The organism is Vibrio sp. ED002 (assembly GCF_023277445.1).
Lineage (GTDB): Bacteria > Pseudomonadota > Gammaproteobacteria > Enterobacterales > Vibrionaceae > Vibrio > Vibrio jasicida.
On the sequence record NZ_CP080238.1, the window covers coordinates 807402 to 922744 of the forward strand.

Annotated in this window: 99 protein-coding genes (1 of these 99 only partly in view); 49 read left to right on the forward strand and 50 right to left on the reverse strand. The window is 44.3% G+C overall.

The genetic code is table 11. The features are described 5' to 3' along the window. On the forward strand, positions 1–12 hold the 3' end of the coding sequence (locus tag ITG12_RS03860; RefSeq protein WP_248873674.1) for a hypothetical protein. The gene continues 312 nt to the left of window position 1, outside the view; 12 of the gene's 324 nt are visible here — the last part of the coding sequence; the start codon falls outside the window, past its left edge; the stop codon is at positions 10–12. 53 nt (positions 13–65) lie between these two features. On the opposite strand, the gene btuD is transcribed toward ITG12_RS03860, so the two are convergent. The 9 genes from btuD to ITG12_RS03905 form a co-directional block, all read right to left on the reverse strand. Then, positions 66–833: a vitamin B12 ABC transporter ATP-binding protein BtuD gene (gene btuD, locus ITG12_RS03865; protein ID WP_104026244.1), complete on the reverse strand. Its 768-nt coding sequence runs from the start codon at positions 831–833 to the stop codon at positions 66–68. Then, positions 820–1815 carry a vitamin B12 ABC transporter permease BtuC gene (gene btuC / locus ITG12_RS03870; RefSeq protein WP_248873676.1) on the reverse strand — a complete coding sequence of 332 codons (996 nt, stop codon included), beginning with the start codon at positions 1813–1815 and terminating at the stop codon, positions 820–822. The genes btuD and btuC overlap by 14 nt, the downstream gene beginning before the upstream one ends. Before the next feature lie 102 nt (positions 1816–1917). Beyond that, on the reverse strand, positions 1918–2946 hold the full coding sequence (locus ITG12_RS03875; RefSeq protein ID WP_063345203.1) for a succinylglutamate desuccinylase: 1029 nt from the start codon (positions 2944–2946) through the stop codon (positions 1918–1920). A gap of 238 nt (positions 2947–3184) precedes the next feature. Next, positions 3185–4984 (reverse strand): M3 family oligoendopeptidase, encoded by a 1800-nt coding sequence (locus tag ITG12_RS03880; RefSeq protein WP_248873679.1) that lies wholly within the window; start codon positions 4982–4984, stop codon positions 3185–3187. A gap of 82 nt (positions 4985–5066) precedes the next feature. After that, positions 5067–5681 carry an alpha-ribazole phosphatase gene (gene cobC / locus ITG12_RS03885; protein WP_248873680.1) on the reverse strand — a complete coding sequence of 205 codons (615 nt, stop codon included), beginning with the start codon at positions 5679–5681 and terminating at the stop codon, positions 5067–5069. After that, on the reverse strand, positions 5678–6226 hold the full coding sequence (gene cobU / locus ITG12_RS03890; protein WP_248873682.1) for a bifunctional adenosylcobinamide kinase/adenosylcobinamide-phosphate guanylyltransferase: 549 nt from the start codon (positions 6224–6226) through the stop codon (positions 5678–5680). The genes cobC and cobU overlap by 4 nt, the downstream gene beginning before the upstream one ends. After that, entirely contained in the window at positions 6223–7029 is an 807-nt protein-coding gene (locus ITG12_RS03895; RefSeq protein ID WP_248873684.1) for an adenosylcobinamide-GDP ribazoletransferase, read from the reverse strand. Before ITG12_RS03895 ends, cobU begins: the two co-directional genes overlap by 4 nt. Continuing rightward, positions 7029–8072: a nicotinate-nucleotide--dimethylbenzimidazole phosphoribosyltransferase gene (gene cobT / locus ITG12_RS03900; RefSeq protein WP_248873686.1), complete on the reverse strand. Its 1044-nt coding sequence runs from the start codon at positions 8070–8072 to the stop codon at positions 7029–7031. Before cobT ends, ITG12_RS03895 begins: the two co-directional genes overlap by 1 nt. Before the next feature lie 19 nt (positions 8073–8091). After that, the gene (locus ITG12_RS03905; protein WP_248873688.1) at positions 8092–8703 is read right to left on the reverse strand and encodes a flavin reductase family protein; all 612 of its coding nucleotides are present in this window, start codon (positions 8701–8703) and stop codon (positions 8092–8094) included. A gap of 667 nt (positions 8704–9370) precedes the next feature. Here ITG12_RS03905 and ITG12_RS03910 point away from each other — a divergent pair. The 8 genes from ITG12_RS03910 (at position 9371) to purT (ending at position 17754) form a co-directional block, all read left to right on the forward strand. Continuing rightward, positions 9371–10066, forward strand: a complete 696-nt coding sequence (locus tag ITG12_RS03910; protein ID WP_039974532.1) for an NAD(P)H-binding protein — start codon at positions 9371–9373, stop codon at positions 10064–10066. Positions 10067–10257: 191 nt separating this feature from the next. Further along, a complete protein-coding gene (locus tag ITG12_RS03915; protein WP_038868624.1) occupies positions 10258–11631 on the forward strand; it encodes an L-cystine transporter in 1374 nt (457 codons plus the stop codon). Positions 11632–11860: 229 nt separating this feature from the next. Next, positions 11861–12541 carry a DUF1826 domain-containing protein gene (locus ITG12_RS03920; RefSeq protein WP_038874741.1) on the forward strand — a complete coding sequence of 227 codons (681 nt, stop codon included), beginning with the start codon at positions 11861–11863 and terminating at the stop codon, positions 12539–12541. 200 nt (positions 12542–12741) lie between these two features. Then, positions 12742–14163 carry an exodeoxyribonuclease I gene (gene sbcB, locus ITG12_RS03925; protein ID WP_038874738.1) on the forward strand — a complete coding sequence of 474 codons (1422 nt, stop codon included), beginning with the start codon at positions 12742–12744 and terminating at the stop codon, positions 14161–14163. A gap of 58 nt (positions 14164–14221) precedes the next feature. Then, entirely contained in the window at positions 14222–14596 is a 375-nt protein-coding gene (locus ITG12_RS03930; RefSeq protein ID WP_038868628.1) for a CidA/LrgA family protein, read from the forward strand. Position 14597: 1 nt separating this feature from the next. Continuing rightward, positions 14598–15275 carry an LrgB family protein gene (locus ITG12_RS03935; protein ID WP_038874735.1) on the forward strand — a complete coding sequence of 226 codons (678 nt, stop codon included), beginning with the start codon at positions 14598–14600 and terminating at the stop codon, positions 15273–15275. Positions 15276–15543: 268 nt separating this feature from the next. Continuing rightward, a complete protein-coding gene (gene cdd / locus ITG12_RS03940) occupies positions 15544–16431 on the forward strand; it encodes a cytidine deaminase (protein WP_038874734.1) in 888 nt (295 codons plus the stop codon). Between the two features lie 147 nt (positions 16432–16578). Beyond that, positions 16579–17754, forward strand: coding sequence for a formate-dependent phosphoribosylglycinamide formyltransferase (purT, locus tag ITG12_RS03945; RefSeq protein WP_038874732.1), 1176 nt, complete (start codon positions 16579–16581; stop codon positions 17752–17754). 79 nt (positions 17755–17833) lie between these two features. Here the strand turns inward: purT and ITG12_RS03950 are convergent, their stop codons facing one another. Further along, on the reverse strand, positions 17834–18484 hold the full coding sequence (locus ITG12_RS03950) for a thiopurine S-methyltransferase (RefSeq protein WP_038874729.1): 651 nt from the start codon (positions 18482–18484) through the stop codon (positions 17834–17836). Positions 18485–18818: 334 nt separating this feature from the next. Here ITG12_RS03950 and ITG12_RS03955 point away from each other — a divergent pair, with 334 nt between their 5' ends. Beyond that, positions 18819–19592 (forward strand): RelA/SpoT domain-containing protein, encoded by a 774-nt coding sequence (locus ITG12_RS03955; RefSeq protein ID WP_038868633.1) that lies wholly within the window; start codon positions 18819–18821, stop codon positions 19590–19592. 136 nt (positions 19593–19728) lie between these two features. Here ITG12_RS03955 and ihfA read toward each other — a convergent pair whose 3' ends face one another. Next, complete coding sequence (gene ihfA / locus ITG12_RS03960) at positions 19729–20025, reverse strand: integration host factor subunit alpha (RefSeq protein WP_005427969.1); 297 nt, start codon at positions 20023–20025, stop codon at positions 19729–19731. A gap of 528 nt (positions 20026–20553) precedes the next feature. Here ihfA and ITG12_RS03965 point away from each other — a divergent pair. Both ITG12_RS03965 and ITG12_RS03970 read left to right on the forward strand, forming a co-directional pair. Beyond that, positions 20554–21432 carry an AEC family transporter gene (locus tag ITG12_RS03965; protein ID WP_038868634.1) on the forward strand — a complete coding sequence of 293 codons (879 nt, stop codon included), beginning with the start codon at positions 20554–20556 and terminating at the stop codon, positions 21430–21432. A gap of 87 nt (positions 21433–21519) precedes the next feature. Then, complete coding sequence (locus ITG12_RS03970; RefSeq protein WP_248873690.1) at positions 21520–22245, forward strand: metallophosphoesterase; 726 nt, start codon at positions 21520–21522, stop codon at positions 22243–22245. Between the two features lie 94 nt (positions 22246–22339). On the opposite strand, the gene pheT is transcribed toward ITG12_RS03970, so the two are convergent. The 16 genes from pheT to ITG12_RS04050 form a co-directional block, all read right to left on the reverse strand. Next, a complete protein-coding gene (gene pheT, locus ITG12_RS03975; RefSeq protein ID WP_039974519.1) occupies positions 22340–24745 on the reverse strand; it encodes a phenylalanine--tRNA ligase subunit beta in 2406 nt (801 codons plus the stop codon). 18 nt (positions 24746–24763) lie between these two features. Next, positions 24764–25747 carry a phenylalanine--tRNA ligase subunit alpha gene (pheS, locus tag ITG12_RS03980; protein ID WP_038868637.1) on the reverse strand — a complete coding sequence of 328 codons (984 nt, stop codon included), beginning with the start codon at positions 25745–25747 and terminating at the stop codon, positions 24764–24766. Between the two features lie 250 nt (positions 25748–25997). Then, positions 25998–27179, reverse strand: a complete 1182-nt coding sequence (locus ITG12_RS03985; protein ID WP_248873692.1) for a hypothetical protein — start codon at positions 27177–27179, stop codon at positions 25998–26000. Positions 27180–27188: 9 nt separating this feature from the next. Continuing rightward, complete coding sequence (locus ITG12_RS03990; RefSeq protein WP_230677751.1) at positions 27189–27926, reverse strand: outer membrane lipoprotein-sorting protein; 738 nt, start codon at positions 27924–27926, stop codon at positions 27189–27191. 80 nt (positions 27927–28006) lie between these two features. Next, on the reverse strand, positions 28007–30385 hold the full coding sequence (locus tag ITG12_RS03995; RefSeq protein ID WP_038874721.1) for an MMPL family transporter: 2379 nt from the start codon (positions 30383–30385) through the stop codon (positions 28007–28009). Positions 30386–30589: 204 nt separating this feature from the next. Then, positions 30590–31378 carry a TetR/AcrR family transcriptional regulator gene (locus ITG12_RS04000; protein WP_038868643.1) on the reverse strand — a complete coding sequence of 263 codons (789 nt, stop codon included), beginning with the start codon at positions 31376–31378 and terminating at the stop codon, positions 30590–30592. A 170-nt stretch (positions 31379–31548) separates the two neighbouring features. Continuing rightward, the gene (locus ITG12_RS04005) at positions 31549–32358 is read right to left on the reverse strand and encodes a helix-turn-helix transcriptional regulator (RefSeq protein WP_038868644.1); all 810 of its coding nucleotides are present in this window, start codon (positions 32356–32358) and stop codon (positions 31549–31551) included. 635 nt (positions 32359–32993) lie between these two features. Continuing rightward, positions 32994–33308 (reverse strand): heavy metal-binding domain-containing protein, encoded by a 315-nt coding sequence (locus ITG12_RS04010; protein ID WP_038868645.1) that lies wholly within the window; start codon positions 33306–33308, stop codon positions 32994–32996. A gap of 1 nt (position 33309) precedes the next feature. Further along, on the reverse strand, positions 33310–33699 hold the full coding sequence (locus ITG12_RS04015) for a VOC family protein (RefSeq protein WP_248873694.1): 390 nt from the start codon (positions 33697–33699) through the stop codon (positions 33310–33312). A 10-nt stretch (positions 33700–33709) separates the two neighbouring features. Beyond that, positions 33710–34090, reverse strand: coding sequence for a RidA family protein (locus tag ITG12_RS04020; protein WP_038874716.1), 381 nt, complete (start codon positions 34088–34090; stop codon positions 33710–33712). Between the two features lie 306 nt (positions 34091–34396). Then, positions 34397–34657: a hypothetical protein gene (locus ITG12_RS04025; protein ID WP_227741108.1), complete on the reverse strand. Its 261-nt coding sequence runs from the start codon at positions 34655–34657 to the stop codon at positions 34397–34399. Positions 34658–34977: 320 nt separating this feature from the next. Next, positions 34978–35331 carry a 50S ribosomal protein L20 gene (gene rplT, locus ITG12_RS04030; protein WP_004727974.1) on the reverse strand — a complete coding sequence of 118 codons (354 nt, stop codon included), beginning with the start codon at positions 35329–35331 and terminating at the stop codon, positions 34978–34980. A 40-nt stretch (positions 35332–35371) separates the two neighbouring features. Then, positions 35372–35566, reverse strand: coding sequence for a 50S ribosomal protein L35 (rpmI, locus tag ITG12_RS04035; protein ID WP_009705876.1), 195 nt, complete (start codon positions 35564–35566; stop codon positions 35372–35374). A 117-nt stretch (positions 35567–35683) separates the two neighbouring features. Further along, the gene (gene infC / locus ITG12_RS04040) at positions 35684–36235 is read right to left on the reverse strand and encodes a translation initiation factor IF-3 (protein ID WP_080774336.1); all 552 of its coding nucleotides are present in this window, start codon (positions 36233–36235) and stop codon (positions 35684–35686) included. A 3-nt stretch (positions 36236–36238) separates the two neighbouring features. Next, on the reverse strand, positions 36239–38167 hold the full coding sequence (gene thrS, locus ITG12_RS04045) for a threonine--tRNA ligase (protein ID WP_038868651.1): 1929 nt from the start codon (positions 38165–38167) through the stop codon (positions 36239–36241). A gap of 304 nt (positions 38168–38471) precedes the next feature. After that, positions 38472–39215 (reverse strand): sporulation protein, encoded by a 744-nt coding sequence (locus ITG12_RS04050; RefSeq protein ID WP_045407084.1) that lies wholly within the window; start codon positions 39213–39215, stop codon positions 38472–38474. A gap of 198 nt (positions 39216–39413) precedes the next feature. Here ITG12_RS04050 and hutC point away from each other — a divergent pair, with 198 nt between their 5' ends. From hutC to hutH, 5 genes are all read left to right on the forward strand, one after another. Next, positions 39414–40121 carry a histidine utilization repressor gene (hutC, locus tag ITG12_RS04055; protein ID WP_038874710.1) on the forward strand — a complete coding sequence of 236 codons (708 nt, stop codon included), beginning with the start codon at positions 39414–39416 and terminating at the stop codon, positions 40119–40121. Positions 40122–40240: 119 nt separating this feature from the next. After that, a complete protein-coding gene (gene hutI, locus ITG12_RS04060) occupies positions 40241–41491 on the forward strand; it encodes an imidazolonepropionase (RefSeq protein WP_248873696.1) in 1251 nt (416 codons plus the stop codon). A 1-nt stretch (position 41492) separates the two neighbouring features. Next, on the forward strand, positions 41493–42506 hold the full coding sequence (hutG, locus tag ITG12_RS04065) for a formimidoylglutamase (protein WP_248873698.1): 1014 nt from the start codon (positions 41493–41495) through the stop codon (positions 42504–42506). A 96-nt stretch (positions 42507–42602) separates the two neighbouring features. Then, positions 42603–44300: a urocanate hydratase gene (gene hutU / locus ITG12_RS04070; protein ID WP_038874701.1), complete on the forward strand. Its 1698-nt coding sequence runs from the start codon at positions 42603–42605 to the stop codon at positions 44298–44300. An 11-nt stretch (positions 44301–44311) separates the two neighbouring features. Beyond that, positions 44312–45847: a histidine ammonia-lyase gene (gene hutH / locus ITG12_RS04075; protein ID WP_038874698.1), complete on the forward strand. Its 1536-nt coding sequence runs from the start codon at positions 44312–44314 to the stop codon at positions 45845–45847. 97 nt (positions 45848–45944) lie between these two features. Here the strand turns inward: hutH and ITG12_RS04080 are convergent, their stop codons facing one another. From ITG12_RS04080 to ITG12_RS04105, 6 genes are all read right to left on the reverse strand, one after another. Beyond that, positions 45945–47561 carry a M91 family zinc metallopeptidase gene (locus tag ITG12_RS04080; RefSeq protein ID WP_063344965.1) on the reverse strand — a complete coding sequence of 539 codons (1617 nt, stop codon included), beginning with the start codon at positions 47559–47561 and terminating at the stop codon, positions 45945–45947. A 4-nt stretch (positions 47562–47565) separates the two neighbouring features. Continuing rightward, complete coding sequence (locus ITG12_RS04085) at positions 47566–49854, reverse strand: hypothetical protein (protein WP_248873700.1); 2289 nt, start codon at positions 49852–49854, stop codon at positions 47566–47568. A gap of 57 nt (positions 49855–49911) precedes the next feature. Next, positions 49912–50652, reverse strand: coding sequence for an ADP-ribosyltransferase (locus tag ITG12_RS04090; protein ID WP_248873702.1), 741 nt, complete (start codon positions 50650–50652; stop codon positions 49912–49914). 110 nt (positions 50653–50762) lie between these two features. Continuing rightward, positions 50763–51536, reverse strand: coding sequence for an ADP-ribosyltransferase (locus ITG12_RS04095; RefSeq protein ID WP_042601753.1), 774 nt, complete (start codon positions 51534–51536; stop codon positions 50763–50765). Positions 51537–51550: 14 nt separating this feature from the next. Next, the gene (locus ITG12_RS04100; protein WP_248873704.1) at positions 51551–52300 is read right to left on the reverse strand and encodes an ADP-ribosyltransferase; all 750 of its coding nucleotides are present in this window, start codon (positions 52298–52300) and stop codon (positions 51551–51553) included. A gap of 15 nt (positions 52301–52315) precedes the next feature. Then, complete coding sequence (locus ITG12_RS04105) at positions 52316–54958, reverse strand: hypothetical protein (RefSeq protein WP_248873706.1); 2643 nt, start codon at positions 54956–54958, stop codon at positions 52316–52318. A gap of 925 nt (positions 54959–55883) precedes the next feature. On the opposite strand from ITG12_RS04105, the gene ITG12_RS04110 reads away from it, so the two are divergent. Next, positions 55884–56609 (forward strand): DUF3581 domain-containing protein, encoded by a 726-nt coding sequence (locus ITG12_RS04110; RefSeq protein ID WP_045424256.1) that lies wholly within the window; start codon positions 55884–55886, stop codon positions 56607–56609. Positions 56610–56733: 124 nt separating this feature from the next. On the opposite strand, the gene ITG12_RS04115 is transcribed toward ITG12_RS04110, so the two are convergent. Both ITG12_RS04115 and ITG12_RS04120 read right to left on the reverse strand, forming a co-directional pair. Then, positions 56734–57195, reverse strand: coding sequence for an isoprenylcysteine carboxylmethyltransferase family protein (locus ITG12_RS04115; RefSeq protein WP_039974489.1), 462 nt, complete (start codon positions 57193–57195; stop codon positions 56734–56736). A gap of 92 nt (positions 57196–57287) precedes the next feature. Further along, positions 57288–60323 carry an FAD-binding and (Fe-S)-binding domain-containing protein gene (locus tag ITG12_RS04120; RefSeq protein WP_248873708.1) on the reverse strand — a complete coding sequence of 1012 codons (3036 nt, stop codon included), beginning with the start codon at positions 60321–60323 and terminating at the stop codon, positions 57288–57290. A gap of 259 nt (positions 60324–60582) precedes the next feature. Between ITG12_RS04120 and ITG12_RS04125 the strand changes: the two genes are divergently transcribed. The 8 genes from ITG12_RS04125 (at position 60583) to ITG12_RS04160 (ending at position 67062) form a co-directional block, all read left to right on the forward strand. Next, positions 60583–61266: a DUF3334 family protein gene (locus ITG12_RS04125; protein ID WP_038868668.1), complete on the forward strand. Its 684-nt coding sequence runs from the start codon at positions 60583–60585 to the stop codon at positions 61264–61266. 142 nt (positions 61267–61408) lie between these two features. Beyond that, on the forward strand, positions 61409–62104 hold the full coding sequence (locus ITG12_RS04130; protein WP_038868669.1) for a DUF2786 domain-containing protein: 696 nt from the start codon (positions 61409–61411) through the stop codon (positions 62102–62104). Positions 62105–62260: 156 nt separating this feature from the next. Continuing rightward, complete coding sequence (locus ITG12_RS04135; protein ID WP_038868670.1) at positions 62261–62929, forward strand: OmpA family protein; 669 nt, start codon at positions 62261–62263, stop codon at positions 62927–62929. A gap of 76 nt (positions 62930–63005) precedes the next feature. Beyond that, a complete protein-coding gene (locus ITG12_RS04140; RefSeq protein ID WP_038868671.1) occupies positions 63006–63986 on the forward strand; it encodes a J domain-containing protein in 981 nt (326 codons plus the stop codon). A gap of 178 nt (positions 63987–64164) precedes the next feature. Then, positions 64165–64350, forward strand: coding sequence for a hypothetical protein (locus tag ITG12_RS04145; RefSeq protein ID WP_038868672.1), 186 nt, complete (start codon positions 64165–64167; stop codon positions 64348–64350). A 266-nt stretch (positions 64351–64616) separates the two neighbouring features. After that, positions 64617–64904 carry a hypothetical protein gene (locus ITG12_RS04150; protein WP_248873710.1) on the forward strand — a complete coding sequence of 96 codons (288 nt, stop codon included), beginning with the start codon at positions 64617–64619 and terminating at the stop codon, positions 64902–64904. A 458-nt stretch (positions 64905–65362) separates the two neighbouring features. Then, positions 65363–65755: a SulA-like leucine-rich domain-containing protein gene (locus tag ITG12_RS04155; protein WP_038874664.1), complete on the forward strand. Its 393-nt coding sequence runs from the start codon at positions 65363–65365 to the stop codon at positions 65753–65755. Positions 65756–65958: 203 nt separating this feature from the next. Further along, complete coding sequence (locus tag ITG12_RS04160) at positions 65959–67062, forward strand: phosphoribosylaminoimidazolesuccinocarboxamide synthase (protein ID WP_038868677.1); 1104 nt, start codon at positions 65959–65961, stop codon at positions 67060–67062. Positions 67063–67210: 148 nt separating this feature from the next. On the opposite strand, the gene ITG12_RS04165 is transcribed toward ITG12_RS04160, so the two are convergent. From ITG12_RS04165 to ITG12_RS04175, 3 genes are all read right to left on the reverse strand, one after another. Next, the gene (locus ITG12_RS04165; protein WP_038868678.1) at positions 67211–67588 is read right to left on the reverse strand and encodes a hypothetical protein; all 378 of its coding nucleotides are present in this window, start codon (positions 67586–67588) and stop codon (positions 67211–67213) included. Positions 67589–67823: 235 nt separating this feature from the next. After that, positions 67824–68582: a phospholipase A gene (locus ITG12_RS04170; RefSeq protein ID WP_038868679.1), complete on the reverse strand. Its 759-nt coding sequence runs from the start codon at positions 68580–68582 to the stop codon at positions 67824–67826. A gap of 111 nt (positions 68583–68693) precedes the next feature. Further along, the gene (locus ITG12_RS04175; RefSeq protein WP_248873712.1) at positions 68694–71048 is read right to left on the reverse strand and encodes a helicase-related protein; all 2355 of its coding nucleotides are present in this window, start codon (positions 71046–71048) and stop codon (positions 68694–68696) included. A 237-nt stretch (positions 71049–71285) separates the two neighbouring features. Between ITG12_RS04175 and ITG12_RS04180 the strand changes: the two genes are divergently transcribed. The 3 genes from ITG12_RS04180 to ITG12_RS04190 all read left to right on the forward strand — a co-directional run bounded on the left by ITG12_RS04180 (position 71286) and on the right by ITG12_RS04190 (position 75503). Next, the gene (locus ITG12_RS04180; protein ID WP_038868682.1) at positions 71286–72974 is read left to right on the forward strand and encodes an NAD-dependent malic enzyme; all 1689 of its coding nucleotides are present in this window, start codon (positions 71286–71288) and stop codon (positions 72972–72974) included. 166 nt (positions 72975–73140) lie between these two features. Then, positions 73141–73887: an ElyC/SanA/YdcF family protein gene (locus tag ITG12_RS04185; protein ID WP_039974480.1), complete on the forward strand. Its 747-nt coding sequence runs from the start codon at positions 73141–73143 to the stop codon at positions 73885–73887. A 245-nt stretch (positions 73888–74132) separates the two neighbouring features. Next, positions 74133–75503 (forward strand): DASS family sodium-coupled anion symporter, encoded by a 1371-nt coding sequence (locus tag ITG12_RS04190; protein WP_063345568.1) that lies wholly within the window; start codon positions 74133–74135, stop codon positions 75501–75503. A gap of 161 nt (positions 75504–75664) precedes the next feature. On the opposite strand, the gene ITG12_RS04195 is transcribed toward ITG12_RS04190, so the two are convergent. Further along, positions 75665–77008 carry a GGDEF domain-containing protein gene (locus ITG12_RS04195; RefSeq protein ID WP_248873714.1) on the reverse strand — a complete coding sequence of 448 codons (1344 nt, stop codon included), beginning with the start codon at positions 77006–77008 and terminating at the stop codon, positions 75665–75667. A 340-nt stretch (positions 77009–77348) separates the two neighbouring features. On the opposite strand from ITG12_RS04195, the gene ITG12_RS04200 reads away from it, so the two are divergent. Next, positions 77349–78173, forward strand: coding sequence for a DUF2797 domain-containing protein (locus ITG12_RS04200; protein ID WP_248873716.1), 825 nt, complete (start codon positions 77349–77351; stop codon positions 78171–78173). Between the two features lie 79 nt (positions 78174–78252). Here ITG12_RS04200 and ITG12_RS04205 read toward each other — a convergent pair whose 3' ends face one another. Both ITG12_RS04205 and ITG12_RS04210 read right to left on the reverse strand, forming a co-directional pair. Next, the gene (locus tag ITG12_RS04205; protein ID WP_248873718.1) at positions 78253–79488 is read right to left on the reverse strand and encodes a cysteine desulfurase-like protein; all 1236 of its coding nucleotides are present in this window, start codon (positions 79486–79488) and stop codon (positions 78253–78255) included. After that, positions 79472–80128 (reverse strand): 2OG-Fe dioxygenase family protein, encoded by a 657-nt coding sequence (locus ITG12_RS04210; protein WP_009705852.1) that lies wholly within the window; start codon positions 80126–80128, stop codon positions 79472–79474. The genes ITG12_RS04205 and ITG12_RS04210 overlap by 17 nt, the downstream gene beginning before the upstream one ends. A 371-nt stretch (positions 80129–80499) precedes the next feature. Between ITG12_RS04210 and trxB the strand changes: the two genes are divergently transcribed. The 3 genes from trxB (at position 80500) to cydC (ending at position 85067) form a co-directional block, all read left to right on the forward strand. Continuing rightward, positions 80500–81459 (forward strand): thioredoxin-disulfide reductase, encoded by a 960-nt coding sequence (gene trxB, locus ITG12_RS04215; protein WP_009705851.1) that lies wholly within the window; start codon positions 80500–80502, stop codon positions 81457–81459. 103 nt (positions 81460–81562) lie between these two features. After that, complete coding sequence (cydD, locus tag ITG12_RS04220) at positions 81563–83350, forward strand: cysteine/glutathione ABC transporter permease/ATP-binding protein CydD (RefSeq protein WP_104029993.1); 1788 nt, start codon at positions 81563–81565, stop codon at positions 83348–83350. Further along, positions 83343–85067 carry a cysteine/glutathione ABC transporter ATP-binding protein/permease CydC gene (cydC, locus tag ITG12_RS04225; protein WP_038868690.1) on the forward strand — a complete coding sequence of 575 codons (1725 nt, stop codon included), beginning with the start codon at positions 83343–83345 and terminating at the stop codon, positions 85065–85067. Before cydD ends, cydC begins: the two co-directional genes overlap by 8 nt. An 87-nt stretch (positions 85068–85154) precedes the next feature. Here the strand turns inward: cydC and dsdA are convergent, their stop codons facing one another. Further along, the gene (dsdA, locus tag ITG12_RS04230; RefSeq protein ID WP_248873720.1) at positions 85155–86486 is read right to left on the reverse strand and encodes a D-serine ammonia-lyase; all 1332 of its coding nucleotides are present in this window, start codon (positions 86484–86486) and stop codon (positions 85155–85157) included. 210 nt (positions 86487–86696) lie between these two features. Between dsdA and dsdC the strand changes: the two genes are divergently transcribed. Further along, a complete protein-coding gene (dsdC, locus tag ITG12_RS04235; RefSeq protein WP_248873946.1) occupies positions 86697–87638 on the forward strand; it encodes a DNA-binding transcriptional regulator DsdC in 942 nt (313 codons plus the stop codon). 4 nt (positions 87639–87642) lie between these two features. On the opposite strand, the gene ITG12_RS04240 is transcribed toward dsdC, so the two are convergent. Then, positions 87643–88446 (reverse strand): EAL domain-containing protein, encoded by an 804-nt coding sequence (locus ITG12_RS04240; protein ID WP_248873722.1) that lies wholly within the window; start codon positions 88444–88446, stop codon positions 87643–87645. Between the two features lie 163 nt (positions 88447–88609). On the opposite strand from ITG12_RS04240, the gene ITG12_RS04245 reads away from it, so the two are divergent. The 5 genes from ITG12_RS04245 to ITG12_RS04265 all read left to right on the forward strand — a co-directional run bounded on the left by ITG12_RS04245 (position 88610) and on the right by ITG12_RS04265 (position 94127). Continuing rightward, entirely contained in the window at positions 88610–89530 is a 921-nt protein-coding gene (locus ITG12_RS04245; protein WP_042601786.1) for a helix-turn-helix transcriptional regulator, read from the forward strand. A 170-nt stretch (positions 89531–89700) separates the two neighbouring features. Further along, positions 89701–90633: a helix-turn-helix transcriptional regulator gene (locus ITG12_RS04250; RefSeq protein WP_038868694.1), complete on the forward strand. Its 933-nt coding sequence runs from the start codon at positions 89701–89703 to the stop codon at positions 90631–90633. A 70-nt stretch (positions 90634–90703) separates the two neighbouring features. Next, positions 90704–91651, forward strand: a complete 948-nt coding sequence (locus tag ITG12_RS04255) for a helix-turn-helix transcriptional regulator (RefSeq protein ID WP_248873725.1) — start codon at positions 90704–90706, stop codon at positions 91649–91651. 571 nt (positions 91652–92222) lie between these two features. Continuing rightward, entirely contained in the window at positions 92223–93236 is a 1014-nt protein-coding gene (locus ITG12_RS04260) for a transcriptional regulator (RefSeq protein ID WP_038868752.1), read from the forward strand. A 504-nt stretch (positions 93237–93740) separates the two neighbouring features. Beyond that, complete coding sequence (locus tag ITG12_RS04265) at positions 93741–94127, forward strand: hypothetical protein (RefSeq protein WP_038868696.1); 387 nt, start codon at positions 93741–93743, stop codon at positions 94125–94127. Between the two features lie 90 nt (positions 94128–94217). Here the strand turns inward: ITG12_RS04265 and ITG12_RS04270 are convergent, their stop codons facing one another. The 4 genes from ITG12_RS04270 to ITG12_RS04285 form a co-directional block, all read right to left on the reverse strand. Continuing rightward, entirely contained in the window at positions 94218–96176 is a 1959-nt protein-coding gene (locus ITG12_RS04270) for a diguanylate cyclase (protein ID WP_248873727.1), read from the reverse strand. Continuing rightward, the gene (locus ITG12_RS04275) at positions 96173–97345 is read right to left on the reverse strand and encodes an extracellular solute-binding protein (RefSeq protein ID WP_248873729.1); all 1173 of its coding nucleotides are present in this window, start codon (positions 97343–97345) and stop codon (positions 96173–96175) included. The genes ITG12_RS04270 and ITG12_RS04275 overlap by 4 nt, the downstream gene beginning before the upstream one ends. Positions 97346–97509: 164 nt before the next feature. Continuing rightward, positions 97510–98604 (reverse strand): 3-phosphoserine/phosphohydroxythreonine transaminase, encoded by a 1095-nt coding sequence (gene serC, locus ITG12_RS04280; RefSeq protein ID WP_039974466.1) that lies wholly within the window; start codon positions 98602–98604, stop codon positions 97510–97512. A gap of 131 nt (positions 98605–98735) precedes the next feature. After that, on the reverse strand, positions 98736–99998 hold the full coding sequence (locus ITG12_RS04285) for a DUF945 family protein (RefSeq protein ID WP_248873731.1): 1263 nt from the start codon (positions 99996–99998) through the stop codon (positions 98736–98738). Positions 99999–100183: 185 nt separating this feature from the next. On the opposite strand from ITG12_RS04285, the gene ITG12_RS04290 reads away from it, so the two are divergent. From ITG12_RS04290 to ITG12_RS04300, 3 genes are all read left to right on the forward strand, one after another. Beyond that, a complete protein-coding gene (locus tag ITG12_RS04290; protein WP_248873733.1) occupies positions 100184–102124 on the forward strand; it encodes an ATP-binding protein in 1941 nt (646 codons plus the stop codon). Beyond that, positions 102121–102618, forward strand: coding sequence for a response regulator (locus tag ITG12_RS04295; RefSeq protein ID WP_038868702.1), 498 nt, complete (start codon positions 102121–102123; stop codon positions 102616–102618). The genes ITG12_RS04290 and ITG12_RS04295 overlap by 4 nt, the downstream gene beginning before the upstream one ends. Positions 102619–102825: 207 nt before the next feature. After that, entirely contained in the window at positions 102826–103374 is a 549-nt protein-coding gene (locus ITG12_RS04300) for a hypothetical protein (protein WP_038868703.1), read from the forward strand. A gap of 211 nt (positions 103375–103585) precedes the next feature. Here ITG12_RS04300 and ITG12_RS04305 read toward each other — a convergent pair whose 3' ends face one another. After that, on the reverse strand, positions 103586–104173 hold the full coding sequence (locus ITG12_RS04305; protein WP_038868704.1) for a TfoX/Sxy family DNA transformation protein: 588 nt from the start codon (positions 104171–104173) through the stop codon (positions 103586–103588). A gap of 370 nt (positions 104174–104543) precedes the next feature. Here ITG12_RS04305 and ITG12_RS04310 point away from each other — a divergent pair, with 370 nt between their 5' ends. The 5 genes from ITG12_RS04310 to ITG12_RS04330 all read left to right on the forward strand — a co-directional run bounded on the left by ITG12_RS04310 (position 104544) and on the right by ITG12_RS04330 (position 110131). Then, the gene (locus ITG12_RS04310) at positions 104544–105464 is read left to right on the forward strand and encodes an HDOD domain-containing protein (protein WP_038874621.1); all 921 of its coding nucleotides are present in this window, start codon (positions 104544–104546) and stop codon (positions 105462–105464) included. A gap of 107 nt (positions 105465–105571) precedes the next feature. Then, positions 105572–106477 (forward strand): lysine exporter LysO family protein, encoded by a 906-nt coding sequence (locus ITG12_RS04315; protein ID WP_038868707.1) that lies wholly within the window; start codon positions 105572–105574, stop codon positions 106475–106477. A 208-nt stretch (positions 106478–106685) separates the two neighbouring features. Then, positions 106686–107198, forward strand: coding sequence for a hypothetical protein (locus ITG12_RS04320; RefSeq protein ID WP_005442243.1), 513 nt, complete (start codon positions 106686–106688; stop codon positions 107196–107198). A gap of 121 nt (positions 107199–107319) precedes the next feature. Then, positions 107320–108966: a pyridoxal-dependent aspartate 1-decarboxylase PanP gene (gene panP, locus ITG12_RS04325; RefSeq protein ID WP_038874619.1), complete on the forward strand. Its 1647-nt coding sequence runs from the start codon at positions 107320–107322 to the stop codon at positions 108964–108966. A gap of 310 nt (positions 108967–109276) precedes the next feature. Further along, entirely contained in the window at positions 109277–110131 is an 855-nt protein-coding gene (locus tag ITG12_RS04330) for a MurR/RpiR family transcriptional regulator (RefSeq protein ID WP_038868710.1), read from the forward strand. A gap of 67 nt (positions 110132–110198) precedes the next feature. Here the strand turns inward: ITG12_RS04330 and ITG12_RS04335 are convergent, their stop codons facing one another. Next, positions 110199–111437, reverse strand: coding sequence for an iron-containing alcohol dehydrogenase (locus ITG12_RS04335; protein WP_248873735.1), 1239 nt, complete (start codon positions 111435–111437; stop codon positions 110199–110201). Between the two features lie 359 nt (positions 111438–111796). Between ITG12_RS04335 and ITG12_RS04340 the strand changes: the two genes are divergently transcribed. Together ITG12_RS04340 and ITG12_RS04345 are read left to right on the forward strand one after the other, a co-directional pair. After that, complete coding sequence (locus ITG12_RS04340) at positions 111797–112063, forward strand: GrxA family glutaredoxin (RefSeq protein ID WP_005428550.1); 267 nt, start codon at positions 111797–111799, stop codon at positions 112061–112063. A 182-nt stretch (positions 112064–112245) separates the two neighbouring features. Further along, positions 112246–113928, forward strand: coding sequence for an aspartate:alanine antiporter (locus ITG12_RS04345; RefSeq protein WP_038868712.1), 1683 nt, complete (start codon positions 112246–112248; stop codon positions 113926–113928). Positions 113929–114032: 104 nt separating this feature from the next. Here ITG12_RS04345 and fabV read toward each other — a convergent pair whose 3' ends face one another. Further along, positions 114033–115235, reverse strand: coding sequence for an enoyl-ACP reductase FabV (gene fabV / locus ITG12_RS04350; protein ID WP_248873737.1), 1203 nt, complete (start codon positions 115233–115235; stop codon positions 114033–114035). Positions 115236–115343 lie beyond the last annotated feature (108 nt).

Consider the following 115343-nt stretch of genomic DNA (forward strand, 5'->3'; position numbering starts at 1 on the left):
CCTCTGTTTTAGTCTCGCAACAAATAAACGCTTGGCATCTGGATGCTCTGTCTTCCTTTAGGATACTAATCAAAAATTAGATACGGCCTTTCTTCTACTAAGACTTTCTTAACTTGAGTTTGGAACACCGCAGCTAATCCTTCTTCTGATAGCACCTCATCGGCATCACCAGAAGAATGCAATACGCCGTTACTGAGCAGTAGTACCTTGTCAGCATGCCTTAGCGTTCGATTTAGGTCGTGGTTTGCGACCAACACCCCGATGCCTTGCGCAGCGACTGCATTAATGAGCTGATATAGCAGTCCTTCTTGGGCAATATCCAACGGCGCTGCGGGTTCATCCAAAATCAATAGCTGAGAGTATGGGTTAATTGTGCGCCACACTTGCAAGCACACTCCAGCTAGACGGACACGCTGCCATTCACCACCGGATAATGTCTGAATGCTTCGATGAAGCTTGTCTTGCAATTGCACCAGCTCAATAACGATATTGACTACGTCCCGTACTTTCTCATTGCCGATATTGGCACCCGTTGGCAGTGAAAGTGCTAAGTATTGAAAGACGTCAACATTGAACGCAGGTCTTGATTGTTGACACAAATAACCACGGATATGCGCTTGTTCTGAAAGTGGCATTGTGAGCAGGTCGTTATTGTCGACAAGTACTTCCCCACTTACACCTTCACGCTGATTTAAGGTTCCAGATATCGCGCCAAGTAATGTGCTTTTCCCAGAGCCGTTTGGACCCACGACATGCACAACCTCACCCGGCTTACATTCAAAGGACAACGGTAGCAGTCGACTTCCAACTGCGATGTGCTTAACGTGCATCATGACTTTTCACCAGCATCCAAATGAAGATAGGCGCACCGATAGAAGTGGTCATCACTCCGAGAGGTAGCTCTGCGGAATCGAGCAACAAACGCGCGCCGATATCCGCAAACACCAATAAAGCTGCGCCAGATATTGCCGACAGAGGCAACAGGTAACGGTTTTCTGTACCAAACGCTAATCGAAGCAAATGCGGCACGACTAAGCCCACAAAGCTAATGATCCCACCCAATGCAACAGAACCACCAACGAGAATGGAAATTGCAAAAATGAGCTTCCAACGCATCTGATGAACATCAATACCTAGTTGAGTGGCATGGATTTCCCCAAGCATCAACTTGTCCAGTGGCTTGCCCTTGCTGCAGAGCCAAATCAGCACAGGTAGCATGACTAAAGTGACGGTGTGCTGATACCAACTTGCACCACCAATGCTGCCCATTAACCAGTACATTAACTGACGGAGGCTTAAGTCATCGCTAAAGTAGAATGCCCAAGTCACAATGGCGCTCGACAGAATACCCAGAGCAACACCGACAAGCAGCAGCCTTGCGGTAGTGAGATGCATCGCCCGCGCTATGCCAACCAATATGACGGTGAATAGCATCGAGCCAGCGATCGCGGCTAACATAAAAATCATTGGGGAAGGCAAAACAGGCAAAGCAAACATAGCTAGCACCATCGCCAAACTCGCGCCCCCCGAGATCCCGAGAACGCCGGGTTCGGCTAATACGTTCCCAAGTAAGACTTGCAATGTTGCCCCTGAGACCGCTAATGCGGCGCCAATTATCGCAGCGGCTACCAAACGTGGCAGACGCAAATCCAATAACAGTTTTTGTTCAAACGCAGAAAGAGATTGAAAAGGAGAAAGGAAAACCTCTCCGACCATCAAATGAATGGCAGAGAGCAGCACGAGAATCACTGACATAATCAAAAGATTGCGTTGCCAGCGTCGCTCCTTGTTCAGGATAAGTTGTTGAAAATCCATAGTGGCCGATAAATACAAACGAGGCTTAACCTTACAGTTAAGCCTCGGTAAATTGCAAATGACTTAGTATGCTTATTTACCCTATTTTAGGGCTTACTCGCATCAATCGTAGACTAATTCGCCATCTTCAAAGCGTGTTTTCACTTCACACACCATTAACGCTGCGCGTTGACCAATCGCGACGTGGCGATTTGGGAAAACAACGGCTTCGTTATCGTTCTTCGCCATCAACGGTTTGTCACCATCGTGACCAAACACTTCGCCGTGAACGAATGAGGTAAAGTTCTCGACGTTGTCATCAAACATGAAATCGAAATCTTCGTGCAAGCGCACAATCGTACGGCTTACGCGGTACTTAATACATGGCTTAGATAAGTGCTCTGCTTTTGATTCTGCAATTAAATTACGTAAAGAGAGGTCAAATGCAGTCATCTTATCGAGATCGTTTTCACCAATGCGAGCAACACGACCAAGCTCCATCGTCAAAGCTTGAGCGCCGTAGTTCTCTGCACTGAACCAACTAAATGTACTCGATGGAGAGTTAGACAGTAGCACCGCTTCAATATGTGCGCTGTCTAGAAAATCAATAAGTGCTTTACTACGTACCGGATGGCGCGTTTTCGGACTCACCGCAAAGGTATAATGCTTTGACCCACGAATCGCACAGTGTAAATCAAGATGCCAACGAGTGTTTTCCGTAGTGTCTTGGTAGAAATCTCTCACCAACAGTTTGAGTGTATCTGCGATAGCTAGCTCTTTGGTTGGTTCGTGTTGTTTGTCGTCAAAGAGACGATTGAGGTTTTCTTCAAGAAATCGCGTATGGGCCAGTGTTGATTCTGGATGGGCGATAATAAATAGACAACGAGCTTCGATTTTTTGGAAACCGGATTCAATGTCTTTAATGATTGAATCCACTAACTCCATCGGTGCAGTTTCGTCCCCATGGACACCGCATGAAATGATGATGTTCTTGGTCTCCTGAGTGTAGTCATCAGGAATTACTTCGAGCACACCACGTTGATAGAGTTTCAGTTTTACACCGTTAGTCAGCACCTGCTCCGCTGGCGCAACATCAATATGAACATCTAACGTGTCAGTTAAAAACGATTGGCGAAAGAGAGACTTCGTCATGCGTTACTCCTTAATAGCACGGCAGGTATGTTAATAAATTGTACAAAGGATTTTTGTTGTTGCGATCCCACTTATGAGTAGAAACCGTCAATTTTCACGAAAATCCCATACCTTTCCGGACCATGCACTCAAACCAAGCATTGAGGCGTATGTTTTTTGAACAATTACAAAGTGTTAGGGCTGTGAACTTTACCACAGCCCTAAATAAGATCATCACGATCTGATCAACTTTTCGTACTTACTCACTACGTTGTGCGAGTAAACGTTCAAATTCGTCTACTTTGTCACGAACGAGTTCGACGCTCTGCTGCCAAAATTCTGGTTGCGTAAGATCCATCGATAAGTGTTTGGCTACTACGTCCTCTGCCATCATATTGCCAGTATCACGCAACAATTCCACATAGTCACTGTAGAAGCTCTCACCTTTCGAAGCGCGCTGCGCGTAAATGCCTTTACTGAACAAGAAGCCGAACAGATATGGGTAGTTGTAGAAACTCACTCCAGAAATTGAGAAGTGCAGTTTGCTCGCCCAGAAATAGGGGTCAGCTTCGCTCATCACATCGCCATACCAATCTTTCCACGTTTCTGACATTAGCTCACAGAAATCATCTGCTGTCAGTTCGCCCTCTTGGCGACGCTCGTAGAACGCTTTTTCGAATTCGTAACGAACTGGAATATTGATCATCAGCGCCAACGCCGAAGAAAGCTCTTCCCACAACATTTCGAGCTTGTCATCCACACTTTCTGCTTTTGAAATCAGATGATCACGAACGATGTTTTCAGCGAAAATCGAGGCAGTTTCTGCCAACGTCATTGGGTAGTACGTTTGGCAAAGCGGCAAGTCACGAATCACCCAGTTGTGAAACGCATGACCAAGCTCATGAGCAAGCGTCATCAGGTCTGAGCGGCTACCACTCCACGTCATAAAGACAAGTGGCGTACGTGTCGCTGGCAGCTTGGTACAGTACGCACCAAGACGTTTATTGGCATTGGGTGCTGCATCAATCCAACCGTTTTGTACCATCATGCGGACAAACTCGGACATGTCTGGATTCACGGTTTCGAACGCTTCACAAATGACGTCGATTGCTTCATCGAAAGGGTAAACTTTCGCTTCACCACTCAAAGCAGGCATCGCAGCAAGATGATTCCACGGTTTCATCTCATCAAAACCGTGCACTTTTGCCATTAGTAAGCCCGCTTTCTGGCCTATGTCACGGCTGTCTTTTGCAACCGTCATCATTGAATCAAGCGTTTCAGCTTTAATTCGACTACCGTGCAAACTTGGGTCAAGGAAATGAACATCACGTTTAACAGAACGCTTTTTGTTTTCCGTTAAACGCCAGCCTGAAAGTGCATTGAGAATCGCTGCGAACGATTCTTGATGTGTGGCCATCGCCTTTTGCACACCGCGCCATGCACCTTCTTGACGCTCAAACTCCGAGCCATAAAGAATACTTGCCGCTTGGGAGAAGCCGAGTTCTTCGCTCTCGCTATCCGGATGTTCTAATTGAACTTTTAATGAACCTGTAAGGTTATTGTAAAGCTTACCCCACGCCGATTTTCCATCCACGCTCATTGCCGCTAATAACTTCTCTTCTTCGGTGCTTAGGCGTGTGTCAGCCAGTTTGCGAGAGTTCAGGATTGAAAACGCCTGACCATTAATGTCTGGATTTTCATGATCCAAAACGCGAGTAATGAACTCTTCATCAGCGTGAGTCAATTTAAGCTCAAAGGCACTGTAAGCTTGAGAAAGCTCGGAGAAGATACGCGTCATACGACCTAGCAGTGCTTTCGCCTCTGCATTTGTCGCATCCACTGACGCGTAACAGTTAGCGAAGTTCGCAATAGTGCCAGCCAAACGGCTTGCCGCCTCGCTGGTTAAGATTGCGTTTTGCATCACTTCAACAGAGTTACAATCGGCAGACTGTTTATTGAGTAGGTCAATGCATTGCTCTACAAGGGCAATGTCATCTTGAATTCGTGGGTCAGCGAGATCGTTATAAACGATGGATAAATCCCAGCTAGGAGCGGTCATTTATGGTTCCTTTTGATGTAATCGAGCCAGCCCTTTTCTCTCTTAAACTCGGTAGAGATCCAAGCGTTGGCTACTTCCGTGACTAATTTTCAAATAGTGGTACGCCTATCGAACGAACTGAGGCGTAAATCTGATCATCGATGGTAATTGTTATATGTGTTACTGACGCATTTCCTATCGCTAATGTCGAATACCATCGCGGATTGCGCCAATCTACACCCAATACATGGGCAAGAATCATTCTAATTACGCCACCATGCGTGACAATTAGCAAGTTGTCATTGATATCGTTGATGATTTGAGACCAAGCACAAGTTACACGATGAGAGAAATCATCCAAGCTCTCGGCATTCGGTAAGGTGTGTTGTGCCGGTGCTTTCCAAAACGCATCAAGCTTATTCCAGTGCTCAGAAAGCATGTCAAATGGGATGCCGTCGAAATCACCAAAATCCAATTCTTGAAGTTGTGGTTCCACACTTAAAGGCAAAAGTTGCTGCTCAGCAAGTATCTCAGCAAGGTCGTGACAACGTGACAAAGGAGAGCTGATGACCCCTTCGACTTCTCGATCCATTTGTTGCCAGGCTTGAGCAATTTTGCGTTGCTCAACATCATCCACTTTTAAATCGACTTGTCCGTGTAAACCTGGGGCGGCGTTCACTTTTCCGTGTCGCAGTAAGTAGATATTCAACGTTTTCATCTTTTCCCTTCCTGTGGTTTGAGCTCAAGCGGCAAGCCTGCGGCGACAAACGTGACATGCTCACACACTGTCGCCAACTTTTGATTCATCCGTCCCGCATTATCAACAAAATAACGACTGACGGCGCCGAGCGGCACAATGCCCATACCGACTTCGTTAGAAACAACAATCAGCGTCGCGTCAGATTGCGCCGCCGCATTCACCAACAACTCAATTTGCTCCTCTAACCGCTCATTACAGCAGTCATCACCGAGTTCAAAAATCCAGTTGTTGAGCCAAAGCGTAAGGCAATCAACTAACACGACATCTTGAGACGAAAATTCACAAATGAGCTCAGGCAAGTTAAGCGGACACTCATGTTCAATCCACCCAGCCCCTCGCTGCAGTCTATGGTGAGCAATGCGTTGCTTCATTTCATCATCAAAAGGCAATGCCGTCGCCACATAGTGAAGCGTTCCGTTTTTATTTTTTGCCCACTGTTGCGCCTTGCTCTCTGCTAAGCTCGACTTTCCTGAGCGAGCACCACCTAGAATAAGTTGCTTCATAATGAATGACTAAATGCGATAAGAATGAGATAAACAAGCAACTCTGAAAGCTGCTGCGCGGCACCAAGGCAATCGCCAGTAAATCCGCCGATACGTTTGGTCAGCCAGCGTTTAAAGCCGACACGAAACAGTGCCAATACCAATACAACCACAGCAGCCTGAGTCACGCCCAATAACAACGCGACAACCCCACCAGTTAAGAGCAGTATCGCGACCTCTAAGCTCGATTGTTTATTCGCTAACGATTTGCTTTTCGAGGTGTCAGCGTCACTAACGTAAGGCATGTCGTATATGAGAGTGGCAGCCAGTGCTCGGCTCACGGTGTACGCCACAACAATCATCAGCCAAAATTGAGGTTCATTGGCTAACTCGCTCCAAAATACAAACTTCGCCAGCAGCGCCATCATTAGCGTTGCCGCGCCGTACGTCCCAATGCGGCTGTCTTTCATGATGGTTAAGCGGCGCTCTAACGTCATACCACCGCCAATGCCATCCGCCATATCCGTTAAACCGTCTTCATGGAACGCGCCGGTAAGCAATAGGCTAAAAGCCATAGTTAACACGATGGCAACTGAGTTTGGGAACAATAAACTTGCCAGTGAAAACACAGCTGCGCACAGTAGCCCAAGCAACACACCGACCAAAGCAAAATATCGGCCTGCTTGGTTCATGCGCTTTTCACTGTAAGGTAAATCAGAAGGCACTGGTATACGGCTAAAAAAGCTTACTGCGAGCAAGAAAAGCTCACTCTGATAGCGCAAAGAACAAGTCTCTGAATGAAGTGTATTATCCGAAGCAGACACTAAACCGTCACTCCCGCACTCTCAAAACTTGCCATGTTGTTGTAAAACTGAGCCGCCGCTTTTACCAGTGGCAAAGCAAGCGCTGCTCCAGTTCCTTCACCTAAACGCAAACCAAGATCCAAGAGAGGCTCCGCTTGCAAACATTCCAGCACAAACTTGTGCCCATTCTCTTCTGAGTTATGAGCGAACAGCATGTAATCTCGCGTCTCTTCATCCAATAAAGTCGCGACGTAAGCGGCTACAGAGACGATAAATCCGTCGACTAAAACAGGCGTTTTGTGGCGTTTCGCTTCTAAGAATGCGCCAACCATTTGCACGATTTCAAACCCACCGACTTGTGCCAGTGCGCCTTTGCAATCAAGGTCACGGCAGCGATTCACACCTTGTGCGACTAACTTGATCTTACGGTTTAGCTGCTCTTGCGTAATACCCGTACCATAGCCAACGCAATGGTCGACTTCCAATGGGCTCAGAGCAGTTAACAATGCCGATGCAGAACTGGTATTGCCAATCCCCATCTCACCAAACATCAATAAGTTCGAGCCATTAAGGATCGCCTGCTGCGCGACTTGGGCACCATATTCCAAACCTAGCGCGACTTGTTCTAGTGACATCGCCGTTTGTTTAGCAAAGTTTGCCGTGCCATTTCCCAGACGTTTCTCAATCAAGTTGGGATGATTTTTAAAGTCAGGAACTAAGGTATCGATCGGTGACAACATGCCACAATCAATGACCTTAAAGTCAATTTGGTTGAGATCGCAGAAACAGTTAATGGCGGCGCCACCAGCGAGAAAATTCGCCACCATTTGTTGAGTCACAGCGCTTGGCGCAATGCTCACCCCTTCTTCGGCGATACCGTGATCACCAGCGAATACCAACATGGTTGGTTTGCGAATTTCTATTGTTTCAACCGCTTGAGGCTTATCTTGGCTTTGAATTAACGCCAGTTCTAGCGCCACTTTTTCGAGCAAACCAAGAGCGCCTACTGGTTTGGTTTTGTTATCAATGCGAGCTTGAATTTCTGAGGCAAAAGAGCGATCCATGATGATGATTCCTTATGCTTTATTTTGGACGAGCGACAGAAAAAGTTTTTTCTAACGTGGCGTACTCATTTCCACCAAGCCTTGCTAATGGGTCAACCGCAAGAGCGTCGACTTTTAAACGATCACCTTCCATGGATATGACCCGTTCATCGACATAAATGAGTTCAATTTCTGCAAAGATCAAACTTTGTGGTGTCTCCCCCATCTCTATCACTTCATGCAACTTACAGCCGAATGCAATTGGCGCGCCCTCTAAGCGTGGTAATTCGAAACCTTGGAAATCAACCGTCTCAAGTTGAGTCATCTCCAGTTCAGATTCCCCATGTTCTAATGTGGCAGAAGATAAAGTGACTTTATCCGCGAGATCGCTGGGTGCAATATGGATAACCAACTTACCTGTCTCTAATGCATTTCGCGTGGTGTCTTTGATGTCACCATTGGGCTTTTTCCCCACAGAAATCATCAATAAAGGTGGGTGGCTGGAGACTGCAGTAAAGTAGGAGAATGGAGCGAGATTGAAGTTTTTCTCACCTGAGTCTGTGAGCACCCAAGCGATTGGGCGAGGAATGACAGTTTGAGTCATCAAATGGTACACCTGCGTTGGCGCAAGCGTACTGAGATCTATGTTCATACGACGTCCTTGGTCTGAAAAGTCTCGAATGAGCCAATGGCTCGTTTTTTAAAGACAACAAGTGTACGCCTCTTGTGTGCAATTTCACCTAATTTTCTCTTTTTGACTGGCATTGTTGTCATTTCGACTGTCATATTGATAAAAATGTTATTTCAACAAGCTTGTTCCACTAAGGAAAGCATTCAACTTAAACCAACTCAGTCTCAGTCATTTATTTTTCAGCGCTCTAATTGATAACGTCCGATGGTCAAAATCAGTCTAACCAAACAACTTAAGGTATTGATAAATAAAATTATCCAATAGATCACCCAACAAAAAATAGGCGTAAATGAAGCGAGAGCTGATTGCCTCATCGTCTGTATTTTGAAAGTTGGCACGTGTGATGCTTTAAAGAAATCGTCCTTAACAAAAAAGCGAGAAATTATGTTTGCCAATCAAAGTCGTCGCCCCGCTAAGAGAGGCAAGCCTAACCCAACCCGCCAACCTCGGCGATCCATACCCTTATCATTCTCCTAATAAAAAAGACCCGTTTGTCCCGCGGGTCTTTTTATTTTTGAAAAGACAAAACAAACAAGTTAAATATCAAACATTGTATTCATGCCTAATGTTTGTTCAGGTAAATCAGCTACAATAGCGTAAGCATTTGTTCTCTATGAGGAAGAAGACAATGAGTAACAACACGAACGCATGCGTCATCATTGCTGGTGCGACGGGGCTTGTCGGCAAAGCTGTCATCAATAAATTGGTTTCACAACCAAGTATTGATTCGCTCTACTCCCTTTCTCGAAAATCGTTGACTGATGTCGCCGATCCTGACAACAAGATTATTTCCATCTTAGATGCTGAGTTAGCCATTCATGACTGGGACGAACAACAACCTACCCCAAACGTCGGCTTTATTTGCTTAGGAACGACGCTAAAACAAGCAGGTAGTAAAGATGCTTTGCGCAGAATCGATGTGGAATTGGTGTGTAAAGTCGCGCAACAAATGAAGATGATCGGTGTGAAACGCCTAGCTGTGGTTTCCAGCTTAGGTGCAAAAGCCTCTTCATCATCTCATTATCTTGCTTGTAAGGGCCACATGGAAAAAAACATCGAGAAAATGGGCTTTGATGAAGTGGTGTTTGCAAGACCTGGCCCCTTAGTCGGTCAACGTGAAAACCCTCGAACTGATGAAAAGCTCATTCAAACGCTTTTCAAAGTCATAAGGCCACTTATGCTGGGTAATTTGGCTAACTTTGTGCCAATTCATGCCCAAGATGTAGCCAAAGCGATGATTTACCAAGTTTTCAGCTATCAACAAGACCCTATCGTTTATTTGCATCGGAGAGAAATGCTCGACCTCATAAAGCACTACGATTAGAAATCTGGTTGGAATTCGCTCTAAATCAATGATTAACGAGAAGTGCGTCGCGTATTTATATTCATTTTAGATCTATCTAATACCTGTTTTTCATTTTTAAAGTTATATCCCGAGCGTTATCTTACGCCATCAGTTTATAGCTCTATATAAAAAAACAGTCAGCATTTAGCGCTGATTGATAAGGTCAAATTATGAATTTCTCAGTGGTTGCCTCTCTGGCGGTGTTTGTCGCCATACTATTCTTACTTTTTAGCCAGCAACAAAAACAGAACACCCTATCTCGTCTTGTTCTGGTAGGCCTAGTTACCGGTTCACTTTTCGGTCTTGCTCTACAACTGATTCATGGTGAGGGCAGCGCTGTGATTGCTCAAACGCTTGAGTGGGTTGGCATCGTTGGCAGTGGTTATGTTGGCCTGTTGAAGATGGTGATAATGCCATTAGTACTTGTCTCTATGATTGCTGCGGTAGTCAAATTGGAGAAAGGCGGCTCACTGGGCAAAATATCTGGCCTAACGATTTCTGTTTTATTAGTAACTACCGCGATTGCTGCACTTATCGGTATTGTTGTCACCTCAACGTTTGGCTTGTCAGTAGAGGGCTTGACCGAGGGTGCGCGCGAAACCGCTCGTATTGCTGTATTAGAGAGCCGAGCAGGCAGCGTGAGTGACCTGACTATTCCCCAAATGCTAATTAGCTTTATTCCAACCAACCCATTCGCTGACCTAACGGGGTCACGCTCGACCTCTATCATTGCTGTGGTTATTTTTGGTGTTTTGGTAGGTATCGCCGCACGAAAAGTCATGGCAGAAAAAGAAGAATTGGAATCTCCTATTCGTACTTTCGTTGAAGCCGCTCAGTCTATCGTGATGCGTTTAGTTAAGATGATCATGGCATTAACGCCTTACGGTATCGCGGCATTAATGGCAAAAGTGGTCGCAACCTCAAGTGCTGGTGACATCTTTAACTTGTTGGGTTTCATCGTAGCATCGTACGTTGCTATTTTGCTTATGTTCCTTGTACACGGACTGCTAGTGTCTTTCGTTGGTGTGAGCCCAACAGAGTACTTTAAGAAGATTTGGCCAGTACTAACTTTCGCATTTACATCACGCAGTTCAGCGGCAACGATTCCACTGAACGTTGAAGCGCAAATCACTAAGCTTAATGTGCCACCTGCAATTGCTAACCTCTCGGCATCGTTTGGCGCAACAATAGGTCAGAATGGTTGTGCTGGTATCTACCCTGCGATGTTAGCAGTTATGGTTGCCCCGACAGTAGGCATTGACCCTTTAGAAATTAACTTCATTCTGTCATTGATTGCGATTATCACCATCAGCTCATTTGGCATTGCCGGTGTCGGCGGCGGCGCAACGTTTGCTGCACTTATCGTACTCCCTGCAATGGGATTGCCAGTAACGATTGCCGCGTTACTTATCTCTATCGAACCACTAATTGATATGGCACGTACTGCACTTAATGTTTCTGGCGCGATGACAGCAGGTACGATTACTAGTCGACTATTGAAGTCTTCTGAAAAAGAGACACGATTGGAAGAACAAAAAGCGTAGATCACTCACTGTTTCAACCACTCAAATAATCAAGCCGATGGTTTTCCCGTCGGCTTTTTTGGTTTTCAGACTCGCTAAAATAAAACCATGGCGAATCTCCCTAACCTCTTTCAAAGACTTACTAGAGTCTAAATAAGATTTACGGCAAATAGGTTTGTTAGCCATATTTGTTATGATATAACATTTCAACAAACTAAAGCCGCATACGAATAACATCGGAGGTTATATCATGACTTCAACTTTAACCGAGTCCATTACAACTGAAGCCTTGGGAAACACACACAAAACTGCATGTTTCAGTGCACGGAAAGAACCGACGGTGCTGGCAGACATTTATCAAGAAGACATAAATATCGCGATTTGGCAGCGTCAATTTGATCAACAACTTATTGATGCAAGCAAAGTGTTTGTTACATCAAACCCCAACTTTGGTAAGTCGTTGAGCGTCTCCCCAGAAAATGCTTTAGAAACGTTGCAATTCGCAACTGACGGAAAAGCGCCAGAAGTGCTACTAAGAAATATTGCTGAGTTGGTTGATATGTTCTGCTATTTGTTTGAACTAAAAGATGCAGGATTACGCCTCGCAACGCTTAATAGCGCAATGTGTCCCCGCTTTCACGTTGACCAAGTACCTTGCCGATTGGTTACGAGCTATTTTGGTAGCGGCACGCAATGGCTTCAAAATAGTACTGTCGATCGCTCTAAATTGGGGCGCGGGAGTAACGGATTGCCAGATTCAGAGTCGGGCTTATATGACGTAGAGTCTGATATACAGCAACTTGCTTGTGGTGATGTTGCCCTTCTTAAGGGTGGACGCTGGATAGGTAATGAGCATACGGGCTTGGTACACCGCTCACCGAACATTATGTCTAACGAAACCCGATTATTAATGACATTGGATTTTGGTTAGGAAAATACACAGCGCTCAAATAGCGCCAGTTATTCGATAAAGAAATGCCTTACTGCTTACACGCTAACCAGACATAAATTATCGAGCTGATGCTTATACGACCTCTTTTTCATTTTCACAACTTCACCTTGCATCTTTCGTTGCGAGTCAAGGCGTTGAATGGTCTAATACTCCCATCGGTTCCGTAAACGGTAAGCAGAATGCACCAAGATAATCAGCCCACTTTTTTCTTCTTTGACTACGAGACTTGGGGTACAAGTCCAGCCAAAGATCGTCCGAGCCAATTCGCTGGTGTTCGTACAGATGAAAACTTCAATATCATCGGCGAACCATTAGTCATGTATTGCCGACCACCTGCTGATTACCTCCCTTCTCCCGAAGCAGCTTTGATTACCGGTATCACGCCGCAAAAAGCAATGCAAGAAGGCTTACCCGAGCCAGAATTTATTGCAAAAATTCACGCAGAGCTTTCGAAGTCAAAGACCACTAGCCTTGGATATAACAGTATTCGTTTCGATGATGAAGTAACACGCTACACCTGTTATCGTAACTTTATCGACCCTTACGCATGGAGCTGGCAAAACGGCAACTCACGTTGGGATTTGTTGGACGTAATGCGCGCATGTCATGCGCTTCGGCCAGAAGGCGTGGAATGGCCAGAAAATGATGAAGGCTTTACCAGCTTTAAATTGGAGCACTTGTCGGTAGCCAACGGTATCGAGCACAGTAACGCCCATGATGCGATGGCCGACGTCATCGCGACCATCGAAATGGCGAAGAAAGTCAAAGCGGCACAACCAAAGCTGTTTGATTACTTTTTCTCTATGCGTAACAAACGCAAGCTGAACGACCTTGTTGATATCGTCAACATGACACCGTTAATGCACGTTTCTGGCATGTTAGGACGTGAATGCCAGTATACAAGCTGGATCGTACCTGTCGCTTGGCATCCAACAAACAACAACGCCGTTATCACGATCGACTTGGCAAAAGATCCTCAGCCGATCCTCGACCTTTCGGCAGAAGAGCTAAAAGAACGCTTGTACACCAAACGCGATGAATTAGGAGACTTGCTTCCTGTTCCTGTCAAACTGGTGCATTTGAATAAGTGCCCTATTCTTGCTCCTGCAAAGACTTTGACAGCCGAAAACGCAGAGTTGATTGGTATTGATCGCCAAAAATGCTTAAGCAATCTTGCTTTACTTCGTCAGCATCCAGAGATCCGAGACAAACTTATTAGTCTATTCTCTATTGAGCGTGAATTCGAAAAGAGCGATGACGTTGATACGCAGCTGTACGATGGATTTTTCTCCCCAGCCGATCGAGCAGCAATGGATATCATCCGAGAAACGGATCCAAACAACCTCGCAGCGCTTGATATCGAATTCGACGATAAACGAATTAAACCACTGTTGTTCCGTTACCGTGCCCGTCACTACGCTGGCACACTGGATGAACAAGAACAAAGACGTTGGGCACAACACTGTCGTGAAGTTTTCGAAAGCCAAATTGAAGAGTACATGCTGAATTTAGAAAACTTAGTTCACGAACATGAAAGTGACGAAAAGAAGATAGCACTATTAAAATCTGTCTATCGTTACGTAGAGAGCCTAGCCTCCTAATTTCTTACCTTGTTCAAACGCACCTTCGGGTGTGTTTGTTGTTTTATATGCTGTCAAAATGATTAAAGACCGATTACTACAGCTGATCCATTTGCTTATTTCCCTCGCACTTATTATGGGAGCACTTGGTATCGGCAACACAATTCAAAAATTCGCTGGCATCTCCGTTCCCGGAAGTGTTCTTGGCATGCTTGTGCTGTTTTTCTCTATGACCCTTGGCTTAGTTAAAGTTGAATGGGTAAAGCCAGGAGCAACGCTTTTTATTCGTTACATGATCTTATTGTTCGTCCCAATCAGTGTTGGTTTGATGCAACACTTTGATATGTTGTTGGCAAACGCGCTCCCTATTATTGCGAGTGCAGTTGGCGGCTCACTGATTGTACTGGTCAGTTTGGCATGGTTCTTAGATTACTTGCTAAAGGAGAAGCATTAATATGTGGTTAATTGTCACTATTGTTGTTTTCCTCGCAGCACGTCAAATCGCCATTAAGGTCAATAATCCTATCGCGAATCCGCTACTGATCAGTATTGCTGTGTTAATTCCATTGCTTACCTTTTTGAAGGTACCGTTCGAGACTTACTATGCCGATAACGAGTACATCAGTTTCTTACTCCAACCCGCTGTTGTTGCGCTAGCGTATCCGCTCTATGAGCAACTGCCTCAAATCAAAGCCAATTGGCGCATTATCGCGCTGGCTTGTTCTTTAGGCAGCGTGATGTCGATGCTAACAGCGACACTGATTGCCGTTGCATTCAAAGCAGACATCAGTCTCATTGCAAGCTTAGTAGGCAAATCGGTAACTACCCCTATCGCGATGGAAATCTCTAGCCACTTAGGTGGTGAAGCCGCTGTTGCCGCCATTCTTGTGCTTATTGTTGGCTTATTCGGTGCGATTTTGGCGTATCCAATCTTCAATCTTATCGGCATCAAACACCCTATTGCGCGCGGATTAACAATGGGTACTGTTTCCCACGCGCTTGGTACGGCAACTTGCGCAGAGAAACAACCCGGTGATGCTGCCTTTTCATCACTCGCACTCGTGTTGTGCGGTATTATCACATCGATACTTGCGCCAAGCTTCTTTGCTTTAGCCGTTTGGTTATACCAATAAAGATAAATGCCAAAGCCTGCTCTTTCTTGACGTAAATAGACTGAGCAGGCTTTAACTCCTTTCCAAAAAATTCGCAGTATGAATCTGAGTTGATATAGTTATTTATGGGACAGAGATAACGTTAAGCCTCTGTGCAATCGAATACATGTGTGAGCTCACTCTAACTATGTAACGTAAATTATCATTACAGACATTAACGTGATCTAAAGCACAGAACATTTCCATCTTTCGCATAGAATAACTGTCCATGCAATAACAAGGATTCGACATGAAAAGTCGCATTGAACAGGCGCTAGCAAGCGCTCCTGAAGCACTTTCAACACATCTTGCTCCTATCGTTCTCGCTGACGATTTTGATGCCACTATTTCTGAGCAACAGTTTGATGAGCTGCTGAACGCTACCAACCTTTCAGACAAAGAGCTTCGTGTTGCTCTACTTCCTTTTGCCGCAGCGTTTTCTTACGCTCCGATTTCTGAGTTTTATGTAGGTGCGATTGTTCGCGGCCTATCAGGTCGTCTTTATTTTGGCGCGAACATGGAATTTTTCGGTGTTCAACTAGGTCAAACCGTTCATGCTGAGCAGTGCGCGATTAGCCACGCTTGGATGAAAGGCGAACATGGCGTAAAAGACATTACCATCAACTACAGCCCTTGTGGTCACTGCCGTCAGTTCATGAATGAACTAAGCACCGCGAAAGAACTGAAGATCCAATTACCAGAACGTGAAGAAAAGTCACTTCATCACTACCTTCCTGAAGCGTTTGGTCCAGCGGATCTAGGCATTGAGTCAGGTCTTATGGCTGAGGTGAAGCACGAGTTTGTTTGTGATGAAGACGATGCTTTAATCCAAAAAGCCGTCAATGCGATGAACATCAGCCACGCGCCATACACTAACAACTTAAGCGGTATTGCGCTTGAGATGAACAGCGGTCGCGTATTCCAAGGCGCGTATGCAGAGAATGCAGCGTTCAACCCTAGCCTTCCTCCACTTCAAGTTGCTCTGATTCAGATCTTGATGTCGGGTGAGCAGCTTGAAGACATCAAAGCAGCAGCCTTGGTTGAAAACTCACAAGGCAAGATCAGTCACCTAGCTGATACTCAATCAACGCTAGAAGCACTAAATCCTGATATTCCAGTGAGTTTTGTGAACGTTTAATTCATACGATGCTTAAGAGATAGGCTCTACTTGAAGTAGGGCCTTTTTTATTATCAAAAACCATGCGCAAACGTTTGCTTCATCCGTAAAAATCAGTATGATCCTCTGCAATTTCTGTTTCATCACTTTATTTTGTAAGGGAACACTATGTTCGGTACTGCTACTAGCACTCATGCTACCCGTGTATTACTTTTGGGCTCTGGCGAGCTTGGTAAAGAAGTGGCAATTGAATGCCAACGTCTTGGTTTGGAAGTAATCGCATGCGACCGTTATGCCGATGCTCCAGCGATGCAAGTGGCGCATCGTAGCTACGTCATCGACATGCTTGATGGTCAGACACTGGAAGAGATCATCAACAAAGAGCAACCTGCTTACGTGGTTCCTGAAATTGAAGCTATCGCGACCGACAAATTAGTCGAATTAGAAGAGAAAGGCTTGAATGTTGTTCCTACAGCGAAAGCAACTAAGTTAACAATGAACCGTGAAGGCATTCGCCGCCTTGCTGCTGAAGAGTTGGCGCTAAACACTTCCCCTTATCAGTTTGCTGATAGCTTTGAGGACTTTAAAGCGGCAGTAGAACATGTTGGTATCCCATGTGTTGTGAAGCCAGTGATGAGCTCTTCAGGTAAAGGTCAAAGCGTTATCAAATCAGAAGAAGATGTTCAAACCGCGTGGGATTATGCACAAGAAGGTGGGCGTACAGGCGCTGGACGTGTGATTGTTGAAGGTTTTATTGACTTCGATTACGAAATCACACTGTTAACCGTGCGCGCAGCTGACGGAGTGCATTTCTGTGCTCCGATCGGGCATCGCCAAGAGGATGGTGATTACCGTGAATCATGGCAGCCACAAGCAATGTCAGACAACGCCATCAAAGCGGCTGAATACACAGCAGAGAAAGTCGTTAATGCACTAGGTGGCTACGGCCTCTTTGGTGTAGAGCTATTTGTTAAAGGCGATAAGGTTATTTTTAATGAAGTTTCCCCTCGCCCACACGACACTGGCATGGTAACCATGATTTCTCAAGAAATGTCTGAGTTTGCACTTCATGTTCGCGCGTTTACTGGTATGCCGATTAACAGCATCGTTCAGTATGGTCCTTCAGCATCAGCAGTCATTCTTGGGCAAGGCACCTCCACCGATATCCGCTTTGATAATATTGCAAAAGCACTGGCTCAACCACAAACACAAGTTCGCTTGTTTGGTAAGCCAGAAATCGACGGTCGCCGTCGCTTAGGTGTCGTTTTAACTCGCCGTAAAACGATTGAAGATTCGATTGAAGATGCAGTGAACAGCGCATCTAAAGTAAAGATCGTTTACTGATTTCGTTAATCAGCTCAATATATACAAAAGCGCAGCTCAATTTGGCTGCGCTTTTTCTTTCTGTGGGTTCGAAAGCCCTTTATTCGCTCTCTATTAAGTACACTTCTTCAGAGAAGCGACTTAGACCTTTCTTCGCAATTTTCGGATGGTTTTCGTCGGCTTGGTCGACATTCAAACAAGTTACCTTATCACCCGCAAACAACTGTTCAATCTCTTCGACTGGCACGCTAAATGGAGGTCCTGACATCTCATCCTGTGGGTAGTTAAGAGTCACAAGTAAAATACGTCCGCCAGGGTTCAACAGTTGCTTAAGACGAACTACGTATTCTTCTCGCATCTCTTGAGGCAATGCAACCAAGGCTGCACGATCATAAATGATATCGGCTTTAGAAACTGGCGCAGTAAAAAAGTCACCTGTATAAATGGACAGCTCGTCGAACTGATACAGCTCATGCATGCCGTTAATCGACGTAACGGTCGGGGTATAGAAATGCTCAGCAAAAAATGCTCTTACCGCAATTTGGCTTAGCTCAACACCTTGAACCTCGTCATGTTTCGTCGCAAGCCAAATTAGGTCTTCAGACTTACCACACAGAGGAGCCAACACTATGTCTTCACGTTTTGGGTTGGTGCGTTGCCAAAATACTGGCAATAGTGGGTTTACATCATCTAGGTGAAAACCGATTTGGTTACTCGCCCATTTGTTGTGCCAAAATTCTTGATCTCTCATTTTACTTCTACTTGTCGGCTGATAAATACAATGAGCATTAACGCTACTTTGTGGGCTAAGACTAATGATTTTTTCAAATTTGTCTATGTTGTTCATCTTTGGTTAATACAGCATTGGTAGAATAGCTATCGTTCAAGAATGAACCCTTCCTTTTTCTGGTTGTCAGAATAAAGGCAAGCGAAATGGTGATCTGGAACACGATTCTACTATTAGGTTAAAACTCAGCCTTGGAATCTTTCACAGAGCCCCCATTAAATAGGTAGTACCTGATTTGCGAATCTTAGTGACCTTTTCGTTACCCATTTTCTAAGTGCAAGCAAGTTAAGGAGAGTGAATGAGCTTATTTCTACGTACTACAGCATTGATGCTTCTAGTACTAAGCCGTGCGCCGGCGTTCGCCGCACTTCCAAATGTCACAAATAACGAACAAGATCGTTCAGCTAGTCAAAACGAAGTTTGTTCAAAATTGTTCAAACATAGCCTTAGTGGTTTGTATGGTATTCAGTCAATCGACTCCAAACCAACTCAGCCTTATTCAGATTTCGACGTACTTTACAGCAAAGCTCACCAAGCGCAGTTCGAGCTAGAGACTATCTGTAAAAGTACTGCCCTTCTTACTGATGCTCAGCCTTACTTTGCTGGCGTTAAATCTCAGCACCGTGCCGAAGAGAAAATTGTTCACGAATTGGACGGTCAAGTAAACCGAATCACTGACTTAGCACGTGCAACCATTGTTGCTGACGATGTAGCAAGCTTGGTTTCGGTATACGAAGCGTTAGAGCGTGAAACAACGATAGTGAAAGTGAAAAACCGCTTTAAAAAACCAACAGCTTCCGGTTATCGAGACCTAAACCTCTTAGTTCGTTTACCTAAGACCAACCTCGTTGCCGAAGTGCAGCTGCATTTAAAAGCTATTGCGGATGTAAAAAACGGTCCAGAACACGACTTATATGAACAGATTCAGAAATTAGAGCGTCAAGCTCTAGTGGAGGATCGCCATTTGAATGACTTAGAAATGGCATCAATTAGAAACATGCGTACGCAATCTAAAAACTTGTATCAAGAGGCATGGCATCCATACCTAACGACACACTTAGAAGCGGCATAATTGACATAAACTGATGTACTTAATACTAAAAAACCACCGAAATTGCGGTGGTTTTTTTATTTGTTCTTTAGTAAATACCGAAACCTACAGACAAAAAGACCACGACAAAGCGTGGTCTCAATCCATGTTACATGGCTTACTGGTCTGCCTTTAAGTTCTCTACGCGAGCTTTCAACTTCTGACCCGGGCGGAACGTAACGACACGTCGAGCAGTAATTGGAATATCTTCACCAGTTTTCGGGTTACGACCAGGTCGTTCGTTCTTATCACGAAGATCGAAGTTACCAAAACCTGACAGTTTTACCTGTTCGCCACTTTCCAGTGCCTTACGAATCTCTTCAAAGAACACTTCCACCGTTTCCTTGGCGTCCCGTTTACTAAATCCCAATTTATCAAACAGGTTTTCTGCAAGTTCGGCTTTTGTGAGCGCCATAAAACTTTCCTCAAAGCTATGTTAAACAATGCTACCTTATGTGTAGCGCCAGAGCAGTTTTACCCTACCAATTCAACAACATATCGGGGTTACATCAGGAAGTGTATGCCAAGCTTATGATTTTCGCCAACTTTTTTCTTTGCTAATATATCGTTCACTGGAAGAGGAAGCTACTTTACCCACCAATATTTCGAGATTTTACTTTAATTCTCTCTTTTCAAGGAAAAATATCCAGTTCAAATTACTAGTTTGAAAACAAAAAACAACATTAATCACTATTTAACAAAAATGTCAGATACTGGTCACTTTACAAACAATTGACAAAAAACTTTCCAATTTTTCAGTGGTTTGAGTGATGAGCAATATAGATCTGACCAGTACCATTCAAGTTACTTTTAATGCAGATACTGCTGATTTTTCCATAAAAAGAAAGCTTGAACGGTGCCAATATTCTGATGAGATAACAATGACGACATAGAGAAACATTGGTACTGTTTGCAAATAAATAACTCCCGTTCAGAGCGCCCAATGTTTCACCAAGTCATCAGTATTCTGTTCCCTGTTTTTGCTTTAGCTTGTGCGGGTTATTTAGTCGGGCGTTATATCAAACCAGATTTTCGGCCGATCAATCGCATCAACATGGATGTGTTTACTCCTGCATTGGTCTTTTCGTCTTTGGTCAGCATGCCTCTTGATATTGGGCAAGCCCCCCTCCTACTGGCCGCAATTATTGCTGTTATCGTCCCTGGATTACTCATGCTACCCATAGCCAAGTTAACAGGACTCTCTTTCAAAGCGTGGGCACCACCACATATGTTTAGAAATAGCGGAAACCTTGCAATTCCGTTGTTCACCTATACTTTTGGAGAGCTAGCTCTCCCTTCTGCAGTATTGTTGTTTGTGGTTTCTGCCTGTTTACATATCAGTTTGGGCGTGATGCTTCTAAGTAGTGGCAACCCATTGAAGCAAATGTTTAAAATGCCTATTTTTATCTCTGCTTCTTTAGCACTCATTATCAACCTTTCTGGATTCAACGTTTGGCCACCATTTTACGAAGCGACCGCTTTACTTGGACAAGCCGCTGTCCCTGTCATGCTGCTTTCTCTGGGTGCTCAGATGTGTAACTTAAGACTTGGTGGTTTGAGAGTAGGGTTGCTTTGTACAGTGCAGTCGTTGTTAACTGGTGCGGTCGCGTTTGCGGTAATTTATTGGCTTATCCCACTTCCAACCATGCAATTGCAAATGATGGTGCTATTTACAATGTTGCCACCAGCAGTGATGAATTATCTTTTTGCTGAACGATTGAACATAGAGCCGATGACCGTCGCCTCTATGGTGCTATTTGGTAACTTCTTTAGCATTCTCACGCTACCATTACTGTTAATGTTTACGCTTTCATTGACATAAAGGCATCAAAGCTCGCGGACCACACAGCGATTAACAATGTTACACTGCACTAAATAACTCAACAGAATGTCAGGCTATTTCATAATCGTGCGTACCGTTATCCAAATTAGTGATTGCCACTTAAGCGATGAATCCAGCTTTAACCGCCTTCGCAAAGCCCTTAATACGGCTCAAAATGAAACAACCTGCGACACTCTCCTACTGACTGGAGACCTATGCTGCAACCCTAGGGCTAGCGACTATCAAGCTTTGCTTGCGTTCTTAAATAAACATATCCAAAACAAACACGTTTATGCCATTGCAGGTAACCATGATGACTTCATCCTAATGAAAGAAGAATTTCGTGATAGCAGCATTCATGTTGTTGAAAAAGCGGAAATTCATGGGCGACAAGTATTGTTTTTAGATTCGAGCGCTAAACCATTAGATGAACACCATCCTCTTGGCTCTGGCCGAGTTGATAACCGTGGAGTTGCCCGCTTTAAACGGCAGCTTCGCCATGCAACCAACCCGATTGTCGTTGTCCACCATCCCATTATTCCTGTCGGCTCAGACTGGATGAAAGCGATTTGTTTGGAGAACGATGCAAGCTTACTTGCGCTTTTGGCTAAGCATCGAGTTCAAGATGTAATTTGCGGGCATGGTCATGATGCACTAACGGTGACGAAGCAAGGTGTGACTCAACATATGGCCCCCGCCACCGCTTACGGCTTTGACCACAGTATTGACGAATACAACCGAAGTGAAAAGATTGGTGTGAATAAGATTTTCTTTGAAGATGAGAGGATCAAAGTGGAGGCAATTTGGCTCTAGCTATTCCCTATTCCCTATTCCCTATTCCAAAAATACAAAAAACCCTGCCAAACTGGCAGGGTTTTCATTTCTTAAGAAGATGCGTTACGCAAGATTAGTCACGTAGAGACGCACCAAACTTCTCAGAAACGTGAGCAACGATAGCGTCAACCGCACCAGCGATATCTGCATCTTCAAGCGTACGCTCAAGTGACTGTAGAGTCAGAGCAATGGCTAGGCTCTTCTTACCTTCTTCAACACCTTTACCTACGTAAACGTCGAACAGTTTCGCATCTTTAAGGAACTCGCCACCTTGCTCTAGACAAGCGTTAACGATGTCACCAGATGCAACAGCTTCGTCCACGACTACCGCGATATCACGACGGTTTGAAGGGAATTTAGAAAGTGCTACCGCTTCTGGGATCACTTTGCTGTTGATTGCAGACCATTCGATTTCGAATACGATAGTACGACCGTTTAGACCGAACTTACGCTCAAGCTCAGGGTGAACTGTACCGATCACGCCCACTTCTTTGCCATCTACGATGATTGTCGCAGATTGACCTGGATGAAGTGCTGGGTTAGCTTTTTTGCTTTCAGGTGACAGTGCAGCGAAAGAGTATGCTTTTTCGTTCGCAGATAGCTCTAGAATCGCTTCTAGATCGCCCTTAAGATCGAAGAAATCAACCGTGTTAGTTTCGATATCCCAGTGCTCTTCACCACGAGTACCAGCGATAACACCTGCAAGCATTGGCTCTTGGCGCATACCGTTTTCTGCAGATTCACATGGGATGAAACGTAGGCCGTATTCGAATAGACGAACACGTGGCTGCTGACGTTTCTGGTTGTGAACAACCGTGTTCAGCAGACCTTGGATAAGACCAAGACGCATCGCTGACATATCCGCTGAAATTGGGAATGGCAGGATTAGCGGCTCAACACCTGGAACAACTAGCTTTTGTTGCTCTGGCTCAACGAAGCTGTATGTAATTGCTTCGTGGTAACCGCGGTCAACAAGAAGATCACGAACGCGTTTCAGTGGAAGATCCGCTTCAACGTGATTGTGCATCTTAAGCGCTGCTGCTGGGTGTTGGTTAGGGATGTTGTCGTAACCGTAAATACGGCCAACTTCTTCAATCAGGTCTTGCTCGATAGCGATATCGAAACGCCATGTTGGCGCTACTGCCATCCAACCTTCTTCTGAAGCTTCAACAGTCAAACCTAGACGCTCAAGGATTTCTACTACGTCAGCATCAACAATGTGGTGACCTAGTAGGTTGTCTAGTTTAGTACGGCGTAGAGCAACTTTGTTTGGCTTAGGTAGGTCTGTTTCAGACTCTACAGCAACAACAGGTGCAACTTCACCGCCACAGATTTCAACAAGAAGCTCTGTTGCACGTTCCATTGCGTTTACTTGCAGTGCGTAATCCACACCACGCTCAAAACGCATAGAAGAATCTGTATGCAGACCGTAGCTACGTGCGCGACCACGGATGTGGTCAGGTGCAAAGAATGCACACTCTAGTAGAACGTCTTTAGTCTCAGTTGTTACACCAGACTCCTCACCACCAAAGATACCTGCAATTGCAAGTGCTTTGTTGTGGTCTGCTACAACTAGTGTATCTGCGTTTAGTTCTGCTTCGCTGCCGTCAAGAAGAGTTAACTTCTCACCTTGCTCAGCCATACGAACTACGATGCCACCTTCGATCTTCGCTAGATCGAATGCGTGCATTGGTTGGCCTTGTTCTAGAAGCACGTAGTTAGTGATGTCTACAACAGGATCGATTGAGCGAATACCACAACGACGCAATTTTTCTTGCATCCATAGTGGCGTTTCAGCTTGAACGTTCACGTTCTTAACCACACGACCTAGGTAACGTGGACACGCAGCTGGCGCTTTCACTTCGATAGACACTTTGTCTTCAATTGAAGTCGCTACTGCTTCTACTGATGGTTCAGTCACGTCAGCGCGGTTTAGTACACCTACTTCACGTGCCATACCGCGAATGCTGAAACAGTCAGCACGGTTTGCTGTTAGGTCTACGTCTACCGTTACGTCGTCTAAACCTAGGAATTCACGGAAATCGGTACCGATTACTGCGTCTTCTGCTAGTTCCATGATGCCGTCTGACTCAACGTCGATACCTAGTTCAGTGAATGAACAAAGCATGCCGTGAGATGGTTGACCACGTAATTTCGCTTTTTTGATTTTGAAATCGCCCGGAAGAACAGCACCAACTGTTGCTACTGCTACTTTCAGACCTTGGCGACAGTTGTGTGCGCCACAAACGATGTCTAGAAGCTCTTCTTCACCCACGTCAACTTTCGTTACACGTAGCTTGTCCGCATCTGGGTGCTGACCACATTCAACAACGTGACCAACTTTAACGCCGTTGAACGAACCTGCTACAGGTAGTACGTCGTCAACTTCTAGACCCGCCATTGTAATTTGGTGAGTTAGTTCGTCAGTGGTAATCGAAGGACTAACCCACTCACGAAGCCATGATTCGCTGAATTTCATAGTGATTTATCCCCTGGATTACTTGAACTGTTTTAGGAAACGAAGGTCGTTCTCGAAGAACGCACGTAGGTCGTTTACGCCGTAACGAAGCATCGTTAGACGCTCTACACCCATACCGAATGCAAAACCAGAGTATTTCTCAGGGTCGATGCCTACACTGCGTAGTACGTTCGGGTGAACCATGCCACAGCCTAGAACTTCAAGCCATTTGCCGTTTTTACCCATTACGTCTACTTCAGCCGAAGGCTCTGTAAATGGGAAATAAGATGGACGGAAACGAACTTCTACTTCTTCTTCAAAGAAGTTACATAGGAAGTCGTGCAGAATGCCTTTTAGTTGAGCGAAGTTCACGTTCTCATCAACTAACATGCCTTCCACTTGGTGGAACATTGGCGTGTGCGTTTGGTCGTAATCGTTACGGTATACACGGCCCGGTGCAATGAAACGGAATGGTGGTTTGCCATTTTCCATTGTACGGATCTGTACGCCAGACGTGTGAGTACGAAGCATCAAATCAGGGTTGAAGAAGAAAGTATCGTGGTCAGTACGCGCTGGGTGATCAGCGGCAATGTTTAGTGCATCAAAGTTGTGGAATGCATCTTCGATTTCTGGACCAGACTCAGTATTAAAGCCAAGTTCACCAAAGAACTTCTCAATACGCTCAACAGTACGAGTAACTGGGTGTAGACCACCGTTCTCGATACGACGACCTGGTAGTGTTACGTCAATCGTTTCTGCTGCTAACTTCGCTTCAAGCTCTGCACGTTGTAGTGCATCTTTACGGGCTGCGATAGCTTGCTGAACTACGCCTTTCGCTTTATTGATCTCTTGACCCGCTTCACGGCGCTCTTCTGGTGGTAGTTTACCTAGGCTTTGAAGTTGAGCAGTTAGCTCACCTTTTTTACCTAGATACTGAACACGCACTTCATCAAGTACGACTAGCGATTCTGCGGCTTCAATTGCTGCACTCGCGTTAGCAATGATCTCTTCTAGATGTTGCATCGTTTCCTCATCTACCTATTGGTAGTATCCATAAGGGAGTGATTGGTTTTTTGATAGCTGTACATAGTAGCCAAACCCGCCACCAAAGCCAAATTGAATTATGAAAAGAAGAGGTTATTGAATAAAAAGAACACAAAAACGCAAAAAAAGCAGCTTCGCACGTAAATCCCTAGGATTATGGCTTGCTGCTTTGTGCATAAATACTGCAGTTTCGTCCCCAAGTGAAAACACTTTAGGTCAGTCGACAATGCTAAAAATAGTATTGAATAGATAGCTCGACAAAGTCATCGTCTCTGGCGAAGTAAAGCAGATCGGTAGGCGTTTCGTTTTTAAACAACCAAGCATCGATTTGCCACTTGAAATGATTTGAAATGCGGCTGGAAGCCTCAAGTTTTGCGTTGTACACATCGGAGTTGTCGAGATCTTGCGTTATACCCGTTAAGATTTCTGTGCCGTCTTCGTCATTGAGCGCTAAACGAATGCCTGCAAAGACATCATTTTGACCGATATTTTGCGCGTTGTTCCCACGGCTATCATAGAGATACTCACCAATAATGCCTACGTCCCATACTGTCTCAAAAGCGCCTACTATCGTGTATTCAAAACCGGTCACGACGCCGACATGATTGTCGAAGCTATCGAGGTAGACACTCTCTAGCTTCCATAACCAATCGCCCACGATGCCTTGAACATCCAGCCCAACATGGCTCATTAGGGCGTAGTAAGGTTTTAACTCTCCTTGATCAAACCGAAAATACGGGTCACGGTTTGTTCCATAAACATAGCTTAAGCCAACATCCCAATCGCCAAACATTTGTGCGTACCGAAAAGCGACATCCACATGCTTTTCTTCTCGGCTAGATTCATACAGCGCATCATCAGATACAACGGGATCAATCCTCAAACGTCCATCTTTGCCTGCAAATGTTCGTTCGCGAAAATAAGGCAACACCATGGCATCGACCACTCCCCAGTCTTTGACTGACGTAAAATGGACCATAGGTTGGCCGAGTTTATCTTCACCATCAACGGCTTCTACCGCATCGACTTGGTTTATGACATCAACCAGATGTGCTGACTCGGTCACACCCCAGAAGACTTTACTGATGCCGACACGTAGCTCGTAGTCATCCCAATAAGTTAAATACAACGCTTCGCGAATATCACCATGAGTCCGCTCGTCATCCATACTGTCTAAACGATAAAAGGGAGTGAACGTGAAACTGGCTTCCCCATCTTTTAGGTCCCAGTAAAACTCCGGCTGCAAAACCAGTGAAGCTTGTCCTTTCCCCTGCCCCTGAGCACCATCGGAGAAAAACTGACGATGCTCGATGTTGACCTGTCCTGCTAACTCAACCGCCAATAAAGAGCCAGAGAAAGGCATAATGGTTAGGCCAGCGAATATCATACTGGCCATGTTTACCCTACTCATTCGATCTCCTTACTTAACGCGCTTAAGTATGTTTTTGTTGAAATCGGAGTCTTTTAATCCAGTTTGGAACGTTAACTCACTTGTTGTCAGCTCAGTACTCTTGCCGGTCTGGTGATTGGTCATCGCCATCGTGTGCGCTCGCCAATATTGATTTAAGTACTGTTTGTAATCAGAGAAAACCAAAGTCTTAAGTAGCGCGCCTTTACGGTCATAGAACTCTACTTTCATTGGACGATAATGCGCTTTGTCCAACCACACAACTTGCTTGGTGTAACCTGAATTTTTATCGGTTGGAATTTGCTCTAAAACAAACGTATCTTGCCCTTTGATAGCGTCATCCTTGAGATAGTTAAATCGATACTTCTCAATTTCAAACGAACTTAGATCTTCGTACGCAAACTCACTGCCCATAAATGGCCCCGACTTATTACGTGATGCAATACGTTTGACGCGCTTTAATGCAGGTAGATAGAGCCATTGGTCATCGGAACCCACTGTATGTGAATGATTCAGGAATGCTGTGCCTTTTACATCACGTGGCTCATCAAAAATGGTTAACCCTTTGTCACCATCATCAACTACCTCAAGAGACTTTAAGCGCATCGCTCGGGTACTGCTTTCCCCTTGAGCATTTCGCAGGATCATTTGCATTGTCGCAACAGAATCACGCCAACCTTCGTCACGAGCCTTGCGTTCTTGTGCAATTTCCAAACCTTTGGCTTCGTCAGCCCAAGAAAATGGCGTCATGAGAAAAGAGGCTGCTATTACCGCTACTTTCAATCGTGTATTGAGTAAATTCATCATTCTATCCTTGTCTGTTTTCAGAATTACAACTGAGTTGCCGTAACACTTTTCTGTGAGTCCGTATCCGGGTTATTTATTGTCTTGTTTTGTGCATAAGCTTCTTTATCGAATAACATCAATAACGTTGGTAGGAATAAGAAATCCACAACTAAGGCAATAAAGATGACTATCGCACTCAGTTGGCCCATGTCAGCATTCAAACGGAAGCTCGACATTGCCAAAACAGAGAAACCTGCGACTAAAACGACAGTCGTTATCCAGAGTGCTCGCCCCACCGTATGGAACGCATATCTAACCGCTTGCTCGGCAGTTTGCCCTTCTTTACGTGCGCGTTGATATTTTGACAAAAAGTGCACGGCGTCATCGACCACGATCCCGAGTGTCAACGTCACTACGACAGACAATCCTAGGTTGATTTCTCCTGAAATCAGCGCCCATAAACCAAACCCAATGACGGCTGGTGCGATGTTTGGCACCAAGCTGATCAATCCCAGCTTGAGAGAGCGAAGCGCAAAGATGAGCAGTGCTGAAATAAGCACCAATGTGATAGGTAAGGTAGAAAGCATACTTGCCATGTTGGTTTCACCAATGTGGGCAAACATCAACGAAGGGCTCGACGCAACGACTTCATATTGAGGCGCGTTATTCGCAAACCAAGCGTAGATACGATTCTCAAGGTCAACCAATTCAACGCTGCCTAAGTTATCGACGGTCAAAACCATTTTAATTGAGGATTTATCAACATTAATTTGATTGTTGAGATCTAACCCATAAGGCAGTGACATTTCGTAAAGCAGCAAATACTGCGCGGCTAATTCGCGATCTTGTGGTAGTGAATAATAAGCATCATCGTCGGCATGCATGTTTTTATTTAAACGCTTATACACATCCGCCAGAGTTGCGACATGATCAGTTTCCGGCTGAGCACGCAACCAATCGGTGAAACGACCAATCGAGTTCAAAAATATTGGGTCTGCTATTCCCTGCGACTCATTAGTTTTGATGGCAATACTGATGTTTGTCATCCCACTGATTCGCTCTTCCATAAAGTCAGCGGCTTGGCGAAAGTCACTTCGTGAATCAAAGTACTTCACAGATTCATCATTCACTTTGTTTAGCGGGATTAAGCTAGCACTGACAACGATCACTAGAACAGAAAGGGGTAATAAGGCTTTTCGATTTGCCACCACAAAATCACCTAGCTTATCCATAAAATCAGAACCGTTTTTCGATGTATTTTGTTTGACTCGTATCGGTAACAGTTTTAATAAGGCTGGCAACAAAGTAACAGATAAGAAACAGGCAATCATGACGCCCAGCGCGGATAAATTACCGAAGTCTCGTAACACTGGAGAATCCGACATATTCATCATCAGAAAGCCAATCGCCGTTGTTATTGAAGTAATAAGGATTGGCATGAAGTTGAGTGCAATACTGCGTTCTATCGAATGCGCTTTGCTAAATCCATTTTGCATAGACTGACGCATCGTGGCGATAACGTGAACACAATCTGCAACCGCGAGTGTCATGACTAAAGTTGGGACATTGACCGTCGCCGTACTCAGGAACATACCTGCCCAACCAGATAATCCCATAGTTGCCATCACGGACCCGATAATCACGACCAAGGTCGCAATCACACTCAAGAAAGAACGTAACATAATGGTTAGGAACACGAGAATAACAAGCAACATCGTAGGGACCAGCGTAGAACTGTCTTCTTGCGCAGCCGTCATAAAGGCGTAGTTCATCGCGATAATGCCTGCTTTATGAAACTCAACATTTGGGTAATTCTGCTGGTATTGCTCAATCATCCTATTGATGTGGTTCATCACTTCTTGAACTTCAGCGGTCTTATCAACTTCAGGCAATTGAACCGTGATATTTACAATCGTTACGTCGCCCTTCTCAGAAATCAAAGCGTTTTTAATCACTGGTTCCGTCAGGGCAATATGCTTAACTTTGGCAATGCGCGCCGACGTTAATTCATAGTCTTCATAAAGTAGGTCTTCGACAAGAAGATCATCTTCGATTGCTTCGGTATGTTGATAATTCGCAATGGAATCAACACGACTTGAGTAAGGGACTTGCCATGAGTCAACCGTTAAGTTTTGGACAAGTTGGAGGGTTTCTGGGGTGAAGACATCATTGTTATCTGGTGCAATAACAATGGCTAAGTTATCGGTTTTAGCAAAGGTCGTTTGAATTTCATCAAAGGCAAGCAACTGCTTATTAGTGCCATCAAAAAAGATATTATAGTCACCACGGAAATAGAGATTCTTTCCTCCGATGGTCGCGAAAATCACGAGTAATACCGTTGCCAGCAATACCCAGATACTATACTTGGTTGGAATCTTCCCCCATTGTCCGGTGGAAGTTTGTTGAGCTTGGCGGTGTTTCATCACACTCTCCCTTTGTGACGTTTCGTCAAAAGACGGAACAAAAAAGCAGCTTTCACTGTTTCTCGATCCAGATTCGCTTTAAACCTTGTTGTTGCATCACGTTTATAAAATTATTGATGCAAAAACAATCGTTATTGACGATCCGTCAAATAGTGTGATTAAAAAACCAATCTTTATTGGATTGGTTTTTTGCATTCATGGGAATCAGCGATTCACTGAGTCTAAGAATGCAACTTCTTCACTGAACAATTCCTGCTCCACTCGACGCCAAGTTTTACGGTAGTCCCACTCTGTTGAGAGCGGCAACCATCCTAGGCCATCAAGTAACATATTCGCATTGTGAAGCACAGAGAAGGGGTCTTGTAGGCGCTGGATACAACGACTGTTCGATGCATTTTGCGCCAGCGCATTAGAGCCAAACGCAATAGACCAATTAGCAAACACAATAGCATCTGAGCCAACAGCTGGAGAAAACTTAAGATCCCCTATTTCTACTGCATGGTTTACCAAAGCGTCCGCACCGGATATCACTTCTTCTTCCAACTGGTTTAATTCGTTAAGGCGCGTTGGAGATGCTTTTTCTATCACCCACGGCGTTTTAGCAACAATTGCACACGTTGATAATACAGGCTCCATGCGAGCATAAATACGATACCCAACATGCATCGCAATGATCTTCTCGCGAGTATTACCATCAAAGTTTGCCGTACGCTCGAAGAACACGGCTTCACTCTTCAATGAATGGATACATAAAGCAAGAATCACGTCCTCTTTGCTACAAAAATGGTTGTAGATGGTCCCTTTTGAATAAGGGCTCGCTGCGGTTAGCTTATCCATCGTGAGATTTGCAAACCCCTGCTCTTGCACCAATGACTTCGCAAGCTGAATCAACTCTACCTCACGATCGGCAATCGCCTGTTGTTTCTTCGTTAAGCCGGAAACAACACGACAGTCTTGCTGTTTGTCATTCTTTTTGCAGCCAAAATTAAACATAATTCTTTGATCCGTATCCCCATGTGACGCTAACGAATAGTAACACGAATATGATTGGCAGAAAGTTCATTACCTTTCTGACGAATCGTCATAATTGACACATCGTCATGTTAGCTCATCAATTACACATTACAAGTATGAATCTATAAATCACTAAAAATAACTACTAGTTATATTGATAGGCTTGGCTTATCCCCAGCCGAAGCGATCGCACATCGGATATCTTCAATAAAGTTACCATCAGTTTGGACAATTCCATCAGAGAAGGTAACAGGTTGGTGTGGTCCCGCAACCAGTAAGACATTCGTAAAATCGGAGACATTGAAATTTTCTGCTACGACATTCTTGGAGTGAAAATCGAGAACAGTGCTCGCGACCTGTTCTTCTAATGTAAGTAATTGTTCTTCAGTAATTTTCATTCGAGATAATGCAACACGAACACACTTCTCGTGCGTGGTCGTTTGATCCTTGATGATCTCTGTGTACTTGTCGTTAAGCTTCGAGTTCTCAGCGTAGCTGTAGTAAAGCGGACCATGCAGCGTAATGTTGTTTTCTTCATCAACATAAACCAGATCAAGTAACTCTAGCGCGCCTAAATAGTCCGACATACTTTGTTTCGAGAGGTCATACTTTTTCATTAGGATGGTATAGCCGTCTTTCCCACGAAGCATCCGTAACTCTCGATAAAAATCGTAAAGATGAGGAAATTGGAAAAAGACTTCGTCTTGCGTGTGGCTAAAGTAATCTTGATCCTCAGCTTGAAGTTGATTTGCCAGCTTCTGCAATTCATCGAGGGTGCAGTCAACCGCGCGGCAATACTCGAGTAGCTTATCTAGAGCAAGGTTAGTACTAGTTAAATGACGTTTAAAAGTGGACAACGGCATGCCCATTTTCTCAGATAACTCTCGATATGTTAGCCCTTTAGTTTTTATCGCTTGTCGTAATGCGGCTAACAAGTACTCGGGAGTGAGTTCTCTCATCTACAATTCCTTATGGCAATGTTACAGCTGTATAGTATTTGTAACAATTTAGAATCACTTCGCAAGGCATAAGTTCATATTTTTATAAGAAAACTTTGAATTAATATACTTTCATTCACATTTACGATGTTAATACTGGCACTTAAAATGCATTCAGTTTCATTATATTTAGCAAATTCATTACATTATAAACATCATAGTTTTAATGCTATTCGTCGCATTAAATCCTAGAAAGTAAAAATATGGCGAGAGCTTACGACTCAAACAAGCATTATGCGTTAGAACATTTGCCCTAAAAACAATTCATCAAAAAAGGCATAATTATTCATCAGGACTGATGGTTCGTGAACACAATTAGGTTTAGCAGCGCAGTGCGATCGAAGTCACTTTAGTCAAAATTTCAAAGCAACGAATGGATACAATAAATACCTAGAAATGGTGATCTGCATATAAACGATAGGAAGAGGAACCCAATTAGGAACGACGTTGTCTTGGACTTATTGACAACGTCGACAGACTTTTCGTACTAGATGGCGAGACAAACTCACCGACATGAATGACACACAAGGAGGGAGTTAAAAATAGCGAACGAAAAAACAATCTGCACTGTATTAAAACGACAAAAGCCTCTTCGACTATACGAGCTTCACAGCCGTTCCAAACGCAAGAATTTCAGAAGAACCATCAACAATTGAGCTAGTTGTAAAACGGATGCCAACCACCGCATCAGCACCCATATTCGCTGCATCTTCGACCATACGCTGAATCGCGATATTTCGAGCTTCAGTCATCATTTCTGTATAACCGCGAATCTCACCGCCAACGATACTTTTTAGACCCGCCATGAAGTCTCGACCAATGTGTTTAGATTGAACCACATTCCCCGTTACTACACCCTTTATCTCAGCGATTTCTCGTCCTGGAATCGTCTCGGTTGTTGAATAAATCATGTTAAGCCTCAGTAAGATAGTTAGATAACTCAATCAAGTTACCATCTGGGCCTCGAATGTAAACAGATAGGATGTTACCAATTGCACCGGTCCGTTGAACAGGCCCTTCAATTACCTCAATAGCATGAACTTCAAGGTGAGAGATAATATCCAAGATAGGTGTGTCTGTAATAAAACACAAATCAGCACTGCCAGAAGCAACTTGACGTGCTTTAGGTTCAAACTCGCTCCCTAGTTGGTGAAGATTTATCTTTTGCTTTCCATAAATCAAGGCTACTCGTCCTTCACCGAAAGTAACACTTTCCATACCGAGAACCTGTATATAGAAATCCAGTGTGGTTTGAATGTCTTTAACTGTCAGTACAAGGTGATCCAAACGGTTTATTTTCATTAAAGCCTCTCTATAATGCTTCAGATGAGATGACTGCCTCAATCTCAATAGATAAGTCGGGGTGAATCAAACGGCTCACCTCGACTAATGAACAAGCCGGTAAATAACCCTCATAGAAGTCGAATAATACCGAGCGAATCTCTGACAGTTGGTTTATATCGGTTATAAATATCGTCAGCTTGATGAGGTCACGTTTCTCTCTTTGTTCTTCCGCAAGTATTTTCGATAAGTAAGACAGAATCGTTTTTGTTTGCTCGATTAGATTTTCACTTTGGCTCGGTGAACCCATGGCTGTCAATCCGGAAACATACAAGGTCTCACAATGTCTTGCCGCATGGACATAAGGACCAGCAATTTGCGGCAAAAATTCGTAACTGATGCGTTGAACCATTTTGACTCCCCTTCCCTAGCGGTTGTATTTCCGTTTACTCAATATCTCTTTCACTTCGTGCGTTTTTTCTAAATCTACTTCATAAACATTGGCTAATGCACAAACATATTATACCCAAACGTCTTCAATGAGCAGGATTCAGAGCGTTGTCACTGACTCTAGTTCAAAGTCAAACAACTTGAGGAATAGTCTTTCTATTTCCATTTTGTTTGGCAAAGAAATAGTGTTAGTGACACGCTCCCAAAGGGCGATTTGCCTTGGCTTGTATACTTTGTTGTCGATTTTCGATTTAGAACCACTAGATCTTTAAATCGCCGCCGCGTCTACAAACCAATGCAATCTCGCTGAACCTAGCGCATTGAGGATATTTGGGTATACGCGTACGTCGTAGAGTTCTTCCGCGATTGTTCCTTTAATTGTGTCCTCTGTCGGTTGTCCTGTGGCGTCTTTCCTAATCGATTCAGACAACTCACCCACTTCTTCAATCAGTTTGAGGAAATAATGCTGTTTCTGTTCCGGGTCGTGATCAAACTCTTTTATATGCGCTTGTAGTTGTCGAATGTCCATTTCTAATCCTTTTTTGTTTGTAATCCTAATAAACCCTACCATAAGTAGATAACAGAATGATTTAACGCGATATTCCCAATAGCTCGGTAACACAGATGCTCCTTATCCATGACTTGATGAGTTGAGGCAAAATAACAAATCAGCCATTGGAGCAACTTATTTGGTAAGAGTTGGGATATAAACGGGAAACGGGAAACGGGAAACGGGAAACGGGAAACGGGAAACGGGAAACGGGAAACGGGAAAGTCTATGGTAGGGGAAACAGAAAGCAATAAAAAAGGAGAGCTAATGCTCTCCTTTTCTTAATCCTAAACTGCTAATTAAAGAGCAGCTTTCGCTTTTTCAACTAGAACAGCAAATGCTGCTTTATCGAATACTGCGATGTCCGCTAGGATCTTACGGTCGATCTCGATAGATGCTTTCTTAAGACCGTTGATGAAACGGCTGTAAGATAGACCATTTTGACGAGATGCTGCGTTGATACGTGCAATCCATAGTTGACGGAATTGACGTTTCTTAGCGCGACGGTCACGGTAAGCGTATTGACCAGCTTTAGTAACTGCTTGGAAAGCTACGCGGTAAACACGTGAACGTGCACCGTAGTAACCTTTAGCTTGTTTTAGAACTTTCTTATGACGTGCACGAGCTTGTACACCACGTTTTACGCGAGGCATTATGCTTCTCCTAAACTAAACGATTGATAACTATAAAGAATTAAGCGTATGGCAACATACGAACAACTGCAGCAACTTCACAACGTGGAAGAATTGCATTTGGACGTAGCTGACGCTTGTTCTTAGTAGTACGCTTAGTCAGGATGTGACGTTTTGTAGCGTGCTTGTACTTAATACCACCAGCAGTTTTCTTAAAACGCTTAGCAGCACCTTTGTTGGTTTTCATCTTAGGCATGATGAATAACTCCGCATTGAGTAGGTTTAATAAACAACGTAATTAGGGCGAACAAAACCCAGCCGCTTACCTTTAAAAGGGAAACGGCTAGGTCTTAATTACTTGATGAGCCGTTAATTACTTCTTTTTAGGGGCTAGAACCATGATCATCTGACGACCTTCGATTCGACTTGGGAAAGATTCCACTACAGCAAAGTCTACAGTGTCTTCTTTTAAGCGATGAAGAACGTCAACACCGATGTCTTGGTGCGCCATTTCTCGGCCACGGAAGCGAATTGTTACCTTCACTTTGTTGCCTTCTTCAAGGAAACGCGTCAGGTTGCGTAGTTTTACCTGATAGTCTCCAATATCAGTTCCAGGACGGAATTTTACTTCCTTAATCTGAACCTGTTTTTGCTTTTTCTTCTGCTCTTTAGCAGATTTGCTCTTCTCAAAGAGGAATTTGCCGTAGTCCATAACACGACAGACTGGCGGCTCAGCGTTAGGACTGATCTCCACAAGATCCATGCCTGCTTCTTCAGCAGCTGCGATCGCTTCTTGAATCGATACAACACCAACTGATTCACCGTCAGCGCCAGTTAGTCGAACTTCACGAACGCCACGAATTTCACCGTTCATACGGTGTGGGTTTTGTTTTACCGGCTGTTGGCCGCGTCTTCCGCCTTTAATAGCTTATTCCTCCAGATTGAGCTTACGGCTTGAAATCTCGTCTTGGATGTATGCAATGAAATCATCCACTTTAAATTTGCCGAGATCTTTACCTTTACGAGTACGTACTGCGATTTCGCCAGCTTCCATTTCTTGGTCACCGACAACAAGCATATACGGTACACGCTTCAAAGTGTGTTCGCGGATTTTAAAGCCAATCTTCTCATTTCTCAAGTCCGCTTTAGCTCTAATTCCACTTTTTTGTAGTTTTTGTACTACTTCCTGAACATAATCTGACTGTTTATCAGTAATGTTCATAAGAATTGCCTGTTCTGGCGCCAACCAAGTTGGGAAGAAACCAGCATATTCTTCGATAAGAATACCAATGAAACGCTCTAGTGAACCTAGAATTGCACGGTGAATCATCACCGGAACAAGACGTTCATTGTTTTCACCTACGTAAGTTGCACCTAAGCGACCTGGTAGGTTGAAGTCTAACTGAACAGTACCACACTGCCATGCACGGTCTAGACAGTCGTATAGCGTGAATTCAATCTTAGGACCGTAGAATGCACCCTCGCCTTCTTGAATCTCGTATGGAATTTCCATTGATTCTAGAGACTGTTTCAATGCTTCTTCAGATTGATCCCAGATTTCATCTGAACCTACACGTTTCTCTGGACGAGTAGACAGTTTCACTACGATGTTGTCGAAACCAAATGTTTGGTACGTATCGTACACCATCTTGATACAATTTGTTACTTCTTCTTGAATTTGGCTCTCAGTACAGAAAATGTGAGCGTCATCCTGAGTAAAACCACGTACACGCATAATGCCGTGTAGTGCACCAGATGGTTCGTTACGGTGACATGAGCCAAACTCAGCCATACGTAGCGGTAGATCACGGTACGATTTTAGACCTTGGTTAAAGATCTGCACGTGACCTGGACAGTTCATTGGTTTCAGTGCGTATTCACGGTTTTCAGAAGAAGTGGTGAACATCGCATCAGCGTACTTGTCCCAGTGACCAGAACGTTCCCAAAGAACACGGTCCATAATAAGTGGACCTTTTACTTCCTGGTAACCGTATTCGTCTAACTTAGAGCGTACAAATACTTCAAGGTCACGGAAGATAGACCAACCATTGTGATGCCAGAACACCATACCTGGTGCTTCTTGTTGCATGTGGAATAGGTCTAGTTGCTTACCAAGTTTACGGTGGTCACGCTTCGCTGCTTCTTCAAGGCGAGTAAGGTGCGCTTTCAGTGCTTTCTTATCGTGGAAAGCCGTACCGTAGATACGTTGAAGCATTTTGTTGTCGCTGTTACCACGCCAGTAAGCACCCGCAACATTCAATAGAGTGAAATGTTGACAGAAACTCATGTTAGGAACGTGAGGACCGCGACACATGTCGATGTATTCTTCATGGTGGTAAAGACCTGGACGATCATCACGAGATACGTTTTCGTCTAGGATTTCCACTTTGTATGGTTCGCCACGTGATTCAAATGTATCACGTGCTTCCTGCCAGCTAACCTTTTTCTTAACAACTTCGTACTTGGTCTTCGCTAGTTCTTTCATACGCTTTTCAATCTTTTCAAGATCGTCTTGCGTTAGAGATTCTTCTAGGTCGATATCGTAGTAGAAGCCATTGTCGATGGTTGGACCGATCGCCATTTTAGCTTGCGGGTAAAGTTGCTTTAGAGCGTGACCAAGAAGGTGAGCACATGAGTGACGAACGATTTCTAAACCGTCGACTTCATCTTTAACTGTGATGATCTCAAGGCTTGCGTCTTCTTCAATTAAGTCACACGCATCAACGCGGTTACCATTTACACGACCAGCGATAGTTGCTTTTGCAAGACCAGGACCGATCGATTGCGCAACTTCCATAGTAGAAACTGGGTTGTCAAATTGACGCTGACTGCCGTCAGGAAGAGTAATAATAGGCATGCTATATCCTTTACAGTGGTGTTGCACACCAAGCAACACATGTTATTCAAATTAGAAGATTTTTCGAGAATCGGTAAAGGCCGCTCGGTAACACGAATACCGGACCAATATCGAGAAGGGGATTGTACCTAGCTCACATTTAGAATGCAAAGAGCGATTTCAATTTGTCACTGAAACTTCATTGTTCAACGAATGAGAGCCTCAATAATTTTGAAAAAAAATCGACGCGATCTAAAAATGAAAATAGCTCTGATAGTGAGCGTTCCTCTTCCATCAGAGCTTATGAGAACCGTAGAGTAAGCGATTACAGGTTAAGAGTCGGAGCGATTGCTGCTGCAACCTGTGAATCTGTCGCATCAACAGGTAAAGAGAATGAACGATACTGATCACCAGACATGCTAAATGAGCGGTCGATCTCCGCTAAGCAATGGAGCGTCGCACCATCCAATATAAATGACAATTCGATTTCTTTAGTGGAAACGAAGCCGTTATTACGGAACTCTAGCTCTTGGTAAATACCCGAACGTGACGAGAATGTATTACCACGTAAGAAGCCCTTCTCTACATCGGCTTTAACCATAGTAAAACCAGCTTGCTCAATGGCGCCAATTACTCGTGATGCTGCGGGTAATGGCTTTACTTCAATGTAGTCACGATCGCGTGGGTCAATCGCAAAACCGATGTCTAATGTGGTTTCTACCCAAACGTGGCACTGGTTTTTCATTGCGCTTACTGCCGTAATTGGCGTTTCATCGTGCAGTTTTAACTCGAACGGCACTTGTTTTTGTTCATTCGGTTGGATGATGAAAGGTTCAACCGCCTTCAATTGATCGATCGTGAATGTCTGGTAACTAACGCTGTCATCTGCTTCTACTTTCATTTCCGTGTTCAGTTTGATGGTGATGGCATCAATTTGTTGTTCAACATCACCACCTTTGATTTGGACGTGACCACGTAATATTGAACCTTGATAAACGCTCATCTCATCTAAAATCGTATCTACCTTTGCCGAGCCGATACCAAGCGATGCTTTTAGTTTTTTAAACATGGAATTCCTTTGTGACTGCCTGTTTTATTAATTTTGTTGTGGAGAACCTTTGTTTACACAACTGATGAAAGTACTGCAAGCAATAGACCTCAAGAATGCGGACTAATTCCTTTTATCTATTCACAGAATAGGTTTAGGTATTTGCAATTTGTACATAGATTACGCACTATTTGTATAGTCAATTAAAAGGAAGTCATTATGTCTGCGCCACTTTATAAGCAAATCAAACAGTTTATCCTCGATAAAATTGATTCGGGAGAGTGGATGGTTGGACACCGCATCGCGACAGAATTTGAGCTGACCGAACAATTCGGAGTCAGTCGAATGACGGTAAATAAAGCCATTAGAGACTTAGTTAACGAAGGCAAACTGCAACGCCGCCCTCGCCTCGGCACCTTTGTTTGTGATCCGGCTGAGAAGTCTGAATCTCCCCTATTAGACATTCGTAACATTGCTGATGAGATCAGCAATCGTGGTCGAGAGCATCATAGTGAAGTTCTCCGACAAATTGCAATCAAAGCGGACGATGATATCGCAACCAAACTGGGCGTCATGCTTGGTACTACCGTATTCTACAGCGAGATCATTCATTTTGAAGATAGCACACCAATACAGCTAGAACTTCGTTGGGTGAACAGTCAATATGCACCAAGTTACCTCAATCAAGACTTCACGTGCATGACACCAAACCAATACCTTTCTAATAACTGCCCTCTTAGCGCCATCGAACATACCGTAGAAGCCATTGTCCCAGATGGACGCGTGAAGCAAGATCTTAAAATGCAAGCTGATGAACCATGCTTACTGCTCAACCGACGCACATGGAGTCAAGACAAACTGGTCAGCACCGCGTTACTTTATCACCCAGGCAATAAGTACAAATTAAGCTCTAAGATCTTATTGTAAACTAGGCATTACTTCTTCGTTTTGATCACATTTCAGCAACATTAGTCTTGTCAGTGGTGCTTTTTTCTCCTATTTATTTGTATATACATTTAATCAAGCAAGTATTGGGACGAATGGAAATGGATTTGTTGATTGAAAATGCACGACTGGTAACCATGCAAGAAAGAGAACAAGGATACTTGCCAACTCCAATTGCTCGTGTGGGAATTCGATCAGGAAAAATTGTCGCCATCAGCACGAAAGAACAAGGTAACGATAGCGAACATACCGAATCCATTTTGAATCCAGACCACTACGAACAAACCATTGATCTTCAAAGCAAGCTTTTGTTGCCAGGTTTGATTGATTGCCACACTCATCTTGTGTACGCCGGAAATCGAGCCAACGAGTTTGAAATGCGCCTCAATGGTGTGCCTTATGAAGAAATCGCCAAGCAAGGCGGCGGTATTCTCTCTACCGTTCATGCCACTCGTGCCGCCACTGTAGAACAACTTATCGAACTCGCTTTACCACGTTTAGATGGATTGCTCGCAAGCGGAGTTACCTCTATCGAAGTTAAGTCTGGTTACGGTCTCACGCTAGCTGATGAAATCAAGATGCTGCGAGCAGCGAAAGCCTTAGAGCAAGAGCGCAAAGTCAAAATCACCACAACCCTGCTCGCCGCTCATGCACTTCCACCAGAATTTAAAGACCGTGCTGACGATTATATCCAACATATTTGTGATGACATTATTCCGCTCGTGGCAGAAGAAAAGCTCGCCACCAGCGTCGATGTGTTTTGTGAATCGATTGGTTTTAACTTAGTCCAAACAGAGCGTGTCTTTGAAGCGGCAAAAAAACATGGCTTGCATGTGAAAGGTCATACTGAGCAGCTCTCTGATTTAGGTGGTACGGCTCTAACCGCCCAATACAATGGTCTTTCTGCCGATCATATTGAATATCTGGATGAAATTGGCGTACGTGCCCTTGCCTACTCTTCTACCGTCGCAACCTTGCTCCCTGGCGCATTTTACTTCTTACGTGAAACCCAATTACCACCTATCGATTTGCTTAGAACGCACAAGGTGCCAATGGCGATAGCGACGGATATCAACCCTGGCACGTCACCATTCGCAGATTTAACCCTGATGATGAACATGGCTTGCACTCTGTTCCGTTTAACACCTCAAGAAGCACTGCGTGGCGTCACTCAAAACGCAGCAAAAGCATTGGGTTATGGGGAATCTCGTGGCATGATTGAAGTCGGTTATGACGCTGACTTCTCAATCTGGGATATCGAACACCCAGCAGACCTCAGTTACCAAGTCGGTACAAAGCGTTTGGTAGGTCGTATAGTCAATGGTGAATATATCTCTCACGGAGGACTGTGACATGGCTCAATCAGATCTGAATACCGCTCCATTTCACTGGCAAGGTCGCCACGATGCTGAAGATGGAGAACTGGGTAAACGCGTTCACCACGTGATTAAAAATATTTCTGTCGAAGAGTTGCCGAGCAAAAGCGAAGGCGTCTCGATCCTTGGTTTTGCTACCGATGCGGGTGTTGCCAGAAATAAAGGCCGTATTGGCGCGAAAAAGTCACCGGATTTAATCCGTCGTGCCCTAGCCAATCTCGCTTGGCACCAAGATGCGCCGCTTTACGACCTCGGTACTGTTGTTTGCGAAGACGACTTACTAGAGAGCAGCCAATCGCAATGCGCGGCCACAGTTGCTCAGGCACTACCCCATTCACCTGTCGTCGTCCTAGGTGGCGGGCATGAGATCGCATGGGCGTCATTTTCTGGGTTGGCCGAATACTTCAAAACTCATCACCCAGAAAAGCGGCCAAAGATTGGCATAATCAACTTCGACGCACATTTTGACCTACGCGCTTTTGAAAGTTCGCTGGCAGATGTAAAACCAAGCTCAGGCACACCGTTTAATCAAATTCATCACTTCTGCCAACGCAATGATTGGAAGTTTCATTACGCTTGCATTGGTGTCAGTCGCAGCAGCAATACCAAAGCACTATTCCAGAAAGCGGACGAACTCAACGTTTGGTATGTGGAAGACAAACAGCTTTGCTACATGAACCACAGCTACCATTTAACGCAGCTACAGCACTTTATCGATGACTGCGATTACCTCTATCTAACGATTGATTTGGACGTATTCCCTGCGACAACAGCTCCGGGTGTAAGCGCCCCAGCAGCGAGAGGAGTCAGCTACGACATCATTTCGCCGTTTCTCGACCGAATCCTACATTACAAAAACAAGCTTATGCTGGCAGACATTGCCGAGTACAACCCCACGTACGATGTTGACAGTCAAACAGCTCGATTGGCAGCCCGCCTATGTTGGGACATTGCCAATGCCATGACAGAGAAAGACCACAAGCCTAAATAAGCAAACCCAATAACGATTAACTCGAACAGCACTTTACTCGAGTAGAAATAGCCAAGCACAGACTTGGTACACACGTGAAACTAAAGGAGTCTTAAAATGACACAGCGCCAAGGACAAGATCCACGACTTGATACCAGCAGAACAATTCGTGCTCCACGCGGTACCGACCTGCGCGCCAAATCTTGGCTGACGGAAGCCCCACTTCGTATGCTGATGAACAACCTTGACCCAGACGTAGCCGAGCACCCTCACTCGCTCGTTGTATACGGTGGTATCGGTCGAGCAGCACGAAATTGGGAATGCTTCGATAAGATTGTTGAAGTGTTAGAAAGACTCGACGATGACCAAACTCTTCTCGTTCAATCAGGCAAACCAGTTGGCGTTTTCCCGACTCACAAAAATGCGCCACGCGTTCTGATTGCGAACTCAAACCTAGTTCCACATTGGGCCAATTGGGAGCACTTCAATGAGCTCGATAAAGAAGGCCTGATGATGTACGGACAAATGACTGCAGGTAGCTGGATTTACATCGGCTCACAAGGCATTGTTCAAGGCACTTACGAGACGTTTGTCTCGGTCGCTAAAAAGCACTTTAACGGCGAGGCAAAAGGTCGTTGGATTTTAACTGGCGGTCTAGGTGGTATGGGTGGCGCGCAAACCTTAGCAGGTACCATGGCAGGCTTCTCTATGATAGCCGTCGAGTGCGATGAATCACGTATCGATTACCGTCTACGCACAGGCTACGTCGACAAGAAAGCCACATCGTTGGATGAAGCGCTAGCGATGATCAAAGAATCCGACACGCCTATTTCTGTCGGTCTACTAGGCAACGCAGCAGACATCTTCCCAGAGCTTGTGGAACGTAACATCACACCAGATGTAGTAACAGACCAAACCTCTGCGCACGACCCATTGAACGGCTACTTACCTCAAGGTTGGAGCATGTCTCATGCAGCAGAAATGCGCTTGCAAAATGAAGCCGGCGTAGTGAAAGCGGCGAAACAATCAATGGCTGTACAAGTTCAAGCCATGCTAGAGCTGCAAAACCGCGGCGCTGCAACACTGGATTACGGAAACAATATCCGTCAAATGGCGTTGGAAGAAGGCGTAGAAAACGCATTTGATTTCCCTGGTTTCGTACCGGCTTACATTCGCCCATTATTCTGTGAAGGTATTGGGCCATTCCGTTGGGCAGCGTTGTCTGGCGATCCAGAGGACATCTACAAAACCGATCAGAAAGTAAAAGAGCTGATCCCTGATAACCCTCACCTGCACAACTGGCTAGACATGGCACGTGAACGCATTCAGTTCCAAGGTCTACCGGCACGTATCTGTTGGGTGGGTTTAAAAGACCGTGAACGTCTTGGCCAAGCCTTCAACGAAATGGTGAAAAATGGTGAACTTAAAGCACCGGTTGTTATTGGCCGTGACCACTTAGACTCCGGCTCTGTAGCCAGCCCGAACCGAGAAACCGAAGGTATGATGGATGGCTCTGATGCCGTATCGGATTGGCCGCTACTTAATGCGCTATTGAATACAGCAGGCGGCGCAACGTGGGTGTCTCTACACCACGGAGGCGGTGTTGGTATGGGCTTCTCTCAACACTCGGGAATGGTTATTTGTTGTGATGGCAGTGATGATGCGTCTGAGCGTATTGCTCGCGTACTTCACAATGACCCAGCGACGGGCGTTATGCGTCATGCTGATGCCGGCTACGACATCGCCAAACAATGCGCAGCCGAACAAAAATTAGATCTACCAATGCTCAACGAAGAACTGAAAAAGCTGAAGTAAGGATGAAAGACATGCTCAATTTAACGCTAAAGCCAGGCCATATTAGCTTAAACGAACTGCGTCAGGTGAGCCGCTCACCTGTCAACCTTACTCTCGACCCAGAAGCCATTCCGGCCATTGAGGAAAGCACTCAAGTTGTAGACCGAGTGATTGCAGAAGATCGCACCGTTTATGGCATCAATACGGGTTTCGGTCTACTCGCGAACACACGTATTGCGCCAGAAGATCTAGAAACACTGCAACGCAGTATTGTACTCTCTCACGCGGCAGGCATCGGGAAATTCATGTCTGACGAAACCGTTCGCTTAATGATGGTTCTTAAGATCAATAGCCTTGCGCGTGGCTTCTCTGGCTTGCGCTTGAAAGTCATCAACATGCTGATTGACCTTGTGAATGCGCAGGTGTATCCATGCGTTCCACAAAAAGGCTCAGTAGGCGCATCGGGTGACTTAGCGCCGCTGGCTCACATGAGTACGGTGCTTCTTGGTGAAGGCCAAGCACGTCACAATGGCAAAGTCATTTCTGGCTTAGAAGCTCTGCAAATTGCCGGTCTAGAGCCAATCACGCTGGCCCCAAAAGAAGGTTTAGCACTGCTTAACGGTACTCAAGCGTCAACGGCATTTGCACTGGAAGGCCTATTCATCGCAGAGGATCTGTTCTCATCCGCGACGGTTTGCGGGGCGATGTCGGTAGAAGCTGCATTAGGTAGCCGTCGTCCGTTCGACCCTCGCATTCATCGTGTTCGTGGTCATCGTAGCCAAATGGATGCCGCATTAGCGTATCGACATATGCTAGAAGCAACCAGCGAGATTGGTGAATCACACACCGATTGCGAAAAAGTACAAGATCCATATTCACTTCGTTGCCAACCTCAAGTCATGGGCGCATGTTTACAGCAAATTCGTAATTCCGCGGAGATCCTGCAAGTAGAAGCGAACTCAGTATCAGATAACCCGTTGGTGTTTGCTGAAGATAACGACATCATCTCCGGCGGTAACTTCCATGCCGAGCCCGTGGCAATGGCCGCAGATAACCTTGCCCTTGCGATTGCAGAAATTGGTAGCTTGTCAGAGCGTCGTATGGCACTGCTTATTGATAGCGCGCTATCTAAGCTTCCTCCATTCTTGGTCGACAATGGCGGTGTGAACTCAGGCTTTATGATTGCGCAGGTGACGTCGGCTGCGTTAGCAAGTGAAAACAAAACACTGGCTCACCCTGCTTCTGTCGATAGCTTGCCAACATCCGCAAATCAAGAAGACCATGTTTCGATGGCAACTTTTGCGGCTCGCCGCCTGAAAGAGATGGGAGAAAACACGCGTGGTATTTTGGCGGTTGAATACTTATCAGCCGCGCAAGGGTTGGATTTCCGTGCACCAAACAAGTCCTCCGAACGCATCGAGATTGCTAAGCAAATGCTGCGCGAGAAAGTCTCGTTCTACGACAAAGACCGTTACTTCGCACCCGATATTGAGCAGGCAAACGCCCTTCTCAAACTGGCACTGCACAATGCATTAATGCCAGAGAGTTTGCTCCCTAGCGTGCACTAATACACTTCTTATTAAGAAAAAGCCGATTGAGCAGCACACTCAATCGGCTTTGTTTTTTGATTCTTCTTGTTACCTTTGTAGCAACATCATCAGCACATTACTGAATACTGCAAATGTTGAAACGGCTACGGCTGCCAGAGCCGAGCATTTTCACATTCTGTTTTTCTCGGATATTCAACCAAGCGGTACTCTCTTCTACACTCAAGTTTGAAGGTTGATAATCGAGATTAGAATGTCGTGAGACCAGAACTTGCTTATTGAGGTCGTCTGATAAGCTATCGACGATGTTTGTTGTCATTTGACCATCGGAATACGCCATCACGAGTACAGTATCTTGACCTTCGAGTTCTTGTGAAAGTAAGGATTGATTGTCCAAACTAAACTGAACATCTTTGTATCCACCCGAACTTTCGGGTTGCCCAAGAATTGCGCGGTACATTCGGCTGCGTTTTTTCTTCTTCAAACTCGCCAGAGGCGTTTCATTTTCAGAACTATAAGCATTGACCACTTTAATGTTGTTCTTAGCAGCATAATTTAAGATCGCACTTTGGTTCCCTAAACCACGCCTTGTCAGCGCCGGAGAGTGTTGTAAGCTTTGCGATAATCGTTGCTCGGTCGCATCAATAAGCACAATCGCCGTCTCCTTGCCTTCACTCAAAGACTGGTTCAATGCTCGACGAACTTCGACATGGGCTTGCTTACCCTCCAAAGTATTCCATTTGGGTGATAGAGATCCTGCAGCAGCTGGCCTTACCTCAACCGTATAAGGATGATATTGGTACTGCCCTGCAGGCCAATAAGTATTTCTCTTATATGCGCCAAGATCATCGGCCAAATGAAACTCACTCACTACCTTTTCATTTTTCAAATAAGCTTTCGGCTTGTTCTGCCCATTAGATTTCCAGCGGAAGTACATCTCTTCCCGCCTCATGATCGCATCACTACGAATTGCACTTATCGCAGTCTCAGCATCTCTGCCGCTTTCTGCATTGTTATAATGGAAAATTCCCGTCGTTTGATATTCGGCATTTTCAATCGAGTACTCCGTAACCTGTCCGGTTTCGGGATGACGATGCTTTAATAGCACACTACCTGGAGGCATCGCGCCTGAAGCGTAATCACGAGCATGAATTAACTCATGACCTAGCGCGACCGCTTGATCAAAAGGCTTGTCCGTTCCCGGAATATTAACCACCTCTTGGGTAGAAAAGAACACCGTGTTTGACACGCCTTTTCCATCAAATTGCCTTGAATAGACAAGCTCAGACTTTTGCCTATCAACGAAACTGGAAGGAACGGTCTCAAACAAACGACCAGCGCTTTCCGGCTCGCGAATCACGGTCACCACATTAACCTTGTTCGTATCAACGCCTTGAAGATGCTCAATAAGGGGGGCTACAGTATCTTCTGGAGCATTGACGGGAGTATAAGTCGCGATTTGGCGCAACACTTCTCGCCCAGTCGGTGATATTTTCAGCTTTTGAATCAGAAGTTTAATATCTGCAAGATAAGCGTCATCCTTTGTTTGTACATACAGGTTAGTTGATACTCGATAGAGATTACCGTACTGCGGGGTGTTGTACCCATAAATGACCTTCACACCATCAGGGGCAGCATAAAACTCCCCCATCTCTGCACCACCACCAGCAAAAGCACTTCCAATCAATATTGAGAATGTAAAAATGACTGACATCACTTTTGTTAAAGTTTTCATCCTATTAACCCTCAATCTTAATCTGTAGCTCGATAAGCTCTTCTAGCTCTTGGAGAAGCACTTCGTTAATCTGCGGAAGCATTGTCATTTCGTTGTTCCGAATAACATCACCAAACTGAGTAATCGCCAACTCCAGTTCACCTTCAGACAGTTTGTTACCGACATTAGACAGCGCTTGCCAAAGAGGATGCTGACCTGATGCTTTCACTTGCTGAAAAAGGACCCGCTGATGCGCTTCATTGAGATACTGTCTATGCACCACTGATAATGAGCTATTAAAAAGCTGGGCAGAATTAACACCAGACGTCAGTACATGCACTTCAGATTGTTGGTGTTGAGCGATTTGTGCGTACAAGGCCAAATCACCAAGTAGATAATGTAAGTCGTTAGCGGTATTAACCTCATGTACTTTTTCGATGATTTCACCCACAGCCGAATCTAAGTTTCTCAGCAGCGTGTTCGCGTTGGAGCTCGCTACAACTTGGTCAAAAGTATTCGCCATAATTGGAGAATAAAATCGAAGGTTCTTCGCTGAATAAAGGCTTGGGTAAGGTATTGAGTAGTACACATCACGAAGGTAAGCCGCAACAATCGTTTGTTCGAAGACTGGCTGTATGAAAGCGCGGAACACTTCATATTGCTTGATAGCACTTAATACCCCTCCGGATGGTTTTTCAGTTAAAAGCAGTTCATACCAACGGCTAAGCTGATACCAGTCTTTCCTTTGCTCAGGATCGTTAGCATTCAAGCCCTGGCTATTTAAGTACTCGGTTAAGGTAGTTTGATAAGGAAGCACTTTCATTGTTGATAGCTGTGTTATCAAGGTTTCAAATGCTTGATTTGAGAGTTGACCAAATACATACGCATAAGCCACATCATGTAATTTAGAGCGCAGTAATCCCGACTGCCAACCTTGGTTGACCTTCGCTCCCACATAAGTATCCACATCGAAGTTAAACGATTTTCTGATCACATCAACGAGCTCTTGATCTTTAGATACATGGTAGATGTCATAGAGCGGTCCTGAGTCTTTACATGCGTCAAGCGATGCCTGAATACCACCGGGATAAACGGACGGTATACCCCAACACTCTCTTGCTGGCTTCACTTCAAATGTCGCGGTATGTAATTGCTCTTCTGACAAATAATCCACATTCCAATTCACTTTCGCATACTCACGCAACCCACTCATACGTGCCCTCTCCTCAAGTAAACGTCGATTAAGTCTCGTGTATTGGTAGACTTCAGGAAGATGGCTCTTTGCACGAGCAATGACATTACTGAGCAGTATGTCTTTGTGCTCCTGCAAGTTATTTATGGAAGTTTGAACAAGCGAGCGCTTCGCTTCGTGTAATTTTAGGTGAAGTTGATTTAATTCTGACGAGGATAATTGTTGAGCGATCAGCTGAATCCGCTCCTGACCTTGTGATTTGACACAATCCAGCAAATTAAGCGGATTATCAGCAACGTCGGAGCATAACGGGCTATTGAGATTTGATTGCTCTGATATGTGACCATAAACCTTGAGATATTCCAGATCCATCCTCGCCATTTGCCTCACAAGCTGACGATCATAACCTGCTGTTATTCGTCGATATTCCGTATCCGCAGCAAGCAATAGTTGGTCGATGTACATTTCAATCGACGCGTTAACGTGCCTATCGTATTGATTAATCAGCTTAATTGCGTCTTCCTTTTTGTGATGAAATCGATTGAAATCAGGATGATGATCATTAAAAACATAGTGAGTTTGAGATTCAAACTCCTCAATCTTCTCTTTCGCTGCAAAGTATTTAATATCATTGGACAGCATGTTTAGCTCATCACCGACCAATGGCACAATCGAGAAGACAGACGCAGCTTTATCTAAACGCGTCGATGACTCTTTGGAAAATGTAGATGCCATACTCTCTGCCCAACCCCCCACAGCAAAGGCATCGCCAACAGGGCCAAGCACTTCAAGTGTAGAGCTTCCAGCTCGACCCAGACGATTTAATATTGCAGGGCCACTTAACGCACTTTCTGCGGCTACTGGTACAGCATTTAATGCCTCTTCTGTTGAAGGCCATGCCTCAGAAAACAGCTGTTGTTGTGAAGAGTGTTCTAGCTCACCGAATGTAGAGCCAAACTGAGGTTCTGAGAAAAATTCCTGATGGAGGAGCCCTTCTAGACGCTGACTATCGAAGCTATTTAAGCTTTGTGTATCAAACACACCATCGATAAAGCACAATGAATAGGTAGCAGGACTGAATGCAACCAAAGCGATGAAACTGGGTATTAACTTTGAATTCATTAGTAATATGTTCTTTATATGGTTAAAGAGTAAAATGGACCGTTCATAAATATGACTTTAAAAAGCGCACACTTCAGCGGCTGTGATTTCTTCGCCGCTATGCATATCTTTTATTTTCTTATTACCTATTGAGTTCGGATTTATTTCTCGGTAAACAACGTGAGTTCCCATATAACTCGTTTTAATAGCTGTCACTTCAAAGTAAGAGTTTCTATTAATAAGAACCTCCAGCTCCCCATCAATAACATTTGGTATTACAATACCGCTTTTACCCTGTCGCAATTCAAATCTTGCAAGCTGGCCAGAATGAAAGTTATAGGCAGCATCTTTTGATATAGACGTTGAAACATAAGCGCTAGGACTAACAATATCTCCAACTTGTATGTCTGACATATAAGCCCCAAGTTCACGTTCTCCTCTAAAGGTAACGCCTTGATACTTTGCACCGCTTTCAAACGCTGAATCAATATGATCAATGATATTCAGGGTTTCATCATCAAAAACGCCTGAGATAAAACTTTCTCGTGTCGATGCAAAAGCATAGTCTTGATACTCGGCAAGTGCAGCGACCTCTTCTTCTGAAAGAACATCTTTTTGAACATCAGCTTGTTCGTATAATTCTGTTCTTAGTCTGTTAAATTCTCCATAATCATCAATGCCAGGCTCAGACATAACTTCCATGATCTGTTCTATATCTGAATTACTGTAATATTTATCATTGTACTTCAAGCCCGCAATTGCATGAGAACACAAACTAGCGTGAACTAATAAGCCGAATATTACTTTTCTAGATTTCACTTTTATTTACCAATTGACGAAATAAATCTCCCAGAAAAATAACTGGGAGAATGTTAATAAATTATTTTAAACAATACCTCTCATACAACAGGCATGAGAGGTAACTACCATCAAAGACAATACAATGCTGACCGAGATCTAAGTGACACTTCTTCTCCACTAAAGCTATCGTAAATGTGTATATCTGGTTCAGCCTTTAGATATTTTGCTGGATTCTTGATCTCTCTTATTTTTATGTAGTTTTTTCTCGATGAAAGCCTCTCTATGGCTTCTACACGAAAATAAGTATTGGGCTTTGCTAAAATTTCTGCTTCATAAGGTTTAAAGGTATAAGCATTAATAGCCCGCCCAGACGACTTCAGTTCAATTTTAAACTGAGCCGCAGACACTCCCTCATATGCTCCAGAAGCGGAAAAGTTTCTGGCGACACTTGGAATAGTAGAAGTCGATAGAAAGGCTTTTTCATGTAAGATGTCGCCAACATTAAGCTTTTCCAGAAGGCTATTCTTAATGGATGAGCCCCGATAAACCGTGCCTTTATAGTTTGGCAGCTTGTTCATCACACTTCGCATATGAGAAACACGGCTTTTAAGCGCCTCTCCATATCCCTGCATCAAGAACTCTTTGGGTTCGCCAGCTCGCATGTACTCATTCACAACATCATGGTCTACACGACCGTAACGTTTAATTGCTGAGTACTCTTCCGGAATCATCTTCCGCTCTGCCTTTGCGTGATTCTCGACAGACCAGTCCATTAGGTCATCTGCCATCTGCTCTTGTTGAACTGGTGACAAATCCCGTCCTTTAAACTCTACAAAATCTTCTGCCTTCACCAAATGGTGAATCGAAAAAGTCAGTAAAAAGACTAAAAGCATTTTTTTCATATTAAGCTCCCTGTTCAACTGCAGACTAGAGTACGCCAGTAGGAATGGCTTATCTCTTCACCTGAATAGAGGTTATATGTTGTTCCCGTCGTCGCTTCATGTGACGAAACGGTCTCTAGCGCCACCATTGCAGAACCTCGATTCAATTCGATATTTGTCACTCTGTAGTAAGTGTTTGGTGGTAACAACACCTCGGCTTCTCCACCAAATTCAGACAAGCCACCAAGTGCGCGACCACTGTTTTTTACTTGAACTTCATACAGCACACGCTGTAAAGGTTGGGGCGAGTTAGGCCGAACCACGGCAAAACGCTTCGCGATTTCTGGAATGGTGCTACTGGATGTAAATGCAGGTTCCACGACCACATCTCCCACTTGGAGTTTGTTCAAAAGAGACTGCTTTGCCCACGCACCACGGTAGGTTACACCCTTGTAGTGAGGCAGTTTTTTCATGGCACTACGAACCTGCTTAATAAACTTCCTCGCACTTTTTCCCGCACTCCCCCAAGTGGAGGTATCCGGAGCTCTTAAGTAGTCATTCGCAAGCTGATAGCCAGAAACGGAAAAATCTTCCAAGGCTTCGACTTCATTCGCCGTCATCAATTTATATCGCCAACCACTGGAAGCTTTCGCCCAATCAGAAAACTGTGACGCCAATTCATCGACTTGTACTTGGCTACGTAAAGGGGCTTTCAATGCCTCAAAAGGCGCAGCCTGAGCGACGAAGCTAAAACAGAGAATACAGAGTGAAATAATCCTCAACATAGTCTGTTCCTCCCATTACCAATATCTAGGATTATTTGGGCTTAAATCACAGGAGATATTTAGCTCATTCTGCTTGATGACTCCGAATCGAATCGCACTAAACAGCTCTAGCTGTTGGCGAGTAACACTGTCAAACCAATCAGAAAACGGCGTTAACCAATACATTGATTCATCACCGGAGACCTTAAACAAGGCGTCTCTCAGTTGCGGGTACATAATCATGCAAGTTCTGCCCGGTAGGTTAGTGAAGTTATTATTAACTTGAACCAGCAGGTCGAGCTTTCTACCCAATTCAGAATCAGCGTTAAACAAATCATCGATCGATGCATGTAAACGCACGTCATAACTCATGTCTTCGCCACTGTTCGCTGGGTGGTAATACGCAGAGTCACTGTCGTCGATGTTGTAATAAACGTCCAACGTCATATAGCGCAGTAGATGTGCAGGTAGTGGCTCAGATAGGAGTGCGGTCGTCCCTACTTCTCCTGATGCGTAGTGACCTGTAGAAATATTCTGCGCATGAATAATGCCAATGTATCTCTGGAAGTCGCCAAGCTGGGCAGCAAGCCATTCCTCACCATTGCTGTCAGCCACACTCATCGCTTCTAAAATACGATTTTTTACCACGCTTTTCGCTAGCGGTAATGCGGCCGCAAGATTGCTGGTATTCAAGTTGGACGCCCTTAGCGCTGACGCAATTAAAGGAGCATGTTTATCGAGATCAAAGCTTCCCGGATATAGGTAACTATAAAAACCGTTAACATGTGTTGCCTGCCATTCACTCTCTAGTGCCGAGCTAATAAAATCCTCCAGTTTTGCCAAGCGCTTTGAATGCACGTAATACCCTGAGTCTTTGTTCCTTTCATGCCAATCAGCAATGTGGTGCAATGACGATTCGCGAGATAGGTTTTCTTTTGCTAGGTAGCTAGGAGACCAAGCGGCACAAGCATTACCACTGCCACACTCGCCTTCCAGTGCCGCACTGGAATCAAACATCCAACGCATCACCCGCGCTTTGTCAGTTTCTGCAGTTCTGATGATGCGTTGCTTGTCGGAAAAGCTTAGGATCTGCAGCTCAAGCCAAGCCTCTTCATGTCGAGAGCTCCAACCTTCGTTGATCAGTTCATCCATAGATTGTGTAAAGACACGCTTGATCGCATCGCGATTTGGCATCACCATCTGCGAAATTACTTCATCTTTTGCAGAGTCATAATGCTCTTTCTCGGCAGGAATCCACGTGTACTCAGTACACCCTCTGAAGTTCGGGTCCCCCCCAAGTATCCCAATTCGAGTACACTTCTCGTACCCTTCTTGAATAACAAAGTACTTTTGACGACGTTCAGTCGCCGTGGCTGGACGCCCAAAAATACTGCGAGACATTTCATCTATCGCTAAATAATCCGCTTGGTCTTTAAAATAGCGATGGGCTTTAGCAACCGCTTCTGAATCAAACAAACGATCGATGGCATTCATGCCTTCTGCATACATTTCTTCTTTTAACTTGGCTCTAAGCACATCAAGCTGGGCGTTCGCGGTCTCGACGATTTTGATCTTCGAATTGAGAACTTGTCGGTAAAGTTGATGCAGTGATTGAGGATCTAAGCCTTCCACTTCCCCATTTCTAAGTTCATCAAGCACCGCCACTGCCAAGTCCAGATGGTCTTGTTGGCAATGCTGCAAGCGCGCTAGTGCTCGATTAGCTTCTCGCTTCGATGGCACATACATTGGGCGGTTGTTGTTTTCTTCCTGTTCTGGGTACAAAGCCAGCAACGCATCAATCTCTGTGCGGCAAGTTGAAGCAAGATCAGAGGCAAACAGTTTGGCATTCGCGCCTTCTAACGCGAGCTTATTAAAAATGGCTTTCTGAACTTCGCTCTCGACTGAGTTAATCAACGTCTCTGCTAACACGGCTTGCGCTTTTAACGCTTCTTGATAATGCTGCTGATATTTAAGCGCTACATCAGAGGCATAACCCTTTGCCAGCGCTTCAAGCATGCGCTTTTGACCGGATGCAAGATCCGCCCAATGCTGCTTATCTTTTTTGTCTTGTTGAGTGACGATGTCGTCGTGAACGGTAAAGCTATAATGATCACCCGCGGCAACTCGATTCCAACGAGCCGTTAGGATCTTACGATCAATTTCTCGCTCAGGTAGCTTGAGAACGCCAAACCAATCAATCAGGCTCATCACCGTAGCAAAGCGGTCGTAGGACGTTTTCGTTTCATCTTCAAAGGTTTGAGCCACATCATTTGCCCACAATCCCACTGCAATGGTATCGCCTACTGGTCCTAACGCTTCTAGCGCACCCTTGGCAAAACCTGTCGTCGAATGCCCGATTGTCGCAAGCAAACTCGCCGCTTCTTCGGATTCAAGAACCGCAGCATTGGCAGGACCGACCTCAAGTAGAGATGCAGTTTCTGGGAAAACTTCATCTGCCTCAGCAAGCGAAGGTCGCGCGTCTGCGTGGTGTTCGGGCGCAGACAAAAATAAATCTTGTGGCGTTAGGTCTTCACTGAAGTTTCGGTAATTTGACTTACGTATATCGTGGAAGCTCTCACGATCCAGTACGTTGTATTCATCACCAATATTACAAACTTCAAAAGCACTAACACAGGGGGAAGCAATGGCACACGCCAATACCAATTTTCGTAACTTCATATAATTATCCTTGGTTTGAGAAGTTATTCGCTTCTTGCAGGAAGCAGCAAGCCTCCGAGTTACTTATTCGCAACCGGAAATTAAACGTTTTTAATTAAGGTGCTCTCGTGGGCAAACGTTGAGAGCAGAGAGACTTAGAGCTAAGCCTTTGGTTGATGCCGAGGGATCATTGATTTCATAGACAGCCAAACTTTTGTTGTTGTGTTTTATTACCTCCTGCGTACAAGACAGTCTGTTAGGAAAGAGGCTATCAAGGTTGCAAGGGCGCTATTTTTTATTGTTTTTATAAAATTTCGCAAAACATTAAACCAGCAGCCCAGTTGCGGCAATGCACCTTATCTCAACTTGTTGTAAGTGATTCGCCACTTAAGATAATGATAAGTAAGACATTAAAATTAATAAGGACAAATAATGGGAACGCTCCCAATACGGATAAGAATAACAATATAGATTACTGTTTCTGTTTGATTATCTTTAGGTCAGGTTAGGCAGAGATTGTTAGTTACAAAAGAACCAATAGTGTCGTTTTGGACAAAAGAGGATGTAGATAGTACAAAACGCCAAATAATAATACGCCAATATTATTCGGCATGACTATTATTAAGGCGCTGTTTTATAACAATTTAATATTTCAATTACTCATTAATTACGATGATAAATAGTCAATATCTCACAAAATGAAGAGAAGTAAGCCATTGCACCAACTATATTTAGCCTCAAACGATACATTTGAACTATGATTTATTGATAAAAGCGCCTATTTTCCTAGGTATTTCCAAGCCAACAATGAACGAGTGGACTGTGGCTTTACTCACCCCCCTTGTCGTCTCATTGTTAAGATGCTGTGAACTTTCCACTGGATGGACCATTGGCAGGAAGATATTCGCCTATAATCCCTGACAGTTTCGGTTACTACGTAAAAATTATGTTTCTAACACCTTATTTTTCAAACAATAATCACCAATTCCAATTTACTCGCGAGCAAGCAAGTCACTTTGCCAAGCGCGTAGCTGGTGATTACAACCCTATTCATGATGAAGACAACAAACGCTTTTGTGTTCCAGGAGACCTGCTTTTTGCAGTGTTACTGAGCAAAGAAGGTGTGAGCCAAAAAATGCGTTTCGATTTCTCAGGAATGGTAAGCGATGGCGTTGCACTTCACATTGAAAATAAGTGTGAAAAAGAAAGTGCGGTCGTCAATGAAGCAGGCAAAGAGTACCTACACATGTCTCGCGAAGGTGAAACCAACCGCGATGCTGCATTTATTGAACACGTAGTAACAAACTACGTTCAGTTCTCTGGCATGAACTTCCCACACATTATGGTTCCTCTTATGGAAGAGAAACAAATGATGATCAACTGCCAGCGCCCTCTTGTTATCTACGAGAGCATGGAAGTGGAATTTAACCGTCTCGATCTGACTCACCCGGAAGTCGATTTTACTGGCGCGACTTTTGATGTCGAAGGTAAACGCGGTGTGGTAACGCTAAACTTTGCATTCAAACAAGACAGCGAAGTGGTAGGCAAAGGGATCAAGCGAATGGTGGCAAGTGGCCTTAAGCCATACGACCAAGATGCGGTAGACGATTTGGTTCAACGCTTCAACGAGCGTAAGGACGCCTTTCTAGCAAAGTTCGCTAAGGCAGCTTAGTTCTTAACAGACAAAGTCTCTGCCGACCAATTTCAAAACCAAATTCATAAGAAAGCCCAGCGACTTTGCTGGGCTTTCTTTTTATCTGTGTTTTTCTTTTTATCTGCGGTTTGTTTTACTGTCATCAAATCCAGCGACGTACTTGATTCTTATAATCTAAATAGTCTTCACCAAACAATCGCTCTAATGCTCGCTCCTCTGGCTTAATTTGAAAGCGATTCATGTAAGCAACAAACAATATGCCACATAAGATAACACTGAGATGTTGCCACCATAGTCCAATCGCAATGATGACAAGCAATAGCGCGACGTACATTGGATTACGTGTGTAAGCGAACACACCAGTATCCACCACCAACGAAGCAGTTTCTGGTTTTACTGGGTTAACGGTCGTCTTAGCTTTTCGAAACTCGTAAACACCAGCAATACCAACAACCCCCGCGATCAAAATTAGCCCAGCGGTAACAAACTCAACAAACGGCACAGTAATTTTCATTTCTGGCATGGCTTCTTTCAGCCAGTACATCAGAAGCACCATCAGCAAAAACAAAGCGACAGGTGGCACTTTAAGCTCAAGCTTTTTCAATTTTCATATCCTTATGAAAGCGTCTGCGTGTCAAAAATGAACGCGAGTTATAAGTGATAAAAAGCCCAGTAAAACTGGGCTTACGAAGCTATTTATACCAAGGTTAGCAAAGCTTGAACTGGATGCTTAGGTTTTACCCCTTCAAAGCGTTTGACTTGGCTTCGGCATGAGTAGCCAGTGATGAGACATCTTTCATTGTCTAACTTATCTAGATTAGGCTTCCAACTCAGGTCAAAGATATCCCGCGACATAGTTAGCTTATCCACTTCATGACCAAATGTACCCGCCATACCACAACACCCGACGGGTACTGTATTTAGTATCGCCCCAAAGTGAGCGAAAATAGCCCCCCACTCCTTCTCAGCATTTGGCATTTTGGTTTTCTCGGTACAATGCGCGAATAAGTACCAAGGTGCTTGCTCTTTCAACTCTAACGTCTGGAACTCACTTAATCTTGGGTGGAGCCATTCATGAGCGGTCAACACATCAAAATCACCACGTTTACTGCCCAATACCTCGGCATATTCGTCTCGATAACAAAGTACCAACGCAGGATCGACACCAACCATAGGGATATCCAAATCCGCAACCATTTCTAAGAACTTTGCAGTGTCTTGTGCGGTGCTCTTGAATTGGCGTAAGAAACCCTTAATGTGCTGTGCTTTGCCATTTGGTTTAAACGGTAACAACACAGGATTCATACCGAGCTTTCTGACGAGCTTGACGAAGTCTTCCACTACTTCAGCATCGTAATAGCTGGTAAAAGGGTCTTGTACAATCAGTACATGCTTTTGCTTGTCTTCAGAAGGTAAACCACTCAACGCTTGCAGATCGTAAGCTGTAGTTAACGTCTCTATTCGCTCTTTCAAGGTCGGTACAGACAGCAGCGGTGCATCAACATATCCGACTGTCGACGCAGTCAAACTTTGCACCCAAGATTGCTTAAGCACACCATTTACTACACTCGGCGCTTTGGCCATCAATGGCAGCATGGATTCAATGTTCGATACCAAATAGTCTTTAACTGGACGTTGGTAACGTGAGTGATAAATATTAAGAAAGCGAGAACGGAAGCTCGGTACGTCAACTTTAATTGGACATTGGCTAGCACACGCTTTACAAGCTAAACAACCGTTCATGGCTTCATACACTTCATGAGAGAAGTCATACTCGTGGCGACGATTAATCGAATGGCGGACTCGGTCAATCATGGTTTTGATGGACGTTTTGTTTTCCAGAGTTTGTTTTTCTAGATCGAGAATATCGATGCCTTGCTCTGTTAGTTGGCGTAGCCATTCACGAACTAAACCCGCACGCCCTTTTGGCGAATGACGACGGTCTGCAGTGACTTTCATTGAAGGACACATAGGCGAGCTGGTGTCGTAGTTAAAACACAAGCCGTTACCGTTACACTCCATCGCTTGCTTGAAGCTATCACGTACCTGAACATCAATCTGGCGATCGAAGTAACCACGTTTGGTATCGGTGACTTTGACAAGCTCTGCTTCGCTATTTAGCGGCGTACAGATTTTGCCTGGGTTCATTTTGTTATGAGGGTCGAACGCGGCTTTAACACGGCGCAATTCAGTAAAGAGTTCTTCACCAAAGAACTCAGGGCCATACTCAGAGCGGAAACCTTTACCGTGCTCGCCCCACATTAAACCTCCGAATTTTGCCACCAGCTTAACCACTTCATCCGAGATTTCATGCATCAAGGCTTCCTGATGAGGATCGCACAGATCCAATGCCGGTCGAACATGGAGAACACCAGCATCTACGTGGCCGAACATGCCGTAGTTAAGTGATTTTGCGTCTAGCAGCTCACGAAACTCTACGATAAAGTCCGCTAAGTTTTCTGGTGGAACACAAGTGTCCTCAGCAAACGCAACGGGTTTAGCACGCCCTTTCGCAGCACCCAATAGCCCCACGGCTTTTTTACGCATGTTGTAGATACGGCCGATACTCGCCACATCACTGCAGACTTGGTAGCCAATGATGCCCGCTTCTTCCGTTTCTAGCATGCTATCGAGCTTGGCCGTTAGAAACGCGACTTGAGAAGCAACCTCTTCTTCATCCTGACCAGCGTACTCAACCATATTAATGCCAAGCATCTCTTTATCAGGTACGTCAGTAATCAAATCACTGACGGTGTGCCAAACAATGTCTTGCTTCGCCAAGTTCAGAACTTTTGAATCCACGGTCTCAACGGACAACGCTTTTGCTTCCACCATAAATGGCGCATTACGTAGAGCCGAATCAAAACTGTTGTATTTAACATTAACCAGAGTTCGCGCTTTAGGAATTCGGGTTAGGTTTAGCTTCGCTTCGGTGATGAACGCCAATGAGCCCTCAGCGCCACACAAAACACGAGTGATATCGAAGCTGTCTGCCTCTTCATCAAATGCGTTTTTAAGGTCATAGCCGGTTAGGAAGCGGTTTAGCGGAGGAAACTTGTCGTTGATTTGCTGGCGTTTGTCACGACACACAGATTCCGTTACACGCATTGCCGTGTCAGCAAATTCGCCTTCAGTCGGCAAACCGTGAGAAAGGTCAGACTCTAAGGTTGAACCATCGGCAAAAACAGCTTGAAGAGAAAGAACGTGATCAGACGTTTTACCGTATTTTAGCGAGCCTTGACCGGAAGCATCGGTATTGATCATACCGCCAATCGTTGCCCGATTACTGGTCGATAAATCTGGGGAGAAGAAATAACCATAAGGACGAACGGCATCGTTCAATTGGTCTTTGACGACACCCGTTTGAACGCGAACCCATCCCTCTTGCTCGTTCACTTCTAAGACTTTGTTCATGTGGCGAGACAAATCAACCACAATGCCTTTGGTTAACGACTGACCGTTAGTGCCAGTGCCGCCACCACGAGGAGAGAACGTAATACGCTCATATTCCTCTTTGTTGCTCAATTTACCGATGAGCGAGACATCTTGGGTGGTTTTGGGGTGTACAACGGCCTGAGGAAGTTGCTGATAGACACTGTTATCAGTGGCTACTGCGAGACGACTAGAGTACTGGCTTTCAATATCGCCAGTAAACCCGGAGTGCTCGAGTTCTTTGAGAAAACTCAGAACGAGAGGATCGACATCCGTTTGCGAGTGTAATCTTGGTAACATTTGCTTCCTGCCCCTACTGCGCTGATCCAATCAGCTGCGGGTTATCTAATTTTTAGTCATCCACGCATTTTCGACCCGCAGCCATAAAACTGAGACCGAGACGAGGATGAAGTTGTTTTCTTTGAATTACGTCACTTTACAACATTTAAAAAGGCGTTCAAATCAGAATCTCTATACAAGATTTAAACTTATGCTTTATTTTTTAAGGCTTGATGCCTTACATTGAAGGGGAAATAGCCTTTCAATATGAGCTTTCAGGATGAAAAAAAATAAAGTTGTAACCACTGAAGATATCCTTCTAAAACTTTGCCAGTCGGTTTCTGGCGTTCTTACTTCGGCAACCTCTTCTCAAGTTAACTACTCTGCAATGGTACAAAAGATCAATAAAACCAGCCTCAAGCCGGATTTTGGTTGTTTTGTACTGTTTGATGGTGGCTTCACGGGTCTTGTAGTGATTAACTTTACCGCAAAAGCAGCACTTGAGATCTACACCAACTACATGCGCAATATGGGCATGCCAGAAGAGGAACTGGCGATCTCACACACATCAGATGAAGTCGGTGATGTACTGGGTGAACTGATGAATCAACTAGTGGGTGATTTCACGAACAAGATTCGTAAAGAGCTACAAACCAATATTACGCAGAACCAACCAAAAATGCTGTCGCTCAATAAGCAAGTGATTCTGCAAGTTGATACCAACCTCGATCGACCTCAAGCACGCCGCGTGACCTTCTCAACAGCGAATAACAACATCTTCTACCTTGAGCTTGCGATGGACAAAACTGAATTTATCCAACTCGAAGAGTTTGAAGTGGCAGAAGATGAAAGCCCAGATGATATTTTAGAAGCCACTCGCAAAAGTATGGAAGACAAGAAAGCATCGGAAGCAGCTAGTTCCAAAAGCGATGCCGATGACCTACTCGACCAACTCGGTTTGTAATTCTACTTCCCACCAAAGCCCCTGTCATTAAAGGGGCTTTGTTTTTCTCGCTGCCTTTCTCCTACTCCCGTTATTCCGTTTTTGACTGAAAAAAGGTAATATATCCGACTTCCTAAATTTCCGTTCTCGTTATTGGTCGTCGATGGATAAACAAAAAGCTCTGAAAAAAATCGCCAAGTGCTTAGAACTGGGCAACTCCGCCAACGTAAATGAGGCTGCAAATGCTATCAAGATGGCGCACCGCCTTATGCTTAAGTATGGCTTGGATAAAGATGATATTGAGTTTATCAAAATGGGTAAAACTCAATCTTCGCATCTGCTGCCAGCAAACATCAGTTCAACGCTGTTGCGCGTGATTCGTGGTATCAATACCAAATTTGGTGTTGAAGCCGTCTTGTTGAATCACAAAGGGCTTAAACGCGTCGAATTTATCGGAGAGGCTGACCGCGCTATTTTCGCGGCCTTTGCGTTCGATATTATCTACCGTGAAATGAACGAGAGCACCGGACAATTCCGCAATAGTTTTGCCGGTTCTGGGACCTCTTCAATGGAAGTAACGCGCCGCGTAAACTCATTTGTTTCTGGCTGGGTTGAAGGTGCGTTGGAAAAACTGCCTGTTATCTCTCCAGATGAAGAGTCAGCCAATAAAATCAATAATTACATTGATAAAGAATTTAAAAACATCGATCGCGAAACGTTCAAGCAACAGCTCAGAGAAGCGATGAAAAACCTAACTGCAGATTACGAAGTTGGGTTAAAAAAAGGTCGTAAGGTTTCCGTCAACCGTGGCGTTGGTGGTGAACAAGCGAGAAAGATGTTAGACAATCCGTCTAAATAATTGCACAAACGGTTATAACATCAGCAACTATAAGAAAAAGCTTACAAAGCTTCTATCAATCTGACGTTCGCATAACAAATATCAATACCTACTCATTCATAATTCGCATCCCATTATGAGGCGCAATTGCGCCTCAGCTTATACGGAGATTTTCCCTTGAAAAAGATGTCTATTGCACTTGCGCTAGTGCTAGCTCTTACTGGCTGTCAAGCAACTCAACGCCAAAACGCAACCACAGGTGAATACGAGACTAACTCGACCACACAAGGTGCACTGATCGGTGCTATCGCTGGTGCGGCTATCGGTTTGGCAACAGGTGATGACGCAAAAGAACGTCGTAAACACGCTCTAATTGGTGCGGCTGCTGGCGGTGCTACTGGCGCAGGTGTTGGCTACTACTTCGATCAACAAGAAGCAGAGCTACGTCGCGCACTATTGAATTCAGGTGTACAAGTAGAACGTGTTGGTGAAAACCAGCTGCTACTTCGCATGGAAAACGGTATTGGTTTCTCTTCAAGTTCTTACCAACTGGACGCAAGCATCCACAACACACTACGTGGCGTTGCTCGTATCCTCGTTGAATACCCGGATACAAGCCTCGTGATCGACGGTTACACAGACAGCACTGGTAGTGACTCTTACAACCAAACACTGTCTGAGCGTCGCGCAGAATCGGTACGTCAGTTCCTAGTATCACAAAACGTAGCACCAGGTCGTGCAATTGCACGTGGCTACGGCGAGCGAAACCCAATTTGCTCTAACCAAACTTCTGAAGGTCGTGCTTGCAACCGCCGTGTTGAAATCCAGATCTTGCCACTGAAGTAATTTGGTTGCACCATATCGGTAATAACAATGATTACCGGAGCAGGTCTAGCGTCGTTCGCTAGACCTGACATACCCAATGTCTTTCAGAACCACAGCCCTCACCTTTGCTTTAAGTGCCTGCCTTACGAGCACTGCATTTGCTTCTCAGAACCCGACACAACCTGAAGCCCAATTCGAGCTTGCGCAGCAACTGGTTTTGAAACCCAATCCAGAATCACCTACTGACGCACGTTATTGGCTAGAGCAAGCGGCACATCAAGATTACTTACCTGCTCAAAAACAATTAGCAGAAGATTACGCTCGTGGTTTAACTGGCAACACGGATTTCACCCAAGCGATTTATTGGTTCACTTCTGTTGCGTTAAACGATCCTACCGACCGTGGCTTTTTGTTGGCTGATTTTGTCCAGCACCATCAAGCAAAAGTATCGAATTCCGATCTCGTCGAAGCTTGGTATCAATTGTCTGCACTTAAAAACCCTCAGGCAGAAGAAGCCTATAACCAGTTTTTGGAAGATCGCTTCAATCAACTCAGAGCCAAACAAGTTTCTGAAATTGTAGAGTTGGATAAGCAAGCCATTGACGAAGAACAGAAAGAGACCATTGAAATTCAACAAGCAAAGAGAGCTGAAAACTTCAACGTTTGGTATGCCTCTGGCGCTCTGGGCTTTGCTCTACTTCTTGGTGGCGGTGCATTCGGTTACCGCAGGCACACACAAAAGGCCAAAGCCACTGCAGCAAATGAAGTGTCACGCTCTCTGCAATTAGAGACACAAGTGAAAGAACTTCAATTTGCCAATAAACAACTTAAGCGCCAACTCGAAAAAGTATTTAAAGAGTTTAAGAAGATAAAAGGTCAATCTGAGAACCAAAAACTTCTCGTCGCTTGTGCGATGTTTGGCTATACCCCGCAAACTATTCCAGACAGTAAAGCAGTGAAGTTGCGCTACAGACAATTATCTAAACTCTATCACCCTGATTCTAGAGGCTCGGAAGAAGAGATGAAGCGTTTAAATCAGGCGTTTAAAACCATTTCACAAAATGTTACAAAAGAGTAAAAATAAGCCACGCACCTTTATCTTACGAGCCTTTCAACCTCACAAATCAAGGCTCGCAATCGATCTCCCTCTCAAACAAATTAACAGACATTTAACCTGGCTATCTTTTGTATGCCATAATGTTGGGCGAAAAATAACACCTAACGACTCAAAATTTATGTAGGTGGGGAGAAAATCAATGTTCACTGAAGAAGGCACCTGTGACTGGTGTAAAAAACCTAGCTTTGTAACTCGTCATGATTATGTCGACGGCAAGTACCATAGCTCATGCAAATCCTGTTACGACATCGCAAAAATAGATGTTCGCCTGTTTAACCAAGGCGAAATGCAAATGCGCGAACGCATGACACAACGAGCAAGCTAACAAGAGCAAATCAACGGAACTGATTTTCAAGAGCGCCTTTTTGTAAGGCGCTTTTTTGATCCCACTTCAATACTTATTTCATCGCGGTTTTCTAGAAGGAATTCATATTCCCTATCCCTCTGGTGCTTCTCAGCCTATTAATTAACCAATTAAAAACGATGTCACTTATTTCATAGTGAACACGATTGTTTTCCTAGTTACCGGGTCAAACCCTCGATTTATCTGGAGTATAGTTTTGTCGCTCAAACAAAAAAACAGGTGACCATATGTACACAGATGAAGCGGAAGCAATTGTTGCTAGCCAGCCTCCTGAAGCCGTTGCAACTGGCGAGTTGATGGTTTTGAAAAATACAATTAAAAGAAAAGTCTCTGGCCCTAACAGAAGCCGATTATTGCGATTAGCAAACTCCGAACTTGGCAGTTTATGCTCCCGCGCCAATTCAGGTAACATCGAACAAATTCGCACTATGTTTCAAACTATGGTTCAGCTTGTAAGGGCTGGCAGCATCGGCCTATTTGAAACAGAAATCGCACGTGCAAAAACCGAATTCTAACCATTATTAAACATCGATCCTTGTATTTTCAGGCTGCGTAATCGCAGCCTGCTTTTTATCATTGTCTGTAAAAGCAAAGCGCTTTCTTGAACGTTCTGCCTCTGCCTTTCTTGTTTTCTCTTCCTTTCTTCTCCCTCAAAAGCACTAACACTACTGTGTGCCATCACGAAAAAGCACTGTATAAACCAGTTAAAACCAATGTGTAGCTAAGCCGAAATTACTGTATATACAGTAGTAACCACCTGCATATACAGCTCCGGAATGCAGGTGACCTCACATTTCACCATGTTTATCAAACATATCAAAAACCGAACTTTATATATTAGTTTCAATAACTTAGATAAAAACCAACTCATAAGTAAGGGAAAGTTTTTCAACTCAATTCATAAAAATCGGTTGATCAGGCATCAAAAACAAACTACTGTATAGACATACAGCATGTATAAAGGAACAGTAAGATGCAGTTACAAACTCAATCTCATACATACTCTCGCTACAACGTATTGGCACAAGCAACACAACCTATGGATGTGTCGGACCAACTTCTTTCTAAGTTGGCAGTCTTGTCTCAACAACAGCAATGGATTCTGTTTACCGCCGAGTGCCCTCGTCCTGATTTTGAGCAACTTGCTGCTTCCCACATTCGCTGTCAAAACATCATTCAGATGAAGCCGTCTCAACAGCTCTCTGAAGTGGAGATCGTGATTAAAGCTATTCAGTCTGGTAACGCTAGCGCTGTCGTCGCATCGAACAAGATTGCGTTAATGAATCAATCAATGCTTCGCGATATTGCTCAACGTTATCAGTGTGAAGTCTTTTTCGTCGAAGGCAGAGTGAACAAGTACCACTAACAAGATCGACGTTATCCATCCTGCATCTCGCCTCCTTTTAAGGAGGCTTTTTTGTGCTTTAACAAATTAAGGCAAACGTTTGCTTTTTCTCTGGCGAGTTAAAATAGTTCTGGTATGATGCCCTCATTCGATTTATTCAGCGTGCTCTTTTCGTTGGATATCTTCTCTTTATGACGTTTGATTAAGATGATAGGAATGTCGCAATGAGCCTTGCTAATCAAGTACTTGCCGTCAATGACGACCTGCCAATTCGCACCCACAAGCCTGTTCACAGCGGAAAAGTTCGCTCTGTTTACTGGTTAACTGAAGAAGACAGCGCACGACTGATCAAAGAAAAAGGATACGATGTCGCTACTGATGCCCCACTGGCCATCATGGTGATCAGTGACCGTATCTCTGCATTCGATTGTATCTGGCACGGCGAAGGTGGACTCAAAGGCGTTCCGGGTAAAGGCGCGGCACTCAACGCGATCTCTAACCACTGGTTCAAATTGTTCAAAGACAACGGCCTTGCTGATAGTCATATCTTGGACATCCCTCACCCATTCGTTTGGATCGTACAAAAAGCGAAGCCAGTGAAGATTGAAGCAATCTGCCGTAAGTACATCACGGGTTCTATGTGGCGTGCCTACGCAAATGGCGAGCGTGAATTCTGTGGTATTGAGCTTCCTGAAGGTCTTGAGAAAGATAAAGCCCTACCTGAATTACTAATGACACCTTCAACTAAAGGTATCTTGAAAGGTATTCCAGGCGTTCCTGAAGCGGATGACGTGAACATCACTCGCCAAAACATCGTGGAGAACTATGAAGCTTTCAACTTCTCAAGTGCAGAAGACATTGCGCAATACGAAAAGCTATTGAAAGAAGGCTTTAATGTGATCAGCGATGCGCTTGAAGCCGTTGACCAAACGTTCGTAGATACTAAGTTTGAATTTGGCTATGTGCACGACGCTGCCGGTAACGAAAAGCTAATTTACATGGATGAAGTCGGTACGCCTGATTCGTCACGTATTTGGGATACAAAAGAATACCAAGCCGGAAACATCGTTGAAAACTCGAAAGAAGGTTTCCGTCAGTTCTTATTAAACCACTTCCCTGATCCTGATATTCTGCTTAACAAAGAGCGCATGCCCGAGCGTGACGCCCTTGCTCGTGATAACGATCTGCCAGTAGATTCTTTGATGGACATCTCTCGCACGTATATCGGCATCGCAGAAAAAATTACAGGGCAGCCAATCAAGTTGAGCAATAATCCGAAAGCAGAGATCATCGAAATCTTGAGCAAAGAATACGGTTTGATTGATTAAGCTTTACTCGCTCAACGCTGAGTAAAAACCGAATACAAAAAGGAGCTAAGCTAAAACACAGCATTGGTTCTCAGGTTTACAACAGGTAATAAAAAAGCGACCGAATACTCGATCGCTTTTTTGATTGGGGGAAGGTATAGCTTTAGTGTTAGAACTTCAAATTAAGGACATCTTGCTCTGTGGTATCTACTTTTAGTTTACTTCTAGATTCAATGTACTCGATTTGTTTTAAGTCTAACGAATAAGGCATAACTACACGTAATTCATGGATTCCTTCATGTTTTGCAAGCTTTGCCAACATCACTAAATTGGATTCATCGCTCTGACGTGAAGACATCGATTTTAATGCAGCGTCCCAAAGGCGATCCTCTGGTTGGCTCAATTCCGCGATGTTCTGTTTCCACATCATGCCAAAAATGGGCGCGATGGTGGCGAACGCTTCCAGAAAGGTCCACTTCTTACTTCCCGTTGCCCCTAGGAAGCTGGTGTAGTCGAATTCAATGCATGTCTTTCCTTGTTGCTCCATCCTATGCCTCGACACTCTGAAATGAGATATACAAAATATCGTTCAATTACTTTGATATAGCAATAGGATATAAAACAATGGTCTTTTATGCCCTTATTTAACCTCAAAAGGAAATATTAAAACCAGCTTTGTAACAAATGATGTACAGCTTCGCCATATATAAGCATCCAATTGATTAATATTTTCAACGCTTAACTAAAAACGTTGCTAAGCACACCAAGCAAATAAAAGACCTTTATAAATTCACCAATCGAATACCAAGCCCCACGCGAGTTTGAGAGTGATCATAGTCGATGAGCGTTTCGCCATAACCATGGTATCCCTGAACATACAGACCAAGGATGTCGTTAAAGTACAAGGTATAACCTAACTCGATGCCACCTTTATCATCAGCAAAGTTGTAAAAGCCTCGAGTATTGAACACACCAGCGCCAGTGTAGACCTTTGCCCAAAGTTCATAAGGCGCATAGTAGTCTTCCATTTCATCATTTTCAGTGGTGATTACCCACCAAGCGTGTGCACCGTATTCCACAGGGCCTGAAAAACGTTCGGCGGCGATATATAACCTATCCCAACTGCGAGAAAGCTTACTTGATTGACCATTTGATTCATGCTTATAGCCCGCTTCTAAGTGGTTGAATAAAAACATGTTGGATTGGTGCGCGAGAAATACTTGAGGTTTGTAATTGGTCTCTCTGAACGGAGAAGATATGTCAGAGTTAGCAAGTTGCCAGAGAGATTTTTGTGTGTATGCACCCATCAGCGCAGTACCAGAGTTAAATCGATAAAATGGAATCGAAGCGGAGATTTGAAACTTCACTTCAAAATGCTGTAATGAGTCCATTTCAGAACCGAGTTCATTGTAAGCATCTTGATTAATGTCTGAGGTGTATGTACCGAGGACATAGTTATCTTCGTAAGTGGAGATGTGATTAATACTTTTTCCGTAAGCCAATACGGGGCATAACAATAGTGGAATTGCTTTATACTTCATCGTTTTCCTTCACGCCGCTCAACAAGAGCGGCAAATTCATTCCTTATCGCCTAAAAACAGGCCATAAACTTCAAGGGAAACGAGGTCAAGCAAATACTGTTCCGGATTGTGTTACTTCACATCTAATACTCTGCTGGCTTTCTTGTATTGCACTTTCCAACCAGACCAACGTGGCAACTCCCAGCGTTTAGGATCCCCTTTTCGACCTCCTTCGGCGTAGATAACCTGCACGAGCTTGCGTGATACAAAATACTCAACATCCAGTTTTAGCTCTGCAAGTACAAGTTTAAGTGGATAGCGTTCAACAAAGTCATCGTATTCCCACTCAGGGATGCCCTCGAACGGGATGTCATCGGCTGCAAACAGCTCGATATCTTCCACACTTTCTACACCAAGCGTTTCCAGTTGCTCGACTAACCAAGTAACGAAAGACAAACCGTTGAGTTCCGTTTTTTCAATAGGCTCAGGATTTAACCCAAGCGCGTTATAGATCTTCCAGTGCTGAATTTGCTGTTTTCTCAATGGAGCAAAACCGGGCAATAGCGTTTCGTCTTCAATCATCTCAACGATAGATTGGACGGCAACTTCGCCTTCAAGCGCTTGATATTCCTTACAAATGGTTCGTCCTGCATAGACCAAATGCATGGTCGCTCGTGGGGCTTCTTCCTCATAATTGGTTTCGCCCTGTTGCCACTCACCAAGCTCTAATTCGCGCAGCAGATTGAGGGACACAGGTAGCATTACGGAGGCAAGATTGAGCGTCTGTTTTACGCCTCTTCCGGGTACACTGTGGCTACCTAGCACCAAAGCTGCCTCACTTTTTTCGGGGAAACGGCTATTGCGCCCAACCATCATTTCCAACAAACCATTGCCTAGCGCGTCACGACGTCGTTCTCGGCGAACAAATACAAGTTCTGGATGCAACGTAGCAATGGCTTTGGTCAACTCTTCGCGTTTGTATCGCGATGCGACTTCAAGATCAGGCAATTCAAACACTTCTCGCATTTGCTTTGCTAACCCTTGCGCTTCTTCAAGCACGCTTGCATCAAGATTAATGCCGGGAAGTTGTTCCCCTCGCACCAAGCGAATCATCAACGAGGCATCGCAGCCAAATGGCTCTTCTTGCGCTAATGCTTCGGCTGACTCACCACCTTGCAATTGATACAACTGAGCGGGCACAGAAAGCGCTGCCGCTAAATCGATCATCGCTTCTCGTTCTGATTTGGTTTGGATACGAGTCACTAAGTCTGCAAATAAGGCATCAATTGGTAGAGGGTACACTTTTTTACCGTGCTCGGTGATGTCACCTTGCTCGTCTATCGCTGCCATCCTCTGCAGGGTTTGGAGTGCTGAGTTAAGTGACTTTTCAGGTACAGAATCGAGGAAGGAAAGTTCGGAAAGTCTGTATCCACAACAAGCCGCAGCGAGCATTGGTTCTACGAGTTCTTCACGATGCAATTCAGGCGGCGTCACCAGCTCCAACGGTGCATGCTCACCAAACAAGCGAATACACGCCCCTTCAGCAACACGGCCTGCTCGACCCATTCGCTGCGCCGCGCTGGCTTTGGAAATGTTACTTAACGTCAGAGCTGTTCGTCCATTTCGTTGTAAGGTTCTGCGTTCCAAACCACTATCGATGACCACGCGGATGTTTGGAATGGTCAGAGAGGTTTCTGCAACGTTGGTTGCCAACACCACTTTACGTTGCTTTTGTACCGTCAACGCACGATAGCGCTCTTCATCACTCACCGATGCATGCAGCTTCACGACCATCACATCATCAATACTTTGCAGCATTTGCGCACATTGAGTGATCTCTTTTCGACCCGGTAAGAAAACGAGAATATCGCCCTCTTCGTCTTCGAGTGCTTCTTTTACTGTGCGCACAACATCATTCTCACAACCTTTCTTGTTCGGCAAGTAACGACTGTCCATTGAGCGATGAGTCAAGGTGACAGGAAAACAACGACCTTCTGATCGTAGGCGCTTAGCATCCAAGTAGTTCGCTAGCTTTTCGCCTTCTAAAGTGGCTGATGTGACAATCAGACGGTGCTGTTTTTCTTGCTTTAAAATCGCGGTAAGGAGATCAATGTCCCAGCGGCGTTCATGAAATTCGTCCACCATCACGATATCGAAGCTAGCCAGTTTGTCTTCCGCGAACCAACGCAGCGCAACACCGGGCGTCACGAACACGACTTTAGTCTTTTCATCATAGTGAGCGTGAAGCTTTATCGCGTAACCAATCTGTTTACCTAGAGGTTGACCAGATTGCTCGGCAAGAAATTCAGCTAACGAGGTACAAGCGATTCGGCGTGGCTCAATCACCAATACTCGACCGTGATTGGCAGCCCAAAGTGGCAATCGCGTGGATTTACCTGAGCCAGTTTCGGCCTCAACCACCAAATGATGGTGATTCACGAGTTGGTCAAATTCCGCTTGTAAGCTATCGATAGGTAATTGAGACATAAAAGATAAGAACGTGATAATGGATTGCGAGGCATTATACCTGAGTGAGAAATTCCTGCTTTAGGAATCGTTTCTGGCCATTTAATGACAGTATTAATGTTTCAGTGACGATATTTTCGTCGGGAATTGGATTTTTTTGCGACATTACGTTGATGTGCATCAACGAATGTTTACAACTAAATAGTGAACCCGTTAGAATTTTGCACGCATCCTTCAACCCTACATTTAAGGCACCCAATGAACAACGACAAGCGCCCACTCTATATCCCATATGCGGGTCCGGCTCTTTTAGCGACCCCTCTTTTGAACAAGGGCAGTGCGTTCTCCGGAGAAGAACGTAGTTCATTCAACTTGGAAGGTCTTCTACCAGAGACGACTGAAACCATCCAAGAGCAAGTAGAGCGTGCGTACCAACAGTACAAAAGCTTTGAAAGTGACATGGACAAGCACATTTACCTGCGCAACATCCAAGACACGAACGAAACGTTATTCTACCGCCTAGTTCAAAACCACATTTCTGAGATGATGCCGATCATCTACACACCAACCGTTGGTGCAGCGTGTGAGAACTTCTCAAACATCTACCGTCGTGGCCGTGGCCTGTTCATCTCTTACCCGAACCGTGACCGTATCGATGACCTGCTAAACAACGCAGCAAACCACAACGTTAAAGTAATCGTAGTAACTGATGGCGAACGTATCTTGGGCTTGGGTGACCAAGGTATCGGCGGCATGGGTATTCCAATCGGTAAGCTTTCTCTGTACACAGCGTGTGGTGGTATCAGCCCGGCTTACACACTACCAATCGTACTTGATGTGGGTACTAACAACCCGCAACGTCTTGCAGACCCAATGTACATGGGTTGGCGTCATCCTCGTATCACTGGCCCTGATTACGATGCGTTTGTTGAAGAGTTTATCCAAGCAGTACAACGCCGTTGGCCAGATGCCCTGATCCAGTTCGAAGACTTTGCACAGAAAAACGCAATGCCACTTCTAGAGCGCTACAAAGATCGCATTTGTTGTTTCAACGATGACATTCAAGGTACGGCGGCAGTTACAGTAGGCTCTCTACTGGCGGCATGTAAAGCGGCAGGCACTAAACTGTCTGATCAGCGCATTACTTTCTTGGGTGCTGGTTCTGCTGGTTGTGGTATTGCTGAAGCGATCATCGCGCAAATGGTATCGGAAGGAATCTCTGATAAGAAAGCACGTTCGCAAGTTTACATGGTTGACCGTTGGGGTCTGTTACAAGAAGGCATGCCTAACCTTCTTGATTTCCAACAGCGCTTGGTTCAGAAGTTCGAAAACACGAAGAAGTGGGAAAATGAAGGAAATGGTTTCTCACTTCTTGATGTGATGCACAATGCGAAGCCAACCGTGCTAATTGGTGTGTCTGGTGCCCCTGGTCTCTTCAGTGAAGAAGTGATCAAAGAGATGCACAAGCACTGCGCGCGTCCGATTGTGTTCCCGCTTTCGAACCCAACAAGCCGCGTAGAAGCAACACCAAATGACATCATTCGTTGGACAAACGGTGAAGCGTTAGTTGCAACAGGTAGCCCATTTGAGCCAGTGGTGCATGAAGGCAACACTTACCCTATCGCGCAATGTAACAACAGCTACATCTTCCCTGGTATTGGTTTGGGTGTGCTTGCAGTAAATGCGAAGCGCGTAACGGACGAAATGTTGATGGAATCAAGCCGCGCATTGGCAACATGCTCACCATTAGCGATCAACGGCAACGGTGCTTTGCTTCCACCACTAGAAGAAATTCACTTGGTATCGAAGAAGATTGCATTCGCTGTTGCGAAGAAAGCGATTGAGCAAGGTGTCGCGCTAGAAATCACTGATGAAGCGCTAAATGACGCGATTGACCAAGCCTTCTGGCAACCGGTTTACCGTCGTTACAAACGCACAGCATTCTAAGCTTTAAGACGTTTTGTACAATTATTAGCCCTCGCAGTGCGGGGGCTTTTGTTTTTTATGCTTTTTTTTCTCATCCTAACCATATTTTGGCATAAATGGGCTTCTCTCTTTTCATTTCTATCAGATATGATGAGGGATACACATTGAAATAAGGACATCGAACGTTTTGCTGTTTTCTCGCATAAAGTCAAAGTGGAAGCTCAAGTTCTCATGGAAGCGTCTGGCTTTGGTTTTGTCGATCTCTTTACTCGGTCTTTTCGTCACCATCATTGCGATTGACCGATGGGTCGTGCTTCAAGCTCAAGAAGAAATCTTTACCGACTACGAACAAGTGCCAAAGCACGAGGTCGCAGTTGTTCTCGGCACCAGTAAATACATCGGTAAGGTACTCAATACTTACTATACCCACCGCATCAATGCCGCCATCGACCTATACAAACAAGGTAAGGTGAAGCAGTTTCTACTTAGTGGGGATAACGCGCACCGTTCTTACAATGAACCTTGGACAATGAAGCGCGATCTGCTGCGCGCTGGTGTACCGGAAGAAGTCATTCATTTGGATTACGCAGGCTTTCGAACGTTAGATTCCATCGTTCGTGCTAAAAAGATATTCGCCTCTGAGCGCTTCTTGATTGTCACTCAACGCTTCCATTGTGAACGAGCGCTGTTTATTGCTGACGCTTACAATATTGATGCGCAGTGTTTGGCCGTAGCTGGACCAACGGCAAGCAAGCAGAAGATCAACATGCGAACACGTGAACTTATGGCACGTGTGAAAGCGTTTTTGGACTTGTACATCATGAATACGCAACCACGCTTCCTTGGTCCTCAAGAGCCGATCGTTGCGGTGGAAGATACAGTAGAAGAAAAGCAAGAAACCTTCGAAAACGAACGTAACATTCCGGTTCATTAAGTCGACCAAAGTGTTGCTGCTTTCAACATTCTCGCTCTGCATTACACACCGATAACAATTCATTAAAAGTAAATGGGTAGCTTTCTACCCATTTCCAATTCCCAACCTCACACTTTCTTATTCTGCCGTCGATTCAGGCAAAACACCCTTTAGCATCCGAAGTAACATTTAATCAATAAATAACTACAAGTCAGTTACTTTGCCATAAAAAACCAACACTAAGGCAATGCAAAAGGAGCACAACCATGACCGCACTCGCTGTGACACTGAAGAACTGGTTCTTCACTCGCAACAGCATGATATTGACGTCTAATGTCCTGCTGTTCGCTATTTTGTTCAACACCCTACCCTTTGAGCCTCAAGTCGTAACCGGCTTATGTATTTTGATTTTTGTTGCCGTACTTTGGTTAACGGAAGCCATTCACGTAAGCATCACTGCCCTGCTAATCCCGCTACTCGCGGTATTCTTGGGCGTATTCAATACCCAAGCAGCGCTAAACAACTTCTCTAACTCGATCATTTTCTTGTTCTTGGGTGGTTTCGCATTGGCTGCCGCGCTTCACAAACAAAAGCTCGATCAAGCGATAGCCGACAAAGTATTGCTGATTGCACGCGGTAAGATGTCTGTCGCGGTCTTCATGTTGTTTGGTGTGAGCGCTGGCCTATCAATGTGGATCTCGAACACCGCAACGACAGCGATGATGTTGCCATTGGTTCTAGGTGTTATGAGCAAACTAGACGCGAAGAAGAGTCACAGAACTTACCTGTTCGTGCTACTTGGTATCGCTTACAGTGCGTCGATTGGCGGCATCGCAACGCTAGTAGGTAGCCCACCGAATGCTATCGCAGCCGCAGAAGTCGGTTTGAACTTTACAGAGTGGATGGAGCTGGGTTTACCAATTTCTTTGATTCTGATGCCTATCGCGATCTTGGTGCTATACACCATGACAAAGCCAGATTTAAGCCACACGTTCGAACTTGACCACCAGCCTGTTGAGTGGACAAACGGCAAGAAGATCACCTTAGCGATTTTCCTATTAACAGTGACATTCTGGATTTTCAGCAAACCGATCAACGCTATGCTTGGCGGTTTTGCAAAATTCGATACCCTCGTTGCAATTGGTGCGATTCTATTACTTGGTGCATCTCGCGCAGTAGAGTGGAAAGACATTGAAAAGACAACTGACTGGGGTGTATTAATCCTGTTTGGTGGCGGTATCTGTCTAAGCAACGTACTAAAAGCAACAGGCACAAGTGTCTTCTTGGCTAACGGTCTAGCTGGTTTCCTTGAGCAAGCTGGTGCCCTACTCACGATTTTATCTGTGGTTGCGTTTGTTGTTTTCCTAACAGAGTTCGCAAGTAACACCGCAAGTGCGGCGCTGTTAGTGCCAGTATTTGCCACCATTGCAGAAGCGCTTGGTCTATCGCCAGTCATTCTATCAGCACTGATTGCTGTAGCTGCATCTTGTGCCTTCATGCTGCCAGTAGCAACGCCACCTAACGCGATTGTATTTGCGACGGGTCATATCAAACAGAAAGAGATGATGCGAATCGGTATGGTACTGAACGTTGCATGTATCGGCGCGCTAACTCTATTCGCTTGGTTGTTCTGGTAAACATTGCTCAAATAAAAAAGAGCTGCGCCCAAACGCAGCTCTCTAATCAAAACTAGCACTACAACTGCTGTCCTCGGTAATCAAATTGAATACCTAACTACTACCCCCTAGTCATGTTCAGCAGTTTCCCTTTTGGTGGTCAGTCGACCACCTTTTTTCTTTTAGCCCAGCGTCTCTGTTTGTGGTTGTTTTTGCATACCGTAATTGACTTCAATTCGATTTCGGCCATTACGCTTCGCCATATATAACACCTCATCCGCACGAGCCATCGTTTCTGAAACACGCTCATTCTGCATTTGTGCAACACCAATACTGCACGTTAACGGCTCACCATGGACCCAAAGATGCTTTTCAACATTCCGACGTACAATTTCAGCTTTCTGTACGGCTTGATCGATATTGGTGTTTGGACAGAACACAACAAACTCTTCACCACCCCAACGTACCAGTCGGTCATCAGTTTGAATGGAACTCGCAATCACCATAACAAACTCGCGTAAAATATCGTCCCCCATTTGATGTCCGTATTTATCATTCACGCGTTTAAACTTGTCTAAGTCCATATAGAGAATCGAAAACGAATCGTGACCCCAGCGAACTTGACGAGCTTGTTGCTCAAGCCAGTTTTGGACTGCATGTCGATTCATCGCTCCAGTTAAGGCATCACGATGTGCCAGTTCCGCAAACTCATAATTTTGTGTACGAAGCGTCGAATTCACCTTCTCTAAATGGCGGTGGCGTTTCCGTGCTTTGTTGTATGCGATTTTATTTTTGCGCATTTCTTGTAGTGAGAATGCTAAACCCAGCGCCATCCATGAGAACAACAAAGCGAACAGCAGTGTCGACTGTTCTACATATGCGCCTTCAAACTCAATCTTGTCAATAACGATCTTATGTTTACCGAGTGCCGCCCCTGCTCCGGTTGCCAGATCAATGCGAGTAATGTTGGCAAACTCAGGCGCAGAGTGCTCAATCGCAACGTCGTTATCATTCAACCACCACGTCATCACCTGAAGGTTTTCAATAGGGATCTCAATAACTTCACTAAAGTCTGAAGGCGAAAACTGCATGCCATTGTATTTGATGGTGTATTCATCATTCGGGTCTGAGTAGGCCGAATTGAAGTTACGCAAGTACAGACGCAAGTTTTTGCTTGGGTTTTGACCCTCTCCAGCCATTTCATAACGAATTTTTAGACGAACGGTATGGTAACTGGAAAGATCCAAACCTTTGGTCGCTTGCTTCACATCGGTGTAAACGGAGATGCCGCAGTAAGGCCACGCGTATTTGCTTTCCTTTAGGTCACAGTTCAGAACCAAACTGTGGTTTTGATAAGTAATATCAGATTCACTCAAACCACCAGCAATGGCATCACTTGTAACATGAATATTAAATTGATCCGGTGTAACTTCTAGCTTACGAGTATCACCAAGCAAGCTGTATAACGCCACCAAACTGATGGTGCATATCGACAACGCAAAAATTAATTTATGTATCCATTTCATGGCGACTGGCCTATTTACTGACAACTGTTCTGTTTATATCGTGCAATGTACTGAAAGATTTTTCGTTTTTCAAACAAAGTTATTTATCAAGTTAAAAAGTGATTTAAAACTCACATTCTTAATTTCAATACATAGTACACACAAAGTAATTGTGAACCCGCTTCAAGATTATAGGAATATTCTCACCCAGCGAGATTTGCGAAAGACTTCACACACTGAATTTGTCTAGTGTTCAAAAAGCCATCAAACAGAAAGCGAAAACTAACACGTATTAGCTTTCTCCTGCCTCTGAACGTCGGTTCGGTATATACTGTGCAAAAACACAATAATGAGTAATGTCATGTCAATAATCGCTACAGGCACGCTAAACAAAATGCGTGCTTCTCTGGATGGTGCAGTAAGCTACCGTCTGCCTGTGGGTGACGAAGAAGTGGATTTGAGCCCATTTCTTGGTAAACTCCTCACTCTAACTCACACTGGCAACATCTACTGTTGTTCTTGCGGTAAGAAAACCAAGAAGAGCTACTCTCAAGGCCACTGCTTTGTATGTATGAAGAAGTTGGCGAGTTGCGACATGTGCATCATGAAGCCAGAAACTTGTCACTACGAACAAGGCACCTGTCGCGAGCCGCAATGGGGTGAAGAGAACTGCATGGTGGACCACTTCGTTTACCTATCTAACACGTCAAGTTTGAAAGTGGGCATCACGCGTCATACCCAAATTCCAACCCGTTGGATAGACCAAGGTGCCACACAAGGTCTGCCTATCTTCAAAGTAAAAACTCGTCATATTTCTGGCTTGATTGAAATCGAATTAGCGAAACACATTGCTGATAAGACAAACTGGCGAACGCTGCTGAAAGGCGATGGCGACCCAATTGAACTGCAAGATCGCTTTGCAGAACTACTGCCATTAGTGGAAGACAAAATCGCTGAGATTAAACAGCAGTATGGCGATGACGCAATTGAAGTGTTGAGCGAAAACATCACTTCTCTAAGCTACCCAGTTCAGCAGCATCCGACTAAAATCACCTCGCACAACTTCGATAAAAACCCAGTTGTTACAGGTACATTGCAAGGTATTAAAGGCCAATACCTGATCTTCGATACTGGCGTGATCAACGTGCGTAAGTTCACCTCTTATGAAGTTGAAGTGAGCGAATAAGCTCTCGGCTCATTGAATAAAAGAAACGAAAAAGCTCGTGCACCTGGCTCGAGCTTTTAGTTTGTGTCGTCTTCGATTCTTACGCGTCGAGGATATTTTCTAACACATCAAACAACATATCGATTTCTGCCGTCGTGTTGTAGTGCATACAACCGATACGCACCACACCACCCGACTCTTCTAAGCCTAACTGGCGAACGAGTCCTAGTGCATAGAAGTGTCCATTCCAGACGCAGATATTGTGCTCACCCAACGTCTTCGCGATGAACTCTGGAGAGTATTTATCAAAAGTCAGCGCGAAAGTTGGCGTTCTCAGTTGGTTGCTTTCATTGTTAATACCAAACAAGTTCACGCCATCGAGCGCCCCTAAACGCTGCAAGAAATGCTCACTCAATTGCTGCTCATGTTGGCTGTATAACGCATAGCTTTGCTCTAGACGCTGACGAAGTGATGCTTCTTCATCGCCAAACTGGGCTAGGTATTCAACCGCAGCTGTGACGCCTGCCAAGCCTTCAAAGCTCTGTGTTCCGGTTTCAAAGCGCCCCGGTCCAATGTTGGTCGCAGGTTCAACTTTGTAGGGCTTAACACTGTGTAACCACTGGTCTGCTACGTACGCAATTCCTACATGTGGTCCGAAAAACTTGTACGCTGAACACGCCAAGAAATCACATCCTAATGCTTGCACATCGACTAAATGGTGTGGCGCATAATGCACGGCATCCACATAAACTTGAGCGCCGATACTGTGCGCCATTTTGCCCACTTGTTGCATATCAACAATCGAGCCGGTGGTATTCGATGCGTAAGTCACCGCCACTAAACGCGTTTTCTCATTCAACAAGCTCTGAAGATGCGCAAGATCCAGCGTGCAATCTTCTTCATTAATTCTGACTTGATGAACCATCACGCCTTTGTCTTCTGCTGCTTGTTGCCAACTCGACACGTTAGAGTAGTGGTCTAGGGCTGAAACAATGATCTCATCGCCCTCTTTCCAATCTCGACTAATAGCCCGACTTAGCTGAAATGTCAGCGAGGTCATATTCGCACCAAACACGATATTGCCAGAGGACGGTGCGTTTAGCAGAGCTTGTGCCGATTCGCGAGCCGATTGCATTACATCAACCGTCGCTTGGCTTGAGAAATAGTGCCCACCAAGGTTCGAATTGAATCGTCCAAGGTAGCTCACCATGCTATCCAGTACCGACTGCGGCACTTGTGAACCACCGGGTCCATCAAAAAAGGTCACTGGGCGATCATTGTGGTATTGCGCCAGTGCGGGAAATTGTTCTCGGATCTGATTAAGATTGAAGTTCATTTCGCTTGTCCGTCGCTGTCAGTACAAATACATCCATATGACCTTCTTGGTCATTAATCACTGAGCGAATTGGCACCGCGTTGTGCCACAGTTTGCTGTCTGCCAGCATTGCCACTTCGCCATTTTCCAATACTTTACGGAAAAAAGGCGCTTGATTGTGGCTGCTGTAAAGCATGATGTCGCCACCCATGATGTTGTGACGCCCTACGCCTACTAACGCGATGTGGTCAAAACCATCTTGGTGTACCCCTTCCGGTGCAACTTGGGTTTCATCGTAAATCGCAGTAATTCGAATTTGATGGATCTCGATTTCCTGACCGTCTGGTAAGTGGTTTGCGTTAACGAACAACTCACACATTTCACGGAAACCTTCACTGGAAAGAATCCCTTTTTCAATCGGCTCAAACTGGCGAATCACATCACCTTGGAAACGGTTGATATCAGAAGATTGTACAAAGCTGTTCTTATTTAAATCGACCACCTGACCGTTTTCAAACCCAACCACAGAGTAACGACGAAGACGATATTGGCCGTCGGCATGTTCCGTACGAGGTAGGCCTTCGAAGGAAGGAGAAAGTTGCTCAATCGCTGCCATGCTGAGCTGAGTCAAATGTAAGGTGTTCTCTCGTGAATGTAACATCATTGGCTCCTTTAATGAGGCACATTTAGCTTGTTTGAATTAACATTTAATTTACATCTTAGGATACGTAAATATTCTGCAATTACCAGAATTTGACGTTGATAGCTTCAACAAAAAAGAAAAAACGACACTTAGCACTATAATTAACATCAACAGCAGTTTAAACATTCAAAGCGGAGCTTGCGCAGTATTTGAAACTAGAACTCTCTACTATAAACAGAATTTTATTCTAGTCTGGAACACCTCTCCATAAACATCAGCAAGTTCTAACCTATAACCAATAATTCGATCCGCTCCTTTCGTTTATGCTTTTAAAGCACTAAGAATTTCCATACAATCGGGAGAAATGTTCAGCCCTCTATGGAGCCATAATGAGCGACGTAAAACACTGTAAATTATTAATTCTTGGTTCTGGCCCAGCAGGTTACACCGCAGCAGTATACGCAGCGCGTGCTAACTTAAACCCTGTGCTAGTGACGGGAATGCAGCAAGGTGGTCAGCTAACGACCACAACTGAAGTAGAAAACTGGCCTGGTGACGCAGAAGGTCTTACTGGCCCAGGTTTGATGGAACGCATGAAAGAACACGCAGAACGATTCGAAACAGAAATCGTGTTCGATCACATCAACGAAGTGGATCTGTCTCAACGTCCATTCCGTCTGAAAGGTGACTCTGGTGAGTACACTTGTGATGCGTTGATCATCTCTACTGGTGCATCAGCGAAATACCTAGGTCTTGAATCTGAAGAAGCATTTAAAGGTCGCGGCGTTTCAGCTTGTGCAACTTGTGATGGTTTCTTCTACCGCAATCAGAAAGTGGCGGTTGTGGGCGGCGGTAACACTGCTGTTGAAGAAGCGCTTTACCTATCAAACATTGCATCAGAAGTGCATCTGATCCACCGCCGCGATTCATTCCGCGCTGAGAAGATCCTTGTAAAACGCCTGATGGATAAAGTTGAAAGCGGTAATATCGTTCTTCACACTGACCGTACACTAGATGAAGTGCTAGGCGACGACATGGGTGTAACGGGTGTTCGCATTAAAGACGTGAACAGCGGTGCGACAGAAGATATCGATGTAATGGGTGCATTCATCGCAATCGGTCACCAACCAAACACGCAAATCTTTGAAGGCCAAGTCGATATGAAAGATGGTTACATCCTCGTTCAATCCGGCCTTGAAGGTAACGCGACGCAAACAAGCATCGAAGGTGTGTTTGCAGCAGGCGACGTGATGGATCATAACTACCGTCAAGCAATCACCTCTGCAGGTACTGGCTGTATGGCAGCTTTAGATGCAGAACGCTTCTTAGACGCACTTACTGACAAATAACTTTTCACATTTGTGTCATATCCTTAAAGCCCAGCGGTATTCCCGCTGGGTTTTCTTTTGTATACTACCGCCTCATTAAAACAATTATCATTAAGCCTTCACGATGGATAAGAAAAAGCAAAGCAGCTTGAATAAGTGGCTTAAGCAACAGAGTAAGTTGGCCAAGCGCTGGCTGATGGTTGCGATAGGCCTAGGCGTACTATCAAGCGTGTTTTTATTGGCTCAAGCAGCCCTGCTCGCCTCCATTCTCCACCAACTCATTATTGAACAAGTCGACAAATCCGAACTCGTTTGGTACTTCGTCGGACTTGGTGTCACTGTTATCGGTCGCGCAGCTTGTACTTGGGGACGCGAAATCGCTGGATATCGTTGCGGCGAACAGATCCGCGTTTACATCCGCCAACTGATTCTCGATAAAGTTCACCAACTTGGTCCTGCTTATATCAAAGGTAAGCCAGCAGGTAGTTGGGCAACGTTGATCCTAGAGCAAGTAGAAGACATGCAAGATTTCTTCTCTCGCTACCTTCCACAAATGTCGTTGTCTGTTTTGGTGCCTTTCATCATCCTAGTGGTGGTTTTCCCAATTAACTGGGCAGCTGGTTTAATTTTCCTGATTACTGCACCATTGGTTCCAATGTTTATGGCGTTGGTGGGTATGAAAGCCGCTGACGCAAACCGTAAGAACTTCAAAGCGCTGCAACGCTTATCTGGTCACTTTTATGACCGTTTGCAAGCAATGACAACCATCCGTTTGTTCGATCGTACTCAATCAGAAACCGAGACATTAAAAGGTGCATCTGAAGTTTTCCGTACTCGTACAATGGACGTATTGAAGATTGCATTCCTATCTTCAGCGGTTCTTGAGTTCTTCACCTCTATCTCAATTGCGATTACGGCGGTTTACTTTGGCTTTAGTTATATCGGAGAGCTCAACTTCGGTTACTACGGCACAGGTGTAACGCTGTTTGCTGGTCTATTTATTCTGATCCTTGCGCCTGAGTTCTATCAGCCACTGCGTGACCTTGGTACCTTCTACCATGCCAAGCAACAAGCAGTTGGCGCAGCAGAAAGCATTGTTGAATTTCTAGAGCTAGACGTAGACCAAGTAAAAGACGGTAACAAGGCCGTAGAACAAAACGCAGCGATTCATATCGAAGCTCAAGACCTTGTTATCTTCAGCCCTGAAGGTAAACAACTTGCTGGTCCCCTATCCTTCTCGCTAGAAGCGAACCAAAGCACCGCACTGGTTGGCCCAAGTGGTGCAGGTAAAACCAGCTTAGTAAATACCATCCTTGGTTTTATGCCATACAAAGGCAGCTTAAAGATTAACGGCTGTGAACTTTCCGAGTTGGATTTGGCGACATGGCGCGAAACCATCAGTTGGATTGGTCAAAACCCAATGCTTTTGCATGGCAGCATTCGTGACAACGTCACTCTAGGCAAGCAGGATATTCAAGACCAGCAAGTCCACTCTGTACTGAGTGACTCCCACGCTGCAGAATTTGTTGAAATGCACGGTCTGGATTACCAAATCTCAGATCGCTCTGGCGGTTTGTCTGTTGGTCAGGCACAGCGCCTTGCTCTTGCTCGTGCGATGTTACAAAACGGCCGTTTCTGGCTACTTGATGAACCAACTGCAAGTTTGGATGCTCGAAGCGAGAAATTGGTTATGGAAGGCATCGGTAAATACACTGAGTCCACCACTAACTTGATGATCACTCACCAACTCGCGCCGCTGCAGAATGTCTCCCAGATTCTGGTTATGCAAGAGGGTCAAATCGTTCAACGTGGCGATTACGCAACGCTGGCATCGCAAGATGGTTTATTTAAAGAAATGTTGACTGCCAACCTAGCTCAACGTGAATCAGACAAGGGGAACTTAGATGCGTGATTTACTCCCTTATCTAAAACTGTATAAAAAGCACTGGTTTGGTTTGTCACTCGGTATGCTTCTAGCATTTCTAACACTGGCAGCTTCTGTTGGTCTATTAACGCTGTCCGGCTGGTTTATCTCTGCGGCCGCTGTAGCAGGTTTGACCATTGCTCGTGAAACCTTTAACTACATGCTGCCTGGCGCAGGTGTTCGTGGCGCTGCGATGGCTCGAACTGCGGGCCGTTGGGGCGAGCGTGTAGTTAGCCACAATGCAACATTCAAGCTACTGACGGATCTGCGTATCTTCTTCTTCAAGAAGCTTGCGCCTCTGATCCCTGGTCGCGTTTCGACTCTGCGTGATGCGGATCTGCTAAACCGTCTAGTGGCAGACGTAGACGCGATGGACCATGTGTACTTGCGTCTTGTCAGCCCTGTGATTGTTGGCATCTTCGGTATCTTGTCGCTAACCGCGGTACTTGCCTTCTTTGACTGGCACCTTGCGCTACTGCTTGGCGGTATCCTAACGGTAATGCTGTTGGTGTGGCCAGTATTGTTCTATAAACTGGGCAAACATAACGGCGAACACCTGACTCAAAACAAAGCACAACTGCGCGTAGCAACACTGGACTGGCTGCAAGGTTACAGCGAACTGAGCCTGTTTGGTGCAGAAGAGCGTTACCGTAACGTGATTCTAGAAAAGCAAAAACAGCTGCTCTCCAACCAATTTGTTAACGCAAACCTCACTGGCATGGCGTCTGGCTTGTTGATGCTCGCCAACGGCTTGACCCTTGTTGCAATGCTTTGGTTTGCTGCGGATGGCGTTGGCGGTCGTGCACCAGACCCTTGGATTGCACTGTTCGCGTTTGCAACCATGGCGAGCTTTGAAATTCTGATGCCAATTGCTGGTGCTTTCCAATATCTAGGTCAAACACTGACTTCAGCACGTCGATTAAACGAAATCACGCTAGCTGAGCCAGACGTTGTCTTCCCAGAAACATCGAAGCGTGAAGGTGATAAGCCGTTAAATATTGAGTTCGACAAGGTTGATTTCACCTACCCTGATGGCCAGCAAAAAGTGCTGAAAGACCTGACACTGTCACTGCCACAAGGCTCAAAAACGGCGATTGTTGGCCAAACCGGTTCAGGTAAATCGACGCTTATTCAATTGCTTTGTCGCTACTGGGATGTAAACCAAGGTCAAGTGAGCATTGGTGGCGCGCCTCTACAAGATTGGAGCGAATCCGATTTGCGCGCTGCGATCACAGTAGTTAGCCAACGTGTTGATGTGCTTAATGGCACATTGCGTGACAACCTATTGCTTGCGGCTCCAGAAGCAACGGATGAACAGCTGGCTGATATTCTGACTAAAGTAGACTTGGCGAATCTGTTAGACGAACCAGGGCTGGATGCTTGGCTAGGTGACGGCGGTCGTCAGCTGTCTGGTGGTGAGAAGCGTCGTATCGGTATTGCTCGCGCGCTATTGCGTGACGCTCCTATCCTACTGCTTGATGAGCCAACTGAAGGTCTAGACAAGCGCACTGAACAAACAGTGATGGAATTGTTCAAGCAACACTTCACCAATAAAACGGTGGTATTCATTACTCACCGTTTGATTGAGTTGGAAAGCATGGACAACATCTGTTTGATGGAACAAGGCGAAATCATCGAACAAGGTAGCCACCAAGCACTGCTTGCAGAAAAAGGTCGTTACCACCAGCTATTACAATCTCTGTAATACCGGGATTCAAATAGACAAAGGGCTCATCAATTGATGAGCCCTTTTCTTTTGCTCTCGCTGTTCCCATAACAAGTGCAAAATTCGTTAACGACCTGACTTGGCCAGATAAGCCGACATTTCCTCTTCCGGTACCATGCCGCCACCGGTCGCCCAAACTAAGTGAGTCGCGTTGTTTAATTTCTCTTCAGTAAACTGCATTCGCGCTTGGTAAGCTTTGTCGTTAGAAACATGCACCGCACCAATCATGCCCGCTAACGCTGATGGTTCTAAACGAATATCTTCCAGCTCACTTAACTCGCCTAGATGGTGATACATGCGTTCATCCGTCATGGTGTAGTAACCATCAAGCAGTCTTTCCATCGCACGGCCAACAAAACCAGAAGCACGACCTACCGCTAAACCGTCAGCAGCAGTTATGTTATCAATGCCAAGATCTTGTACTGCAATATCATCATGCAAGCCGGTGTGCACACCAAGCAGCATACACGGAGAGTGTGTCGGCTCCGCGAAGATACAATGTACATGGTCACCAAAAGCCATCTTCAAGCCGAACGCCACACCACCAGGGCCTCCGCCTACCCCACATGGTAGATAAACAAACAACGGGTGGTTCGAGTCAACGACAATACCCATCTCATCAAACTGCTGCTTTAAGCGTTCACCTGCAACGGAATAACCTAAGAACAAGGTTTGAGAGTTTTCATCATCAATAAAAAAGCAAGTTGGATCTTTCTCCGCTTCTTTGCGTCCCTGCTCTACAGCAACACCGTAGTCTTGCTCGTATTCCACTACATTCACGCCGTGAGAGCGCAGTTTGTCCTTCTTCCACTCTCTCGCATCTGCCGACATATGAACCGACACAGAAAAACCGAGTTTTGCACTCATGATGCCGATAGACATACCTAGATTCCCTGTCGAACCTACGGCAATGCTGTACTGCTGAAAAAACTGACGAAACTCTTCACTGAACAATTTGCTGTAGTCATCAGTTTCACTTAGAAGCCCAGCTTCAATCGCCAACTTCTCTGCGTGTGTTAGCACTTCATAGATGCCACCACGCGCCTTTATTGAACCTGAAATAGGCAGATGACTGTCTTTTTTAAGCATCAAACGTCCAAGAATTTGAGTGCCGTATTGCGTTTCCAAACACGACTTCATCTTGTCGATTTCAACAACGTTCGATTCAATAATTCCGTTAGAAGCCGCCGTTTCTGGGAAAGCTTTCACTAAGTATGGAGCAAAGCGTTTTAGTCGTTCACTCGCGTCTTTAATGTTGGCAGCACCTAAACCAACGAACGGCAGACCTTCTTCAAGTGTCGTGATATTTGGGTTGAACCAAACCACCTCTTCTAAATCGATCAGCCATTTAACTAACGGGAACTTGGTTATAAGCGCACATATATTTTGGGTTGTCATTTTTTCCTAGCTGCAAATTACTGTCTATGAGCACTATTAAAGCAAACCTATGCTTTAACTGACAAACGATCAAAACTCACCTTTAGATGAAGTGAATCTAAACAAAAGCGTGATTTATACGACGTTTAGTGAATTTTACAACCAATAGGTGAGCCTAACTATAACAACGCCGTTATTATGTGTTTTATCAAGTTCTACTCGTTGACGCACATGTACACCAGAGACAATATTTTCGCCAAGAACCAACGCATCAATAGCTTTCAACTTTCCAAGCTTCATACTTTTGAAGTGGCAGCACGACACAGTTCATTTTCTCTTGCGGCAGAAGAACTCTCCATGACGCCCAGCGCCATCTCTCACCGTATCAACAAGCTTGAAGAAGAGCTTGGCATTGCCTTGTTTACCCGCTCTCACCGCAAAATCACGCTCACAGAAGAAGGTGAACGTATTTATCTCGCCTTGAACAGAACACTCAACGAGTTAAATCAAGAGGTAATGGAAGTCAGAAATGGCGAAGTCTCCGGAGAGCTGACGATTTACTCTCGCCCTTCTTTTGCCCAATGTTGGCTTGTGCCTAGGTTGTACCTATTTAAGCAAAAACACCCTTCCATCGAGCTGAATATTCTTACTGGCAATGAGAACGTCAATTTCCAAGGCTATGGCATCGATGCTGCGATCTATTTCGATGAGCAAATGCCAGAAAAGTTGTGGTCGAAAGAATTGATGAGCGAAGAGATAATCCCGGTCTGCACTCAAACATATGCAGAACAATTTAATCTGTTTGAAAAACCGGCGAATTTGGTTAACACCACCCTACTTCACGACAACCAAGCATGGGGCTACAACTCTCATCACGATGAATGGGCGCTGTGGGCAAAGCAACAAGGCATAACAGGCATTGACGATATTCCAAGCATTTCATTCGACCGTTCCGATTTGGCCGTTAGTGCCGCAATGCACAATGCAGGCGTTGCTATCGGTCGACTGTCGCTGGTGGAAAAACGACTTAAATCCGGCGAACTGATCACCCCTTTTAAAAACCAAACTCTGCAATGCAAACAGAAATATTATGTCGTTACGGCTAACGAGAAGCACTCACCTAAATTAGCGCTCTTCGTTGGCTGGTTGAATCAACAAGTAAATGGGGAATAGCGAGCTACGCTCTTTTGAGTAACCGTTGGCTTTGTGCCAATGTGTCGAATGACAAATTGTCGTCAAGATCGCTGTGTAGTGTAGGTCGGTGTAAATAGTAACCTTGTGCATAATCCACACACAAACGTCGTACAAAATTCAAGTCGTCCGGAGTCTCTATTCCTTCTGCAACAAGGTCAAATTGGTACTTTTGCTTCCAAAGGCTTAAACACTGCCAAAATGTCGCATACTGCTCTCTCCTCATGGTTAATAAGCTGCGATCCATTTTGACAATATCGGGCTCAACATAACGAATGATGGCTTCATCTCTGTGATTCGCACTCCCAAAATCATCCAAGGCAATTTTGATACCCAAACGCTGGCAAACCTTTCTGTTCATTTGAAACATATTTTGATCAGCAACTTCCGTTGGATATTGGCTTTTCTCGGTAATCTCTAGCCAGAGATTCATTCCAACTCGGTTGCAAGACTGTAATAGAGGTAAGACTTCTGTCAAAAATGAAGCGCTCGCAAGATATGAAGGCGGAATATTGACCGAAATAAATCGGATAGAGCTCGGCAACATTTTCAATTGCTTGGTAAGTTTTTGAAATAAACGCTTGGTAAATTGGTTTGCGTACCCCTCCTCTTCGATACAACGAAATGAAGACTCAATACAACGAGGCGTATTCCATCGCGTTAACACTTCTGCTCCGAGAAGGAGATCTTGCCGCATACCATAGATCGGTTGAAAGATTGGATAGAATGCTCCCTTACTAATATCAGCAAAGACCTGCTTACATTTATCCTCCTTGGTTAAATTACTCATACATAACACCATTCAAAAGTATTTGTCAGCCCGAAAGAGTAAATCAACGAAACGCACAACTGTAGGCATCGAAAAATGGGATTGCTTGAGCTTTGCTATGCGCCTTCTATAATGACATAGCAATCAATAACCTAATATAAAAACAGAATGAGAGAGGTATTTGATGTTTGGCGGCTATTTAAAGCAAGTGCGGGAAGAGATTGGATTAACACAAAAAGAGCTTGCCACTAAGCTTAACCTTGCAAGCGCCGAGTTTGCCTCCATCGATCCAGTGACTATCAGTCGATGGGAAAGAGGAACGACCGCCCCCACGGTTATTAAAGCGATAAAAATTTTAAGAGTGCTGACGACAAACTTGATGCCTTTTTTGCGTCAGTTGCCAGCGAAAGTAGATAAAAACCTGCTTGCTGAAATAGCAGAGTATCGTTTTAAATCGCCATGGGCGACCTTAATGGCGTCATCTTACGACGTACCAACTCCGGCAGGAGAAGTCTTAGAATGCCCATTGCTAGAAAGCGTTCAAGACGTTTACTTAGCGAATCTCAAACACTTTTTTAGCAATATTGACCTCGACAATAAGGCACTTTTTGATGTTGATTTATATCAATACCAATTAGACAAAAAATTGTTTGCCCGAAAATTCATCGACAAAAATACGAAGGAAATATTAGGACACAGAATTGCTTTTTTACTCGATGCCAACGAGCTAAGGCAATACTTTTCGTCCCCTTATTTTCCACTACCAGTTCAACAATCTCGCAGTTATTCTTCAAATAGAGTCATGGCCATGTGCACGGTATCTCGTTATTCATCCAACGAAGCCGTGTTTTGGGAAAACAATGCATCAGGGGCGAGATTTGTCGCCACTCATGCCAATATACATGACATCTACTTTTACGCGATTGACCAATGGTCGGTGAATTATATGGAAAGTTTAAATGCGGAAAAGGTTGCATTCGATACACCAGATGAAGATGGCATCGTCAAAATTGGAAATCAGTCATTCAAACGTTGTTTATATCGAGTGGACAGTGCCAATTGGCTATCTCGTCCAGAAGTCATCTCTCTGTTACAAAACGCATAGCAGGACGCTGCGATATCCTTTTAAAAACAAGAGTATGAAAAGGATATAACCAAACTCAGACATATTGTTGACATGGTTAACGGTAACACTACCTAACATTAAAATAACAACTACAATTTATGTAGACTCCGGTAAGAATTTAATAATATTCAATTTATTATGAGGTTTATATGTTTGGGGATTACCTGAAGCAACTTAGGGTCGAGGCGGGCCTTACGCAAAAGGAGCTTGCGGTAAAACTGAATTTGATCGACTCAGAATTTGTATCTATTGACTCTGTCACAGTGAGTCGCTGGGAGCGTAATAGCACAGCACCTAACCCGATTAGAGCAGTCAAAGTCTTACGCTCACTGACCAATGATCTTCGTCCGTACTTACTTTCATTGGAGGTTGAAGAAAACAGGACCCAAATCAACAACTATTTGAAAGATCGATACCGTTCTCCTTGGGATGTATTAATGGGTTCCTCTTATCAGTCATCAAAAGAAACCGCAGAAGATGACGTAAAAGAGCTCCCCTTATTTGAATCGCGTTCAGAGAAATATGAAGAGGGATTGAAGAATTTTCTCAACAGCATCGGTATTGAAAACGAAGCACTATTCGACTTAGACCTATACCAACATCAGATAGAACACAAAATCTACGGGAAAAAATACATTAATGAAGATTCGGGTAAGCTACTTGGGCACTCTCTCTCTTTCTTCTTTCATGCAGAAGATCTCAATGATTACTTTTGCTCCCCTTTCTTGAAAATCCCGATAAAGAAAACGAAAGCTTATTCTCAAAACAAAAAAATGGCGATTTGCACACTCACCCACTTTTGCTCCGATGAGCCCACCTTCTGGATCGATCATCAAACAGGGATCGATTACCTTGCGAGACACGCAAATGTTCATGATCTTTATTACTACGCAGTCGATAAGCTAACAGCCGATTACATGATCAACATTGGGGCCGAAAAGGTCGCGTTCGACACACCCAATAAGCATGGCATCGTTAAAATCGGCCATGAAAAATACATGCGTTGCTTGCTCAAATTAGATAGTGCGGTATGGCTAACAAGGCCAGAATTATTACTGCTTCTGAAAAACCACTATGCTTAATGTTCAACGACCATAATGTAACGAGCAATTGTTAGTTGGTTCATTTCAATAATAAAAACAAGGTAAGTTTATGTTTGGAGATTATCTAAAGCAGTTGAGAATTCAACATGGATTAACGCAAAGGGAACTTGCCACAAAACTAAATCTATCTAGCCCAGAATTCACCTCGGTTGACTCTGTCACCATTAGCCGCTGGGAAAGAAACGCCACAACCCCAAACTCGGTAAAAGCAATCAAAGTGCTACGACAACTGACTTTGGATCTCAAGCCGTATTTGCTGACAATAGAAGCCCCATCAGAAGGAACGATATTAGATGATATTCTCTATGATCGTTTTCACTCGCAACGTGCGCTACTAATGTCTTCTGAATACGAAGAATTGAAACCTCAGAAAGACACTAAAATCATTGAAGAATCGATGTTCTCGAATGAAACCGCAGATCATGCCAGCCGATTGAAGAACTTCTTTATCAATGCCGATGCACACTACCCTGGTTTGATTGACTTAGACTTATTGAGCTTTCATAAAGAAGATAAAGTTATCGCCAACGTTTACCTAGATGAAGAAAGCCATAAAGTCAGAGGGCACTCCATCTCTTTTTTATTCAAAATAGAAGATCTCGAATCACTCTTTACTAGACCGGAATATACATTACCGTTTAGTTTAGCGAAACCTTATGCTGAAAATAGAGAACTCGCACTTTGCTGCCTGAGTCGATACGCCGCAAACCAGCAAGTCTTTATGATGCTTCACCCAACCTTAGTGGATTATCTTGCTGCAAGATCCAACATTACCAGCCTCTACTATTACTCTTTTGATAATCAGTTCTCGGAATACCTTGTCAGCTTAGGGGCCGAAAAAGTGGCCTATGATAGCCCTGATAAATCAGGTTCAGTAACGATAGGTAAAACGGCCTATCGCAAATGCTTACTTAAAATAGATACATCGATATTGTTAGCACAATCTTCAATGATATACCTACTCCACCAACATCAACGTCATAGCAAACGTTGTTAACCAAAACATAAAGACTATCTAAATTAATGTCGGACGATTCATCGCCGCCATTAATTTAGAATAATGACTCTACTGGCAACCGAATAAGGCTAAGTTCGGCAAATAACCTTAAATAAATATCTAATATACCCATATGAAATATGTTATCTGATATGAACATTTCTCACTTTTAAGATAAGACCAAGAAATAATTTACAGCACGTATAATTGTAAATACATCATCAAGTTTTACTCTAAATTCTCAAAAATGCTGTAATTTCAGGGCTATCCATCCCAAAATTAAGACAAAAAATGCGAGAACTAGGCATCTATTCATTGCTCAATAGCACAAATGCCTTCTCAATTTAATATCAAACATAATACGATTCTTATGATATTTATGAATAAATACGACATGAATATTAATGCATTTTCAACCTCCTATCAGCCGTATCAATTTTAGAAGAAAGGTCGCAAACCGAATATCGTTTATGACCTTAAAACTATTCGGTAGAGGAATGTCATGCACATAACTTAAACGAAGAATAACAATTAGCTATGGACATGTTTTAGATATATGGGAGAAAGTAAGGTGTTCGGGAGTTATCTAAAATCAATAAGAACCGCGTTAGGGTTAACTCAGGAGCAAGCATCGATTAGGCTAAATCTATTAGGTGGTGATTTAGCAAATATAGATTGCGTCACCTTCAGTAGATGGGAAAGAGGCATCACTCAACCAAGCCTTAGTCGACGAGTAAGAGTGCTTCGTGCATTCGAGAATAATTTGCTGCCGTACTTATGTAGCCTAGGGCTAGACTTATCGCTAAAAGAAGATGTCGAGCAATTCGAGCTGTCGCTAAAGCAACGGTATCAGGATGCGATGTCAATCATATCTGGCATTGATTACAACAGTGTACGCCAAGTCGAGCACGAGTACATCGAAGAGGAGGAGCTGAGTCAAAATAATGAGCAAGACTTTATTCATAGTTTGAACAACTTTCACGACCAATTAAAGTCGCTCAATATCAAACACAACCTCTCTTCAATCGATCTGGTCGAATATCAAAAGGATGGCCGCGCGATCGCTTATAAGTACTTATCAAGAGGTAAACTGGTTGGTCATAACATTGGTATGTTTTTTAGCGACCCAACGTTAGAAAACGAAATTGATAGGACAAAGCGAAATCGTCTTCCCATCGATACCATCGATCTGAGATTAACGAAACCATTGAAAGACAAAGGTACATATTCCTACTACGCGATTAGCCAACATTCGAAAAGCGAACGAGTATTTCGCAGGCAATTGCACACTGAGTTTACTTTCCTCGCTCAAAATGCGCATATTCATCACTACTATGCGAGCGTGACCTTAAAGAGCTCTGTTGATGTCATGTTAAAAATGGGATTTAGCGTTGCAGCCTATGAAAGTGAAAATCCTGTTGGTGCAATTAAAGTTGGTTCAAAACGCTATACGCGTGCTGTCATGTACATCGAAACCAGTGAGCTATTTACTCAACCGGAGTTTCTTTACTTATTAACTTGCTGTGGTGTCTGTACGGAGCGCGAATGCGACACATGTCTAGAGCACCCACATTGCATTTGCTGATAATAAACATCGAATAACAAACAGCTCATCAATTTTTCGCTACGTTAAGGTCAATGTCGACAACGTTTTGCTTCGTCGTTATTGGCCTTCCTCCGAATAGCAACGATCTTGAAAATTCACTAGCCTTTAACGTTCGATAAAGTTTCTATTCTTGCCTTTTTGCTGCAACTTACTTCTCGCGCCGCGTTCGTTGATATCACTATTTGTCGTCATCATATTTGTGATTGAAATAAATTTATAGGCAAATACCATTTTAGCATTCATTAATATGCTTAAGGTTGATTAGAGAACTTACTATAACGTACCAGTTCAATCACTCTTACAAACAAGTGAAAAGCACAAATAGTATCTTTGTTTATTAAATAATTTTCACGTAAGTGCATGAAAATAAAATTACTTAGCAATTTAAGGTTTTTTCATTTCATAGATGCTATCCAAAGTCAGAATACAATCACTATGATCAATCTTTGACGCGCGAAACAGACTTGTTCACAGGTGAAAAGCATGAAAAAGATTCGCTATCCATTCGATTTGCACGGAACGCTATCAATTCGATACAGGGATAAAGTAAACCCGATTTTCCTCGATACCGATGACGATAATCAATCAGTCATCGACATTGATGACTTTGCGGTCAGATCATTTAGCTACGACTCTGAAGATCGCCTACTTAAAATATCTCTGCAAAAAGCCTTGAACTTAACCGAGATCGCCGATTGCGGTACCGTATTTACAGGAATTGAATTGGAGCAGAATAATATCAAACTAGACATTGTTTATTGCTTGTACAATGCAGGTATTATCAGCTCAAGTATCTCTTACCCATTAGATGATGCTTCCCCTATTCAGTCTATCGCAGTAGCAAAACCTTTGACGCTTCACTTAAAGTGACAAGGCAGCCTCATTAATAACAGGCGAAAAAGAAAGCCCTCACTCCTATAAGGAGTGAGGGCTTTCTTATGTATTCATCGTATATCGAAACTACGTCTTTCTTGAATCGTCTTCAGTGCTCTCATAGAACGCTCTCTTACGCTCATACATGGCTTCATCTGCCATGGAGAACAAGTTATCAAGAGAGGTCCCCTCGCTTGATGCCCCACCAACTGAGAACTTAACTGGGTGACGCTTATGTTCTGAGAGTTCTATCCACTTGTCTTCTTGCGCAACTTCCAGAGAGAGGGTTAGTGCATCAAGCGCCGTGCTATCAATATTTTTCGCAATCACTGCAAATTCATCACCACCGATTCGGTAAAGCATGAATTCCTCTTTTAATACGGACTTAATCAATTGTGTTGATTTTGCGATTAACAAATCACCACGGTCGTGACCATAGTTATCGTTCAACATTTTTAATCCGTTAATGTCGATGATAATAATCGCTATTGACTTCCATCGCCCGTTTACCAACGACTGGCAAGCGAACTCATAATCTTCATCGAATGCTTTTCTATTTAGACAACGTGAAAGCTTGTCTCGACGAGCAAAATCTTCTAGTTCCAACCAAGAGTAGAGCTGCTTTTTGAATAGTTCGATCAGAATGCGTTCTTCTTCATTCATCTCATACTGACCATAATCGAAATAACCAAGTACGGTTCCTGTGGATGAGCGCATCGTTTTGATCTGCCCTCCCTTTGGATAGCTAAAACTAAACCGCATATCTGAACTTGTTATCAGACGATTCAACCCAGAGTTAATCACTCCTGGGATAGCATGATAACCAATACCTGCATGACTCGTGGTAAAGTTAATTAAAGTCATTAACTTCTCTTGGTGGGCTTCTTCTCGCGTTAAGTTGACACGCAACTCCGCCGTTTGCTCTTCAACTCGGAGCTCCAACTCTTGGTTAAAATTGGCGAGCTGAGCATTGGTGTCCTGCACTTGCTGGTTAGCTTTCCGTAAATCTTGGTTACGAATCTCCAATTCATCCATGTGGTTGGTCAATTGTAACCACAACGAATCTAACAAGTTCATCAGTTGGCGGAACTCTTTAAATTGAAAACGTTTTGGTCGTAAGTCTGGGCGAGTGTTGTTTTTAAAACTGCGTACGACGATTTCCATCTCTCGAATTGGACGCGTAAGCCAGCGACTCGCGACCACGGCGATACATAACGTCACCACTAAGGTTGCGATTATGATATTGAGTAGCTGTTGCTTAGACTGCATCAACTCCTGATTACGTGCCACGTTAGACACAGAGTGAATCATCGAAACTTCTAATGGTTCAACAAAGTTGTTGTTCAGCACTTCAATATTGGTTAGATGTCGAGAGGCATCACCCTTCGTTTGACTGACAGAGCCATAATGAAAGTTGACACTTTCTTGTGCGTAAAGGAACGGTTGCGATATCTGAATCAAGTCCTGATACGACACTAATACAACAAGATAACCTTGGGGTTCATATTCGGAATCAGGCAGCAAAGTATATGGCAGCAATGGACTCACAAAAACAAGACCACTTTGACCACCTTTGAGTACCAAGCCTTCATCAAAATAGGTGGTATGAAACATTTTCCCTTGTTTGTATACCGCATCTGCTGCGCGTATTTTTTCTAATAACTTACTGTTTTCCAGATGGTAAACTGACCCGTTGCTCTCATACATCGGCTGCCAGTTTTTGTCTATGATGTACGTAGTACTGACGTTGGTCGCCAACTCTTCAAAGGTTTCAATCATTTGCCAAATGATGCTCGAGTAAAGAACGTTATCCATCCCCTGAACTAACAGGCGATCTTTCGAGTACCAACGCGTTAAATTGGCAATGAAGGTAAGGTCTTCTTTGACGGTTTTCTGAATACCTTGATTGGTATTCTCTAGCTTGATTTCTTTTTGCACCAACAAATCTGCTTGGTGTTTATCAATCATGCTAGTACCTACCCAATAAGCAGGTAACAACGATCCGAGCACCACGATCAACGTTAAGATATTACGCAAACTGATCATGATGAAGACTTCCTGCTTTTATGGATATGCTCGGAATGCTTTTGGATAAATTCAACCACAAACTCAGCGGCGCTTTCTGCTGGCATTCCGGCTTTAAAACGCTTGTAGCCACGAATCAATGCCTCCCATGTGACCGCCATTTCCACCGTACTCGGCATAGCATAAGCGGGCGTTAGCTCTTCATACAAGTCACTGTAATAGGTGGTGTCAGAGTCATACCACTTGCGATTGATAGAACGATTAGTAGAAATCAAGTTTTGGTTGATGATCACATCTTCAATAAACTCTGGTTTTTGTACAATCATCGCCAAGGTTCGCATGGCTTTCTGCTTGGCAGGGTTGGCCATCGCCTCCTCGTTAAACGCCAACACTTTACCACCACTTAAAGAATGCATGTGATGATTGTTGTAGGTAGGCAAACTGCTGATTTTCAGTTCTTTAGAAAAATGTTGTTTTAGCTCGCCCAGAGACCAATCACCATCGATAAGATAGGCAACTTCCCCTTCAATAAACTGCTGGCGAGCTTGCTCTTGAGAGTAGTTATCTTTGACGACTCCTTCTTGGGGCAACTCACCATAAAATCTAAGCGCCGCCGCTAGCGCACCAACATCAATATCGGTCACCGGTTTTGAGCGATGCTCAGAAAACATAGGTACAAACGACATTAAAAAGTACATGTTTGGATATTGCATCGCGAGTGAGGATTGCCCCTTCTTAGCCTCTTCCAACAATTTTTCCCACGTAGGTTGGAGCTCTTGGGTCAATTTAGTGTTTACGTACAACACAAGGTGGTTACCCAAACCTAAAGGCACACCATAAATGGCATTATCTACCGTTACCAATTCCAGAGCTTTGGGCTCAATGCTCTTTTCTTCTATCCAAGTGCTAGGAATCTTAGCCAAGTCAAAGTAGTCATGCAGCCCAAGGAAGTCTGACGGCACCCAAATGACATCCGGTATGGTAATGCCAGTTTGCTTGGCCAATAACAATTCAGAGCGGATGTTGTTTACATCAAACTCTCTGATCGCCAATGTGTTTCCTGTTTGCTCTTCAAAACGTTCGTTGATTTCAGCAACCGTTGAATATTCAATGCCGCTCCATACTTGGATCTCCTGAGCAACAGTCAGGTTAGAGAAGCAAAGCAGTAAGGTTAAGCAGAGGTTTCTCACTAGAATTCTCGAAAATAGATGGTGTTACAAAGATAGCGAACCAATGTTGGTTATTCAAAACCGTCCAATGGTTCTGTGCGAATGATTCCATTAGAAAACGATCTTGTAGAAAGTAAAAAGCGCCGCTATTGCGACGCTTTGGAGGATTATATCACAGGTCTGGATTAAGCATACTCTTGCTCAAAGTTGCGCATAAAGTCGACCAACGCTTGCACACCTTCTAACGGCATTGCGTTATAAATTGAAGCACGCATACCGCCAACCGCGCGGTGCCCTTTTAGTGCTTTTAGACCTTTAGCGTCCGCTAATTCAAGGAATGTTCCGTCTAACTCTGGCTTTGCCAGTTGGAATGGTACGTTCATTAAAGAGCGGTTCTCTGGATGCACACCGTTACGGTAAAAATCAGACTGGTCGATGTAATCATAAAGCAGCGCCGCTTTCTCACGGTTCACTTGTTCAATAGCTTTAACACCACCCTGCGCTTTTAGCCATTTGAAAACTAGACCAGATAAATACCAAGCAAACGTCGGGGGTGTGTTGAACATAGACTCTTTTTCTGCCAGCACTTTGTAGTCCAAAATGCTTGGTAGTACTTCTTTCGCTAGACCAAGCAGATCATCACGAACAATAGCAATCGCGATTCCTGATGGGCCGATGTTCTTTTGCGCGCCCGCATAAATCACAGCGTATTTCGATACGTCAATTTCTCGCGAGAGAATCGTTGAAGACATATCCGCAACAATCGGTTTGTCGGTCACTGGTAGATCATTAATTTCAATACCATCAATGGTCTCGTTGGGACAGAAATGCACATACGCTGCGTCAGGGGCAATTTTCCACTCTGTTGCAGGTAGTACGGCCGTTTTACCATCAATCACTGTCTTCGCGTTGAAAACATCTGGTTCACAGTATTTTTTGGCTTCTGCCACTGCACTTTCAGCCCAGTAGCCACCATCGATGTAAGTCGCAGTTTCTGCATCACCTAATAGATTAAGCGGAACAGCGGCAAACTGAGCACGAGCACCACCTTGGCAAAACAGTACTTTGTAGTTACTTGGGATATTAAGAAGATCACGAAGGTCTTGCTCTGCTTCTTCCGCAACCTTGATGAACTCTTTACTACGGTGACTGATTTCCATCACTGAAGTTCCAAGATCTTGCCAATTAATTAGCTCCTTTTGTGCTTGCTGCATGACTGCTTTTGGCAGACCTGCTGGCCCTGCACTGAAGTTAAATACGTTGTCCGTATTTTGTTCCATGATGCTCATTGCTCCTGCTAAGTAAGTATGACGAAATTAATATCATGTTTTCGTGGGGATAAAAACAACAAAAGAGGTCTTACGACCTCTTTTTAATCTGAAAAAGCTAAAAACTTACGTTGTAAACTTGCCTATTGCATCAACGCAGGCATAAGCAACGCGATTAAAGGAAACTCTTGTCCATTTTCGAACTTCAGTTTCCCATCAGAAATTTGTGCTTTCAATTGGTAGCCGTTGTCTTTTTTCTCGATAAGTTCCATCACCATCAGCTCATCCACGCTTTCTTGGATGAATGGGTAAAGATCCACAAGCTCATCAGAGAAATAAGTGCTTAACGAACCACTTGTTGCCGTCATTAACTTCATTGGGTCTTGAGTGATATTATCCGTTCCTTCTGGTACAGACAGTTGCCATTCGTTACGGAATTTACCTTCACCAAACGCAAGAGAAAGCTCATTCACTGACAATTTAAAGCCCTTGCTAAACAACGTATCAATGTGAGGAAGTAACGTTTGGATTTCTTGCTCATCTAGCATTGGCGAGTTTTGATAGATAGACATAATCTGATCAAACGATTGGCTGTCAACATCGGCGATTGAAAAGTCCAACTTAAAGTTGTCGACATCTGTCCCATCCGTCAAACGCAGTTGGTTGGCTTCTAGGTTCAATTTACTATTGAGTTTGTCGCCAGTTTCATTAAGAGAAGTGTTACCGTTGTATGTCGCGTTCTCAATCATAAACATCGGAGCAAGTTGCGCATCAACGACATCCAGCTTCTGCAATGAGAACGTTTGTTCGCCTAACCAGTACCCCTTTGCTTGCTTACCTTTCCCTTGACCAGTCAGTTTGGTTAAATGAATTTCTTCGCCGTTTTCAAAATCCACTTGTACTGAAGGCACTGAAACTTGATAGTTCAGATCACCAAGCACCGTCACGTCACCAGTGATTTGTAATGGGCTCGTCGATAATGACATTCCTTGAGCATCGTTTTGATAGTTCCAGCTATCCAAATCTAAGGTAAAGGCAGTATTACCGTTTAGTTGGGTTTTACTGTGCATCGTAAGTGGTAGGAAATCAGCGTCCACCAGCTTAGAGTCCGCCGTAAGGCTGGTTAAACCGTGAGATAAGTCACTCGTAACATCGAAAGTTGTTGGCAAACCATCACGCTCAAGTTGAGTTTTGATATCTGGGTCAACCACGGTGTAACGAGTAAGGACAACCGAAGAAAGGTAACCTCGGTCGTATTCCACGATCTCGCCCTTCACCATGTCATCATTCATGTTTGCAATACCATCTTCAATGATGGTTTGACCAATCTGCCCAACCGCAAGTGGCCAACAAAGCGCAAGAGAAATGGCACCACCGATGGCACCTATTTTTTTAAGATTTTCCATAACATCACTTATTGAGTATTTGTGCTCAGTCTAACCCAAACCCTAAGCGGATAAAACATTGAGTTAAATCAGACTATTGATGGTTATTTTAGTTCATTAATCGAGAACAATACTCAGCTCTCAACCATTGCGGTGTTTAATTGATATGTTGTTTGTGCCAAGTTTTAACCGGAGCTCAAACACCTGTGAACCGTTACGCTGTATTGTGCCTCGACAATAATCCTATCAGTGCTGAGCAATTTCGATTGGAGTTGTCCGCCTTTTCAAGCAAATTTGATATTCTCTCTGTCGAATCCATAGAAGAAGCGCAGAGCGCACTTGAATACCTAGAAGAAAGAGAGCAAACCGTTGCTCTAGTCATCGCGAGTCACCACGCACACTTTAATGGTGTTGATTTTCTTATCGGTCTAGACCGAAAACCTCACACGCAAAACGCTCGGAGAATACTGATCAGTTGTTCATCCGATATCGAAGCTATTTTAACGGCGGTAAACGAAGGGCGTCTCGACCACTGCTTGACCAAACCTCTACCCGATAAAGTTCTTTTCAATACTGCCCAAAAAGAATTGACTCAATTTATCCTTCGTCACGACAAAGAAGATTTGCTCAGCTATAGCCAAATTCTCGATCAGCACAAGTTGTTACGTGCGCATATTGAAAACCAAATGAGTAACTATCAGGCGGGCTTTTTGAATGATTACCATGCCCTCTCTGATAGTGAATTGGCAGAGCAAGTGATTAGCGCGTTGCAATATTTTTTCACCCAAGATGACGATAGCGAAGCATGCCGAACCTACTCACCCGAACACTTACTAACGGTAGAGGGAGAGCCAAACAGCTTTCTATGGTTTATCACCACTGGCGAGGTTGCGCTTTATAAGCGAGACGAACTTGGCATGCAACGTGAGGTCGTTCGTCACTCAAAAGGCAACATCGTAGGTGGCATGTCGTTTGTTACTGGAGAAAGCTCCTTCTCGACAGCGTTAACACTGACCAAAACAGAAGTCATAAAACTGGACAGAAAAGTGTTCCGTAAGGTGATGCAGAGTGATTCTAATTTGCTACCACTGTTTACTAATTTGCTCCTTCGCCACTTTAACCGCCGATTACAACGCAGTATCAATACCAAGTTGAAGCTACAAAAAACCTTAGAATCATTAGAGTCTGCTCATCAACAATTAATTGAACGTGAGAAGATGGCCATGCTCGGCCAATTAGTCGCAGGCGTAGCGCACGAGCTCAATAACCCAATCGCTGCGATATTGCGTGGCGTCGAAAATCTAACCCATACGCTGGAAGAATTACTCACCAAACTCCCAACCGACGACATTCAAGAAAAAGGCGTAGAACTGCTCATTCATGCCCAAAAAGCCAAGCCGGCCTCAACAGCAGAACTTAGGGAAAGAGTGAAACAACTCAACCATTACCTACCCGACCGCACTTTAGGGAAAAAAGTGGTCAATCTAGGATTAGAATCAGACTTGGCCTTCATCGATAAACTCAATCGCCAAGAACCGGCGTCACTGCGCTCATTGGGAACGTTAGAACAATATCACCAAGTAGGCGCATCACTTCGCTCGATTAACGTCTGCGCCGCCCGTATTGCCGACATGGTTAAGAGCTTAAAAGGTTACGCTCGTTCAGATGATGAAACACTACACTATGCTGACCTTCATGAAGGCATAGAAGATACATTGGTCATCTTCGAGAATCGCCTCAAATTGCATCAGGTCGCGACAGATTATGCCAGCTTACCCAACACGTTGTGTCAGCCTACCGCGTTACAACAAGTGTGGACAAACCTCATTTCCAACGCAATTGACGCATTCCCAGAAAAAGGGAGACTCAGCATTCAGTCGCAACTAATCGAAAAAAACCATCAACCTTATGCTGTGATTTCGTTTAAAGACAACGGATGCGGCATTCCTGAACAACAGAAGAAAGCGATTTTCGAACTTAACTTTACAACAAAGAAAGAAGGTAACTTTGGCTTAGGTATCGGGCTTTCAATTTGCCAGCAAATCGTGGCAAGCCACAATGGTTGGATTGAAGTGGATTCTGAGTTGAACCATTTCACCTGCATGAAAGTTTGGCTACCTATCACATCAGAAGGAGATGAAACATGACGAAATATCTGATTTTGTGCGTGGATGACGAAAGAGAAGTCTTGGATAGTGTCCTTCAAGATCTCATGCCCTTTGAAGATAACTTTGTTGTCGAGGGTGCAGAGTCTGTCACAGAAGCGAAACAGGTGATAGAAGAAATGACCGACGAAGGCGTTCGTTTGGCTCTCATTCTTTGCGACCATATTATGCCAGAACAAACTGGTATCAGCTTTTTGATCGAGTTGAGTCAAAATAGCGACACTCGATCTGCACGTAAAATTCTGCTCACAGGACAAGCCGGGCTAGAAGATACCGTAGAAGCGGTGAACCACGCTAGTTTAGACTACTACATCGCAAAACCTTGGAAAGGCGAAGCGCTTCGAGAGGCGCTTGTGTCGCAACTGACTGCTTTCATGATAGAAAACGACGATAACCTTTTATCATGGACTGCAATTCTAGATTCCGAAGCTATTTTGAACGCTATGGCAAAACGACGCAGTAGCTTTGGTGAATAACCACTCCCGATAGAAAACGCGGACAGATAAAGAGAATCTGGCGCGTTTTTTGCTGTTAAGTTGGCACAATTGAGTCAATTGACAAAACATCGACACATTTTTGTTGGTCGTAGACCTTCGTTTTTATTATGATGTCGAACAAATCAGATTACGGTTCAAGTGGTTACTTGGATCCATGGAACTATAAGACAAGGTTTATCGTTAGTTATGCGTAAAACACTATTAGCCGCTGCCCTTTTGTTGGCATCTAGCCAAGCTCTAGCTGCGAACGATTACAACGCTCCAGCAACAATGAGCAACTTTAGCTACGACTACATGGAAGCTCGTATCGGTGCAAGCCCAGTAACATTCGGTGCTGGTTTCAGCAAATCAATTCACCCAAATGCGCACATCATTGCTCGCATCGACTCTGAATTCGATGGTGATTTCGATTCAGCAGCGGGTTTTGGTTTCCACTCGCCACTAAACAACTGGGCTGATCTAACAGGTGCAATGCTAATGCGTGTTGTACAGCCTTCAAACTCAAGCAGTACTGATGTTGGTATGGAACTTAACCTTGGTGTTCGCCAATGGCTTGGTCCTCAACTAGAAGTGGGTGGTAAAGCTGGCTACGTGTCTATCGATAACGATGACGATTGGATTGGTTCTGTTTACGCTCGTTTCCACTCTACAGAGCTATTCTCTCTAGGTGCAGAAGCGCGTATTAATGATTTCTATGGTGATCAAGTGATGTTCACCACTCGCTTCAAGTTCTAATCTCAAGTTGATTGAAATCTAACTGAAGCCGAAAAACAAAAACCGAGGTACTCACCTCGGTTTTTTTGTTCTTAATTATTGATTCGTTGCAATGACTAACTCGAATGAAGTGGCTAAAAGCATCCAACTTCCTTTTGTCGCTTTCAACGCTCACTTTTATGACTCGCTGACTTCATCTAAGACGAGTCAATCATCGTGAAACTAAATAAGCTTACTCACACATTGCCAGTAGCTGCTTTTTACGTGGCTCTTGGATAAGTTTCCAATGAACGCCGTCAATTGCACCAGCAAATTTCCATAAAAGCTTCACGTCGACATCACTGCCGTACGCAACTCTTACTTTATTGAATACTTCCACTGGGCCAAGTTCCAAAAACGTCTCTACGTCATCGATTCCTGCTTTTTTCACCATACGTTCTAACGTCAGTTGCATGTTTGGCAGATCACGTAGGCGTCTACTGGCTGAGGACTTTTGGTATTTACGTTCCTTAATTGAACAATCTATAGATTTTTGTAACAACGTATCAAGACCAGCAAAGCCAGCATCGAATAAGTCTGTTACGTCATAGTAGTTAACTGTTGCCGTCGTTTGTTTTTTGACGTGCTTATATTTTTCACAGTTAAGTTGAGTAAATTCTGCGTCGAGTTCGTCTCCGCCGCGCAAGTAGCAACAGTCGTTACTTACAAGAGCAAACATAGCGTCATTGCTAAATAAACCAATGCCGCCGAACATTGAACGTTTCTGATACTCACTAAAATTGCTTACATAGTTAAAAAAAGCTTGGTCTGTCATGTCCATTGACCTCTTTAATCTGAATAAATTACCCCGATTAGCGATGTCACCAGATGAACAGCAGCTTAGTGCGAATTATAAAATGTCGATATGTTGGCGATATTTTTGTGAATTGCGCTCACCAACTGCCTTAATCATACTTAACGTTGAAAAATAAGTTAGGATCTATGTCACATATGCCAAAGTACAAATTCCACATACGTGATTAGTTTCACACTTACCCATCCTAAAGCGATGTTTTTTTGACACAACCACTGCCAAAAACCGAACACCATGGTGATTAATACAGCAATTGCGAGAGTCAAACCTGTATTTAATTGATTACTAACATACTGTGAGGGTACACTGTACGAAAGCTCTCTAGCACAGCGTCGTAATGGAACATCTATCATTTTTTTGGCTACCCAATAATAAAGATAAGCTTATAAAAGCATTGGAATCTGAGTTCGCTCAACTGGTAGAACAATCCATTTCTACCGGTAAAATATCCCTTCCTCCCATCCCTGATGTCGTACTTAAAATTCAGCAGCTTTGTACTGAAGAACACACGACGATTGCCGACATTGCTAATGCCCTACTCGAAGACCCGGGCCTTGCTGCTGTCGTTGTTCGTGTCGCTAACTCTGTTATCTTTAACCGCCGCAACATCACCTGTAATGATCTCACGACCGCGGTTTCACGCTTAGGTATCCTGAGGGTAAGAGATATCGTTACCGCACAAGCTATTGAACAATTAAAGCACTCGGTGAACTTAACCAAAGAATGCAATGCCATCTTAGTAAAGAGCGCAGCGGTCTCCCGTGAGCTTGGCGCAGCAATGGTATTGGTGGTTCAAGAGTTTAAAAAACATGAGCCCGCTACCTATGGGCATCTCGAGCAAGAGAAAGCCTTACTTGTTGGCTTACTTGCAGATATCGGTTTGTTCTGCCTTATCAATGAATACCACCTGTATCTTGATAGAGGGAATTACCTCGATTCTGATATTGCTTTGCAAATATTCCAAACTCGCTGCTCTGCAACCAGTAAACTCGTGCTTGAGAAATGGGGCTTCGACAACGATTTCCGTGAAGTGTCTTCAAACGAAAAATATCAAACTTCCCGTCCAGAAGTGAGCTATCTGGATATAGCCCGCATTGCAAACCATTTACTGATGTTCCGTAATCAGGATGAGCGAATTGAAGAACACGAAGTAGAATTTAATTTAACTGGTGCAGAAGTCTTGTATGAACTCAGCAATATGAGTGATACTGACTTCCAAAGTGAAATTAAAGAAGTTCTCAGTGCCAGCGGCCTTTAATCTCCCGATACATCAAATCCAGCCACGTTAAAGCTCAAATAGTGTTTTGATTCGTTTATACGTGGCTAAGTTATTCTGCTTACCTCATAAAGGAATCATTGAGTTTTATGTTCTCAGGGATGCTATTTATCTTCGCCCCATTGGTGGTGGGCTATTTAATTCCAATTTCTCGAGCTTCGATGTTGGAGAAAATCAACAAGTCGACCTCATACCTCATTTACGTCATTCTTTCTTTAATGGGTTTGAGCCTTGCGGCATTGGACAACCTTGGTAGTAATTTACAAACTATTCTTCTTTACGCTGGCACATTTTTCGCCTGCCTGAGCGTATGCAACCTACTCGCTTTACCTTTGGTCGATAAGCTGCTTCCTTTGCAAACTGATCAGAATCAAAAGAAACTTCCTCTTTCGTCAATGGCTTTAGAGTCAATCAAACTTGTCGTTGTTGTGGGTGGTGGCCTAGTTGCTGGCTTGTTTCTTCCTATTGGTTTGTCTTGGGTGGACACAGCGAGCGAGTGGATTTTATTCCTTTTGCTTTTCTTTATCGGCATTCAACTACGCAATAGTGGTTTGACGCTTAGACAAATCCTACTCAACAAGCAAGGTATGGCGATTGCGACAGTGATCATTGCAACGTGTATGCTTGGCGGCGTAATTGCTGCAATGATTTTGGATCTTCCTCTTTATCAAGCTTTGGCGATGTCTTCTGGTTTTGGCTGGTATTCACTGGCTGGCATTTTGATGGGTGACGCCTTTGGGCCTATCTTTGGCGGCGCTTCTTTCTTAATTGAGCTGATGCGTGAATTGGTCGCGTTGATTGCCATTCCACTACTTATTCGCAGTTATCCATCTACAGCAATTGGCTACGCCGGCGCGACGGCGATGGACTTTACCCTACCCGTCATTCAAACCACGGGCGGTGTTCGATGTGTGCCTGTTGCCATTGTTAGTGGCTTTATCTTGAGCTTATTAGTGCCAGTTATGATGCTTTTCTTTGTGTCTCTTGCTAGCTAGATCTCAGGAATATTCATTAACATCCATTACAATACGGCAAAAATTCAAATACCCAAGTAACCTCAAAATGCTCAATTCGAAGAGAATTTTCTGGTTCACCGCTTTGTTATCGAGCCCTTTAATTTTTAACTCTTGGATCGGTAATCAGTGACAGGCAAGGCATATGTCTATTGGGGTTACAAAGGGAATACAACCAAAAGGAATAATAATGAAACGCTTTGTCGTTGCGGCGCTCCTCGCTACAAGCTCAACTTTTACTTTTGCTGCTGATCAGCAATGTCTTGCAACTAAATACGATGGCTACATTGATGCTTCCCTACAGTGGTATCAAGATCTAGTAGACCTAACCGTGACTCAATACCCTGACTTAAACGAAGTTAGCCAATGGTTCTTAGAAGGCCGTAAACACCACTTCGAACTCAACCGTGAAGCAGTACATTATTTTCTAGAAAACGATCCAAGCCGAGTAGCAACAGAGCAACCGGTTGAAGCATGGTTGAAGCTAGAACAACACGATGTGAAGCAACTGGCGACACGCAGTGATGCCCTAGGTGAAGCGGCGAAGAAAACCTTCAGCGATCGTCAATCTGCTAACCATCCAAAGAACTACGACCTACGCTCAGCGTTTGCTGACTTGCTAAGCCATCCAAAACAGATCGATTCTGCGCTTAACAAGTATAATCAATCAATTGCTAAGATTGAAAAGCAGAAGTGTGAGTAAGACCCCGCCTAAAGTTTCATTTCAGCAACATGGATTTCAATAATTAAAACGGGACTTTGCGCCCGTTTTGGTTTAGATTGTGCCGCTCGCATTACCAAAATAACTACAAAGATTCTTTGCTATGGTTAAGGAACAAAAAACCGCTGACGTTAGCTTCGAGAGCTTGTTAAAGATCTTCACGATTCCTGAAGGTCCAGATTCCACGTTGACGAAAATTGATGAAAGTCTTTCCCAAAACTTAAATCAATTCCTTCGTGAACACATCGTGGCAGAAGAAAAGCCTTTACGTGAAATCGAGAAAGACTTTTCTTCTGCTCAGATTCCTGAGCAACCTGAGTTTGTATCAGACCATACCGAGCACCTTTTAGATACCTTAGTATCTCACTCGGTTCACACCTCTGCACCAAGCTTTATTGGTCACATGACTTCTGCCCTGCCGTATTTTTTAATGCCGCTGTCGAAAATCATGATTGCCTTAAACCAAAACTTGGTGAAGATTGAGACCTCAAAAGCTTTCACTCCACTAGAGCGTCAAGTGCTAGGCATGCTACACAGTCTTATCTACGGTCAGGACGAAAAGTTCTACCGTAAGTGGATGCACAGCGCCAAACATTCTCTAGGTGCATTTTGTTCTGGCGGTACCATTGCCAACATTACTGCGCTTTGGGTTGCTCGCAACAAAGCATTGAAAGCAGATGGTGCATTCAAAGGTGTAGAAAAGGAAGGCCTTTTCAAAGCGATGAAGCACTATGGCTACGAAGGTCTTGCGATCTTGGTATCAGAGCGTGGCCACTATTCACTTAAGAAAGCCGCCGATGTCCTTGGTTTAGGCCAAGATGGCTTAGTTGCCGTCAAGACAGATGCAAACAACCGTATTGTTGTCGATGACCTCAAGGCAAAAATCACGGAGCTTGAAGCACAAAACATTAAGCCGATCGCTGTTGTTGGTGTTGCAGGTACGACCGAAACGGGTAGCGTAGACCCCCTAGCCCAAATTGCCGAAGTTTGTGCACAGCATAATTGCCACTTCCACGTGGATGCAGCTTGGGGTGGTGCGACACTAATGTCGAACAATCATCGTCATCTACTCGGTGGCGTTGAGCTTGCTGATTCAGTCACGATTGACGCGCACAAACAACTGTACATTCCTATGGGTGCAGGCATGGTTCTGTTTAAAGATCCTGATGCAATGAAATCCATCGAGCATCACGCACAGTACATACTGCGTAAAGGCTCGAAAGATCTTGGCAGCCATACGCTTGAAGGCTCTCGTTCTGGAATGGCGATGCTAGTTTACGCAGCCATGCACATCATTAGCCGCCCAGGTTACGAACTGCTTATCGATCAGAGTATTGCAAAAGCGCGCTATTTCGCCGATCTCATCAAGCAACAAGAAGATTTTGAACTGGTCTCTGAGCCTGAACTTTGTTTACTGACCTATCGCTATTTACCAACTCACCTACGAGCAGCACTGGAAAAGGCACAGGGCACGCAAAAAGAAAAATTGAACGAACTGATCAACCAGCTCACTCAATTTATTCAGAAGCGCCAACGCGAAACTGGTAAATCCTTTGTCTCTCGTACTAGGCTGAATCCAGACCAATGGCAACGTATGAATACCATCGTATTTCGTGTTGTGCTGGCGAACCCTCTAACTACGAACGACATATTGAATGCTGTTCTTGATGAGCAACGTGAAATTGCTCAACAAGCACCAAGCTTGATGGCTAAGATTGAAGAAACTGTCGAAGACATTCTCAATTCTTAAGCGCCAATGTGAGTTACATCAAATTGAAAATTTCTTTCTTTTTGGTGTAACTCAAACATCATTATTGTGCCACTAGAGCAACATGCCTTCGATCCCACATCCAATTCTGTAGTTTTTACAACATTTTGTTTGAGGCTTGTCAAATTCTCACGAAATAGTAACCGTATTTGTTTTAGCCAGATAAAGGATCGGGTTTATACTGAATTTATGGCGCTGGTCGTTTTCGTTAACGCCCCTCTCGACCGAGAAACTTTGTGTTTCTACCCGTTAACAGAGCCAGCGAGTTGTTCTCTATACCCTCGTGAACACTATGAATACATTAGAAAAAATTCAAAAAAACCTGGAGAATTTCAGTAAGTCAGAGCGCAAAGTTGCGGAAGTAATTATGGCGTCTCCACAAACTGCAATTCATTCAAGCATTGCAACGTTGGCGAAAATGGCTGACGTGAGTGAGCCAACTGTTAACCGTTTCTGTCGACGTCTGGATACCAAAGGTTTCCCAGACTTTAAATTGCACCTTGCGCAAAGCCTTGCCAATGGTACGCCTTATGTAAACCGTAATGTTGAAGAAGACGACGGTCCTGATGCCTACACCCACAAGATTTTTGAATCGACAATGGCGTGTTTGGACGTAGCGAAGAATAGCCTTGACGCGATGCAAGTGAATCGTGCCGTGGATCTTCTTACTCAGGCAAAGCGTATCTCATTCTTTGGTCTTGGCGCTTCTTCTGCGGTTGCGCGGGATGCACAAAACAAATTTATTCGCTTTAACATCCCAATTACTTGCTTCGAAGACATTGTAATGCAACGTATGAGCTGCATTAACTGCAGTGACAACGACGTAATTGTTTTGATTTCTCATACCGGACGAACCAAGAGCCAAGTTGAGATTGCGAATCTAGCTCGTGAGAACGGCGCAACTGTTATTGCAATTACAGCCAAAGATTCGCCACTAGAGAAAGCAAGCTCACTGGCGATTACATTAGATGTACCGGAAGACACAGACGTATACATGCCTATGGCCAGTCGTGTAGTTCAAATGACCGTCATTGATGTACTTGCAACGGGCTTTACGCTTCGTCGTGGTACTGGGTTCCGTGAGAACCTAAAGCGAGTAAAAGACGCGCTAAAAGATAGCCGTTACGACAAGCTAAGTCAGTACTAATAGAGATACGAAGGGGAGCTTAATTGCTCCCCTTTTTTTGTACAGATAACCGCATTCGCTATCTCAGTCAATCGTTGACACTAGAGAGATCTGAGTGTGATTCAAGAATTTCAACTGAACTAGCATGAAGCTTGCTTTCTTCCATGCATTCCCCGCTACAATCGCACACTTGACGTAAGATATAGACTAATCGGTCTTGATTGAGCGGAAGAGGATTTCCTTTAATAGCAACGGACATGAGGGCGTCATCGGCCACTTGTTCAAAAGAGGTTTGGCAAACTCCAAACTTACCAAGATCAGGCAACTCAAGTTTATCGAGCACCATTTTCACCCATAGCACACCGTCATGTTCATTAGCATTCGTTCTATCCGTGACAAGTTGCGCCAACCTCCTATAGCGACTGATCACATCCGCTCTGCCCGCTTGCTTTGCTGCCTTTATGTTCTCTTGCATTACGTGCGGCGCCAACCTTGCAGTAATCACACTATGGGGGGCATCTAACTTTCCACCTAATGCCGAAGCTAAACCATGCGCAGCACCTAGTTTAGCATTAGTGATCGCCATACCTCCCAACAAGGCTGCGAAAGACAAATCTGATCTCGCCTTATGATTATCTTGCTTACAACCAGCTATGACAGAGCGGCTTAGCCGTCTGAGCCCCTCTTCGCACACCATATCAGTTAAAGGGTTAGGGTCACCGCAGACATACGCTTCCATCAAATGAGTGAAAGCATCCATCGCCCCCCTTCCAGATGTGTATTGATCCGTACCATAAGTTAAGGTGGGATCCACAATAGCGACATCCGCTAACATCTCCGGACTGCGTAAACTAACCTTGACTTGGTCTTGCCCAGATTTGAGCACTGCGTTACGAGTCACTTCGGAACCTGTGCTTGCCGTGGTAGGGATAGCAATAAAATGAATCGGTTTGGTTTTTAATGGGACGTTTCGACCAACAACTTCAACGTAGTCATACACATCCCCTTGATTTGGGATAATAGCAGCCAGCGCTTTCCCCATATCAATCACGCTGCCTCCCCCAATGGCAACGACTATATCCGGCTGAAACTTTCGTCCTAGAATGGCAGTTTCTTCCACCATGGTGATATTAGGCTCACCATTTATAGCGACATGCTGATAACGCATATTCTGCGCTTTAAGATAATTAATGATCGGTGTGGCACGTTGCGTGTCTTTACCTGTCACCAGTAATACGCTGTAGCCAAATTGATTGATTACAGACAACGAAGATTGAAGCGCCCCTTCGCCGAAGATAATCCTTGTTGCAGTCATAAACTGAAACATACACTTCCTCCCCAAAACAACAACTCAGACTAGATTGCTATGCTTTGCGCAAAAAAAAGTTGACCGAGTGCACCTTGCCGCCATTAACCCTTCAAAATGTGTGTTTTTATGCGTCACTTCACAGAGTTAGCTAAGCCCAAAGATCGATTAACTTTTGTTCTAAAAGTGACTTTTCTTGGCTTTAAGCTTAGTGCGTGTTTAGTTTTTATACGATAGATTTCGCCTATCGAAACAAGAGGCATTTGCTGCTTTATTTCCGGTTCTGGATCGGGCATAGTTGTCCCAACATACGAGAGCGAATCGCAGCATTGACGTTTTCGTTCGCTTTCAATAAGAATAGATTTAGGAGAAATAAGATTATGTTCGTAGTTATCTTTGGTCGCCCTGCATGTCCTTTCTGTGTACGTGCTAAAGAGCACGCTGAAACACTTAAGGCAAAACGTGATGATTTCAACTACCGTTACGTAGACATCCACGCTGAAGGGATTTCTAAAGCTGACCTAGAGAAAACAGTTGGTAAGCCAGTAGAAACTGTTCCTCAAATCTTCATCGACCAAACGCACATCGGTGGTTGTGATGACTTTGAAGCTTACGCAAAAGAGCACCTAGGTCTATTCGACGAGTAATTCGAATAACTGAATTTTTAAAAGCCGCTAGTAGCGGCTTTTTTATTATGTATTCAAAATGTTATTCCCTTACGTCAAGTAATAGTAAAACCTAAAAAAATTCACTTATCTTTTTGCTATATTTAGTTACAATTCGCAATTCTTAATCTTTTTCTTTGGCACACACTTTACCGAGCCACACAGTGAACATAGACGTCGTACATCTTCTTGAACAAAACCCCATTCTTCTAATCTTCGTCGTATTAGCAATTGGTCTTGCCATTGGCAAAATTCGCTTTGGAAAGCTGCAGTTAGGCAACTCTATTGGCGTGCTCATTACCTCGCTTATCATGGGACACCTCGGCTTCTCATTTAACGCAGAAGCGCTAACGATTGGCTTTATGCTGTTTATCTACTGTGTAGGTATCGAAGCTGGGCCTAACTTCTTCGGTATCTTCTTCCGAGATGGTAAGCATTACTTCATTTTGAGCATGACCGTGTTGGTCTCGGCTGTCGGCTTAACTTATTTCTGTAGCCATTATATGGGCCTAGATTTTGGCTTATCTGCCGGTATGATGGCGGGTGCCCTTACCGCAACGCCTGTTCTGGTAGGTGCACAAGATGCATTAAACTCTGGTCTTGCTACCATTCCGCGTAACATGGATTTTTCTCTCGTATTAGAAAATCTATCGGTTGGTTATGCCATGGCTTATCTGGTCGGTTTGATCAGCATGATCATGTTTGCCAAACTGCTGCCTAAATTGCAAAAACAAAACCTATCCGACTCAGCTCAACAAATCGCACAAGAACGCGGCTTAGGGAGTTCTAGTCAAAGAAAGGTGTATTTACCCATTATCCGTGCGTACCGTGTTGGCCCTGAGCTGATTGACTGGACAGATGGTAAGAACCTTCGTGAGTTGGGCATTTACCGCCAGACGGGTTGTTACATAGAACGTATTCGTCGTAACGGCATTCTTGCCCACCCAGACGGTGATGCAATCCTGCAAGAAGGTGACGAAATCGCACTAGTAGGCTTCCCAGACAGCCATGCGCGTCTTGACCCTAGCTTCCGCAACGGTAAAGAAGTATTCGACCGAAACCTGCTTGACCTTCGAATAGTCGAAGAAGAGATCGTGGTTAAGAGCGATGCCATTGCAGGCAAACGCTTGTCTGATTTGAACCTATCTGAATTCGGCTGTTTCTTAAACCGCGTAGTGCGTGCTCAAATTGAAATGCCGATGGATTTAGACATTGTTCTCGCTAAAGGTGATGTCCTTCAGGTGAGTGGTGAAAAGAGCCGTGTACATGGTCTCGCTGAGAAAATCGGTTTCATCTCGATCCACAGCCAAATGGCAGATTTACTCGCGTTTTGTAGCTTCTTTATTCTGGGCATTATGTTTGGCTTGGTGACCATGACGTTTGGTCAAGTGTCATTCAGCTTAGGTAACGCAGTCGGCCTATTACTTTCAGGCATCACGCTGGGCTTCCTACGAGCAAACCACCCTACTTTCGGTTATGTTCCGCAAGGGGCGTTAAATATGGTCAAAGATTTAGGTTTGATGTTCTTTATGGTCGGAATAGGCTTAAGTGCTGGTGGCAAGATGTTCGAACACTTAACTCAAGTTGGTCCACAGATCATTGGTTTAGCATTTATTGTAAGCGTAGTGCCGGTTGTTCTTGCATATCTAGTTGGCGCTTACGTGCTTAAGATGAACCGTGCCCTACTCTTTGGTGCTATTATCGGAGCTCGTACGTGTGCTCCAGCAATGGACGTAGTAAACGAATACGCTAAGTCGACAATTCCTGCACTTGGTTACGCAGGTACGTACGCGATAGCCAATATCTTGATGACCCTAGCTGGTACCATTCTGATTATTCTGAGTTAATCACAATGAATGAGCGTTACAGATCAGTTAGCGCTCCTTATTCAAAGATTCTAGACAGAAAAAAGGCGCTCATTGAGCGCCTTTTTCAATTCCGCTAGAAACGATTAGATTTGTGTGAAATCTGTTTCTACTGCTGGGTTCACGTCTGCTTCGTAATCCACACCGTCAACACCAAAGCCGAATAGCTTCAAGAACTCTTCTTTGTACTCAACGTAGTCAGTTAGCTCTTTTAGGTTTTCAGACGTGATCTGTGGCCATAGGTCACGACAGTGTTGTTGGATGTCTTCACGCAGTTCCCAATCATCCAGACGTAGGCGGTTCACTTCATCTACTTCTGCAGCGCTGCCGTCTTCTTTGTAAAGACGTTGACTGAACATGCGGAAGATTTGTTCCATACAACCTTCATGTACGCCTTCTTCGCGCATTTTCTTGAATACCATTGCGATATATAGAGGCATTACAGGAATTGCAGAACTTGCTTGAGTCACAACAGACTTAAGTACCGCTACATTTGCGCTACCGCCAGTTGCAGACAGTTTCTCGTTTAGTGCTGCTGATGCACGATCTAGGTCCATTTTCGCTTTACCTAGAGCGCCATCCCAGTAGATCGGCCAAGTTAGCTCAGTACCGATGTAGCTGTATGCGACTGTTTTACAGCCATCTGCCAGCACGCCAGCGTCTGATAGTGCATTAATCCATAGTTCCCAATCTTCACCGCCCATCACGGTTATTGTATCTTGGATTTCTTGCTCAGTTGCAGGCTCTACGCTTGCTTCGATGATGACGTCTTTGTTGGTATCAACAGCGGTCGACGTGTATGTCTCACCGATAGGCTTAAGTGCTGAACGAATCAGTTCACCCGTTTCTGGCATTTTACGTACTGGAGAAGCCAGTGAGTAAACCACCATATCTACCTGACCAAGGTCTTCTTTGATCAGATCGATTGTTTTCTGTTTTGCTTCATTTGAGAACGCGTCACCGTTTAGGCTTTTCGCGTATAGACCCTCTTCACGAGCTAGCTTTTCAAATGCAACAGAATTGTAAAAACCTGCTGTACCTGGCTTCTTCTCCGTGCCTTCTTTTTCGAAGAAAACACCGATAGTTGAAGCACCGCCACCAAATGCCGCAGCGATACGAGAAGATAGGCCGTAGCCACTTGATGCACCCACAACGAGAACGCGTTTTGGAGCGTTTTTAATTGGGCCTTGTGCTTTAGTGTAAGCAATTTGTTCTTTTACGTTAGCTTCACAACCCACTGGGTGCGTAGTAGTACAGATAAATCCACGAATTCTAGGTTTGATGATCATATTCAACTTCCTTTAAAAAACGTTGCTAGGATAAAAGGTTCAGCCCTACTTCGCACCTAATTTCTGTAAAAATGCTGCGAAAATGCAAGTGGTTGGAGCACTCACAGC

Bases quoted from the DNA above. Each gene is read 5' to 3' on its own strand.
- btuD (WP_104026244.1), bottom strand. From the start codon at position 833: ATGATGCACGTTAAGCACATCGCAGTTGGAAGTCGACTGCTACCGTTG.
- btuC (WP_248873676.1), bottom strand. From the start codon at position 1,815: ATGGATTTTCAACAACTTATCCTGAACAAGGAGCGACGCTGGCAACGC.
- ITG12_RS03875 (WP_063345203.1), bottom strand. From the start codon at position 2,946: ATGACGAAGTCTCTCTTTCGCCAATCGTTTTTAACTGACACGTTAGAT.
- ITG12_RS03880 (WP_248873679.1), bottom strand. From the start codon at position 4,984: ATGACCGCTCCTAGCTGGGATTTATCCATCGTTTATAACGATCTCGCT.
- cobC (WP_248873680.1), bottom strand. From the start codon at position 5,681: ATGAAAACGTTGAATATCTACTTACTGCGACACGGAAAAGTGAACGCC.
- cobU (WP_248873682.1), bottom strand. From the start codon at position 6,226: ATGAAGCAACTTATTCTAGGTGGTGCTCGCTCAGGAAAGTCGAGCTTA.
- cobT (WP_248873686.1), bottom strand. From the start codon at position 8,072: ATGGATCGCTCTTTTGCCTCAGAAATTCAAGCTCGCATTGATAACAAA.
- ITG12_RS03905 (WP_248873688.1), bottom strand. From the start codon at position 8,703: ATGAACATAGATCTCAGTACGCTTGCGCCAACGCAGGTGTACCATTTG.
- ITG12_RS03910 (WP_039974532.1), top strand. From the start codon at position 9,371: ATGAGTAACAACACGAACGCATGCGTCATCATTGCTGGTGCGACGGGG.
- ITG12_RS03915 (WP_038868624.1), top strand. From the start codon at position 10,258: ATGAATTTCTCAGTGGTTGCCTCTCTGGCGGTGTTTGTCGCCATACTA.
- ITG12_RS03920 (WP_038874741.1), top strand. From the start codon at position 11,861: ATGACTTCAACTTTAACCGAGTCCATTACAACTGAAGCCTTGGGAAAC.
- sbcB (WP_038874738.1), top strand. From the start codon at position 12,742: ATGCACCAAGATAATCAGCCCACTTTTTTCTTCTTTGACTACGAGACT.
- ITG12_RS03930 (WP_038868628.1), top strand. From the start codon at position 14,222: ATGATTAAAGACCGATTACTACAGCTGATCCATTTGCTTATTTCCCTC.
- ITG12_RS03935 (WP_038874735.1), top strand. From the start codon at position 14,598: ATGTGGTTAATTGTCACTATTGTTGTTTTCCTCGCAGCACGTCAAATC.
- cdd (WP_038874734.1), top strand. From the start codon at position 15,544: ATGAAAAGTCGCATTGAACAGGCGCTAGCAAGCGCTCCTGAAGCACTT.
- purT (WP_038874732.1), top strand. From the start codon at position 16,579: ATGTTCGGTACTGCTACTAGCACTCATGCTACCCGTGTATTACTTTTG.
- ITG12_RS03950 (WP_038874729.1), bottom strand. From the start codon at position 18,484: ATGAGAGATCAAGAATTTTGGCACAACAAATGGGCGAGTAACCAAATC.
- ITG12_RS03955 (WP_038868633.1), top strand. From the start codon at position 18,819: ATGAGCTTATTTCTACGTACTACAGCATTGATGCTTCTAGTACTAAGC.
- ihfA (WP_005427969.1), bottom strand. From the start codon at position 20,025: ATGGCGCTCACAAAAGCCGAACTTGCAGAAAACCTGTTTGATAAATTG.
- ITG12_RS03965 (WP_038868634.1), top strand. From the start codon at position 20,554: ATGTTTCACCAAGTCATCAGTATTCTGTTCCCTGTTTTTGCTTTAGCT.
- pheT (WP_039974519.1), bottom strand. From the start codon at position 24,745: ATGAAATTCAGCGAATCATGGCTTCGTGAGTGGGTTAGTCCTTCGATT.
- pheS (WP_038868637.1), bottom strand. From the start codon at position 25,747: ATGCAACATCTAGAAGAGATCATTGCTAACGCGAGTGCAGCAATTGAA.
- ITG12_RS03985 (WP_248873692.1), bottom strand. From the start codon at position 27,179: ATGAGTAGGGTAAACATGGCCAGTATGATATTCGCTGGCCTAACCATT.
- ITG12_RS03990 (WP_230677751.1), bottom strand. From the start codon at position 27,926: ATGACGCCATTTTCTTGGGCTGACGAAGCCAAAGGTTTGGAAATTGCA.
- ITG12_RS03995 (WP_038874721.1), bottom strand. From the start codon at position 30,385: ATGAAACACCGCCAAGCTCAACAAACTTCCACCGGACAATGGGGGAAG.
- ITG12_RS04000 (WP_038868643.1), bottom strand. From the start codon at position 31,378: ATGTTTAATTTTGGCTGCAAAAAGAATGACAAACAGCAAGACTGTCGT.
- ITG12_RS04005 (WP_038868644.1), bottom strand. From the start codon at position 32,358: ATGAGAGAACTCACTCCCGAGTACTTGTTAGCCGCATTACGACAAGCG.
- ITG12_RS04010 (WP_038868645.1), bottom strand. From the start codon at position 33,308: ATGATTTATTCAACAACCGAGACGATTCCAGGACGAGAAATCGCTGAG.
- ITG12_RS04015 (WP_248873694.1), bottom strand. From the start codon at position 33,699: ATGAAAATAAACCGTTTGGATCACCTTGTACTGACAGTTAAAGACATT.
- ITG12_RS04020 (WP_038874716.1), bottom strand. From the start codon at position 34,090: ATGGTTCAACGCATCAGTTACGAATTTTTGCCGCAAATTGCTGGTCCT.
- ITG12_RS04025 (WP_227741108.1), bottom strand. From the start codon at position 34,657: ATGGACATTCGACAACTACAAGCGCATATAAAAGAGTTTGATCACGAC.
- rplT (WP_004727974.1), bottom strand. From the start codon at position 35,331: ATGCCTCGCGTAAAACGTGGTGTACAAGCTCGTGCACGTCATAAGAAA.
- rpmI (WP_009705876.1), bottom strand. From the start codon at position 35,566: ATGCCTAAGATGAAAACCAACAAAGGTGCTGCTAAGCGTTTTAAGAAA.
- thrS (WP_038868651.1), bottom strand. From the start codon at position 38,167: ATGCCTATTATTACTCTTCCTGACGGCAGTCAGCGTCAATTTGACAAC.
- ITG12_RS04050 (WP_045407084.1), bottom strand. From the start codon at position 39,215: ATGTTTAAAAAACTAAAAGCATCGCTTGGTATCGGCTCGGCAAAGGTA.
- hutC (WP_038874710.1), top strand. From the start codon at position 39,414: ATGTCTGCGCCACTTTATAAGCAAATCAAACAGTTTATCCTCGATAAA.
- hutI (WP_248873696.1), top strand. From the start codon at position 40,241: ATGGATTTGTTGATTGAAAATGCACGACTGGTAACCATGCAAGAAAGA.
- hutG (WP_248873698.1), top strand. From the start codon at position 41,493: ATGGCTCAATCAGATCTGAATACCGCTCCATTTCACTGGCAAGGTCGC.
- hutU (WP_038874701.1), top strand. From the start codon at position 42,603: ATGACACAGCGCCAAGGACAAGATCCACGACTTGATACCAGCAGAACA.
- hutH (WP_038874698.1), top strand. From the start codon at position 44,312: ATGCTCAATTTAACGCTAAAGCCAGGCCATATTAGCTTAAACGAACTG.
- ITG12_RS04080 (WP_063344965.1), bottom strand. From the start codon at position 47,561: ATGAAAACTTTAACAAAAGTGATGTCAGTCATTTTTACATTCTCAATA.
- ITG12_RS04085 (WP_248873700.1), bottom strand. From the start codon at position 49,854: ATGAATTCAAAGTTAATACCCAGTTTCATCGCTTTGGTTGCATTCAGT.
- ITG12_RS04095 (WP_042601753.1), bottom strand. From the start codon at position 51,536: ATGAAAAAAATGCTTTTAGTCTTTTTACTGACTTTTTCGATTCACCAT.
- ITG12_RS04100 (WP_248873704.1), bottom strand. From the start codon at position 52,300: ATGTTGAGGATTATTTCACTCTGTATTCTCTGTTTTAGCTTCGTCGCT.
- ITG12_RS04105 (WP_248873706.1), bottom strand. From the start codon at position 54,958: ATGAAGTTACGAAAATTGGTATTGGCGTGTGCCATTGCTTCCCCCTGT.
- ITG12_RS04110 (WP_045424256.1), top strand. From the start codon at position 55,884: ATGTTTCTAACACCTTATTTTTCAAACAATAATCACCAATTCCAATTT.
- ITG12_RS04120 (WP_248873708.1), bottom strand. From the start codon at position 60,323: ATGTTACCAAGATTACACTCGCAAACGGATGTCGATCCTCTCGTTCTG.
- ITG12_RS04125 (WP_038868668.1), top strand. From the start codon at position 60,583: ATGAAAAAAAATAAAGTTGTAACCACTGAAGATATCCTTCTAAAACTT.
- ITG12_RS04130 (WP_038868669.1), top strand. From the start codon at position 61,409: ATGGATAAACAAAAAGCTCTGAAAAAAATCGCCAAGTGCTTAGAACTG.
- ITG12_RS04140 (WP_038868671.1), top strand. From the start codon at position 63,006: ATGTCTTTCAGAACCACAGCCCTCACCTTTGCTTTAAGTGCCTGCCTT.
- ITG12_RS04145 (WP_038868672.1), top strand. From the start codon at position 64,165: ATGTTCACTGAAGAAGGCACCTGTGACTGGTGTAAAAAACCTAGCTTT.
- ITG12_RS04150 (WP_248873710.1), top strand. From the start codon at position 64,617: ATGTACACAGATGAAGCGGAAGCAATTGTTGCTAGCCAGCCTCCTGAA.
- ITG12_RS04155 (WP_038874664.1), top strand. From the start codon at position 65,363: ATGCAGTTACAAACTCAATCTCATACATACTCTCGCTACAACGTATTG.
- ITG12_RS04160 (WP_038868677.1), top strand. From the start codon at position 65,959: ATGAGCCTTGCTAATCAAGTACTTGCCGTCAATGACGACCTGCCAATT.
- ITG12_RS04165 (WP_038868678.1), bottom strand. From the start codon at position 67,588: ATGGAGCAACAAGGAAAGACATGCATTGAATTCGACTACACCAGCTTC.
- ITG12_RS04170 (WP_038868679.1), bottom strand. From the start codon at position 68,582: ATGAAGTATAAAGCAATTCCACTATTGTTATGCCCCGTATTGGCTTAC.
- ITG12_RS04175 (WP_248873712.1), bottom strand. From the start codon at position 71,048: ATGTCTCAATTACCTATCGATAGCTTACAAGCGGAATTTGACCAACTC.
- ITG12_RS04180 (WP_038868682.1), top strand. From the start codon at position 71,286: ATGAACAACGACAAGCGCCCACTCTATATCCCATATGCGGGTCCGGCT.
- ITG12_RS04190 (WP_063345568.1), top strand. From the start codon at position 74,133: ATGACCGCACTCGCTGTGACACTGAAGAACTGGTTCTTCACTCGCAAC.
- ITG12_RS04195 (WP_248873714.1), bottom strand. From the start codon at position 77,008: ATGAAATGGATACATAAATTAATTTTTGCGTTGTCGATATGCACCATC.
- ITG12_RS04200 (WP_248873716.1), top strand. From the start codon at position 77,349: ATGTCAATAATCGCTACAGGCACGCTAAACAAAATGCGTGCTTCTCTG.
- ITG12_RS04205 (WP_248873718.1), bottom strand. From the start codon at position 79,488: ATGAACTTCAATCTTAATCAGATCCGAGAACAATTTCCCGCACTGGCG.
- ITG12_RS04210 (WP_009705852.1), bottom strand. From the start codon at position 80,128: ATGTTACATTCACGAGAGAACACCTTACATTTGACTCAGCTCAGCATG.
- trxB (WP_009705851.1), top strand. From the start codon at position 80,500: ATGAGCGACGTAAAACACTGTAAATTATTAATTCTTGGTTCTGGCCCA.
- cydD (WP_104029993.1), top strand. From the start codon at position 81,563: ATGGATAAGAAAAAGCAAAGCAGCTTGAATAAGTGGCTTAAGCAACAG.
- cydC (WP_038868690.1), top strand. From the start codon at position 83,343: ATGCGTGATTTACTCCCTTATCTAAAACTGTATAAAAAGCACTGGTTT.
- dsdA (WP_248873720.1), bottom strand. From the start codon at position 86,486: ATGACAACCCAAAATATATGTGCGCTTATAACCAAGTTCCCGTTAGTT.
- dsdC (WP_248873946.1), top strand. From the start codon at position 86,697: ATGTACACCAGAGACAATATTTTCGCCAAGAACCAACGCATCAATAGC.
- ITG12_RS04240 (WP_248873722.1), bottom strand. From the start codon at position 88,446: ATGAGTAATTTAACCAAGGAGGATAAATGTAAGCAGGTCTTTGCTGAT.
- ITG12_RS04245 (WP_042601786.1), top strand. From the start codon at position 88,610: ATGTTTGGCGGCTATTTAAAGCAAGTGCGGGAAGAGATTGGATTAACA.
- ITG12_RS04250 (WP_038868694.1), top strand. From the start codon at position 89,701: ATGTTTGGGGATTACCTGAAGCAACTTAGGGTCGAGGCGGGCCTTACG.
- ITG12_RS04255 (WP_248873725.1), top strand. From the start codon at position 90,704: ATGTTTGGAGATTATCTAAAGCAGTTGAGAATTCAACATGGATTAACG.
- ITG12_RS04265 (WP_038868696.1), top strand. From the start codon at position 93,741: ATGAAAAAGATTCGCTATCCATTCGATTTGCACGGAACGCTATCAATT.
- ITG12_RS04270 (WP_248873727.1), bottom strand. From the start codon at position 96,176: ATGATCAGTTTGCGTAATATCTTAACGTTGATCGTGGTGCTCGGATCG.
- serC (WP_039974466.1), bottom strand. From the start codon at position 98,604: ATGGAACAAAATACGGACAACGTATTTAACTTCAGTGCAGGGCCAGCA.
- ITG12_RS04285 (WP_248873731.1), bottom strand. From the start codon at position 99,998: ATGGAAAATCTTAAAAAAATAGGTGCCATCGGTGGTGCCATTTCTCTT.
- ITG12_RS04295 (WP_038868702.1), top strand. From the start codon at position 102,121: ATGACGAAATATCTGATTTTGTGCGTGGATGACGAAAGAGAAGTCTTG.
- ITG12_RS04300 (WP_038868703.1), top strand. From the start codon at position 102,826: ATGCGTAAAACACTATTAGCCGCTGCCCTTTTGTTGGCATCTAGCCAA.
- ITG12_RS04305 (WP_038868704.1), bottom strand. From the start codon at position 104,173: ATGGACATGACAGACCAAGCTTTTTTTAACTATGTAAGCAATTTTAGT.
- ITG12_RS04310 (WP_038874621.1), top strand. From the start codon at position 104,544: ATGGAACATCTATCATTTTTTTGGCTACCCAATAATAAAGATAAGCTT.
- ITG12_RS04315 (WP_038868707.1), top strand. From the start codon at position 105,572: ATGTTCTCAGGGATGCTATTTATCTTCGCCCCATTGGTGGTGGGCTAT.
- ITG12_RS04320 (WP_005442243.1), top strand. From the start codon at position 106,686: ATGAAACGCTTTGTCGTTGCGGCGCTCCTCGCTACAAGCTCAACTTTT.
- panP (WP_038874619.1), top strand. From the start codon at position 107,320: ATGGTTAAGGAACAAAAAACCGCTGACGTTAGCTTCGAGAGCTTGTTA.
- ITG12_RS04330 (WP_038868710.1), top strand. From the start codon at position 109,277: ATGAATACATTAGAAAAAATTCAAAAAAACCTGGAGAATTTCAGTAAG.
- ITG12_RS04335 (WP_248873735.1), bottom strand. From the start codon at position 111,437: ATGTTTCAGTTTATGACTGCAACAAGGATTATCTTCGGCGAAGGGGCG.
- ITG12_RS04340 (WP_005428550.1), top strand. From the start codon at position 111,797: ATGTTCGTAGTTATCTTTGGTCGCCCTGCATGTCCTTTCTGTGTACGT.
- fabV (WP_248873737.1), bottom strand. From the start codon at position 115,235: ATGATCATCAAACCTAGAATTCGTGGATTTATCTGTACTACTACGCAC.